The 115,343-nt window shown below is 50.3% G+C and carries 75 protein-coding genes and 1 tRNA gene (2 of these 76 cut by a window edge); 35 read left to right on the top strand and 41 right to left on the bottom strand.

Annotated features, from left to right (window positions below; all coding sequences use genetic code 11):
• The 10 genes from infB to BACHE_RS02595 form a co-directional block, all read left to right on the top strand.
• Positions 1–1,733 carry the 3' portion of a translation initiation factor IF-2 gene (gene infB, locus BACHE_RS02640; protein ID WP_013546159.1) on the top strand. 1,333 nt of this gene lie to the left of the window's left edge, so only the last 1,733 of its 3,066 coding nucleotides appear in the window; the start codon falls outside the window, past its left edge; the stop codon is at positions 1,731–1,733.
• A gap of 151 nt (positions 1,734–1,884) precedes the next feature.
• Positions 1,885–2,421: a CvpA family protein gene (locus BACHE_RS02635; protein WP_013546157.1), complete on the top strand. Its 537-nt coding sequence runs from the start codon at positions 1,885–1,887 to the stop codon at positions 2,419–2,421.
• Positions 2,390–3,910 (top strand): Fe-S cluster assembly protein SufB, encoded by a 1,521-nt coding sequence (sufB, locus tag BACHE_RS02630; protein WP_013546156.1) that lies wholly within the window; start codon positions 2,390–2,392, stop codon positions 3,908–3,910. The genes BACHE_RS02635 and sufB overlap by 32 nt, the downstream gene beginning before the upstream one ends.
• A gap of 68 nt (positions 3,911–3,978) precedes the next feature.
• On the top strand, positions 3,979–4,731 hold the full coding sequence (gene sufC, locus BACHE_RS02625; protein ID WP_013546155.1) for a Fe-S cluster assembly ATPase SufC: 753 nt from the start codon (positions 3,979–3,981) through the stop codon (positions 4,729–4,731).
• 17 nt (positions 4,732–4,748) lie between these two features.
• A complete protein-coding gene (sufD, locus tag BACHE_RS02620; protein ID WP_013546154.1) occupies positions 4,749–6,092 on the top strand; it encodes a Fe-S cluster assembly protein SufD in 1,344 nt (447 codons plus the stop codon).
• Between the two features lie 9 nt (positions 6,093–6,101).
• Entirely contained in the window at positions 6,102–7,313 is a 1,212-nt protein-coding gene (locus BACHE_RS02615) for an aminotransferase class V-fold PLP-dependent enzyme (protein WP_013546153.1), read from the top strand.
• Between the two features lie 158 nt (positions 7,314–7,471).
• Complete coding sequence (locus BACHE_RS02610; RefSeq protein ID WP_013546152.1) at positions 7,472–8,029, top strand: RNA polymerase sigma factor; 558 nt, start codon at positions 7,472–7,474, stop codon at positions 8,027–8,029.
• A gap of 133 nt (positions 8,030–8,162) precedes the next feature.
• Entirely contained in the window at positions 8,163–8,432 is a 270-nt protein-coding gene (locus BACHE_RS02605; RefSeq protein WP_013546151.1) for an anti-sigma factor, read from the top strand.
• A gap of 305 nt (positions 8,433–8,737) precedes the next feature.
• Positions 8,738–12,283: a SusC/RagA family TonB-linked outer membrane protein gene (locus tag BACHE_RS02600; protein WP_013546150.1), complete on the top strand. Its 3,546-nt coding sequence runs from the start codon at positions 8,738–8,740 to the stop codon at positions 12,281–12,283.
• Positions 12,284–12,296: 13 nt separating this feature from the next.
• Positions 12,297–14,147, top strand: coding sequence for a SusD/RagB family nutrient-binding outer membrane lipoprotein (locus BACHE_RS02595; RefSeq protein ID WP_013546149.1), 1,851 nt, complete (start codon positions 12,297–12,299; stop codon positions 14,145–14,147).
• 152 nt (positions 14,148–14,299) lie between these two features.
• Here BACHE_RS02595 and BACHE_RS02590 read toward each other — a convergent pair whose 3' ends face one another.
• Together BACHE_RS02590 and BACHE_RS02585 are read right to left on the bottom strand one after the other, a co-directional pair.
• Positions 14,300–15,406 (bottom strand): carbohydrate-binding family 9-like protein, encoded by a 1,107-nt coding sequence (locus BACHE_RS02590; protein WP_013546148.1) that lies wholly within the window; start codon positions 15,404–15,406, stop codon positions 14,300–14,302.
• A 21-nt stretch (positions 15,407–15,427) separates the two neighbouring features.
• On the bottom strand, positions 15,428–16,786 hold the full coding sequence (locus tag BACHE_RS02585) for an alpha-L-fucosidase (protein WP_013546147.1): 1,359 nt from the start codon (positions 16,784–16,786) through the stop codon (positions 15,428–15,430).
• 142 nt (positions 16,787–16,928) lie between these two features.
• Here BACHE_RS02585 and BACHE_RS02580 point away from each other — a divergent pair, with 142 nt between their 5' ends.
• Positions 16,929–17,249, top strand: coding sequence for a heavy metal-binding domain-containing protein (locus BACHE_RS02580; protein WP_013546146.1), 321 nt, complete (start codon positions 16,929–16,931; stop codon positions 17,247–17,249).
• Between the two features lie 125 nt (positions 17,250–17,374).
• Entirely contained in the window at positions 17,375–19,576 is a 2,202-nt protein-coding gene (locus BACHE_RS02575) for a sodium-translocating pyrophosphatase (protein ID WP_013546145.1), read from the top strand.
• A 122-nt stretch (positions 19,577–19,698) separates the two neighbouring features.
• Here the strand turns inward: BACHE_RS02575 and BACHE_RS02570 are convergent, their stop codons facing one another.
• The 7 genes from BACHE_RS02570 to BACHE_RS02540 all read right to left on the bottom strand — a co-directional run bounded on the left by BACHE_RS02570 (position 19,699) and on the right by BACHE_RS02540 (position 32,477).
• Complete coding sequence (locus tag BACHE_RS02570) at positions 19,699–21,639, bottom strand: MGH1-like glycoside hydrolase domain-containing protein (RefSeq protein WP_013546144.1); 1,941 nt, start codon at positions 21,637–21,639, stop codon at positions 19,699–19,701.
• 59 nt (positions 21,640–21,698) lie between these two features.
• The gene (gene lacZ, locus BACHE_RS02565; RefSeq protein ID WP_013546143.1) at positions 21,699–24,851 is read right to left on the bottom strand and encodes a beta-galactosidase, LacZ type; all 3,153 of its coding nucleotides are present in this window, start codon (positions 24,849–24,851) and stop codon (positions 21,699–21,701) included.
• An 11-nt stretch (positions 24,852–24,862) separates the two neighbouring features.
• Positions 24,863–25,468, bottom strand: a complete 606-nt coding sequence (locus tag BACHE_RS02560; RefSeq protein WP_013546142.1) for a LysO family transporter — start codon at positions 25,466–25,468, stop codon at positions 24,863–24,865.
• Positions 25,465–25,743 (bottom strand): LysO family transporter, encoded by a 279-nt coding sequence (locus tag BACHE_RS02555; protein WP_013546141.1) that lies wholly within the window; start codon positions 25,741–25,743, stop codon positions 25,465–25,467. Before BACHE_RS02555 ends, BACHE_RS02560 begins: the two co-directional genes overlap by 4 nt.
• 133 nt (positions 25,744–25,876) lie before the next feature.
• Positions 25,877–27,388, bottom strand: a complete 1,512-nt coding sequence (locus BACHE_RS02550; RefSeq protein ID WP_013546140.1) for a RagB/SusD family nutrient uptake outer membrane protein — start codon at positions 27,386–27,388, stop codon at positions 25,877–25,879.
• A 23-nt stretch (positions 27,389–27,411) separates the two neighbouring features.
• On the bottom strand, positions 27,412–30,582 hold the full coding sequence (locus BACHE_RS02545; protein WP_013546139.1) for a SusC/RagA family TonB-linked outer membrane protein: 3,171 nt from the start codon (positions 30,580–30,582) through the stop codon (positions 27,412–27,414).
• A gap of 272 nt (positions 30,583–30,854) precedes the next feature.
• On the bottom strand, positions 30,855–32,477 hold the full coding sequence (locus BACHE_RS02540; RefSeq protein ID WP_013546138.1) for a tetratricopeptide repeat protein: 1,623 nt from the start codon (positions 32,475–32,477) through the stop codon (positions 30,855–30,857).
• 135 nt (positions 32,478–32,612) lie between these two features.
• Here BACHE_RS02540 and BACHE_RS02535 point away from each other — a divergent pair, with 135 nt between their 5' ends.
• Positions 32,613–33,218 (top strand): ribonuclease HII, encoded by a 606-nt coding sequence (locus tag BACHE_RS02535; RefSeq protein ID WP_013546137.1) that lies wholly within the window; start codon positions 32,613–32,615, stop codon positions 33,216–33,218.
• Positions 33,219–33,227: 9 nt separating this feature from the next.
• Here BACHE_RS02535 and BACHE_RS02530 read toward each other — a convergent pair whose 3' ends face one another.
• Positions 33,228–34,154: a magnesium transporter CorA family protein gene (locus BACHE_RS02530; protein WP_013546136.1), complete on the bottom strand. Its 927-nt coding sequence runs from the start codon at positions 34,152–34,154 to the stop codon at positions 33,228–33,230.
• Positions 34,155–34,423: 269 nt separating this feature from the next.
• Here BACHE_RS02530 and gpmI point away from each other — a divergent pair, with 269 nt between their 5' ends.
• Positions 34,424–35,938 (top strand): 2,3-bisphosphoglycerate-independent phosphoglycerate mutase, encoded by a 1,515-nt coding sequence (gene gpmI / locus BACHE_RS02525; protein ID WP_013546135.1) that lies wholly within the window; start codon positions 34,424–34,426, stop codon positions 35,936–35,938.
• Positions 35,939–36,017: 79 nt separating this feature from the next.
• Here gpmI and BACHE_RS02520 read toward each other — a convergent pair whose 3' ends face one another.
• Complete coding sequence (locus BACHE_RS02520) at positions 36,018–36,656, bottom strand: porin family protein (RefSeq protein WP_013546134.1); 639 nt, start codon at positions 36,654–36,656, stop codon at positions 36,018–36,020.
• A 176-nt stretch (positions 36,657–36,832) separates the two neighbouring features.
• Between BACHE_RS02520 and BACHE_RS02515 the strand changes: the two genes are divergently transcribed.
• A complete protein-coding gene (locus tag BACHE_RS02515) occupies positions 36,833–37,414 on the top strand; it encodes a DUF3109 family protein (RefSeq protein WP_013546133.1) in 582 nt (193 codons plus the stop codon).
• A 137-nt stretch (positions 37,415–37,551) separates the two neighbouring features.
• On the opposite strand, the gene gyrB is transcribed toward BACHE_RS02515, so the two are convergent.
• The 3 genes from gyrB to BACHE_RS02500 form a co-directional block, all read right to left on the bottom strand.
• The gene (gyrB, locus tag BACHE_RS02510; protein ID WP_013546132.1) at positions 37,552–39,525 is read right to left on the bottom strand and encodes a DNA topoisomerase (ATP-hydrolyzing) subunit B; all 1,974 of its coding nucleotides are present in this window, start codon (positions 39,523–39,525) and stop codon (positions 37,552–37,554) included.
• A gap of 205 nt (positions 39,526–39,730) precedes the next feature.
• Positions 39,731–39,985 (bottom strand): 30S ribosomal protein S20, encoded by a 255-nt coding sequence (gene rpsT, locus BACHE_RS02505; protein ID WP_013546131.1) that lies wholly within the window; start codon positions 39,983–39,985, stop codon positions 39,731–39,733.
• A gap of 39 nt (positions 39,986–40,024) precedes the next feature.
• Positions 40,025–40,096 (bottom strand) — tRNA-Glu (locus tag BACHE_RS02500).
• A gap of 284 nt (positions 40,097–40,380) precedes the next feature.
• Here BACHE_RS02500 and recO point away from each other — a divergent pair.
• Complete coding sequence (gene recO, locus BACHE_RS02495) at positions 40,381–41,109, top strand: DNA repair protein RecO (protein WP_013546130.1); 729 nt, start codon at positions 40,381–40,383, stop codon at positions 41,107–41,109.
• Positions 41,110–41,203: 94 nt separating this feature from the next.
• On the opposite strand, the gene BACHE_RS17260 is transcribed toward recO, so the two are convergent.
• The 16 genes from BACHE_RS17260 to BACHE_RS02420 all read right to left on the bottom strand — a co-directional run bounded on the left by BACHE_RS17260 (position 41,204) and on the right by BACHE_RS02420 (position 62,773).
• Positions 41,204–41,392 (bottom strand): hypothetical protein, encoded by a 189-nt coding sequence (locus BACHE_RS17260; RefSeq protein WP_148229807.1) that lies wholly within the window; start codon positions 41,390–41,392, stop codon positions 41,204–41,206.
• A gap of 9 nt (positions 41,393–41,401) precedes the next feature.
• Positions 41,402–41,851: a GatB/YqeY domain-containing protein gene (locus BACHE_RS02490; RefSeq protein ID WP_013546129.1), complete on the bottom strand. Its 450-nt coding sequence runs from the start codon at positions 41,849–41,851 to the stop codon at positions 41,402–41,404.
• 61 nt (positions 41,852–41,912) lie between these two features.
• Positions 41,913–43,223, bottom strand: coding sequence for a cell division protein FtsZ (ftsZ, locus tag BACHE_RS02485; RefSeq protein WP_013546128.1), 1,311 nt, complete (start codon positions 43,221–43,223; stop codon positions 41,913–41,915).
• Between the two features lie 62 nt (positions 43,224–43,285).
• Positions 43,286–44,704, bottom strand: coding sequence for a cell division protein FtsA (gene ftsA / locus BACHE_RS02480; RefSeq protein ID WP_013546127.1), 1,419 nt, complete (start codon positions 44,702–44,704; stop codon positions 43,286–43,288).
• 30 nt (positions 44,705–44,734) lie between these two features.
• Positions 44,735–45,478 carry a cell division protein FtsQ/DivIB gene (locus tag BACHE_RS02475; RefSeq protein WP_013546126.1) on the bottom strand — a complete coding sequence of 248 codons (744 nt, stop codon included), beginning with the start codon at positions 45,476–45,478 and terminating at the stop codon, positions 44,735–44,737.
• A gap of 44 nt (positions 45,479–45,522) precedes the next feature.
• Positions 45,523–46,965 carry a UDP-N-acetylmuramate--L-alanine ligase gene (murC, locus tag BACHE_RS02470; protein ID WP_013546125.1) on the bottom strand — a complete coding sequence of 481 codons (1,443 nt, stop codon included), beginning with the start codon at positions 46,963–46,965 and terminating at the stop codon, positions 45,523–45,525.
• 75 nt (positions 46,966–47,040) lie between these two features.
• Positions 47,041–48,228: an undecaprenyldiphospho-muramoylpentapeptide beta-N-acetylglucosaminyltransferase gene (gene murG / locus BACHE_RS02465; protein WP_013546124.1), complete on the bottom strand. Its 1,188-nt coding sequence runs from the start codon at positions 48,226–48,228 to the stop codon at positions 47,041–47,043.
• Between the two features lie 151 nt (positions 48,229–48,379).
• Positions 48,380–49,699: an FtsW/RodA/SpoVE family cell cycle protein gene (locus tag BACHE_RS02460; RefSeq protein WP_013546123.1), complete on the bottom strand. Its 1,320-nt coding sequence runs from the start codon at positions 49,697–49,699 to the stop codon at positions 48,380–48,382.
• 761 nt (positions 49,700–50,460) lie between these two features.
• Positions 50,461–51,795, bottom strand: a complete 1,335-nt coding sequence (gene murD, locus BACHE_RS02455) for a UDP-N-acetylmuramoyl-L-alanine--D-glutamate ligase (RefSeq protein WP_013546122.1) — start codon at positions 51,793–51,795, stop codon at positions 50,461–50,463.
• A gap of 11 nt (positions 51,796–51,806) precedes the next feature.
• Complete coding sequence (gene mraY, locus BACHE_RS02450; protein WP_013546121.1) at positions 51,807–53,075, bottom strand: phospho-N-acetylmuramoyl-pentapeptide-transferase; 1,269 nt, start codon at positions 53,073–53,075, stop codon at positions 51,807–51,809.
• 57 nt (positions 53,076–53,132) lie between these two features.
• Positions 53,133–54,578: a UDP-N-acetylmuramoyl-L-alanyl-D-glutamate--2,6-diaminopimelate ligase gene (locus tag BACHE_RS02445; protein ID WP_041579589.1), complete on the bottom strand. Its 1,446-nt coding sequence runs from the start codon at positions 54,576–54,578 to the stop codon at positions 53,133–53,135.
• 37 nt (positions 54,579–54,615) lie between these two features.
• Complete coding sequence (locus BACHE_RS02440; protein ID WP_041579142.1) at positions 54,616–56,718, bottom strand: penicillin-binding protein; 2,103 nt, start codon at positions 56,716–56,718, stop codon at positions 54,616–54,618.
• Positions 56,719–56,797: 79 nt separating this feature from the next.
• Complete coding sequence (locus BACHE_RS02435) at positions 56,798–57,154, bottom strand: FtsL-like putative cell division protein (RefSeq protein WP_013546118.1); 357 nt, start codon at positions 57,152–57,154, stop codon at positions 56,798–56,800.
• Complete coding sequence (gene rsmH, locus BACHE_RS02430) at positions 57,151–58,071, bottom strand: 16S rRNA (cytosine(1402)-N(4))-methyltransferase RsmH (RefSeq protein ID WP_013546117.1); 921 nt, start codon at positions 58,069–58,071, stop codon at positions 57,151–57,153. Before rsmH ends, BACHE_RS02435 begins: the two co-directional genes overlap by 4 nt.
• A gap of 18 nt (positions 58,072–58,089) precedes the next feature.
• A complete protein-coding gene (gene mraZ / locus BACHE_RS02425) occupies positions 58,090–58,569 on the bottom strand; it encodes a division/cell wall cluster transcriptional repressor MraZ (protein ID WP_013546116.1) in 480 nt (159 codons plus the stop codon).
• A 301-nt stretch (positions 58,570–58,870) separates the two neighbouring features.
• A complete protein-coding gene (locus BACHE_RS02420; protein WP_013546115.1) occupies positions 58,871–62,773 on the bottom strand; it encodes a hybrid sensor histidine kinase/response regulator transcription factor in 3,903 nt (1,300 codons plus the stop codon).
• Positions 62,774–63,026: 253 nt separating this feature from the next.
• Here BACHE_RS02420 and BACHE_RS02415 point away from each other — a divergent pair, with 253 nt between their 5' ends.
• From BACHE_RS02415 to BACHE_RS02390, 6 genes are all read left to right on the top strand, one after another.
• Positions 63,027–66,242 (top strand): SusC/RagA family TonB-linked outer membrane protein, encoded by a 3,216-nt coding sequence (locus BACHE_RS02415; protein ID WP_013546114.1) that lies wholly within the window; start codon positions 63,027–63,029, stop codon positions 66,240–66,242.
• Between the two features lie 19 nt (positions 66,243–66,261).
• Positions 66,262–68,097 carry a RagB/SusD family nutrient uptake outer membrane protein gene (locus tag BACHE_RS02410; protein ID WP_013546113.1) on the top strand — a complete coding sequence of 612 codons (1,836 nt, stop codon included), beginning with the start codon at positions 66,262–66,264 and terminating at the stop codon, positions 68,095–68,097.
• Between the two features lie 103 nt (positions 68,098–68,200).
• Positions 68,201–69,784, top strand: coding sequence for a sulfatase family protein (locus BACHE_RS02405; protein WP_013546112.1), 1,584 nt, complete (start codon positions 68,201–68,203; stop codon positions 69,782–69,784).
• Between the two features lie 21 nt (positions 69,785–69,805).
• Positions 69,806–72,121, top strand: coding sequence for a glycoside hydrolase family 20 protein (locus BACHE_RS02400; RefSeq protein WP_013546111.1), 2,316 nt, complete (start codon positions 69,806–69,808; stop codon positions 72,119–72,121).
• Positions 72,122–72,161: 40 nt separating this feature from the next.
• Positions 72,162–75,239, top strand: coding sequence for a glycoside hydrolase family 2 TIM barrel-domain containing protein (locus tag BACHE_RS02395; RefSeq protein ID WP_013546110.1), 3,078 nt, complete (start codon positions 72,162–72,164; stop codon positions 75,237–75,239).
• A gap of 74 nt (positions 75,240–75,313) precedes the next feature.
• Positions 75,314–77,197 (top strand): alpha-L-fucosidase, encoded by a 1,884-nt coding sequence (locus tag BACHE_RS02390; protein ID WP_013546109.1) that lies wholly within the window; start codon positions 75,314–75,316, stop codon positions 77,195–77,197.
• Positions 77,198–77,354: 157 nt separating this feature from the next.
• Here BACHE_RS02390 and BACHE_RS02385 read toward each other — a convergent pair whose 3' ends face one another.
• Positions 77,355–77,858, bottom strand: coding sequence for an RNA polymerase sigma factor (locus BACHE_RS02385; protein WP_013546108.1), 504 nt, complete (start codon positions 77,856–77,858; stop codon positions 77,355–77,357).
• Positions 77,859–78,087: 229 nt separating this feature from the next.
• On the opposite strand from BACHE_RS02385, the gene glsA reads away from it, so the two are divergent.
• Positions 78,088–78,906 carry a lyso-glycine lipid O-acyltransferase GlsA gene (gene glsA, locus BACHE_RS02380; RefSeq protein WP_013546107.1) on the top strand — a complete coding sequence of 273 codons (819 nt, stop codon included), beginning with the start codon at positions 78,088–78,090 and terminating at the stop codon, positions 78,904–78,906.
• Between the two features lie 44 nt (positions 78,907–78,950).
• Positions 78,951–79,937 carry a glycine N(alpha)-acyltransferase GlsB gene (gene glsB, locus BACHE_RS02375; RefSeq protein WP_013546106.1) on the top strand — a complete coding sequence of 329 codons (987 nt, stop codon included), beginning with the start codon at positions 78,951–78,953 and terminating at the stop codon, positions 79,935–79,937.
• Positions 79,938–79,956: 19 nt separating this feature from the next.
• Here the strand turns inward: glsB and dgt are convergent, their stop codons facing one another.
• Positions 79,957–81,303, bottom strand: coding sequence for a dGTP triphosphohydrolase (dgt, locus tag BACHE_RS02370; RefSeq protein ID WP_013546105.1), 1,347 nt, complete (start codon positions 81,301–81,303; stop codon positions 79,957–79,959).
• 209 nt (positions 81,304–81,512) lie between these two features.
• On the opposite strand from dgt, the gene dut reads away from it, so the two are divergent.
• Genes dut through BACHE_RS02350 form a run of 4 tightly spaced genes read left to right on the top strand, consistent with a single transcriptional unit; the run spans position 81,513 to position 85,780 of the window.
• Positions 81,513–81,947 (top strand): dUTP diphosphatase, encoded by a 435-nt coding sequence (gene dut / locus BACHE_RS02365; protein ID WP_013546104.1) that lies wholly within the window; start codon positions 81,513–81,515, stop codon positions 81,945–81,947.
• Between the two features lie 47 nt (positions 81,948–81,994).
• Positions 81,995–83,848, top strand: coding sequence for a tetratricopeptide repeat protein (locus tag BACHE_RS02360; RefSeq protein ID WP_013546103.1), 1,854 nt, complete (start codon positions 81,995–81,997; stop codon positions 83,846–83,848).
• Complete coding sequence (lolB1, locus tag BACHE_RS02355) at positions 83,823–84,428, top strand: lipoprotein insertase outer membrane protein LolB1 (RefSeq protein WP_013546102.1); 606 nt, start codon at positions 83,823–83,825, stop codon at positions 84,426–84,428. Before BACHE_RS02360 ends, lolB1 begins: the two co-directional genes overlap by 26 nt.
• 32 nt (positions 84,429–84,460) lie before the next feature.
• Entirely contained in the window at positions 84,461–85,780 is a 1,320-nt protein-coding gene (locus tag BACHE_RS02350) for a murein hydrolase activator EnvC family protein (protein ID WP_013546101.1), read from the top strand.
• A 44-nt stretch (positions 85,781–85,824) separates the two neighbouring features.
• On the opposite strand, the gene BACHE_RS02345 is transcribed toward BACHE_RS02350, so the two are convergent.
• From BACHE_RS02345 to BACHE_RS02310, 8 genes are all read right to left on the bottom strand, one after another.
• Entirely contained in the window at positions 85,825–89,745 is a 3,921-nt protein-coding gene (locus BACHE_RS02345) for a hybrid sensor histidine kinase/response regulator transcription factor (RefSeq protein WP_013546100.1), read from the bottom strand.
• Between the two features lie 109 nt (positions 89,746–89,854).
• The gene (locus BACHE_RS02340) at positions 89,855–91,429 is read right to left on the bottom strand and encodes a sulfatase family protein (RefSeq protein ID WP_013546099.1); all 1,575 of its coding nucleotides are present in this window, start codon (positions 91,427–91,429) and stop codon (positions 89,855–89,857) included.
• A 188-nt stretch (positions 91,430–91,617) separates the two neighbouring features.
• The gene (locus BACHE_RS02335) at positions 91,618–93,423 is read right to left on the bottom strand and encodes a RagB/SusD family nutrient uptake outer membrane protein (RefSeq protein ID WP_013546098.1); all 1,806 of its coding nucleotides are present in this window, start codon (positions 93,421–93,423) and stop codon (positions 91,618–91,620) included.
• A gap of 13 nt (positions 93,424–93,436) precedes the next feature.
• Positions 93,437–96,649, bottom strand: coding sequence for a SusC/RagA family TonB-linked outer membrane protein (locus BACHE_RS02330; protein ID WP_013546097.1), 3,213 nt, complete (start codon positions 96,647–96,649; stop codon positions 93,437–93,439).
• A 186-nt stretch (positions 96,650–96,835) separates the two neighbouring features.
• The gene (locus tag BACHE_RS02325) at positions 96,836–97,909 is read right to left on the bottom strand and encodes a M20 family metallo-hydrolase (protein ID WP_013546096.1); all 1,074 of its coding nucleotides are present in this window, start codon (positions 97,907–97,909) and stop codon (positions 96,836–96,838) included.
• A 173-nt stretch (positions 97,910–98,082) separates the two neighbouring features.
• The gene (locus tag BACHE_RS02320) at positions 98,083–98,700 is read right to left on the bottom strand and encodes a hypothetical protein (protein WP_013546095.1); all 618 of its coding nucleotides are present in this window, start codon (positions 98,698–98,700) and stop codon (positions 98,083–98,085) included.
• 18 nt (positions 98,701–98,718) lie between these two features.
• Positions 98,719–99,768 (bottom strand): type 1 periplasmic-binding domain-containing protein, encoded by a 1,050-nt coding sequence (locus BACHE_RS02315; protein ID WP_013546094.1) that lies wholly within the window; start codon positions 99,766–99,768, stop codon positions 98,719–98,721.
• 187 nt (positions 99,769–99,955) lie between these two features.
• A complete protein-coding gene (locus BACHE_RS02310) occupies positions 99,956–100,627 on the bottom strand; it encodes a hypothetical protein (RefSeq protein WP_041579139.1) in 672 nt (223 codons plus the stop codon).
• Between the two features lie 113 nt (positions 100,628–100,740).
• Between BACHE_RS02310 and BACHE_RS02305 the strand changes: the two genes are divergently transcribed.
• Positions 100,741–102,546 (top strand): AMP-dependent synthetase/ligase, encoded by a 1,806-nt coding sequence (locus BACHE_RS02305; RefSeq protein ID WP_013546093.1) that lies wholly within the window; start codon positions 100,741–100,743, stop codon positions 102,544–102,546.
• 186 nt (positions 102,547–102,732) lie between these two features.
• On the opposite strand, the gene BACHE_RS02300 is transcribed toward BACHE_RS02305, so the two are convergent.
• A complete protein-coding gene (locus BACHE_RS02300; RefSeq protein ID WP_013546092.1) occupies positions 102,733–105,657 on the bottom strand; it encodes a M16 family metallopeptidase in 2,925 nt (974 codons plus the stop codon).
• Between the two features lie 589 nt (positions 105,658–106,246).
• Here BACHE_RS02300 and BACHE_RS02290 point away from each other — a divergent pair.
• The 6 genes from BACHE_RS02290 to BACHE_RS02270 form a co-directional block, all read left to right on the top strand.
• Positions 106,247–109,285: a SusC/RagA family TonB-linked outer membrane protein gene (locus tag BACHE_RS02290; RefSeq protein ID WP_041579137.1), complete on the top strand. Its 3,039-nt coding sequence runs from the start codon at positions 106,247–106,249 to the stop codon at positions 109,283–109,285.
• A 13-nt stretch (positions 109,286–109,298) separates the two neighbouring features.
• On the top strand, positions 109,299–110,894 hold the full coding sequence (locus BACHE_RS02285; RefSeq protein ID WP_013546090.1) for a RagB/SusD family nutrient uptake outer membrane protein: 1,596 nt from the start codon (positions 109,299–109,301) through the stop codon (positions 110,892–110,894).
• A 204-nt stretch (positions 110,895–111,098) separates the two neighbouring features.
• Positions 111,099–113,402 (top strand): glycoside hydrolase family 3 C-terminal domain-containing protein, encoded by a 2,304-nt coding sequence (locus BACHE_RS02280; RefSeq protein WP_245530910.1) that lies wholly within the window; start codon positions 111,099–111,101, stop codon positions 113,400–113,402.
• Between the two features lie 60 nt (positions 113,403–113,462).
• Positions 113,463–113,615: a hypothetical protein gene (locus BACHE_RS17510; protein ID WP_013546088.1), complete on the top strand. Its 153-nt coding sequence runs from the start codon at positions 113,463–113,465 to the stop codon at positions 113,613–113,615.
• Between the two features lie 12 nt (positions 113,616–113,627).
• Complete coding sequence (locus tag BACHE_RS02275) at positions 113,628–114,872, top strand: DUF5009 domain-containing protein (protein WP_013546087.1); 1,245 nt, start codon at positions 113,628–113,630, stop codon at positions 114,870–114,872.
• Between the two features lie 7 nt (positions 114,873–114,879).
• Positions 114,880–115,343 carry the 5' portion of a family 10 glycosylhydrolase gene (locus tag BACHE_RS02270; RefSeq protein WP_013546086.1) on the top strand. The gene runs 931 nt beyond the window's last position, so the window shows 464 of its 1,395 coding nt (coding positions 1–464); its start codon is at positions 114,880–114,882; its stop codon lies beyond the right edge, outside the window.

Below are 115,343 nucleotides of genomic sequence, written 5' to 3'. Positions count from 1 at the left end.
CCGAATTCGTGACTGCCAATGAGTTGGCAAACATGATGGACATTTCTGTTACACAGGTCATTGCCACTTGTATGAGCGTCGGCATTATGGTTTCCATCAACCAGCGTCTGGATGCCGAGACTATCAATCTGGTGGCTGAAGAATTTGGCTTCAAGACAGAATATGTCAGTGCGGAAGTTTCTCAGGCTATTGTGGAGGAAGAAGATGCAGAGGAAGATCTCGAACATCGCGCTCCGATTGTGACGGTGATGGGACATGTTGACCATGGTAAGACTTCATTGCTGGACTATATCCGTAAGGCAAATGTAATTGCCGGTGAGGCGGGCGGCATCACACAGCATATCGGCGCCTACCACGTCACTCTGGAAGACGGGCGAAAGATTACATTCCTCGATACTCCGGGACACGAAGCGTTTACGGCCATGCGTGCCCGTGGAGCGAAAGCCACTGATATTGCCATCATCATTGTCGCTGCGGACGATGACGTGATGCCTCAGACCAAGGAGGCCATCAACCATGCCATGGCTGCGGGTGTTCCTATAGTATTTGCAATCAATAAGATTGATAAGCCTACTGCCAATCCGGACAAGATCAAGGAAGAATTGGCTGCCATGAACTTCTTGGTGGAAGAATGGGGCGGTAAATATCAGTCACAGGATATTTCGGCAAAGAAAGGTGTCGGTGTTGCCGAGTTGATGGAGAAAGTGCTTTTGGAAGCGGAGATGCTCGATCTGAAAGCAAACCCCAACCGCAATGCCACCGGTTCCATCATTGAGTCTTCACTGGACAAGGGTCGTGGTTATGTGGCTACGGTACTGGTTTCCAACGGTACATTGAAGATGGGCGACATCGTTCTGGCCGGTACAAGCTATGGTAAGGTGAAGGCCATGTTCAACGAGCGCAACCAGCGCATGAAGGAGGCGGGACCTTCCGAGCCTGCCCTGATATTGGGCTTGAACGGTGCTCCTGCCGCCGGTGACACATTCCATGTGATCGAAACTGAACAGGAAGCCCGTGAGATAGCCAACAAACGCGAACAGTTGCAGCGTGAGCAAGGCTTGCGTACGCAGAAGATGCTGACGCTTGATGAAGTGGGACGCCGCCTGGCATTGGGTGATTTCCACGAACTGAACGTGATTGTGAAGGGTGACGTGGACGGATCAGTAGAAGCATTGAGCGATTCTTTGATTAAGCTGTCTACCGAACAGGTACAGGTAAACGTGATCCACAAAGGTGTGGGAGCGATTTCCGAATCGGATGTGTCTTTGGCTGCCGCTTCAAATGCGATTATCGTCGGTTTCCAGGTACGTCCTTCGGGTGCGGCTGCCAAGTTGGCGGAGCAAGAGGGTGTGGATATCCGCAAGTATTCCGTTATCTACGATGCCATCGAGGAGGTGAAAGCTGCTATGGAAGGTATGCTGGCGCCTACATTGAAAGAGCAGGTCACAGCAACCATCGAGGTGCGCGAGGTGTTCAATATCACGAAGGTGGGACTTGTGGCAGGTGCTATGGTGAAGACCGGAAAGGTGAAACGCAGCGACAAGGCCCGTCTGATTCGCGACGGTATCGTTGTCTTCACTGGCTCCATCAATGCTTTGAAGCGGTTCAAGGACGATGTGAAAGAGGTGGGAACCAACTTCGAGTGTGGTATCAGCCTGACGGGTTGCAACGACATCAAAGTGGGAGACATCATCGAATCTTACGAAGAAGTGGAAGTAAAACAGACTTTGTAGTAATATAGCGAAGAACTAAAAAATTTCAGCCGCAGATGACGCGGATGACACAGATTTTCTCTCTGTGCGGCGCGATAAGGAGTGTAGCGCAGCCTATTGATCTGCGTCGTCCGTGTCATCTGCGGCTGAAGCATTATTTACGGATTGAATTATGACAACTATTGACATTCTTATCATCATAGCTTTTGGAACCGGTGCGGTGATCGGTTTCATGAAAGGACTCATCAAACAACTGGCATCCGTGCTGGGGCTGGTCGTCGGCCTGCTGGCGGCAAAAGCTCTGTACGCTCCTTTGGCAGCGAAATTGTGTCCCACGGTGACCGACTCCATGACATTTGCGCAGATATTGGCGTTTGTCATCATTTGGGTGGTGGTTCCACTGGGATTTTCCATAGTGGCCTCCATGCTGACCAAGGCAATGGAAGCTATCTCGCTGGGGTGGCTGAACCGTTGGCTGGGAAGCGGATTGGGGGCACTCAAGTATCTGTTACTTGTCAGCCTGCTGATCGGAGTCATCGAATTTGTGGATGGAGACAACAAGCTGATCAGTCAAACAAAAAAGCAGGAATCTGCGTTATATTATCCAATGAACTCTTTCGGCGGGATATTCCTTCCTGCGGCAAAGCACGTTACCGAACAATTTTTATTGAAGAATCATGCAACAGAAGAATCTGAAAGACAAAAATAAAATACCCATAGCCGGCGGGTCCGGGAAGGCAGATGAGAGGAAGCCTTCCAACGAACTGGTGCGGAAGATTGCAGAAGAAAAGTACAAGTACGGTTTCAGCACCGATGTCCATACGGAGGTTATCGAGTGCGGACTGAACGAAGATATCGTCAGGCTCATTTCGGAGAAGAAGGGAGAACCGGAATGGTTGCTGGAATTCCGCCTGAAGGCCTACCGTTATTGGCTGACGCTGGAGATGCCGGTATGGGCGCATCTCCATATTCCTGAGATTGATTATCAGGCTATCTCTTACTATGCTGACCCTACGAAGAAGAAAAAGGATACTCCGCAGAGCATGGATGAGGTGGATCCCGAACTGGTGAAAACATTCAATAAGCTGGGCATACCCTTGGAGGAACAGATGGCACTGAGTGGCATGGCGGTAGATGCCGTTATGGACTCTGTGTCCGTAAAGACCACTTTTAAGGAAACGCTGATGGAGAAAGGCATCATCTTCTGCTCCTTCAGCGAAGCCGTACGCGAACATCCCGATCTGGTGCAGAAGTATCTTGGATCGGTGGTTCCCTACCGCGACAATTTTTTTGCTGCATTGAATTCGGCCGTCTTTTCCGACGGTTCTTTCGTATATATCCCTAAGGGAGTGCGTTGTCCGATGGAACTGTCCACTTATTTCCGCATCAATGCCCGCAACACTGGGCAGTTTGAGAGGACTCTGATTGTGGCCGAAGATGATTCTTATGTGTCTTATCTGGAAGGTTGTACGGCGCCGATGCGCGATGAGAACCAACTGCATGCTGCTATTGTGGAAATAGTGGTGCATGATCGTGCGGAGGTGAAATACAGCACTGTGCAAAACTGGTATCCGGGTGATGCCGAGGGACGGGGAGGTGTTTACAACTTTGTGACCAAGCGCGGTCATTGCAAGGGTGTGGATAGCAAGCTGTCGTGGACACAGGTGGAAACCGGTTCCGCCATTACCTGGAAATATCCTTCGTGTATCCTTTCGGGTGATAATTCTACTGCTGAGTTTTACAGTGTGGCTGTGACTAACAACCATCAGCAGGCAGATACGGGCACGAAGATGATACATTTGGGGAGGAATACTCGGAGCACCATCGTGAGCAAAGGCATCTCCGCCGGACAGAGCGAGAACTCGTACCGTGGACTGGTGCGTGTATCTGCCAAAGCGGACAACGCCCGCAATTACAGCCAGTGCGACTCTCTGTTGCTGGGTGACAAGTGTGGTGCGCATACTTTCCCTTACATGGATATTCATAACGAAACGGCCATTGTGGAGCATGAAGCCACGACCAGTAAAATCAGTGAAGATCAGATATTTTATTGCAACCAGCGCGGCATTTCTACCGAAGACGCCGTTGGTCTGATAGTGAACGGCTATGCCAAGGAAGTGCTCAACAAACTCCCGATGGAGTTTGCGGTAGAAGCACAGAAACTGCTTGCCATCTCACTGGAAGGGAGTGTAGGGTAAAGGTGTCTGTTCGGAGCAATGTGAAGGAACGAATCAAAATACAGTAACAGTCAAACAGTAAAATAAAAATGTTAGAAATAAAAGACCTGCATGCCAGCATTAACGGCAAGGAAATATTGAAAGGCATCGATCTTGTCATTCGCGATGGCGAGGTGCATGCACTGATGGGGCAGAACGGTGCTGGAAAAAGTACGTTGAGCAATGTTTTGGTGGGGCATCCCGCCTATGAGGTCACTAAAGGTTCGGTCATCTTCAACGGCAAGGACCTTCTCGCCATGCCACCCGAAGACCGTGCCCACGAGGGTATTTTCCTCTCTTTTCAGTCACCGGTTGAGATTCCTGGCGTATCGATGGTAAACTTTATGCGTGCCGCCGTCAACGAGCAGCGCAAGTATCGCCATTTGCCCGCACTCTCCGCCAGCGAATTCCTTAAACTGATGCGTGAGAAGCGCGCTATCGTGGAACTGGACAACAAACTTGCCAACCGCAGTGTGAACGAAGGCTTTTCCGGTGGTGAGAAGAAGCGTAACGAAATTTTCCAGATGGCCATGCTTGAACCCGCCTTCGCCATTCTGGACGAAACGGATTCCGGACTTGACGTTGATGCTCTGCGTATTGTGGCCGATGGCTTCAACAAACTTAAAACACCGCATACCAGTGCCATGGTTATCACTCACTATCAGCGTTTGCTGGATTACCTGAGACCCGACATCGTGCACGTACTGCTTGGCGGACGTATCGTCAAGACCGGTGGACCGGAATTGGCTCAGGAAATAGAAAAGCGTGGTTTTGATTGGATAAAAAAGGAGAGTGAATTATAAATTCATCATTACATAAAATGAGTATCGAACAACAATATATAGACCTTTTCTCCCAGACGGAAGCTACGATATGCCGGCATAGCGCGGAGGTGCTGAATGCACCGCGTTCCGCCGCATTTGCCGACTTTGAACGGCTCGGATTTCCCACTCGTAAGCAGGAGAAATATAAATATACGGATGTCAGCAACTTCTTTGAACCGGATTATGGCTTGAACTTGAACCGTCTGGAACTTCCCGTAAATCCTTATGAAGTATTCAAGTGCGATGTGCCCAACATGAGTACAGCCCTCTACTTTGTGGTGAACGATGCTTTCTATAACAAAACCTTGCCGAAGTCACATCTTCCTCAAGGCGTTATCTTCGGCAGCCTGAAGGAAGTGGCGGAGCAGAATCCCGAACTGGTAAGGAAATATTACGGCAAACTGGCAAATACCGCTGAAGATGGTGTGGCGGCATTCAATACAGCTTTTGCACAAGACGGCGTGTTGCTTTACGTCCCTAAGAACGTGGTGGTGGAGAAGCCCATCCAACTGGTCAATATCCTGCGCGGTGACGTTGATTTTCTTGTTAATCGCCGCGTACTGATTATCCTCGAAGAAGGTGCTCAAGTCCGTTTGCTGGCATGCGACCATGCCATGGATTCCGTCAATTTCTTGGCGACACAGGTCATCGAGGCCTTTGTAGGCGAGAATGCTGTTTTTGACTTTTATGAACTGGAAGAAACCCACACCAGCACCGTACGTATCAGCAACCTGTATGTCAAGCAGGAAGCGGGCAGTAATGTTCTGCTCAACGGAATGACCTTGCACAACGGAACCACTCGCAACACCACACGGGTCACTCTCGCCGGCCGGCATGCCGAGTTGAATCTCTGCGGCATGGCGATTGCTGACAAAAATCAGCATGTGGACAACAATACATCCATAGACCATGCGGCGTCCTACTGCACCAGCAACGAACTTTATAAATATGTTCTCGATGACCGGGCGGTTGGCGCTTTTGCCGGACTGGTACTTGTACGTCCCGGCGCACAGCATACCAGTTCGCAGCAAACCAACCGCAACTTATGTGCCACGCGTGATGCACACATGTACACCCAGCCACAGCTTGAAATCTATGCGGACGATGTGAAGTGCAGCCACGGAGCCACGGTAGGACAGCTCGATGAAACCGCTTTGTTCTATATGAGGCAGCGTGGTATCCCTGTACACGAAGCACGGTTGTTGCTGATGTTTGCCTTTGTAAACGAAGTCATTGACACCATTCGTCTGGACGCATTGAAAGATCGTCTGCATCTGTTGGTGGAGAAGCGATTCCGCGGTGAACTCAACAAATGCCAGGGATGTGCCATTTGCAAATAAAGAATTGATATGGATATACAAAAGATAAGAGCCGATTTCCCCATACTTTCCCGCAAAGTATATGGCAAGCCGTTGGTTTACTTAGACAATGGAGCCACCACCCAGAAACCTCGTACCGTGGTAGAGTCTATCACCGATGAGTATTACTCTGTTAATGCCAATGTGCATCGTGGCGTGCATTTCCTATCCCAGCAGGCCACGGAACTGCACGAGGCTTCGCGTGAGACGGTGCGCAGGTTCATCAATGCCCGCAGCACTGCCGAGATTATATTTACACGAGGCACAACCGAGAGCATCAATTTGCTTGCCTCCTGCTTTGGTGAGGAGTTCATGCACGAAGGGGATGAGGTCATACTCTCCGTCATGGAGCACCACAGCAACATCGTTCCCTGGCAATTGCTGGCAGCCAAGCGCGGCATTACCCTCAAAGTGATCCCGATGAATGATAAGGGTGAACTGCTGTTGGACGAATATAAGAAAATGTTTTCCGAACGTACGAAGATTGTGAGCATTGCCCATGTCTCCAATGTTTTAGGCACAGTCAATCCCGTAAAGGAAATGACTGCCTTTGCCCACGAACAGGGAGTGCCCGTGCTTATTGACGGTGCACAGTCCATCCCTCACATGCCGGTGGACGTGCAAGAACTGGATGCCGATTTCTTTGTGTTCTCCGGTCACAAAGTCTATGGTCCTACCGGCGTAGGAGTGCTCTATGGCAAGGAAGAATGGCTCGATAAATTGCCGCCCTATCAAGGAGGTGGTGAGATGATACAGCACGTGTCATTTGAAAAGACCATATTCAACGAACTTCCCTTCAAGTTCGAGGCAGGCACACCCGATTATATAGGTACTACCGGGCTTGCCAGAGCTTTGGACTACGTATCGCTCATAGGTATGGACCGGATTGCCGCCTACGAGCAAGAGCTTACCGGCTATGCCATGCGGCATTTGAAGGAGATTCCCGGAATGCGCATCTTTGGTGAGGCAGCAGATAAGGGAAGCGTCATCTCTTTTCTTGTCGGTGACATCCATCATTTCGATATGGGTACTTTACTCGATCGTCTCGGCATCGCCGTACGTACCGGACACCACTGTGCCCAGCCGCTTATGCAGTGTTTGGGCATCGAAGGAACGGTTCGTGCCTCCTTCGGTCTTTATAATACCAAAGAAGAAATAGATACATTGGTGAGAGGCATAGAACGGGTCAGACAGATGTTTTGAAATTCAGATGGCGTGTATATACATGATTTTTGAGGGATAATTTGAAAAAATAACGTCATCAAGCATGCATGATAAAATAAAGTTAGTATCTTTGAGTGTTCTCTATTTTTATTAGTCAATAAATTAGCATTGAGCCTTAAAGCCTGCTTTATGATGTCATGGAAAAAAATGTATCTATAACTCCTGAAAAGTTATTTCTGGAACGTTTGCAACAGGGAGATGTTGAGGCTTTCTCTTGCTTGTTCGACCAGTATCATCGCCTGCTATATATTTTGGCTTATCGTTATCTAAGATCGGGAAGGGAAGCAGAAGATGCTGTTCAATACACTTTCATGAAGATTTGGGAGCAGAGAGAATCTTTGAACTTTTCCAACGGTACAAGAAGTTTACTTTTCACGATTATGAAGAATTATGTACTCAATGAATTGCGGCATCAGCAGGTAGTTCAAGAAAGTCACGAAGACATTTTGCATGGTGTTGCAGGAGATGACGAGGGCTTCCTTGCTGCATTAGAACAAAGGGAAACGAAAGAATATCTGCGGAGGGCCATTATTGCCTTACCATTGCAAAAGCGGGAGATATGCAGGCTCAAGATAGAGGCGGAACTGTCAAACCAACAGATCGCTGAGAAAATGAATATCAGTATATCTACGGTCAAATCTCATTATATGCAGGCGATTAAGATGCTAAAAAAGGCCATGGGCAAAATATTGTAAATTTGGCTAAAAAATAATTTTCGGAGAATTCAAATATCTATCCTTTTTGTACATTTGCAAGGGTTAATAAAATAGAATGGACTCATACCATCTATTGGAAACAAGTGTTTCATTAACTAAAAAAGGAAATAGGATGGGTTTTACTCCGGAAATATTAAATGAGTATTTTGATGGCAAATTAGCGGAAGAAGAACGCAAGCAGGTTTTGGCATGGCTATTGACGGAAGAAGGGCAGGCTTTCCTGTCACGTCATATAGACGAAGATATGCTGAGATTGACTGATGCTTCGGACGAAGTATCTTCGGATTATCCCATTCCCACGGAACGCATGAAGAAACGCTTCATAAATAAAATTCTCGGCCATTTCGGAGGGCCGTTCTCTGCTTCGCAAAAAAAGAAATAGCACGTTTACAGAAATAAGGTATTATCGAATTTGCAAACATTGTACACAAGTGTTTGGCGTAATGAAGAAAACTCCTTGGCAATCGGAGATATCGCAACGAGCTATTGCATCCATAGAACAAAGTGTAACTTTTATCCTTTTCTATCACGAACGATGTGATACAAAAGTGGCGGACAACGGGATGTATCGTAAATAAATTCTCTGTCTTACTCATACTTCTCTTGGAGTGAAGTGTTAGCTTGTAATGTAATTGTACAGATATAGTATCTATGCAAGGCTAATGTTAACTTCAAAAACTATTATTTATGAGAACAGAAATCAGATTTAGAAGACTGCTTTTGATGGGTCTGCTTTTTGGAAGTACCTCTCCATTATGGGGTGAGGCTGCCTTGGGGACTGCGAATGAGGAGGCACTGCCTCCTGTTGCCAAGACACAAAAGGATCACTCATCGTCCTTCGGTGATGCGCTTCAACAGGACAAGGGAGGACGAAGCACTGTCAAGGGAACGGTTATTGACTCGAAGGGAGAAACGGTTATCGGAGCGAATGTGGTGCTAAAAGGAACCACGAATGGTGTCATTACCGGTGTGAATGGAGATTTTACTCTTTCGGGTGTGAAGAAAGGAGATATCATTGTTGTCTCTTTTATTGGCTATAAGACGACAGAGGTGGCCTACAACGGCAAGAGGATGGAGATTGTTCTGGAGGATGACAGCAAAATGTTGGGTGAAGTGGTGGTAACTGCTTTGGGACTTTCTAAACAGGCCCGGTCAGTGGGATATGCTACTTCCAAAGTTTCTACTTCGGAGATGGAACGTGCCAGCGCCCTCAGCCCGGTTAATGCGCTGCAAGGAAAAGTGGCAGGTGTACAGATTAATACAGGGGGCGCTTCGGGTATCACCTCTTCTTCTTCCATCACGATTCGTGGTGCTAAATCTATTGACAAAAATAACTCACCTATTTTCGTAATCGATGGCATGATTATTCAGGAGGCTGTGACGGGTAACCTGAATGGCACTGACTGGGGATCGCAGTTGAAGAACCTGAACCCGTCAGATTATGAGAGTGTCACTGTGCTGAAGGGTGCGGCTGCTACGGCACTTTACGGTTCGCGTGGCGCCAACGGTGCGGTCGTGATTGTCTCCAAGGGAGGCAAGTATGGCAAACAGGGACTGGGGATTGAAATAAACCAGACCGTTGAATGGACTGACGTTTACAAATCTCCGGTAACCCTTCAGAACATCTATGGTGCGGGTACTACCTATAACGGTACGCAGGGAGGCTTCATGGCCGATGGTTCTCTGCAGAAGACATCGAACAGTTTCGGTCCCAGAATGGATGGACAGATGGTAAACCAATATCTGCCTAATGGAGAATCCACTCCTTATGTGGCTCATCCCGACAACTGGAAAGAGTTTTATCAGACCGGAATGAACAGTACTACTAACGTAGCCATCAGTGGTGGGGGAGAGAAATCTTCTTTCCGTGTATCTTATGGCTATACAGACAATAAAGGCGTGTTTGTGCGGAATAATTTTCAGCGACATAATATAGCGTTCAAGGGGCTGACAGATCTCAATAAAGTATTCTCCGTAGAACTGGGAGTTAAATATGCATTTTCCAAAGCTCTTAATGGCGCAAGTCAAGGCGGATGGGATTGGGGAAACAATGTGGGTATGATTACTGCCTATAACCTGCCGCGTAACTATGACATAGGCGCGCACATTGCACAATACCGTGATCCGGAGACGCAAGCGGTTGAATCAAGCAGCGCGTTCGGCACTCTCAGCAGTTATCTGCATACACGTGATACAGCCGTCAGAGAACGCTCGGAGCAGTCACTGCTTGCCGACTTGACGTTGCGTGCCAAAATTGCCCCATGGCTGACTGCCAGCATCAAAGGCAACTATAACTATTACAATGTAGGCTATATGGAGAAAAGATTCGGCACGGGTGCAAATTTCGGTCCTTCAGGTTCGGGCTATTATGAACGCAATGGCAGCACGGAAGGCAACTATAACTTCATGGGAATGTTGCAGTCCACCGACAACAAGATTAATATCGGATCAGAAGAAATTTCACTTTCCGCGATTTTAGCTACTGAACTTTATGGCAATACCGCCAAGAATTACTGGAAGAAGGGCACTAATGGCGGTCTGGTGATTCCGGGTGTGTTTGCTTTCTCCAACTCGGTGAACAAGATTGAACCTACATTTAATTATACTCCGCGCAACCAGCAGACATTCGGTGTTTCGGGCATTCTTAATTTAGGATGGCGTGATCAAGTATTTCTTGAATTGACAGCCCGTAACGACTGGTTGTCTTCTCTTACATATCCTTCCTATGTACTCAGCGGTAAGAATAACTATTCCGTATTCTATCCGTCGGCCAATGCTTCTTGGGTGTTTACCGACACTTTTAAGGAAAAACTGCCCGAATGGTTCTCATTCGGTAAGTTGCGTGCCTCACTGGCCCGTGTAGGTATGGGTACGTCCGCTTATGCTACGTCCAATGGATTCGGAGTTTTTGCACAGTCTCCTATTTATACTCCCGACAAAAGTGGCTCGGTCCTTGCAGCTACCCCTAACTTGGGAACAGCATTCAATGAAAACCTGAAGCCTGAAATCCAGCAGTCCATTGAGCTTGGAGCTGATTTGCGTTTCTTTGACGAACGCTTGAGCATAGACTTTGCGTATTATAAGACCAATACATACAACCAGATTATGAGTGTGGGTTCGGTCAGAGAGTCGGGTGCAAGCAGCCAATTGATTAATGCCGGTAACATCCAGAATCAGGGTATTGAAATTCAACTTGACGCTACCCCGATCCGTACAAAAGATTGGCGCTGGTCTTTAGGCGGAAACTTTACGCTGAATCGTGGTAAAATCAAAGAATTGGATGACAATGTGAAAGAATGGAAGTTGATGGACGGCTACGATGCTGCTCCTGAAATCTGGGCCTATGAGGGAGGAGAGTTCGGTGTGCTGACTTCTTACCTCAACTCTTCTTACATGTCTCCTTTGGCTACATTCCAGGGAGCCGACGGCGACCCGCGTAATGGCAAGATGCTTATTCAGTATGATCAGGAATACGGATCCACCAACGGAGTATCTATGTATTCGCCTGTTACATTATATCAGCGTAATGAGGAAGGAGATAGAGACCGCCATATTTTGGGCAAGGTAGAGCCTGACTTCACATTGAGCTTGAATACTTCCCTTTCCTATAAGAATTTTGACCTTTATATACAAGGTGACGGACGTTTCGGAGGTAACTATTTCTCCAACATGTGGAAGTACTCCATACCGAGAGGAACCTTGAAGTCAACACTCGAAGGCCGTGACAAAGAGCATGGTGGTGTTGCGCGCATCAATTATAAAGGTGAGACTGCATACGACGGTCTGCTGCTGGATGCCGTATTTGCCGAAGGAACCAAAGCACCGGTACAAAACGCTGACGGTACTGCCGGCGAATTGGTGGACGTTAGCGGTATGACCTATGCGCAAGCTCTCTCTGAAAAGAATATCCGTCCCGTCATGACGGGGTCGTGGTATGCATGGAATTATGGTTGGGGTATGCCTGCCATGCCGGGATCTATTCAAGATAACACATGGTTCTGCCTGCGTGAAATCTCCTTAGGTTACCGCTTGCCCGAGAATATATGCAAGAAGTTCGGAGCAAATTATTTACGTGTTGGTTTTACCGCCCGTAATATTTGCTATATCATCAATAAATTGACGGATGGCTTGAATCCGGCTTCCATATCAAGTAACAATCCGTTGCAGCCTATGGACATTGGTGGTGTACCATTCTATCGTACGTTTGCTGTTAATTTAACTCTAAGATTCTAAAAACAGATTATTTATGAAGAAGCTGAAATATTTATTCGCAGGAGTCTGCTCCGCACTGATGCTTACAGGTTGTTTGAGCGACTTTCAGGAGTTGAATACTGATCCTGAGAAACTTGGCAATGCCGATCCCCGTAATGTATTTACCGGGGCTACGCAGAATTTTAACAATAGTTCCCGTGCACATCTGACGGGAAAGTATAGTGGCGTAATGGTTTATATGCAATATCTGGTGTCGGCAGGCGGACCATCGAGTGGCAACTACATCTCGCTGTCAAAGCCCAATGAGACTCCTGAACCTTATTCTCCATCTTATGGCGACTACTATGGTGGAGTGGGGCTGAATCTGGATTATCTTATCAAGAGTGTGATTCCGGCACAAGCCGAGGCCGAGCGTTACAGTGACGTAGGGGCTATTGCACAGATCCTGCTTAGCTACAAACAGTGGCAGATTCTTGATACATACGGAGCAGCTCCCATCACTGAAGCCTTCAAGGCACAGAGTGAGGGCATTCGCACGCCAAAGTATGATCTTTATCAGAAGGCGCTGGACGGTACACCCATGTATAAGAAAATAGATTCGGATGTGAAGGGAGCCGTGGGCAAGCTTCAGGCATCGTCTGCCATGCAGTATCCTTTGGGAGCGAATGACTTCTTTTATGGAGGCGACGTAGCCAAGTGGATTAAATTCGGTAACACACTGCGTGTGAAGATGGCTCAACGGCTTGAGAAGGCTGATACTGATTTTTATAACAGTGTCATCAATGAAGTGCTTGCTTCTGCAAGCAACGTGATGGGAAGCAATGCGGAATCGTGCATTTACTACCATCCCAATGACTATAACAACAATACGGATGATATTCAGGGTATCACCAGTAACTATTGTGCCAGCGCAGCTTTTGTCAACTATCTGAAGACTTATAACGACCCGCGTCTCCCTATCATGGTGCGTCGCAATGGATTTGGCGATGGTAACAACAATACGAGTAATGACGAATGGTTTGAAATCTTCAAGAAAGAATATCCCGACTATGAGAATCATTATTCGCAATTCACAGACCGGTATGTAGGGATATCTGCCAATCCGGACAGCGCAAACAGCACTTATCATAAGAATGCTTATTTGACAGTACCTTATCACAAGGCAGACGGTACGGAGGCGAATATGGAAATCCGTATGCACTCTCAAGTGGAAAGCCGTTACTACGTGAAGAATGGTGGACGCAACGGTAACAACAATATGCCGGCACGTGCCATTGAAGCAGTGGAGTATGAGATCAATCAGGATAAGATAGATTGCTTTACCCCCATCCTTACTTACCCGGAAACTTGCTTTATGCTGGCCGAAATAGCCATAAAGAAAGGTGCTTCCGTAGCGGGAAAGGATGCCACCGCTTGGTATCGCGAAGGCATTAAGGCTTCAATAGAGCAATATAAAGGTTGGGCTGCCAACATGTATGTCATTGCTCAGGTTTCGGAGACGGCATCCAATTACAATCCCATCACGGATGCTAAAATTGCCGCTTATCTGGCCCGGCCGGAGTTTCAGACGGCAACGCTTGAAAAAATAATCTCTCAGCAATGGATTAATCTCTACATGCAGCCCGAAGAAATGTGGGCTACATGGAAACGTACCGGTCTTCCACGTTTCAAGGATCAGCCTATACCCGAAGCCGGTGTGGGTTATCTTGAGACCATCCAGACGTCAAGTGTCGATTTGATTATTCCGCGCCGCAATTCTTTGAGCACCCCCAACAGCCTGAATCTTACCAATTACAATGAGGCTGTCAAGATGCTGATGGAAGATTCCGATTATGGTACAGGTACTAACCGTACGGAAGGCCGTATTTGGTGGGATAAGAAATAGTTTCTGTCATAAATATTTGCACTCTCTGAATAACAGAGAGTGCAAATACTTGGTTAAGGGAACATATTTATTAAAAAGAAAAGTCGTGTGAGAAAAGAGTATTTGGTAATTCTGCTGCTGTTTTGTATGACAGGATAATTTGTCTGTCAGACTTATTTGCGGTACAATTGCCCTGCCTCGTCGATGCTGATGCTCTTTCCGTCGGGCAATGTCACGGTTATTTCGTATTTATGACTGATGGCTTCCACTTTGATGTGGCTGTTTTCGGGCAGGCTCCGCACTTCCTTTTCGGTCAGGCAGAAGTCTTTGAGGTTGCTGTAATAGCGGCCGTTCCTGGCAAATTGTTCTTCTTGAGCATAAAACATTGCCCAGAGCAGGCGTTCCACAGGATATGATGCAGGGTAATGGAAGTCCTCGTTGCCATTTCCTGCTTTCTTTTCTGACAGATACACATATCCCCATCTTTCGGGCATGTGCATGGCTACTTGTCCGGTGGCTCCCCAAGTCCAGTTGTCTTCGGGCAAGAACTTTCCCTGTACATCTTTTTTGCGGTTGTATCGTCCGTTTTTGTCAATCTCATATTGCCATTCCACACGTGAGAATCCGATACGCAGGTAATTGCCTGCCTTCAGATAATTGTCGAATTCTGCGGCGATGGCTTTGCGGGGTATGGCCATTTCCACAGTCCATCCTTTGTCCTTGTCATCTGCTTTGTTCACGGTTCCATCAATGTGGGTGGCGATTTTCAGTCCCGGACAATTCCACTGGAACTGAACATGTCCCCGCCGTGGCGAACGGTAGGGCTTTTCTACCGAGAGATCGAACACGGTTCCGATGGCGTTCACCTCTATTTCATAATAATTGTGTGCGTCGCCGGTGGGATCTATGAATACTTCGAAATCGTTATCGTAATATACAATGGTATCCCGTTGCTGCAAGTTGGCCCATACGTGAGGATCTTCCAGTTGGGCGGCAATGTAAAGGTAGTTGTCATCCCAAAGCATTCGTGCTTGGGTATTGAAGCGTGGAGTGGGAAATCCTTCTCCGCTGATGTCCGTGAAGGAGGTGGTAAGCGGGGCGTTTTGCCAGGAAACTTCATCCAGACATCCGTCTATGCGTATGGAGTCTGTCGTCCGCAGGCATACGTAGCCTTCGGGATTGGTAAGGAACCGCTGGTAACGTTCGGTCAGACTCTGTGCCGTTGTGTTCAGGGCTATTGCCATGAGAAAGATCAATGTCAGAAAAAGGCTTCTTTTCATGATGTGGTTTATTTTACGGGGTTAATTAACGGAGATTACTTGTCCCTCGCCACGGTAAAGTTTGATGGGGCCGTCGAGGAGTACGGCAACAACCGTTATCTGTTCGTCCTGATTCTGTTCCGGTAAGTCAATATAGACGATGCCCGGCACTGAGCTCCAGTAGAGTTTGTTGTAAACCTTATAGTTCAGCATGGCTCCGTCTCCCACGACCCATACGCGGTTCACTTTGTTGCAGATGCCTTTCAGTTCGAGGGGGCCGTTCGGGCGGTTGGGGATATAGAGGTACAGAATGTCACCGGTGGTATTCAGTGTGGTATATCCTCCGTGGAAGTGTTCGGCGGGTATTCCGGCACGGGTTTCGTAGATGGCTTCTTTGTGTTTGGAAGTCCAACGGCCGAATTCCTTTAATATTTCCACTTGCGGGGCGGGAATGGTTCCGTCAGCTTTCGGACCGATGTCCAGTAGCATGTTGCCTCCCATGCTCAGACAGTCAACGAATGAGCGTAGCAGCATTTGCGGTGTCTTGTAGTTAGTGTCTGTGTGTTGGTAGCCCCAAGAATCGTTCATAGTGTAGCACAATTCCCAGTATTTGTCTTTGGGACGCACTACGGGCACTCCCTGTTCGGGTGTGGCATAGTCTCCATATCCCTGTATGCGTGAGTTGATGATGACTTCTGGATTGGTGGAGCGCAGCAGTTCCACGATTTCTTTTGATTTCCAGTCTTCGGCCGACTGTTCCCAGTCACCGTCAAACCAGTATAAGTCAGGTTTGTATGCCGTGTTCAGTTCCTTCATCTGGCTCAGATTGAACTTACAGAACGATTGCCATCGGGCGGGATCTTGCCTGATGTCGTATCGCTTGGTGGTCTTGGTCTTGTTGGGGTAGTCTTCACGGCTCCAGTCCAGCAGCGAGTAGTACAGACCCAAGCGTAGTCCTTGGCGGTGCACTTCATCCACAAAAGGTGTCAGCAGATCCCTTTTGGCAGGCGAGGATTTCACGGCACTCAGGTTACCGGCCTTTGTGTTCCACAAGGCAAATCCGTCGTGGTGCTTGGTGGTGATGACCGTATATTTCGCTCCACTTTCCTTGATGAGTTCCACCCATTCTTTGGGGTTGTACTTGCCGGCATTGAAGCCTTTCTGCTGCTTCATGTATTCGTCGTAAGGCAGGTAGTCGTTGTAGAACGACCAGCTTTCCGACACTCCTTTCACGGCGTAGATGCCCCAATGGATAAAGATGCCCAGCTTGGCTTTCCCAAACCATTCCATCCGTTGGTTGTAGGCTTCGGGTGTTTCTCCGGTCAGAGGCGACTGCGCGGCCATCTTTCCTCCCAGGCATAGTAACAGGATGGCGGCCATCCACTTTCTTGTTCTGTTCATTGTCATAGTCTTTAAATAAAGGATAGCAATATGCTTAATAATTCTCATGGTACAAATTTCTGAAAAAAATGTAGTTTCTGCAACTTTTCAGAGGTGCGATGCGTCTAACAATAACAAATAACTTTTAATAAAGAAGAATATCATGTTAGTAACAACAACTCCAACCATTGAAGGTGCACGTATCACCCGTTATTATGGCATTGCTTCTGGTGAAACGATCATCGGGGCCAATGTATTCCGCGATATTTTTGCCAGTATCCGCGATGTGGTAGGCGGACGAAGCGGCTCTTACGACGAAGTGCTCCGCGAAGCCAAGGATACCGCCCTGCGCGAGATGCAGGAAAACGCCCGCCGCATGGGAGCCAATGCCGTGATCGGTGTTGACCTTGACTATGAGACAGTGGGAGGCAGCGGCAGCATGCTGATGGTAACGGCTTGCGGAACGGCCGTGACGATAGAATAACGAATGCGTCATCTGTTTTTCAGTACCCGTACTTCTCTTTTCACAAAAATGCCGATTCATTTGCATCTTTCGTTTCAAATCAATATTTTTAGGCTTTCATTCAACCTTTTAATACGAATAATGCTATGGACCGATTACTTTTCTGGCTGGTTCCGGCCGCTTCCATGCTGGCACTTTGCTTTGCCTGGTATTTTCACCGTGAGATGATGAAAGAGAGTGAGGGTACGCCTCAGATGATTAAAATTGCAGCCGCCGTGCGTAAGGGGGCGATGTCGTATCTCCGCCAGCAATACAAGATTGTGGGCTGGGTATTTCTTGGATTGGTTATCCTTTTCTCTATTATGGCCTATGGCTTCGGAGTGCAGAATGTCTGGGTTCCCGTAGCCTTTCTGACCGGTGGCTTCTTCTCCGGACTTTCCGGTTTCTTGGGCATGAAGACGGCTACATATGCTTCGGCGCGTACGGCCAATGCAGCCCGCAGTTCACTGAATGCAGGCCTGCGCATTGCCTTCCGCAGTGGTGCGGTGATGGGACTGGTAGTAGTGGGGCTGGGATTGCTCGACATCTCTTTCTGGTATCTGCTGCTCAATGCCGTGATTCCTGTAGATGTGATGACGCCTACCCATAAGCTTTGTATCATTACCACCACGATGCTGACCTTTGGCATGGGAGCTTCCACGCAGGCATTGTTTGCCCGTGTGGGCGGTGGCATCTATACAAAGGCCGCCGATGTAGGCGCCGACCTCGTAGGTAAAGTAGAGGCCGGCATTCCCGAAGATGATCCGCGCAATCCCGCCACCATTGCCGATAACGTGGGAGACAATGTGGGTGACGTAGCGGGTATGGGTGCTGACCTGTACGAGAGCTATTGCGGTTCCATTCTTGCCACCGCTGCCCTTGGCGCTGCGGCGTTTATCCATTCGGGAGACACATTGATGCAGTTCAAGGCAGTTATTGCTCCGATGCTGATTGCCGCAGTGGGAATTATCCTTTCCATTATCGGTATTTTCTCCGTGCGTACCGCTGAAGACGCTAAGATGAGAGACTTGCTGAAAGCGTTGGCATTCGGAACCAATCTCAGTTCCGTGCTGATAGTGGCAGCCACATTCTTTATCCTCTGGCTGCTGAGGCTGGACAACTGGATGTGGATATCTTGTTCCGTAGTTGTGGGACTGGTGGTAGGTATCATCATCGGGCGTTCCACCGAATATTACACCTCCCAGTCCTATCGCCCTACGCAGAGGTTGAGCGAAAGTGGGAAGACCGGTCCGGCCACCGTCATTATTTCAGGTATCGGGCTGGGAATGCTTTCTACGGCAGTTCCCGTCATTGCGGTGGTGATAGGCATCATCGCTTCCTATCTGTTTGCTTCGGGATTCGATTTTTCCAATGTAGGTATGGGACTCTACGGTATCGGTATCGCTGCCGTGGGAATGCTCTCTACCTTGGGCATCACTCTGGCTACAGATGCTTACGGGCCTATCGCCGACAATGCAGGCGGCAATGCCGAGATGTCCGGTCTTGGCGAGGCTGTCCGTAAGCGTACCGATGCGCTCGATTCTCTTGGCAATACCACTGCGGCCACGGGCAAGGGCTTTGCCATCGGTTCCGCCGCTCTGACGGGATTGGCCCTGCTTGCCTCTTATATAGAAGAGATCCGTATCGGCCTCACCCGTATTGGTACGACCGAAATCTTCTCCGGTGGTGAATCCGTCTCTGTGCAAGATGCCACGTTCTTCGACTTCATGCATCACTACGATGTGACGCTGATGAATCCCAAGGTTCTTTCGGGCATGTTTCTCGGCAGCATGATGGCTTTTCTGTTTTGTGGCCTGACAATGAACGCCGTAGGACGTGCCGCCGCCCATATGGTGGACGAGGTACGCCGCCAGTTCCGTGAGATTAAAGGTATTCTTACGGGTGAAGCGGAGCCCGATTACGAACGCTGCGTGGCTATTTCCACCAAAGGGGCGCAGCGCGAGATGGTGGTTCCTTCGCTGATAGCGATTGCCGCACCTATTGCCACCGGCCTCATCTTTGGCGTTCCCGGTGTATTGGGGCTGCTTATCGGCGGATTGAGCAGCGGTTTCGTGCTTGCCATCTTCATGGCGAATGCGGGCGGCGCATGGGACAATGCCAAGAAGTATGTGGAAGAAGGAAACTTAGGCGGAAAGGGTAGTGAGGTGCATAAAGCTACGGTTGTGGGTGATACCGTAGGTGATCCGTTTAAAGATACCTCCGGCCCCAGTCTGAATATCCTTATCAAGCTGATGAGTATGGTAGCCATTGTGATGGCGGGACTTACCGTTGCGTGGAGCTTGTTCTAAAAGAATGACACTTTGCCGATGCATTGGCAAAGTGTTGCCACTATACAGGCAAGACTTTGCCACTATATAGGCAAAGCCTTGCCAATGTGGTGGCAAGAAGACGGAACTTGATGCCGTAGTTATTATCTGTCGGCTTCTTTCCCGTAGTCATCATACATCATCAGCAGGTGTGACGAGCTCCAACTGAAATGAGGTGCTTTCAGACGTTCTCCGGTATGAGTTCCGTAGTTTTCGTGGATGGGTGCTCCCTCTTTCAGTCCATTCAGTCGGTCGAATACCTGCAAGGTATATTTGTCGGCCAGCTTGTTGTAGCCATAATTGCGCAATCCGCGGATGGCGAAATAGGTCTGGTCGAGCCAGATAGGGCCGCGCCAATAACCATGCGGATTGTACTTGGGATTGTCTGCTGCGATAGTGGGGAAAGGAATATAGGTAGAGAATTTGGCAGTGTCCTGCAGCGTGGGTAACATTTTATCTACCTGCTCCTGAGTAGCAACTCCAGTCCACAGCGGGGTATATGCTTCGCATCCGGGCTCTTCAATAAATGAATTATCTTTCAGACGGCGGTCACAAAAGAAGTTGATGCTCTTGTCAAAGAAATGGTCGGCAACCTTGTCGCTGTGGTCGGGACCGTCGAAAGATATGTTCAGCAGTCCGGAGAATTTCTTCAGCAGTTTACATTCCAGCGCCAGATAAGCGTTCAGATCCACACTTTCCTGATCCATGCTCCAGGCATTTTCGGCGCTTTCATTCTTCAGCATGACGGCATCATCGAAACGGATGGCATTGTCCATGCCGCTTTCCCAGGCGGCGGCTTCCAGAGTGCCGTCGGTGGAGCCGTATTCGCATATGCCGTTGTGATTATGGTCGCGTTTATTGTACCACCACTTGTAGTATGAAAGCAGTTGGGGATATATTTCGGCTACAAAGGCCGTGTCACCCGTTTGGGTGAAGATTTCATCCACAGCCCAGCATACCAGGGGCGGTTTGCTGTCTCGTGCGTTATTTTCCGACGGATCGGTATAGATACAGTCTATAATCATGCCGTCCGGCTGTTGATAGTCAAACATGGCTCGGATGTTGTTCTTAGCCAGTTCTGGAGCGAATTTAGCAGTGCCGGCACTGAAACGCCAACTGTCCCATGCCCAGAATCCCACAAAATAATCTACCGCATGGCTTGGAATGATACCTTCGTGTAGCAGTCCTCCTCGGTGCGTGCGCCAATTGGAAATGAGTGTGGTTACGGCTTTTACGGCGATACGGTCATATTCAGGTTTCATGTCGGTGCGCAGAATCTTGGTAAGGTAACCTTCCCAGCGTTTAGCATTGGCTTGCAGGGCTTTTCCTGGATGGTTGAGCAGATTGGAGATATTCTGCAAGCGGGCGGTCATCTCTTTTTCCGAGGTGAAGAAAGAGATGGCTACGTTGACAGGGTATTTGGGAGAGTGGATAAGTGCCGTATAGTTGTTTTCTGATCCGGTGAGTTCTACATCCGGGGTGAAGGTCACCGCAACGCTCTCACCGCAGGGATGGCGGGCTATGACGGAGTTTTGTTCTATGGTGACGGTTATGCCTTTGCCCCATTGACTGCCTGTGAGGAGCAGCCCTTTCGTTTTGTTTGATTCGATGCGCAGCAAAGCGGTAGAGGCGTCCACAAAGTTGAGTCGCTGCGTTATATTGCCGTCGGTTGAGTGGGCAGACATGTACAGCTCACCGGGGTAGTAGCAGGTAGAGTCGGGAGTGAATGTTGCCTGATCATTTCCGGCAAAGCTTACAAGTGTGGCGGATTGTGCCATCCACTGGCGTCGGGACATATCCAGGCTGAAAGGGCCGCAGAAACCGTTTATCCATTTTCCTTTTTCGGGAAGTGTGAAGCCCATCCATGAACCGGCGTCCGTAAACCATCCGTAGCATTGGTGCAGAGTGTCGGGGGTATAGGCAATGTCCAAGATGTTATTGAAGGTGTATCTTTTCTCCGCGGTGCTCGTGATGTCGAGGGTGCAGGCTGTGATACCTGTTGCCAGCAGAGCGAGATAAATGAAATGTAAAAACTTATGTTGCATAATCTTTATGAATTTATACTGTATGACTGATTGAACTTTACCGGGGTGTTTCATTTCCATTAAAACCGGATTCTATGTGCCTGTTCTGCCGCATTGTCGCCAGCTCCGAGTGGCTGCAGCGTATAGCTGTATTCCCATTCGTGCGGGGTGATGGTATATTCGGGATGAACTTGTGCTCCCCAGGTGTTGTCACCGCCTACACCCATTTGCTGATAGTCGATGTTGAGCCATACCATATCTTTCTTCAGAATGCTGCCTCCGTGGCGGCGTTCCACTTGTGAGGGGCGATACTCGAGGTCTTCCATCGGGAAATTCCAGGCACTGACGCTCAACGGCTTTTCTCCGGTAATCAGCAAGCCTTCTCCGTCTGCATTACGTAGAGCCACCCAGCGTACATCGCAGTGGTTGGCTGTCTCTTGGGCACGTACATACGGATGGAACTGTTCCCAGACTGTGGCATTATATAGCCCTATCAGTGCACCGGTCTTGCGGTCGGCATAGTTCTCTTGCGGGCCACGTCCCAACCAGGACATCATTTCGTATTCGGCGGGAAGTATCATGCGCATTCCGAAGCGGGGCATCTCATTCAACGGTTTCTTGCCGGGAATGAAGTGCATGCTGACCCGGATGGCTCCATCCGGACGGATTTTGTAGATGGTTTGCAGGGTTGCGTCTTGTGCTTCCATGCGGTAGGTAGCGGTGACGGTAGCCATTTGTTCTTCCTTGGTGACGCTAAAGTCTTGTAACTTGAGACTGTCTCCGGCTGTTTTCCAGATGGCGCAGCGTTCCAGATGTCCATTGGGAATGTCGTTGTCGGTCAGCGGGCGCCAGAAGTTGGGCTGTGGTCCCGATTCCATCATGTCCTTGTCGTTGTAGCACAGCGTCAGAATCTGCCCGTCAAGTGTGTTGAATACTACATGGAAGTTGTCTCCTTCTATATGGAAAGAGTCTCCGCCACGTTCTACCTTCAATGTTCCGTTGATGGAGCAGGCTTCTTTGGCAAGCGGAACAGAAGGTAACAGCCATTGTTCGATGGCGACTTCATGTCCTTTTGGTACAGACGGCGTTTCCTTTTTGGTGAAAGCACGTAGGGTGAGGAAATATTCTTTGCCGTCGGTCGGCAATGCTTTCAACGGTAGTTCAATGTTGGCGGAGCTTCCCGGAGCAATGACCGGGAAGTCCATTTCACCGCTTTTCACCGCTTTGCCGTCACATTCTACCGTCCATCGCAGGATATATCCTTCCAGACCGATGAAGTCGTGCCGGTTGATAACCTTAATTTGATTGGGAGTGAAAGCAAGCGGTTCAAAGTGGATATATTGCAACACTTTCTTCACTTCGTAGATGTGCGGATGCGGAGTGCGGTCTGCTGCTACCAGCCCGTTGGCGCAGAAATTGGAGTCGTTGACGATACCTACGAATCCCATGTCACCGCCGAAAGCCCAGATGTCCCGGCCATTTTTATCCTTGATGGCAAATGTCTGGTCCACCCAATCCCAGATAAAGCCTCCCTGAAGCTGGTCATACTTGTAGATCAAGTCCCAGTAATCCTGAAAGTTTCCTACACTGTTGCCCATAGCATGAGCATATTCGCACATGATCAAAGGACGTGCGTCGCGTTGGTTGATGTGGCGGCGGAGCGTCCAGATGCGTGCATACATCGGGCAATAGATGTCACTCTTGGCATCATAGCCACCGCCTTCGTATTGTACGGGGCGGGTTGCATCCGTTTTTCTGGTGTAGTCATACAGTGTCTCGAAGTGCTTGCCATAGCCGGATTCGTTTCCTAAAGACCAGGTAACGATGGCGGAACAGTTGCGGTCACGGGCAATCATGCGGCTCATGCGTTGCATGAAGGGGAGTTCCCAATCCGGATAATTGGCAAGTGTACCATCCTTGTGATCCATCATGCCGTGGCTCTCGATGTTGGCTTCGTCTATCATATACAGACCGAATTCTGTGCACAGCTCGTACCATTCGGGACAATTGGGGTAGTGGCAGTTGCGTACTCCGTTCAGGTTGAATTGTTTCATTAATCGGATGTCGCGTATCATGGAAGCCACGTCGATGGTACGCCCCTTGTGGGGATCATGTTCGTGCCGGTTCACTCCTTTGAATAGTACCGGTTTTCCGTTAATCATCTGCATTCCGTTACTCATTTCTACCGAACGGAAACCCAAAAGGTGTGTGAAAGATTCCAGAGGCTTTCCCTGTGCGTTGAAGGTACTGACTACCAATGTATATGTATTGGGAGTCTCGGCATTCCATGTGCGTGCGTCGGGAAAGATTTGCTGTGTGGTGAACAAGGTGTCGTTGGGCGAAGTTATTGTCTTCTTTTGAGTGTAGATGGGCTTGCCTTCGTCCAGAACTTTCACTACTACCGTTTCTCCGGCTTTGGGCTGATGGAGGAATACATCAAGTTTCAGTTCACCATCTTTGTAATCGTTTGTCAGCCCGGCAGTCAGGTGGAAGTCCTTGACACGGCTTTGGGGGCGGGCATACAGATAGACGTTGCGTTCGATGCCGCTGTATTTCCAGTAGTCCTGCCCTTCGAGGTAGGAACCGTCACTGTAACGGAAAACCTTTACGGCCAGTTTGTTGCTTCCTTTCTTCAGCAGACCGGTGATGTTGAAATGAGACGGCAGGCGGCTGTCTTCCGCATATCCGGCAAGCTTTCCATTTATCCATACATAATAGGCGGATTCCACTCCTTCGAAATCAAGGAAGATATCCATACCTTCCCAGCCCGCTGGAACGGTGAACTCACGGATGTAGGCTCCCACAGGATTATAGTCGGTCGGTACATGTGGCGGATCGGCGGGGAAAGGGTATCGGGTGTCCGTGTAGATGGGTGCGTCGAATCCTTGCAGTTCCCAGCTTCCGGGCACTTCTATCTTATTCCATTTACGGGTGTTATATCCCGGTTTTTGGAAGTCTTTGGGGCATAGTTCGTTATTCTTGGAAAGTAGGAACTTCCATATTCCATTCAGCGAGATGCGGCGTTCTGTTGCAGGGTTTACGCAGAATCGCATATCGGCGGGCAGGGAACGCTGTTTCATGGCATTGGCCTCATTCGTGAATGGGATAAAGTGTGCATGCATCGGCTCTCTGTTTATTTCGTTCACTTGTGGGTTTTGCCAAGGTTCCTTGTCGGCCAAAGCGCTTGTACAGAATAATGAAGTCAGAAAGATTGTATAAAGTTTGGTTTTCATGATAATCGTTTTTACAATGAACAAAATAAAGTCACAAGGAACGGAACACTGAAATCGACCACAAAGCCGTGGAAAATGGAAACTACCACAAACTGCTGTCCGGCTGTCTGGGTAATGATGGGCAGTGTTGTGTCCATCGTTGTGGCTCCTCCTGCCGAAATAGGCGCAAGATTGCCGAACCAGCGTACCAACAGTGGAGCGCCCAGTAATGTCAGTATCTCACGGCTTATGTTGGCAAGCAAAGCAATCGTACCTAATTCGGCTCCCTTGTATTCTGTGATGAAGATGCTTGAGAGTGAGTAATAACCGAATCCCGAACCGATCGCCAGGCAATCTGTTAAGGATCGGTGTGTCAGGATCAGACTGACGGCGGCGGAACCTGCCAATGTTCCCATAATGGTCATGGCGGGCAGGAATATCAGCCTTGGATTGAGAGAACGGAAATTCTTCAATGTCCGGGGATCATTACCGACACTCAGCCCGACGCTGAACATTAGTGCACACAGGGCATAGAAACTGATTTTGTTGTCCGTTACGGCATTGATGGGTATCAGCTTGTAAGCTCCGCAAAGTGCGCCTGATATAAAAAAACATATTATGACAAGACTTCCTTTCATGCCTGTCCTCCTTCTTTTTTGTACAAGGCTTTCCAGAGTCCCCAAGCTGCAATGACACTTCCCAGCGTTCCGCCTATGGTCAGGATCACGGCTTCCAGCCCGATGGTGTGAAGTCCTTTGATGATTTGTTCGTTTCCTCCCACTTCTATTCCGAGTATGAAAAGAAGTAGCCAGATAAGCACAGTGATGGCTTTGTGAATTCCGTTTAAGTTTCGTCTCCGTAAGAAGTAGCCCAGCAGCATTCCCGTGAGCATCAGTCCGATGATTGTAAACATATTTATGTTGTTTTTGGTGGCAAAGATAGCGTAAACCTATCTTCTTCGTGCAAAAGCTCAAGCATTTTAAAGTTAGACAAGACGGCATTGCTTGCGGGCAAGTGCCGCCTTGCCTTTTCTGTAAAGAGAGAATTTATTTGTCTATTTGATCGTTGGCGTTGATTTCGGTCAATGGAACCGGGTAGAAAGAGTTCTTTGTTTCGTCAAATCCGGCACGTCCGGCATTTGCCAGAGCCGTAGCCAGTTTGCCCCAACGGCGTAAATCGTACCATCGCCAGTTTTCCAGTGGGAACTCAATCATCCGTTCGTGCTCGATTTGTGCGCGTACTTCGTCTTGTGATGTTCCTGTCATGGCGGGCATGTCGCCATGTGCGCTTCTGATTTCATTGATCAGAGGGATGGCCTGTTCGGGATGTCCTTGTTCATTCAGAATTTCGGCTTTCATCAATAACACGTTGGCATATCTCATCAGGGGGATGTTAATGGCGCAATAGTTATTGTTCAGCCCTTCATAGTCTGTCGGCATGAATTTGCGGAAAGCCGGTCTGTCTGATTTGAACCAATCGTCGTAGTTGCGTCCGTAAACTCTGCCGTTTCCATCGTTGAAGTAGTCGCATTGGAAGAAAACACTCTCGTACAGGCGTGAGTCATAGCGTCCGGTCGTTGCTGTTTTACCTTCTTTTTTGAATTCCTCCATCAAGGTGTTGCTTGGCAGGATTTCATCCCATCCCTTAAGTTCCGATACACCTATCCAGCGATGGAGTTGTGTGCGGTAGTTTGCACCATTTGCACTGCTCATGGAAGTCTGTAATTCAAAAACAGACTCCTTGTTGTTTTTATTACTGCCGTCAAACATACTTGAGAATTTCTTTACCAGTCCGTAGCCGGTGACGCTGTTCAGTGCGGCAAGTGCGGCATTCAGGTATTCCGGTTTCTTTTCAGGTTCTTCATAGGCACGCGTTAAGTAAGCGAAACCTAAATAAGCATTTGCTGCCCCGGCGGTGGCACGACCTATGTTGTCGTTGTCGTAAGAGGGAGGAAGTGCAGTGGCTTTCTTCAGGTCTTCTATAATGAAGTCCCAGGTATCAGGGCGTGAAGAAAGCCCTTTGTTCAGTTCTGCCTGGCTGGTGATGTATTTATCCCTGATGATGATTTCTTTCCAGTTCAAAAGAAGTTTTAGATGATAATAGGCGCGCAGGAAATAAGCTTCATTTATAATCTGCGTGCGGATGGAGGGGGAAATACTTCCTTCAGGCATTGCCGCCACTTTCTCTATTACCTGATTGGCAAAGCTGGCTCCTTTGTAGTTGTTCCACCAGTAATTGCTGAACTGTGAGTTACCGTTTGTATATGTGAAACTGTACAGCTCCAGCCAGTTGGGATAGTTGCGGGCATCATTCCCCATGTTGATGATGTCTTCGCGGTAGGCTTCCACCGGCCATTTTACTTCGGCAAACTCCCATGTGTCGATGTAATACTCCAATTGCGAATAAGCGGCCGAGATGCCGGCTTGTGCGTCACTCTCATTGCGCCAGAAACTTCCGGAAGTCAGTTGGTCGGGAGACTCCAGAGTAAGATAATCGTCGCAAGAACTCATGCAGAGCGATGCGAAGCAAAGGCTGGCTATATATATTACTTTTTTCATTTTTGTATGGTATTAAAAATAGGTTAGAATGTAAGTTGGGCGCCCAAGGTGAATGAACGGGTAAATGGATAAATCAGTTTGTCTATGCCGGTGTTCAGTACACTTGCACGTGAGAATTCAGGGTCTATTCCATCGTAACCGGTAATTGTGAAAAGGTTTTCGCCACTTACGTAGAAGCGTAGTTTTTCGATGAATACCTTTTTCATCAGTGCTTTAGGCAGTGTATAGCCTAATTGTGCCTGACGGAGTCTAATGAAATCGCCTTTCTCTATGAAACGGTCGGATTCTTTCAGGTTGCCGTTCGGATCATTAAATATGGCACGGGGAACATCTGTACCCGTGTTCTGAGGTGTCCAAGCGTTCAGCGAGGAGGTCAGGAAGTTGGAGCCGGAGTTCATTCCTTCATAGAAATATTTGTTACCGTTATAAATCTTATGTCCCCATGCACTGCCCAAAACCACGGAAAGGTCAAAGCCTTTGTAACCGGCCGAGAAGTTGAGGTTGACTTCCAGCGTGGGGATACCCGAACCGCAATATACTTTATCGTCATCATCTATGCTTCCATCTCCGTTCACGTCTGCGAAGCGAATGTCACCGCCATCCGCAAAAGGCTGGTATTCTTTCCCGTCTGCATTGACATATTGACGGGCTTCGGCATCACTCTGGAACAATCCATTGGTTTTATAGAGATAAAAAGCACCGATAGGCCTGCCTACACGGGTTTGGGTGGGAAAATGCTCTGTTCCGTATTTCAGCCCTTCGCCGTAGAGAACCTGCCCTTTATCTGCCAGTTCCACTACCTTGTTGTCCGTTGTGCTGAAGTTCATGCCTATGTTATAATCGAAGCCGCCTTTTGCATCGGCCCAATTTACTTCAAACTCTACACCGGAATTACGGATTTTACCCACATTCAGGATTGGATTGTTCATACCCGCAGAGGGTGGGAGTGCTTTGGTTATCAACAGTTCCTCTGTCTGGTTATAATAGTAGTTCATGGCTCCCGTCAGCCTGTTGTCAAAGAATCCGAAGTCGAGTCCGATATTCTTTGTGTCTGTGGTTTCCCATTTTAGCGACCGGTTTTCAAGCCCGCGTGCAATGCTTCCTGCCCATGCATTATCGCCGTTGCCCCTTACATACCCCTGGTACTTGGTATTATAGGTGGAAATCAAGGCAAGGAAATCATAATATCCCAATGCATTCTCATTGCCCAGACGTCCCCAACTGGCACGTAGTTTCAGGTTATTCAACACAATATCTTTGGGAAAGAACTCTTCTTCACTGATTCTCCAACCTATGGCTACCGATGGAAAGAAACCCCAGCGATTGTCGGCGCCGAATTTGGAAGAACCGTCGGAGCGTACGGTTGCCTGGAGCAGATAGCGGTTGTTGTAGTTATAGTTTACGCGGCCGAAGAAAGACACTCGTCTGTAATCCCATTTGCTTCCGTCACCATCAAAAGTTCCACCGGCCCCCGCACCGATCGTAGAGAAACTCGGATCAAGAAAACCGCCCGGTTGTTCGCCGATTACCAACTGTCCGTCTTCCACTTTATAAGTAGTTGTCTTGCCCTCTACTCCGACGGAATTCCACGTGTATCTGCGTGCCATGGTCGATGTACCCGCTACTGCATTGACAGAATGTTTACCGAAATCTTTATTGAAACTCAGTACATTCTCCCATACGTGTTCTTCCCAATAAGATGTGGTTTCACTGTGATATGGATAGTCGCGTTTGGCTTTTACATCGGCAATATAAGCCGGGGTATGGTAGGTTTGGCGTTGATGTTCGCCACGGTAGGCATAGCTTGTCTTGAAACTCAACCATTTGGTGAAATTGGCGGTCAGGGCAATGTTGGCTGTGGTATGATAACGTTTGTCTGTGGATTTTTCATAATATTGGTCAGCCATGACATTGCGGTTATTCGGCAAGTTATCGAAATTAGTCAGCCCGAAGCCATATTCTTCGTTTTCATTATAAATGGGAACCAATGGAGAAATCATATACATTTCTTTTAGTTGGTATTCAGGTTGTTTGCTGTCCGTGAACTTAAATGCCATGTTGGCGTCAATGTCAAAGATATATTTGTTCATGTGCAATTTCAGGCGGGCATTGTCCTGACGATAGTCATTGCCCAGGAAAATGCCTTTATCGTCGGCATGATTGTATGAAACGGAGTACTGGGCATTTTCACTGCCGCCCCTGACGCTGAACATATAGTTTTGGGAAAAGCCTGTACGCATCATAGCGTCTTGCCAGTCTGTGTCGATACCGGTATTTTTAGTCATGTAAGGTTCCAGTTCCAACAGTTGCTTTTTCCATGCGCCGTTTCCTTTCGGGTCATATTGTGATTTATGGTTTGTCACATGAGAGTTCCAGTTCTCATACATCTGTGTATGTACTTTTTTGTATTGATCCGCATCCAGAAGATCAAGCTTCTTCGCCACGTTCGTCATACTTGCATACGCGCTGAAATCTATTTTTGTTTCGCCTTTCTTACCGTTTTTGGTAGTCACGATGATGACGCCATTAGCAGCAACCGAACCATAGATAGCAGCGGCGGCGCCATCTTTCAGGACTTCCATTGCTTGAATATCCTGTGGATTAACAGCATTGATATCACCGGGAAAACCATCAATGATATAGAGAGGCTCATTGTCACCGAATGTTTTTACACCACGAATTTTTACTTGTACGCCTGCACCGGCGTTGCCGCCCGATTTCATAATGTTTACGCCGGCTATTTTACCCTGCAGGGCTTCTGCCGGATTGGTAGTTGTACGTTTAGAAAGTTCTTCGACATTGACAGATGAAATAGCACCGGTCATGTCGCTCTTTTTCATGGTTCCATAGCCTATAACAACGACTTCATCCAGCATTTCTGTATCTTCTTTCAGGATGATCTTCAGATTCTTACGTCCGTTCAAAGGAATTGCTTGAGTGGAATATCCCACATAGGAGATGATTATTGTGGCATTGGGAGAAACGTTGAGGGCGAAATTGCCGCTTGTGTCTGTAATGACTCCATTTGTTGTTCCCTTTTCCAAAACACTTGCGCCAATAACGGTTTCGCCAGTCGTATCGGTTACAGTTCCTGTCAGTTGTATGGTTTGTGCCCATGCACCTGCGGGAAGCATAAAAGCAAAGAGCAAGAGTAGCTGACTTACTCTTTCTTTCAAATAATTACTTTTATTCATCTGAATAAGTTTTTAAGGTTAATATTTTTGGTTTTTCAAAATGCTAAGTTAGGAGGTTATTTCTGCAACAGCTAAAAATAGCGGTCTATAAATGAACTACAAACAAGGGATCACGGTGTCTTTCTGATCTACAAATTATTTTGTAAATCACTATTTATCAGCAAATAGAAAAGGATGTTGTATCTACAAACCGCTACTTTTGTCAGACAGTGAGGAGGGATTATTGTATGTATAATCTTATGTCATTTCGTACGGACATGACACTGTGATGATCAGATGTTTTGCAGATAGTCTGTCAGGTCTTCTTCTGAAGATAAGTTCAGGGATTTGCGCAGGCGATAGCGGTTCATGTTAATGGTCTTGGGAGTTGTGCCCGTCAGCATGGAAATTTCTTTTGTGGAAAGGTTAACTCTTAGCAGCGTGGCGAGATACTTTTCACCTTGTGTCAGCTTGGGGTGTATGGATACGAGCCTTTGCAGGAATTCGTTGTTTTTGTCTTCAATATTCAGTAGCAGGGTACTGTTGCTCTTGTCTCCGTTCTGGCACTGGCTGATGAAGGCGTTGATTTTCCTGAGATGGGGAACCAGATTCTGTGTATCCATCTTGTAACCCTCTTTCACCATGTCGCGTATCTTGTCCAAAAGTTCGTTGCGGCTTCTCAGGAATACAGCGAAGCTGGTGGCTTCCTGACGGCTGTCTTTCAAGGCGTTTTGTACATTTTGCAGTTCGAGTTCCTGCTGATGAAGTTGCAGTTCGGACACTTCCCGTTCCGAGAGTTCCAGACGGTATCTTGTTTCCATAAGTTGCAGATCCTTGCGGCGTTTATACCATTTGTAAAGGAAGATGCCGAAAGCCACTCCCAGCACAAGTACGCTGCCCAGCAGCCATAAGTTACGTTTCAGCAGTTCTATTTTATAAATCTGCTCCCGGCTTTCGGTGGCGTGTTTCTGGTCCTGGATTTCTTTGTAGGATATTTCCTGTTCGATGTTGCGCAGTTTATTGTTGCCTTGCAGTTCTTTGCTGAGGGCATACATCTTGTCCAGATATCGGTAGGCCTGGGCATAGTCTCCTATGGCTGCATATATCATAGACGCATACTCGTAATTGTCGCAGGTCAGTTCGCGGGCGCCTATGTTGCGGGCATATTCGTAGGCGGTGTGCAGCGCTTCCAATGCTTTGTCGTATTGTCGGGAGTAGTAATACTGCTTTGCCATGTTGTTATAATTTTCTCCTAATGACCATTGGGCATCCAGATTCTTATTTATGGCGATTGCTTCTTTGATAAAGGACAGTTTTTCTTCTGCGTCTCCTTGGTAGAGGCAGAGGTTGTTCAGGTTTGTCGCTATTTCTCTGAGGTTCCTTTGGGCGCGGTTGATGGCCAATGCCCGGCGGAAGAATTGTTCGGCTACTGGAAACTCGTTCATGAAGTGATGCATCACTCCCCGTTCGTTGTAGCATCCGGCTACGGAAGCCGAATCCCCTATGGATTTAAAGACAGAGGTAGCTTTATCGTTCAGTTCAATTGCTTTGTTGTAATCTCCCAGTTTGCTGTATATACGCCCCATCAGAGAATGCAATTGGGCTGTTTGTTGCTTGTTGGCGGGGCTGATGAGTTTCCGGGTGTCATACAGGTTTTTGATGCTCAGGTCGAAGTTACCGAGTAACTGTTCTGCCTGGCAATATAGAAGCATGGCTTCGGCATGCGCTTCATCCGGCGTGTCGTCAGTGAATAACGCAGCGGCTTGTGCGGCGTAGTAGGATGCTTGTTTGGGATTGTTATACAAGTATTTTTGGCTCTGTCCTATCAACTCTTGGATTTGCCTCCTGTCTTGTGCCTCCAAAGAAAGGGTTGCAGGCAGAAGGCATAAAAGCAGCAGGTGTAAGGCTTTCTTCATAGTCTCGTTGTTTTTGCAAATTTAATTATTTCCCTCGATATGGTGAAGTTTGCTTCCGAAAAGATTTATCTTTGCAAGGCCTGTCGGTACGACTGCGGGCAATAATCAACTACTAATCTATAATAATAGAAACAAGTGCTATTACCTTATTTAGATAAAGACCTTATTGAAGCCGGCTGCGATGAGGCCGGACGTGGATGTCTGGCGGGTGCAGTCTATGCTGCCGCAGTCATTCTGCCCAAGGATTTCAAGAATGAGCTTCTGAATGATTCCAAGCAACTGACGGAAAAGCAGCGCTATCTCTTGCGTGAAGTGATTGAAAAGGAAGCTTTGGCTTGGGCCGTAGGCGTTGTTTCTCCCGAAGAAATAGACAGAATCAATATTCTCAATGCTTCTTTTCTTGCCATGCACCGTGCCATCGACGGGCTGTCTGTCCATCCCCAACATCTGCTGATAGACGGCAACCGTTTCAAGAAATACCGGGATCTTCCCCATACCACGATAGTGAAAGGTGACGGAAAGTATCTGTCCATCGCTGCCGCTTCCATCCTTGCCAAGACTTATCGCGATGACTATATGAACGGTTTGCATGAGGAATACCCTTATTATGACTGGAATCATAACAAAGGGTATCCTACCAAGAAACACCGTGCAGCCATCGCCGTGCGGGGCACAACTCCGTATCACCGCATGACATTCAATCTGCTGGGAGACGGGCAGATGGCGCTGGACTTTAAATAATGTTTTTCTTTAGAACCATCTGATCTTTCTGAACCAAATGAACGTTCCCGCTGAAAGTAATGCCGAAAGCAGGATGATGAATATGAAAGCATGTGGGAAGCTTTCCAGATGGATGTCCACGTTCATCCCATAAAAGCTGGCTATCAATGTGGGAATCATCAGGGTGATGGAGAGGCTTGTCATGCGTTTCATGATGGCATTCACGTTGTTGGAGATGATGGAAGCAAAAGCATCCATTGTCCCCGTAAGGATGTCACTGTAAATGTTTACTGTATTATATGCCTGTTTTAATTCGATCACCACGTCTTCCAATAATTCCAGATCAAGGTAGCCTGTTCCCTGGAAGATATTTTTCAGCCGTCCTATCATGACTTCATTACCGCGGATGGAGGTATTGAAATAAACCAATGTTTTTTGGAGCTTCATCAGTTGCAGAAGGTCTTCGTTGCGGATGCTCTTTTCCAGCTCCTTTTCGGCGGTGGCTACGTCATTGTTTATTTGCTTCAGATATTTCAGAAACCAGACAGCGGATGAGTAGATAATGCGCAGGATCAGATCCAATTTGTTGTTTACAACAATGCCTTTCCGCTGGGTATGCAGGATGAAGTCCGGTATCAACTCCGTGTGGTGGTAACAGACGGAGACGATAATATCGTTGTTGGTGATGATACCGATGGGCACAGTGATGAAAGGTACACCGCGCTGGTTGCTTTGCATGGGGATGCGCAGGATGGTGAGAAGCCAATTGCCTTCTTTTTCCGTACGCGGGCGTTCATCCGTATCGGCTATGTCTTCAAGAAATGATTCGGGAACTTTCAGAACTTCGGTAAGGAATTGAAAATCATTGTCATCAGGACACTCTACATTGACCCAGCAGTTGGGCTGCCATTCCTTTTTTTCTACGAAGCCGTTTTCGCTGTAAAGATACTTTCTCATTGTTTGCCTCCTTTCTTTAGTTGCGGACAGAGGCATTGCGACCAACGTCTCCGTTCGCTTTAATGGTTAATACTGTTGCACGTTCGTGGGTTTGAATCGTCCATATTTGTTGTTTTTAGAGTTTTAAAGCGCGACAAAAGTACATAAATCATTTGAAACAGTACACTTTAACCGCCGTTTTTTGTACCTTTGCACCGCAAAAAAGGTTCTGTAAACAGAGAACGTTTTTCTCATACGAAAAGTTTGTACAATTATAATCAATTAATATTATGAGTAAGAAAGCCCTTTTAATGATTCTTGATGGCTGGGGTCTTGGCGATCAAGGTAAAGATGATGTGATATTCAATACACCCACTCCCTATTGGGACAGTCTGCTGGCTGCCTATCCGCACTCCGAACTTCAGGCAAGCGGTGAAAACGTGGGTTTGCCCGACGGACAGATGGGCAACTCGGAGGTAGGACACCTCAATATCGGAGCCGGACGTATTGTTTATCAGGATTTGGTGAAGATTAACCGTGCTTGTGCCGATGGCAGCATCTTGAAGAATAAAGAAATCGTTTCTGCTTTCTCATACGCAAAGGAGAACGGCAAGAACATCCACTTTATGGGATTGACCAGTAACGGTGGTGTGCACAGTTCTTTTGACCATTTGTTCAAACTCTGCGATATTTCCAAGGAATATGGCATCGAGAATACTTTCATCCATTGCTTCATGGATGGCCGTGACACTGACCCCAAGAGTGGAAAAGGCTTCATCGAACAATTGACCGCACACTGTGAAAAGTCGGCCGGTAAGATTGCTTCCATCGTAGGACGCTTCTATGCCATGGACCGTGACAAACGCTGGGAACGTGTGAAGGTGGCGTACGACTTGTTGGTGAATGGTGAAGGAAAAGCTGCCTCCGACATGGTTCAGGCCATGCAGGAGTCATACGACGAAGGTGTTACGGACGAATTCATCAAACCGATTGTAAATGTCGGGGTTGATGGAACTATTAAGGAAGGTGATGTCGTTATCTTCTTTAACTACCGCAATGACCGCGCCAAAGAACTTACGGTTGTCCTGACTCAGCAAGATATGCCGGAACAGGGAATGCACACAATTCCCAATTTGCAGTATTACTGCATGACTCCTTACGATGCTTCTTTCAAGGGTCTTCATATTCTTTTTGACAAGGAGAACGTGCAAAACACATTAGGTGAATTTCTGGCAGCCAGCGGCAAGACTCAGCTTCATATTGCCGAGACAGAGAAATATGCTCACGTTACCTTCTTTTTCAACGGTGGTCGTGAAACTCCGTATGATGGCGAAGAACGTATTCTTGTTCCCTCTCCGAAAGTTGCTACATACGACCTGAAGCCGGAAATGAGTGCTTACGAAGTGAAGGACAAGTTGGTTGAGGCTATCAAGACGCAGAAGTTCGACTTCATTGTTGTAAACTATGCCAACGGTGACATGGTGGGCCATACAGGTATCTACGAAGCTATTGAGAAAGCTGTGAAGGCTATTGACGAATGTGTGAAGGATACAGTGGAAGCAGCCAAAGCCAATGATTATGAGGTGATCATTATTGCTGACCACGGTAATGCCGACCATGCGCTGAATGCAGACGGCACTCCGAACACCGCCCACTCTCTGAATCCGGTTCCGTTTGTTTACGTAACAGCGAACAAGGATGCCAAGGTGGAGAATGGCGTTCTGGCCGATGTGGCTCCTTCTATACTGCACATATTAGGTATGGGTCAACCTGCTGATATGACCGGCAAAGACCTGATAAAGTAAAGGTAAGAGCTGTAGAATAGAAAATGCCGCAATTCTCATTGAGAATTGCGGCATTTTTTTGTGTCAGTGATATCCGTTGTCAGAACTTGTATCCTACAAAGATGCCGATATTGGCATTCTTGGGAGAATTGCCTTCCATAAGTTTGCAGAATCCGAGTTGAGTATTGATACCGGCCAGAAAAGAGCCGAACTCAAGACCGGCCTCGATATTGATACCTGCATCAAAACGCTTCAGGTTCAAATCTCCTTTTTTATCGTTGCCGAAGGTGTTGACTTTGGTATTGTCGGAATATCCTGCGGCAGAAGCTGAGATTTTGGTCTTTCCACCTATGCCGTAAGCCAGATAAGGACCGGCAGCTACTATAAGGTTAGTGTTATCCACAAGGTTGAAGCGCAGTTGTACGTCAATAGGCAGTTCCAGATACATCTGGTTGATTTTGACGTCACCTTTTGCAGTGATTCCTTCAATCTTGGCACTTCCGGAATACTTGGCTCCTTTGGTGCTGAAGTACAAAGATGGTTGCAGTGATACCATGTCATTGATTGCGTATTCCATACCAAGACCGATACGGCCGCCCGGTTTGAATTTTGAATTGTCAGAGTTGTCACCGATGTAGGTACTCATGTTCAATCCGCCTTTTACGTTCCATGATACTTGTGCGAAGCCTGCCATGGAGGCTACCAGTGCAAATAGCACTAACATTACTTTCTTTTTCATTTTTCTTTGTTTTTAATTTAGTTGTCTAACCAAGTGTTGTTTAAGTAGTGGCGGCAAAGTTAAGTAATATATTGATAGGTTGTTCTCTGTTCTCTCTTTTTTGCTTATCGGGCATGCCCCGGACGAACGGAAATGTATTATCTTTGTGCCCTCAAACATATAGTCAGGAGAGAAAAATGATACAGATTGGTGATGTAGTAGTAAGCTTCGATGTGCTGCGCGAGAAGTTCCTTTGTAATTTGGATGCCTGTAAGGGAGAGTGTTGCATAGAAGGAGATGCCGGAGCACCGGTAGAGTTGGAGGAAGTGGAGAAACTGGAGGAAGTGCTGCCTGTAATCTGGGAGGAATTGGCTCCCGAAGCGCGTGCCGTGATAGATAAACAGGGTGTGGTATATACTGACTGCGAAGGTGATTTGGTAACCTCCATCGTCAACAATAAAGATTGCGTCTTTACCTGCTATGACGGGAAGGGGTGTTGCTACTGTGCCATCGAAAAGGCATACCGTGAGGGGAAAACGGATTTCTACAAGCCTGTCTCCTGCCATCTTTATCCGGTCAGGGTGGGGGATTATGGTCTTTATAAAGCTGTGAACTATCATCGCTGGGATGTGTGTAAGGCGGCAGTGTTGCTTGGCAGGAAAGAGAATGTGCCTGTGTATAAGTTCCTGAAAGAACCGCTTATCCGTAAGTTCGGCGAGGATTGGTATGCGGAACTGGAATTGGTGGCGGAAGAAATGGGGAAGCAGGGGATGTTGTAGTTCCTTCTTTATGGCAGATATGATTCAGGCACGGATTACGGCCGCACTTCTTTTTGATCCGCGCTTCTCCGTGTAATCCGTGCCTGAAAGAAAACGAAAGGTATGTTTATAACATATACACTTCCTTGTTGTTGAACTTACGCATCTATATTGGCGTACGTTGCATTTGATTCTATGAAATCGCGGCGAGGGCCTACGTCTTCACCCATCAGCATGGAGAATACATAGTCTGCTTCAGCGGCATTTTCCAAATGTACTTGTTTCAGCATGCGGTTTTCCGGGTTCATGGTTGTTTCCCATAACTGATCCGGATTCATTTCACCCAAACCTTTGTAGCGTTGGGTATGGATGGCATTTTCGGAACCTCCGCCGTAAGCATCTATGAACTTCTGGCGTTGCTGGTCTGTCCAGCAATACTCTTTCACTTTGCCCTTGCTGCATAGATAAAGCGGCGGGGTGGCGATGTACAGATAGCCGTTCTGTATTACTTGCGGGAAGTAGCGGAAGAACAGAGTCATGATCAGCGTGTCGATGTGTGAGCCATCGACATCGGCATCGGTCATGATAATCACCTTCTTGTAACGCAGCTTGTCGATGTTGGCTTCCTTGCTGTCTTCGCTGTCCACACCGAAGCGGATGCCCAATGCCTGGATGATATTGTTTACCTCATCACTTTCAAAGGCTTTATGCCACATGGCTTTTTCCACATTAAGGATTTTGCCGCGCAACGGCAGTATGGCTTGGAATGCACGATTACGGCCTTGTTTGGCCGAACCGCCTGCAGAGTCACCCTCCACGAGAAACAATTCGCATTCTTCCGGGTCTTTGCTGGAGCAGTCGGCCAATTTGCCGGGCATGCCGCCGCCGGACATCGGTGATTTGCGCTGCACGGATTCACGCGCTTTGCGTGCGGCGACGCGGGCCGTGGCAGCAAGCAATACTTTATCTACTATCACTTTCGCCTCTTTCGGGTGTTCTTCCAGATAGTTGGACAAAGCTTCGCCTACGGCTTGGTTGACAGCACCGCTTACTTCGTTGTTGCCAAGCTTCGTCTTGGTCTGTCCTTCAAACTGAGGTTCTGAAACTTTTACGGAGATAACGGCTATCAGGCCTTCGCGGAAGTCCTCTCCTGAAATCTCAACCTTGGCTTTCTCCAATGCTTTGCTGCAATTGTCGTCGGCATATTTCTTGAGCACTCTGGTCAGTGCGGCGCGGAAACCGCCTTCGTGCGTGCCGCCTTCACGGGTATTGATGTTGTTGACGTAAGAGTGCAGGTTTTCGCGATAGCCGGTGTTGTACATGATGGCGCATTCGATGGGAACGCCGGATTTTTCGGTGTTCAGATAGATTACGTCATCAAAGAGTGGAGTGTTGTTGCTGTTCAGATAGCGTACAAACTCTTTTACACCTTCTTCGGAGTGGAAATATTCTGTAAGCGGTTTGCCTTCTTCATCCTTCACACGAAGGTCGGTCAGGGTGATGCGGATGCCTTTGTTCAGGTATGCAAGCTCACGCAGACGTGCCTGAAGTGTGGTATGCTTGTACTCGGATACGGTGAAGATGCTGTCGTCGGGCCAGAAGGTCTGCTTGGTTCCGGAGAGGCCCGGTTCACAGAGGCCCATCTCTTTGACGGCATACAGCGGTTTGCCGCATTCGTATTCCTGTTGATAGATTTTGCCGTTGCGGAATACTTGGGTGGTCATGTGCTTGGACAGTGCGTTTACACAGGACACACCGACGCCGTGCAGACCACCGGATACTTTGTAAGATCCCTTATCGAATTTACCGCCGGCATGAAGCACGGTCATGACAACTTCCAATGCGGATTTCTGCTCTTTCTCATGCCAGTCCACGGGAATACCGCGGCCGTTGTCCTGTACGGTGATAGAGTTGTCTTCGTTGATGGTGACCTCGATGTGGTCGCAATAGCCGGCCATTGCCTCGTCGATGGAGTTATCTACTACTTCATACACCAGATGGTGCAGACCGTTCTCGCTAATGTCTCCGATATACATGGCGGGACGCTTACGTACAGCCTCCAGACCTTCCAGTACCTGGATGTTGCTGGCTGAATAGTTGTTCTCGCCGTTTATCTTTTCTTCTTCAGTCATAATCTATTTTCCTTATTGTAATAACAAAGCAAAAGTAGTGAAAATCCTTGAGATTTCACCTTAAACAAGTGGATAAATTTGGGTCGTTTACAGCTTTTTAGCACCGGGAAGTGATAAAGAGAAATCTGTATTCAAGGTAGGGGTGAAACGGAAAAGGCCGAACTAAAAAGTTCAGCCTCTCATATCTTTTGCGCAATAAATCTTTTTAAGCGAGCTTGTTGATGTAAACAGCTAACTTGGACTTCAGGTTGTTGGCTTTGTTCTTATGGATTACATTAGTCTTAGCCAACTTGTCCAACATTTTTGTGATGCTGGGATACATAGCTGCTGCAGCAGCTTTATCTGTTGTGTCGCGAAGCTTACGAACAGCATTTCTCATGGTTTTGCCATAATATCTGTTGTGAAGTCTTCTTGTCTCTTCTTGTCTGATTCTCTTCAGTGATGATTTGTGATTTGCCATCTCGACTAATCTTTTTTAATTCGTTTATCTTTTTATTTGTAGCCCGTGGGGGAATCGAACCCCCCTTTCAAGAATGAAAATCTTGCGTCCTAACCGATAGACGAACGGGCCATCCTTTGTCAAGCGTTTCCGCTTCTGCAAGAGAGTTTATTTCTCGTTTGCGGATGCAAAGGTAGAAACTATTTTTGAACTACCAAAATAATGCAGAAAAAAAATCATCAATCTCTTTGTGTTTGTTCTTTGAAATGAAGTTTTTTCTTTGATAATCAGCGGTGTACGGTGTCGTCCTTTTCTTCGGCTTTTTCTTCCTTTTTTATTCATCTTGTTTCGTACGGCATCTTTCGGGCTTTTTTTGTAGCTTTGTTATCAGATTGAAACCATAAAGTGATAGGGCTATGTTACAAAAGACGCAGGGGATTGTGTTGCATACATTGAAATATAAGGATACTTCCATCATTGCCGAGGTATATACGGAGGTGGCGGGGAGAGCCTCGTTCATGGTTCCCGTGCCACGTTCGCGCAAGGCGGTGGTAAAGGCCGTGCTCTTTCAGCCGTTGGCTTTGGTGGAGCTGGAGGCCGATTTCCGTCCCAATGCTTCTATATATAAGATAAAGGAGGCAAAATCTTCTTGGCCGTTTTCCACGCTTCCCTACGATCCCTGTAAGGCGGCGATTGCCCTGTTTCTGTCCGAGTTTCTGTATCGTGCCGTGCGCGAGGAGGCCGAGAACCGTCCGCTGTTTGCTTATCTGCGGCATTCCATCATCTGGCTGGACGAGTGCAGGGAGGGCTTTGCCAATTTCCATCTTGTTTTCCTGATGCGGCTTTCCCGCTTCCTCGGCCTCTATCCCAATTTGGAGGATTATCACCGGGGAGATTATTTTGATATGCGGAATGCTTGCTTCACATCTCTGCGCCCACAGTTCCATTCCGATTACATCGTTCCCGAAGATGCTTCACGCCTGACGCGGTTGATGCGCATGAACTATGACACGATGCACCTTTTCGCCATGAGCCGGACGGAGCGTTCACGTTGCCTGGCGATTATGAACGAGTATTACCGTCTGCACTTACCCGATTTCCCTGTCTTAAAGTCTCTTGATGTCTTGAAGGAATTGTTTGATTAGTTTCCATATAGCTGATACGCCGGTTGCCATATATTGAAACCGTGGTTTCATATATAGCGGAACTTTTGTTCTTAATATAGCGGGGCTTTTGCCGCTATGTAGCGGGATGTCCGCTTCTTGTGGGTGCGCGGCCGCTTCGTGCTGTTGAGAGGACTTGCCGGGGGGCTATAAAAGATGCCTGCCGCCATCCGCCTGCAACGAGTTCTCCGGCGGAGTACTCTCTTTGCAAGGGGATGGCGGCAGGCGTTTGCGGGTATGCGTTTGCCTTCGCTTCGGCACGCATGGCGTAATCTTATCCCAACAGCTCTTTTACTTTGGCCGAGATGGTGCGTCCTTCGGCAAGCCCCGCCAGTTTCTTGCTGGCCACGCCCATTACTTTGCCCATGTCTTTGCCGCCGGTGGCGCCTGTTTCGGCAATGATTTCTTTCAGGGCGGCTTCCAGTTCTTCGGCAGACATCTGCTTGGGCAGGTAGGCTTCCATTACCCTGACCTGTGCCAGCTCCTCGTCGGCCAGGTCCTGACGTCCCTGTTCCACATAGATGGCGGCGGCGTCTTTGCCTTGCTTGGTCAGTTTCTGGATGATCTTCAGGGCATCTGCATCGGCCAGGGTATCGTTGGCTCCCGGAGCTGTTTTGGCTTCAAGGAATACTTTCTTTATGTTTCTCAATGTTTCGAGGGCTACTTTGTCTTTGGCCTTCATTGCGGTTTTAATGTCTTCGCTGACTTTCTCGAATAAATCCATCTTGCTATTTTATTTGTTTATATAAATCGGTAGTAAGGGTGGCGCGCCGCCGGATTGTAAATCAAAAGGTGATTATTCCCCCGTCGGTTCCATCTTCCTGCGCTTCTTCGGTGGCAAGTATGCCTTCCTGTTCGGCTTTGTTCTTGATATTGTTCAGGGTGCTTTTGTCACGCAGGTAGGTCGGAGTGTTTTCTACCATGCCGATGATGTCCGCATTGTCCATGTCTTCGGGATTGAAGACATAAATATGGCGGCGTTTGATGCGCTGGTAGCGCACGTTGGCATCCTTGCCGTAATATACTTCACGGCGGTTGCGCTTCTGTTCTTCTTCTTCCTCCAGTTCGGCGAGGCGCTGCTGCTCTTCGGCGCTCTGCATGGCGATGCGGTCGTCCATCTCCTTGATGTGGATGTCCTGTATGCCGAATCCGGTGGCAAGCAGGGTGATCTTTACCCTCTGCTCCAGAGCGTCATCTTCGGCCATGCCGAATTTGGTTTCAAAGTCTCGGTTGAAACGGTTCATGAACTCCTTCACTTCGTCCATCTCGCTCATCATCAGTTCGTGGTCTTTGCTGTACGAGATGTTGAGCAGTACCTTTTTGGAGTTGAATATGTCGTTGTTGTTGAGTAACGGCGAGTGTTGTGCATTCTTGATAGCTTCGCTGACACGGCTTTCGCCGTCGCCATACCCTGTGCTCATGATGGCTACGCCTCCGTCTTTCATTACGGTCTTCACGTCGTTGAAGTCAAGGTTGATGATACCTCGCATGGTGATGATTTCGGCTATGCTCTTGGCGGCGATCAGAAGGGTGTCGTTGGCCTTGGCAAAGGCGCTTGTGACAGAGAGGTCGGGATAGATTTCACCCAGTTTCTCGTTGTTGATGACCAGCAGCGCGTCCACGTGTTTGCTGATTTCTTCCACGCCGTCCAGTGCCTGGTCTATCTTCTTGTCGCCTTCCCAGCGGAAAGGGATGGTGACTATGCCCACGGTCAGTATGTCCATGTCTTTGGCAATCCGGGCAATGGTAGGAGCCGCACCGGTTCCTGTTCCGCCTCCCATGCCGGCGGTGATGAATACCATCTTAGTACCGTCGTTCAGCATGTTCTGCACATCGTTTATACTTTCTTCTGTCGCCTCTTTCGCCTTCTTGGGGCGGTTGCCGGCTCCCAACCCTTCGTGGCCTAATTGCAGCTTGACCGGAACCGGAGATTCTTCCAACGCCTTGCGGTCGGTATTGCAGACCACGAAAGCGACGTCGTGTATGCCTTCCCGGTACATGTGGTTCACGGCATTGCCGCCGCCACCGCCTACGCCGATGACTTTGATTATTTTCGGTGAGTCAGTCGGGAAATCGAATTGTACTATATCGTCCATAGCTTTTTATTAATTGATAATTGACAACTGATAATTGACAATTGGGGTTTACTCATTTATGGTTATTTCATGTCGTCATCCGAGAATATTTCCTTGGAGAACTTGTCGAAGGTTCTTTCAAACCAGCTCGGCCCTTCTTTCTTCTTCCGTTTCCTTTCTTCTTTTTCGCGCAGTTCTCTTTCTTTGCGTTCACGCTCCTTACGCTCTTTTTCCTCCTTTTCGCGCTGTGCTTTGGCGGCGCGGGCGGCGGCTTCCTGTTCTATCAGAGTGGCATCGTTCTCGAACATGTTTTTGGGCTCGGCTGCTGTGGCGGGCTGCGCGGTTTTGGCTTCCTGCAGGCAGCAGTTTTCATTGCCGGCGGATAGCAGTCCGAGAAGAGTGTTCTGCATTCCGTCCTTTTTCAGCACGTCAGAATGTCCTTGTATGGTATTGTGCACGAATTTCGCGGTTTTCACTTTTTCAGTCTTGCTCAGTTTGCGGAAGGCTTCTTCGATGTTTTTCAGATTGGAACCTCCGCCGGTGAATACTACTCCCGAAAACAGTTTGTCCTCGTAGCCGGATAGTTGTAATTGGTTCCAGACATTGGCGAGTATTTCTTCGGCACGAGCGCCGATGATGTTGTTCAGCATGGACAGCTCTATGGTGCGTCCGTCCTCCAATGTGCATACGGCAGGAGTTTCTTCTTCCTCTTCTTCATAGAGTATATTTCCGTATTGCAGTTTCAGCTTTTCGGCATCCTCCTCTTCCATCTGCAGCGAGGCAATGTCACGGGTGATGGTACTTCCGCCTAACGGGAGTACGCTGAGATAACGCAGAATGTTGTTCTTATAGACAGCAATGGTGGTAGTGTCGGCTCCAAAGTCCACCAAGGCGCATCCCGAACGCATTTCATTTTCCGTCAATACTGCATGCGCAAGGATTATCGGGGCAATGAGCAGGTCGGCTATCTCGACCTTGGCCTGTTCAAAACTATGCTCCAGATTCTTTTTGAGGGAGGCGCGGGCTACGATGTTCAGGAACTGTCCGGTGATATGCCTGCCCGCCACGCCTACCGGATCGACTTGCAGGTTATTGTCTATTTTATATTCCTGAGGAGCCACATCCAGCACACTCATATCTGCCAGAGGGACTTCGAGGTTCTCGTCGCAGATGGAGTCTATCAGTTCCTGCGAGATAATGCCTTCTTCTTCCAATGTACGGCTGACCGCATTCCTGACTGTGCGCAATGACTGTCCGCCTATGCCTACATATACTTTGGCGATGGAGTTGTTTAACTGGCCTTCCAGCTTGTTGATGATGGAAGTCAGTGCCTGTGCTGTCTTGTCAATGTTGTAGATGGTCCCCTTGTGGATAAACGAGGAGGCGTCTTCACGTGCATAAGCCAACACCTGCATGCTTCCGTCACTGTTCTTCTTTCCTGCAATGCCGGAAATCTTGGAAGAACTCAGCTCAATAGCGGCGATGAAATCTGTTGTTGCCATATCTTTCTGTTTTGATTTCAATGTTTATAATTAATTTCCTTCCCTTTTGGTACAGATGATTTGGTTGCCGAATTCAACGCTGATGCGGGAGTATTTGTTCCAGCCTACTTGGTTCAGCGCTCTTTCATAAAACATCTTCACCCGTTGGAGTTTCTGTTCGAAGCCGTCCAGCTTGCCAAGGTAGATAAGGTGCTCGCCCACCCGGGGCACTAACTCTATGTTTCTGCCCGGAAGGACGTTTATCTGTTCAATCTGTGCATTCCAAAATGGATTCTTCTGCAAAAATACACCAAACTTATATAAATCCCTCATGGCAAACGACTTTTCTACATTTCCGGTCACTATGGCAAGGTGTGCAATGCACTTTGCATCGGGCGGCATCACAGTGCCTTTGTTATCCAGATAATAGTTGTCACCGTTGGCGCTCATCACCCGCAGGATGGGGATGCGCTGGGTCACCTCAATACAAAGTTTGCCGCTGGGCGTTTTGTAGCATTCCACCCGGTCGATGAGGGGATGTTTGGCAAGTTCGCGCTCCAATGTCTTGGTGCGGATGCGGCCGAGGCTTTTCCCGATGGGGGTGATACCCTTTTTATCCAGAAGGGTAGCTACTTCCTTTTTCGTGATGAAGCCGGCATAGACCGTGTCCTTTATGGCCAGCTCGATGTCATGGCACTTCCGGTCGGCGGATTTCCGGTTGAAGGTTGTGACGGCCATCACCAGATAAGCTATGATAAGCAGCAGGACGATAGAAAGCAGAATCCTTTTAATCATATACATTTATAATATAGTGTTTCTTTAACCTCTACTTTAGAAGTCTAAACTTCGGCTTCAGACTGCCCTGCCTTGGCTTCAGACTTCCCTGCCCCGGCTTTTGTGTCATTAAGCCTCTGCTTCAGGAGTTCTGTTATTTGGGGCGTGTAGTTGTCCATGTCGCCGGCTCCCAACACTATCAGCACCTCGATGTGCTTCTCGGCAAGCAGCTTCAGGATATCTTCTTTCCGGCAGATGCACTTTTCGATGCCCGGACGCAGGTTGTCGTAGATCAGTTTGCTGCTGACGCCGGGGATGGGCTGCTCGCGTGCCGGATAAATTTCCGTCAGAATCACTTCGTCCAGCAGGGAGAGGCTGTCGGCAAAGTCCTTGTAGAAGTCACGGGTGCGGGTATAGAGGTGGGGCTGGAAGATGGCGGTGATCTTCTTGTCCTGATACAGTTCGCGGATGGACTTCACACTCTGGGCTATTTCGGCCGGGTGGTGGGCATAGTCGCTGAGGAATACTGTTTCGTCGGTCTTCAGCTTGAAGTCGAAACGGCGGTCCACTCCACGGAAGCTCGCCATGCCACGTTTGATTTCTTCGTCCGTGGCTCCGCTTAGGTGGGCCAGAGCCATGGCTGCTATGCCGTTCTCTATATTGATGCCGACGGGTACGCCGAGCCGGACGTCATTGATGCGGGTGTCCGGGGCCACGAAGTCTATGAAGATTTCACCTCCTCCGATGCGGATATTTTCGGCGTGAAAGTCTCCTTCATTCCGCGAATATGTGTAGGTAGTCACGCCCGGCTGTACATCGGGCTGCAATTCCAGTCCCTTGTGAATGATCAGGGCGCCTCCGGGCCGGATAAGTGTGGTGTAGTGCCGGAAGCTTTCCAGATAAGCTTCTTTGGTTCCATAGATGTCCAGATGGTCGGCGTCTGTGGCGGTGATGACACTCATCCAGGGAGACAGCCAGTGGAAGGAACGGTCAAACTCGTCTGCCTCGATTACGGTGTAGGGGCTGCTTTGAGAAAGCAGCAGATTGGTTCCGTAGTTCTTTGAGATGCCTCCGAGGAAGGCGGTACAGCCCACATGCGACTGATGCAGCAGATGCGCTGCCATCGTGCTGGTGGTTGTTTTGCCGTGTGTGCCGGCCACGCAGAGTCCTTTGCTGCTGCGGGTGATGATGCCCAATACTTGTGAGCGTTTATGTACCTCAAAGCCGTTGTCGCGGAAGTAAGCCAGTTCGGTGTGCTGTTGAGGGACGGCGGGGGTATAGACTACCAAGGTGCTGTTCCGGTCTTTGCAGACTTCGGGGATAAGGCTGCTGTTTTCTTCGTAGTGTATCTGCGCGCCTTCTGCTGTCAGGCGTTCGGTCAGTTCGCTTGGTGTGCGGTCATAGCCTGCCACTGCTTTTCCTTTGGAGAGGAAGTAGCGGATCAAGGCACTCATTCCGATGCCTCCGGCGCCGACAAAATAAACGGATTTGATTGTCTCTATATTCATTGCTTGGTATAAATAACGGTTGTAATTATGATAATATTGATATTTGGGATATCTCTGATCATTGAGATGCCTTTATTATTTGTCTTCAATCATCTTCAGCACTTCTTTGGCAATCATCGTGGCCGAGTCGGGCAGTGCCAGCTTGGCGATGTTTTCGCTCAGGCTTTTCAGCTTTGCGTCATCGGCAATGGTTGCCAATGCCAGAGGTATCAACTCGTTTCCGGCATCCTCGTCTTTCATGTGGATGGCTGCGCCCTTATCGGCCAGTGCCAGTGCGTTCTTGGTCTGATGGTCTTCGGCAACGTTGGGCGAAGGAATCAGTATGACCGGCTTGTGCAGCAGGCAGAATTCGGAGATGGAACCGGCCCCTGCCCGTGAAATCACCAGGTCGGCGGCGGCGTATGCGCTTGTCATGTCTTTGATGAAATCCGTTACGTACAGGTTGGGGATGGCGTTGATATGCGGATGTCTCACCGCTTCTCCCGTAGCGGCGGTGATGGCTTCCTTTACCCGGTTGATGTAGATTTTCCCTGTTTGCCAGATGAATTGCACGTCCGGGTGGTTGCGCACGGTCTCCAGCCCCGTGGTCATGGTTTCGTTGATGGTGCGTGCGCCGAGGCTGCCGCCCAGTATAAGGATTGTCTTCTTGTCCGGGTTCAGTCCGAAGCAGGCTGCGGCTTCCCGGCGTGGGATGGAATGCCCTGTCAGGTTTTGGCGTACCGGGTTGCCGGTCATGATGATCTTTTCGGCAGGGAAGAACTTCTCCATGCCTTCGTATGCCACACAAATCTTGCGGGCTTCCTTTGCAAGCAGTTTGTTGGTGACGCCTGCGTATGAGTTCTGTTCTTGTATCAGGGTGGGGATGCCCATCATGCCGGCCGTTTTCAGGGTAGGGCCGCTGGCATAGCCCCCTACACCTACTGCTGCTTGCGGGCGGAATTTCTTGATGATGCTGCGTGCCTTCCATTGGCTGCGTAGCAGTTTTATGAGCACGGAGAAGTTCTTCCATAGATGCTTGCGGTCAAATCCGGCTATGGGCAGGCCTACGATTTTATATCCTGCGTCGGGCACGCGCTGCATTTCCATTCTTCCTTCGGCTCCTACAAAGAGGATGTCTGCTTCGGGGCGGAGTTCCTTTATGGCATTGGCTATGGAGATTGCGGGGAATATATGCCCGCCCGTTCCGCCGCCGCTGATGATGAGTCTCACTCCTTTCCCCGTGGGGCGGGGCGTAGCTTCACTGCTGCTTATAGAGTTGTCCATGTAAAGTTCCTTTCGTTTTATTATTTTGTTTATATCCAATATCAATCATTCTCCCTTTTTCTTGCTGTGGGGCGAGAGAGGAAGGCGTTATTCACACTCCGCGTCATTCAAGTTCTGCGTCGCTGCCTTACTCAAACTCCGTGTCACTGCCTCACTCAAACTCCGCGTCACTGTTCAGCACTTTTGCAGTAGGGTCTGCTGCCGTCTGTGCGTCATTGCTCTGGGGCTGTGCGGGGCTTTCCGTATTACCGGCCTTTGTCAGTGCCGGCATCGCGAGGGCTTCCTGCGTCTTCTGCTCATCCAGCCTGGCGGTGTAGCGGCTTACGCTCAGTATCATGCCTATATAGGCACAGTTGATGAACGTGGATGTTCCTCCTTTGCTGATAAGCGGCAGAGGTTGCCCTGTGACGGGGGCCAGGCCGACGGCCACCATCATGTTGAACAACGCTTGTGTGACAAGCAGCAGGGCTATCCCTATAATGAGGAAAGCCGGGAAAGTGCGGTCGCATTTCTTGGCGATGCGTCCCACACGCACCAGCAGGCATACGTAGAGGAATACGACGATGACTCCGCCCACCAGTCCCAGTTCTTCGACGATGATGGCGTATATGAAGTCGGAGAAAGCCTGGCTCAGAAAGTCACGCTGCACGGAGTTGCCCGGCCCTTTGCCCACCACGTTGCTGGTGGCTACGGCGATGCGGGCGTGTGCCACCTGTCCGTCCCCGTCTATGTCGAACTTGGCTGCGGGCACTTTCTCCTTGTTCGTGAAGTCGGCAATACGCGACTTTACGGTGGTGAAGCGGTGTCCCATCGGAATCTTTTCGAGGGTATCGTTGGGGGTCGCGAGCAGGAAGGTGACAAACACGACGGCAAAGGCCAGAATGCTTCCTCCCAGTATCAGCAGCTTTCTGGCGGGGATTCGTCCGATGAACATCATCAGATAGACTGTGCCGAAAAGAAGCATCCCCGTTGAGTAATTCTCCGGCAAGATGAGTCCGCATACCACGCAGGTGATGATCATGATGCGTTTGAAGGCTTTCGGGCTGGCTCCGTCCTCGTCCTGCCCTTTGGAAAGGATGAAAGCGGTGACGATGACTACTGCCATCTTTGCTATCTCCGAAGGTTGGAACTGTATGCCCATAAAGGTCATCCAGCGGGCGGCTCCGTTCACACGGTCGCCGGTGGCGAATCCCATCAGCATGACGAAGGCCAACAGGCCGATGGAAAGGGGCAGCAGAAATACGGGGAACACCTGAAACCACTTGTAGGGTATGTTGTGCACCAGTATCACAATGACGGCTCCTACCATGAGGAGGATGCTGTGCTGCGTAATAGGTCCCCAATGGTCACCGCTTTTATAGGTCAGCGTGCTGGCGGCACTGAACACCTCGGTGATGGAGATGAGGCAAAGGAAGAGGAAGATTATCCAGATCACTTTATCTCCTTTGAATATGCTCTTTAATAAATCCAATGCTTCACAAGTTAATAATTAATAATCAAAGTTCCAATTTCAGCTTCCGCTTCGTTCCGGTCTCGGCTTCTGTTCCGTTTTAATTTCAGCTTCCGCTTCGTTCCGGTTTCAGCTTCTATTTCATTTTATTTTCAGTTTCCGCTTCGTCTTATTTTCAGTTTCCGCTTCGTCTCGGTCTCAGCTTCTGTTCCGTTTTATTTTCAGTTTCCGCTTCGTCTCGGTCTCGGCTTCTATCTCGTTTTATTTTCAGTTTCGGCTTCGTTCCGGTCTCAGCTTCTATCTCATTTTATTTTCAGTTTCGGCTTCGTTCCGGTCTCGGCTTCTGCTCCGTTTTAATTTCAGCTTCGGCTTCGTCTCGGTCTCAGCTTCTATCTCGTTTTAATTTCGACTTCCGCTTCGTTCCGGTCTCGGCTTCTGTTTCGTTTTAATTTCGACTTCTACTTTGTTCCGGTCTCGGCTTCTGCTCCGTTTTATTTTCAGTTTCCGCTTCGTCTCGGTCTCAGCTTCCGCTTCGTTCCGGTCTCGGCTTCTATCTCATTTTATTTTCAGTTTCCGCTTCGTTCCGGTCTCGGCTTCCGCTTCGTCCCGATGAGGGCTATTGTGAGACTACTGCTGTCACCTATTGTGAGACTACTGGTCTCTCTTGTGGTGAGACTACTGCTGTCACCTATCATGAGACTACTGGTCTCTCTTGTGGTGAGACTACTACTGTCACCTGTCATGAGACTACTGGTCTCATTTCCGCCCCCTCTTCGGTGTCTCTACAAGGCTCTGGCGCAGGCCTTGAACTGGTCGCCCCGGTCCTCGTAGCTCTTGAAGAGGTCGAATGAGGCGCAGCACGGGCTGAGCAATATGGTTTCGCCTTTCTTTGCCAGACGGAATGCCGCATCCACGGCGTCTTTCATGCCCGTCTGCACGTCGGCCACGGGCAGCCCCAGGCGGTCGAAGAAGCCGTGCAGCTTTTCGTTGTGCAGCCCTAAGTATACTAAGGCGGAGCACTTCTCGCGCACGAGGTCTTCTATCTCGGTGTAATCGTTTCCCTTGTCCTTGCCGCCAAGGATGAGCACTGTCTTGGTGGTCATGCTTTGCAGGGCATACCAGCAGGAGTTCACGTTGGTGGCCTTGGAGTCGTTGATGAAGTGGATGCCGCGCACGTCGCACACCTTTTCCAGCCGGTGCTCCACGCCTTTGAAGTCGGACAGCGCCTTGCGGATATATTCTTTCTCGATGCCCGCAAGGTTGGCGGAGATGCCGGCGGCCAGCGAGTTGTACAGGTTGTGCGTGCCGCGCAATGCCAACTCTTCTTGTTCCATATTGAAGGCGATGGGGGCGTTGATCTCTATTTCACCGTCTTCCACGTATGCTATCGCTCCGTCTTCTTTTACCGAAGCGAAGGGGTAGAGATGAGCCTTCAGGCCATGTTTGGCGAGCTCGCGTTTGATGATGGGGTCGTCGTTCCAGTAGATAAAGGCATCGTCCGGAGTTTGGTTGCGGGTGATGCGGAACTTGGCGTCGATGTAATTCTGCATGCAGTGGTCATATCGGTCCAGATGGTCGGGAGTGATATTCATCAGCACGGCGATGTTGGCACGGAACCGGTACATGTTGTCCAGTTGGAAAGAGCTCAGTTCGATGATGTAATAATCGTGCTTTTCGGTGGCTACCTGCAGGGCGAGGCTGTTGCCGATGTTGCCTGCCAGCCCTACGTTCAGCCCCGCGCTCTTGAAGATGTGGTAGATGAGTGAGGTTGTGGTGGTTTTTCCGTTGGAGCCGGTGATGCAGACCATCTTGGCGTCGGTGTAGCGTCCGGCAAACTCTATCTCGGAGATGACGGGCGTACCTTTCTCCTTCAGCTTCAGTATAAGCGGCGCGTCGTTGGGTATGCCCGGGCTTTTCACCACTTCATCGGCGTTCAGTATCAGTTCTTCGGTGTGATGTCCCTCCTCCCATGCGATGCCGTGTTTGTTCAGCAGTTCTTTGTATTTGTCTTTAATGGCGGACATGTCGGAAACGAACGTGTCGAAACCTTTCACTTTGGCGAGTACGGCTGCTCCTGCGCCGCTTTCGCCGGCTCCTAATACTACAATTCTACTCATATCGTTTTTTATTATCTTATCTTCAATGTTATAATCGTTATCGCCGCCAGTACGATGGTTACAATCCAGAAGCGGACGGTGATCTTTGACTCGTGGAACAGTTGTGTAGGCTTTGTGAACACTACATTGCAGCCGGGCTCTATCAGGTTCATGCCGGTGCGGAAGTGGTCGTGTATCGGTGTCCGCTTGAAGAGGCGCTGTTTCACCCCTTTCCGCTTTCCGGCCTTATAATATACCCGTTGCAGGATGACCGACAGGTTCTCCACCAGGAAGATGCCGCAAAGGATGGGTATCAGCAGCTCTTTGTGGATGATGATGGCATATACGGCGATGAGCCCTCCGATGGTCAGGCTGCCCGTATCGCCCATGAATACCTGCGCCGGATAGGCGTTGTACCACAAAAAGCCGATGAGCGCGCCGATGAAGGCGCAGATGAAGATTACCAGTTCCTGTGAGCCGGGAATGTACATGATGTTCAGATAGCCGGCGTATTCTATGTGGCTGGACACGTAGGCCAGTATGCCCAAGGTCAGTCCGATGATGGCGGAGTTTCCCGCGGCCATGCCGTCCATGCCGTCGTTCAGGTTGGCCCCGTTGGACACGGCCGTCACCACGAAGATGGTGACGATGACGAACAATATCCATCCCGCCGTCTGCGCATGCTCGCCCATGAATCCCACAAGCTCTAAATAGTCGAAGTTGTTGCTCTTGAAGAAAGGTATGGTGGTCTGCGTCGCTTTGATTTCCTTGGCGGCGTGTATCACCTCTATTTGTCCGTCCGGCTTTTGTATTTCTATGTTTTCGCGGATGACTACCTGCGGGCTGAGGTAGAGAGTGAGCCCCACGATGAGCCCCAGGCCCACCTGCCCGATGATTTTGAACTTGCCGTGCAGCCCTTCTTTGTCTTTCTTGAATATCTTGATGTAATCGTCTGCAAAGCCCAGCGAGCCCAGCCATACTGTTGTGATAAGCATCAGCACCATATAGACATTGTCCAGTCTGCCTAACAGCAGGCAGGGGATGAGGATGGCGAATATGATGATGACACCTCCCATGCTGGGAACGCCTACCTTGTTCACCCCGAACGGGTCGATGCTGGCATCGCGCTGTGTCTCGGTAATCTGTTTCCGCTTCAGCAGGTTGATGAACTTGTCACCCCAGATACTCGATATCAGCAAGGACAGTATGATAGCCATCAATGCCCGGAATGATGTATAGCCGAACATTCCCGCACCGGGAACGTCGTATTTGTCTAACCATTGGAATAAGTAATATAACATAACTTCTTAATTTGCGTGACAGGGGGATAATAATCATATTACCGCTTTATCACATTATCACATCATGGCCTTTAACTCTTCTTTATCATCGAAGTGATGCTTCACTCCCTTTATCTCTTGATAGTCTTCGTGTCCCTTTCCGGCCACGAGGATGACGTCTCCCGGCTGTGCCAGCATGCAGGCGGCTTTGATGGCTTCGCGGCGGTCGGTGATGCTGACGGTCTTCTGCAGGTCGTCCTTTCCGAGTCCGGCAAGCATGTCATTGATGATGTCTTGCGGCTCCTCGAAGCGGGGATTGTCGGAAGTGATGATGACACGGTCGCTCAGGCGGGCGGATTCTTTGGCCATGATGGGACGTTTGCCCTTGTCGCGGTTGCCGCCGGCTCCTACTACGGTGATCACTTTCCCTTTGCCTTCAAGCACTCCGTGAATGGCATTCAGTACATTGACCAGCGCGTCCGGGGTATGGGCATAGTCCACGATGGCGGTGAAGCCCTTCGGCGAACGGATGGCGTCGAAGCGTCCGGCCACGGGGTGCAGGGTGCTGAGGGCCACGAGCACGTCTTCCTCCTTCTTTCCTAACAGTACGGCGGCGCCGAATACGGCGAGCAGGTTGCTGGCGTTGAACTTGCCGATGAAGCGCACGGCCAGCTCATGGTTGTTGAAGTCCAGCAGCATACCCTCAAAGTGAGATTCTAACACTTTGCCTTTGAAGTCACTGAGGCTGCGCAGAGAGTAAGTATATACCCGCGAGCGTGTGTTCTGCGTCATTACCAGGCCGTTCTTGTCGTCCAGATTGGTCAGGCTGAACGCACTCTTGGGCATGTCATCGAAGAACTTCTTCTTGGCCTTGAGGTAGTTTTCTACAGTCTTGTGATAGTCCAGATGGTCGCGTGTCAGGTTGGTGAAGATGCCGCCGGCAAACTTCAGCCCGCTGATGCGTTTCTGCGCGATGGAGTGGGAGCTGACTTCCATAAATGCGTATTTGCATCCGGAGTCGGCCATCTCGCCTAACAGACGGTTAAGGGTAATCGGGTCGGGCGTGGTATGTTCGGTAGGTACGGGCTGGTCGTCGATGTAGTTGCATACGGTGGAGATCAGTCCCACTTTATAGCCGAAGTAGCGGAATGTATTATATAATAAGGTGGCGATTGTTGTTTTCCCGTTGGTTCCGGTCACGCCTACCAGTTCCATCTTGGATGTGGGATCGCCGTAGAAGGCGGTGGCCACTTTGCCCACTGCATCTTCGCTGTCCTTTACCTGAACGTAGGTTATGCCGCTTTTCTGTTCTTTGGGTAAGTCTTCGCAAAGCACCGCGATGGCTCCTTTCTCTATGGCAGCAGGGATATAGGCATGGCCGTCGGTCTGTGTGCCGCGCATAGCCATGAACAGATGTCCGGCTCCAATCAAGCGGGAGTCTATGTTCACTCCTGTTATTTCCAAATCCGTACTTCCGGTTATATGTACCGGCTGTATCGTTTTCAACAAATCACTTAATTTCATAAGCATGTCTTCTTATATTTTATATCATCTCTATCTGTTAATTGCCCATTCTCAACAGGATGGTCTGTCCTTTCACTATTTTGCTTCCTCCTGCTATCGACTGGCTTTTTACCCGTCCTATGCCGTTCAGTCTTACGCGCAGTCCTTTGCTTTCCAGCAGATATACGGCGTCCTTTGCTCCCATGCCGATAACGCTGGGGACAGCATCCGGAGATTTTCCCTGGCTTTGCAATATCACGGCAGACGGGGCAGCCTGTACATGTCCCCACAGGTTTTGTCCTTTCTCTCTGCTGAGTTGGTGCTGTGTGGGGATGTTCAGTGCATTCAGTGCATACAGTGCCTCGTTCAAGTCTCCGGACTTTACGTCGGGAATGACGTTCGTTGTGCTGTCTATGGCGCTGCGCAGATCGAAGCGCAAGTTCTTGGCATAAACTCTTTCCGCTATTTTTCCGAACACGCTGCCTGCCATCAGACCTCCCGAAGCAGGAAGTCCCGGCTTCTGTATGGAAACGATGCAGCTATATTTAGGCGCTTCGGAAGGGAAGTATCCGCAGAAGCTGACCAGATAGTTCACACGGCCTGACTTGTAGCCTGCAGCTCCTTGTGAAATCTGTGCAGTGCCTGTCTTTCCTGATACGGAGAACTGCTTGCTTCCCGCCGGCTTTGCCAATCCTTCGGATACTACCTTTCGCAGAATTTCACGAATCTGCGTCAATGTGCGGTCGGAGCAGATTTTGGAATTGATGATTTCTGTGGGGTATTCTTTAATGATTTCACCGTCTTTTACTGCCGCTTTGACAAATTTCGGGCGTATCATGGTTCCATTGTTGGCTATGGCGTTATAGAAAGTCAAAATGTTCATTGGCGGCACTTGGGTTTCATAGCCGATACTCATCCACGGCAAAGTGGTTTTGGCGAAGTAGCGCTCTTTGGGGCCTTTTATGTTAGGCTTTCCTTCACCCGGAATTTGCAGGTGCAGCGGCTGATCAATGCTCATGCGCTTTAATCCGTCCACATATTTTTGCGGGTTGTCTTTGTAGTGTTTGTCTATAAGATAGGAGACGCCGACATTGGAAGATACTTCCAGTATGCGGGTTACGTTGATTTTCCCGTAACCGCCGCGATGCCAGTTATGGTCTCTCATCTTACTGCCGTACATGTTCATAATGCCGTTGCCCGTATCCACTTCTGTGTCGGGAGTGATTTTCCCATCTTCAAGCGCCACCATGATGGAGGCGGTCTTGAAGGTAGATCCGGGCTCCAGCATGTCGCTGATGGCATTGCTGTTCATTTCGTAATAATTTCCGTCATCCGCTTTCATCATGTTGACGATGGCTTTCACTTCTCCTGTGGCAACTTCCATCAGGATGGCAACGCCTACGCTGGCATTTATTTCCTTCAGTTTGTCCACCAATGCTTTTTCACAGATGTCCTGCATGCCTACGTCAATCGTGGATACCACGTCGCAGCCGTCTATCGGGGGCAGATCGACGATATTCAGGTATTTGTTCATCACCTTTTGGCGGTGGGTGATGCCGTCCCGTCCTTTCAACAGGGTGTCGAATGCAAGTTCAATGCCATTGCGGGCTCCCAGTGCGGTGTCGGCATAAAGGCGTCCCAGGGTTTGGGCTGCCAATGAGCCGAAAGGTTTTTTGCGCTGATTGTATGCCTGCTCATGGAATCCCCCTCTGTATTTATTCAGGTTGAACACGGGCAGTCGTTTTGCCTCCTTGTATTGTATGTATGAGATACGTTTCGGGTAAATAAGGAAGTTGCGGCTGCCTTTTTTCCGTCCGTTCAAAAGATGTCTTTTGAATTCCGCGGCGCTTTTGTCCGGGAATATATGATGCAGCCCTTCACAGATTTCACCCAAATGGTTCATGAGCATTGTGTCTTTCTTCTCGCCACCTGCCTTGAAGTCCATGTAGATGCGGTATTCGGGCAGTGAACTTGCCATCAGTTTGCCATCCGATGAAAGGATGTTGCCGCGATTGGGCTTTACGGTCACGTTCTCTTTTACGAAACGGTCTGCCACGTCCTGCCAGTATTGTCGTTCGGCAAACATAATCATTGCGCCCTTTACGACGATGGCTATCCCCACCAGTCCCATCAACAGGACGACGAAGAAATAACGGGTCATTATGTTTTTTTTGTTTACAGCCAATTTGGTTTATTTTTTTAACGATTCTACTTTACTGCTGATTACTGTCTGTCTGTTGTCAGTTTCCCGACTTCCGTATCAGATACGGTGGGTTGGTGGAAGTCTGCAAGTCGCTTTCTTTTGTTGCGATGTACTCCTCTATGCGCGACTGGCGGCTTCGTTCCATCAGTTCGGAGCTGCGGGTCAGGGCATCATATTTGATGTCCGTAAGCTCTTTTTTGAGCTTGTCCACCTCTATCATCTGCTGTTGGCATGCATATCGGTTATGGATGTAAAACAGGATGAGAACCATGATAAGAACCATCAGCTTGGTCTGGCGTCGGAAGAAATCAGTGGCCAGGATGTCACCGCCGATGATGTTCTTCAGTGAGGTGCGTCTCTTTATCTTTTCTTTTTGTCCTTCTTCCATGGTCATTTCCTTTCCACTTTTTCTGCTATTCTCAGCTTGGCGCTGCGTGAGCGCGGGTTGCGTTCTATTTCGGCTTCGTCGGGAACAATCACCTTGTTGTTCACCAATCTGAAGGGGGTCTGCACGTTCCCGAAGAAGTCTTTCTCTGCCTTGCCTTCCACATTTCCGGTTTTCATGATGTTTTTTACCATGCGGTCTTCCAGCGAGTGGTAAGTGATTACCACCAGACGGCCTCCGGGCTTCAGGGCCTCGGTAGCTGCATATAGCATCTCTTTCAGGGCTTCCATCTCGTGGTTCACCTCGATGCGGAGTGCTTGGAAAACTTTGGCGAGTTCTTTCTTCTCACGTTCGCGGCCGAACAGGGGCTTGATGATGTCCAGAAATTCGCCGATGGTCGTAATTTTTTGTGCGGCGCGTGCCTTTGCGATGACGGAAGCTAACTTGCGGCTGTTCTTCAGTTCGCCGTACAGATAGAAGATGTCTGCCAAGTGTTCTTCGCTGCAATTGTTCACCACATCGGCGGCGGTTGTGCCGGCACGTTTGTTCATGCGCATGTCCAGTTCGCCGTCGAAGCGGAAGGAGAATCCCCGCTGGCTGTCGTCGAAGTGATGTGACGATACGCCGAGGTCGGCGAGTATGGCATCCACTTGTCCGATGCCGTGATAGCGCAGGAAGTTGTGCAGATAGCGGAAGTTGCTGCGCACAAAGGTGAAATGCGGGTCGTTTACGATGTTGCGTTCGGCGTCCTCGTCCTGGTCGAATCCCAACAGGCGGCCGCCGTCTTTCAGGCGTGTGAGTATCTCGCGCGAGTGCCCGCCGCCGCCGAAGGTGACGTCCACGTACGTTCCGTCCGGCCGGATGTTCATCCCGTCCACGCTCGGCATCAATAATACCGGAATATGATATGTCTGTTCTTCTTTCATCTTTTCTTTCGCTTCTGATTATTCGTTGCCCGGTTCTTCGCTTTCGGGCGGGTTTCCTCCCAATATGTCCTGCAATGCCTCGCTGAATTCTTGGGGCGTCATAAAGGGTTGTTCGGCACGCTCCTTGGCCCAGATTTCGATGGTGTTGTCCATCCCGATGAAACGCACTTCGTTTTGGATGCCCGTCATCAGCAGGTAGCGTTTGGGCAGCAAGATGCGTCCGTTTCCGTCGGGAATCACGATTTCCGCATCGCTTACGAACTGCCGGAAAATGGCCTGCTGTTTGGCGTTCCACTTATTCAGCCTGCTTCGGAGCTGGTTTTGTGTCTCGAACCAGATACTTTCAGGATAGAGCACAAGGCAATCTTGAAACACGTCTTTGCGCAATATCAGCCTTGCTTCCGAAGCGGCTTGCAGTTGCTTCCGAAAGCAGGAGGGGATGAAAACTCTTCCTTTTGCATCCGTCCGGGCTTCTATATTACCTAAGAACTGTATCATCGTCACATTATTATAATAAACGACTGTAAAAGTACACATTTCCCCACAATTCCCCACAAGCTTTTAACAAAAAACTTGCAGAGAAGTTTTCAACATCCTGTTTATAGCTTATTCCTTTGAAAATGAACGGTGTGCTGTGAGGCTTTGGTAGTGGGGGATTGCGGTGCTTGTGGCTGTATATACTTCGCGGCTGCATCTATATATGCAATCTGTTGCATCTATATATGCAACGCGTTGCATATATAGATGCAGCATTGGCGGTATAGAGCGAAAGTTCTGGGAGCGAAAACCGTTCTTTTTTTTATGAGTTTTCTTCCCTGTACTGCGTAGGGGGGCATCCCATGCTTTGCTTGAATGCCGTGCTGAAATAGCGTGGGGTGGAGAAGCCGGTACGGTCTGCAATCTCATTGATGCTCAATGTGCTTCCGGTCAGCAGTTCGGCGGCACGGCCTATACGCATCTTGTTGATGTAGTCGTTCGCTCCCATGCCGGTCAGCGCCTTCAGCTTGTTGTAAAGGGATGATCGGCTGACTCCTAATTCGGAGCATAGGAAAGGGACGCTCAACCGTTCTTCGGCGAGATTGTCGGTTATCAGTTTGTTCAGCAGATTGAGGAATTTCTCGTCTGCTGCGCTGAATGTGCTTTCTTGGGGTGGTGGCGGTGTGTGTGCACCTGCATAGCGCACTTTCATCCGTTCCCGGTTCTTCAGTTGGCTGTGTATGGTGATGTACAGCATGTTGACATCGAACGGTTTGGTCAGATAGGCGTCTGCGCCGTTCTTGTAGCCGAAGATCTGGCTTTCTTCATCGTTGCGGGCTGTGAGCAGTATGACGGGGATATGGCTTATCTTCAGGTCTTCTTTGATCTGCTTGCACAGCTCATAGCCGTTCATGCGCGGCATCTGGATGTCGCTGACAACAGCGTCCGGGGGTGATTCACGGCAAATCTTCAGGGCCTCTTCACCGTCGTATGCCACTTTTGTTTCTTTGAAACAGCCTTTGAGGGCGGCGGACAGATATTCGGTCAGGTCCTTGTTGTCATCCACGATGAGCAGTGTGCGCCCCTGGGTATCCTCTTTGCGGGGCATTCCGCCGGGAGTGCTCTCTGTCTCTTGTGTGGGAGCCAGCAGCTCGTTGAGATAGGGGCGGGGCTGCAACGTCACTTTGCCGGGTTGCAAGTCTCTTGGCAGTTCAAACCAGAAAGTGGCTCCGGGCATGTCGCCGTGGTCGTATGCGCCTATACTTCCGCCGTGCTGTTCGGCCAGGATTTTGGAGTATGAAAGGCCTATGCCCGTTCCGGGGCGGCTGTTGTTGCCCTGGTAAAACCGGGTGAACAGGTTGTCGATGTCCGTTCCCTTCAGGCCGGGGCCTTCGTCGGAGACGGAGAAGCGCAGGCGGGTCTTGTCGTCGGACAGGCTTGTGGCTATGTATATCCGCCGGTTCTCGGAACTGTATTTCAGGGCGTTGATCAGTAGGTTGATCAGTATGGTGGTGCATTTCTCTTTGTCGAATTGCAGGCTTTCCGCTTCATTGTCAGGTTGATATACTATGGAGATGTGCTTCATGTCGGCCTCCGGCCGGAAGTCTGCGAGAAGCTGCTCTATCCAGGGATTCAGTTCCACGGTTTCCACATTCAGTGTGCTGTGCCCGGCTTCCATCTTGCGTACGTCCAGCACCATGTCCAGGAGTTTCTTCATGCGCCCCGACTGCCGGCTGATGTTTTGTATCGTCCGGTATTTATCGTCATCGGGCGACAGCGAGTCCAGCAACTGCCTCAGCGGAGCATGTATCAGCGTCAGCGGTGTGCGCAGTTCGTGGTTGATGTTGATGAGGAAGCGCACCTTTTCCTCATATACCTGTTGCTCGTGCTCCTTCATCGCCCATTTCAGCTTGTTCTCTTTGCGGCGCAGCAGCAGTAAGAAGATGAGGGCGGTGCACGAGGCGGCCGACAGGATGCAGCATGCCACGAACCATCCCGATTTGTACCAGGGCGGAAGCACTGTCAGTTCCATGATTTGATAATCGTCTGTCCATCCGCCTGTGCGTGTGCTGCAGGCCGCCATTACCTGATAGGTTCCGGCCGGAAGGCTGCTCAGTGTCAGTTCCGGCAGGTAGGAGTAAGTCACTTGTCCCTCCATGCCCCGCAGTGTGTATCGGTAGATGGGCTTACGGAAGATGTCTTTGTCGTGGGCGATGATTTTTATGGAAATGGGCCGGCTCTGTTCCCCCACTTGCAGGCTGCGTTTACCGATGATCAGGCTGTTCATCCGTTCTCCGCCTATCAGGATGTCCGCCAGTTCAAGTACGGGTGGTGAGGTCTCGTCTTGGGGAAGGTGTTTGTTGATGCAGAGCAATCCGTTTACAGTCCCCATATAGACATCGCCTTGTAGAGACAGGAGGCGCGGCTTTTCCAGATATTCATTGGGGATTACTCCGTCCGGCTCTCCATAGAGGATGAATTCTCCTTCATAAACCAGATGGGCGAAAAGCTTGTCGTTTGTCCCTATCCATACGCGTCCCCGTTTGTCGCAGACTATCGAGGTGATTTCGCTTATCAGGCTGTTGGGGATGCAGGCGTGCTTCTTTTTTGCGGGCGAGAAGTAGCTGAGCCCGTGGTTGCTTCCTATCCAGAAAGTTCCGTTTTCATCGGCGGAGACGGAATTGAGCGTGGTGTCTCCCTGGCAACTGTATAATGTCTGAAGCCTGTTGTTGCGGGCATCTATGCGATAGATGTGCTTGAAGTCGTGCATATAGGTCACCATGCCGTCGCTGTATATGGGCAGGATGGTTCCGATGATATTTTTGACATCTCCGCCTATGGGGGTGAATTCTTTCCGCGCCGGATTGTAGCTGTAAGGCAGTTCAGACAGCAACAGCACGGTTTCGGCAGTGTTCCGGAACAGGTTTACGGCTTTTCCCTGCTGGCACAGCAGGGAGTTGATGCTGTCGTTGACGATGACCAGCGGGCGGTATCTCTCGGTCTGCTTGTCAAAAAAGAAGAGCCCTTTACTGAACAGCGACACCAGCAGTTGCCTTTCGTCCATTCCGGTGATGGAAGCCACTTTATCTCCCCAGGAGGGCAATACGTGGTGGAATTTCTTGGTACGCGGATTGAACCTGTTTATTCCGCCCCCGTCTGTTCCTATCCAGATGTCTTCTTCGTCTCCTTGGTAGAGGCTTAGGATTGTTTTCTCGCTCAGCCCGTATTCTATTCCCGGCAGGGCGTCCGCATAAATCTTTATTCCTACTTCCTTGATGTTGATCAGGCCGCCCCGCACGCTGCCTGCCCACATGTTGTTGCTTGAATCGGCGTACAGGCAAAGTATGGAATTGGCGGGCAATGAATAGGGATTTCCGGGAACGTGCGACAAGGCAGACATGGCATCGGTTTCCGGATTCAGGATGTAAATGCCTTCGCCGTCCGTGCCTATCCATATCTGTCCGTCGCATTCGGCCAGGGAGAGCACGACATTGGTTCTTAAAGGAGAGTTCTGCGTCTGGTATGAGTGCAGCAGTCTGCCCTTGCGGTCATAGCACTTCACGCCCTGATGATAGGGCGCTACCCATATATTACCTTTGGCGTCGATGAGTGTGGCCATCAGGCCTTTGCTCTCAAAGGGGACGGGACGGGTCTTTCCGGTGGCTATATCCGTAAATAGCGCATGACCCCACCGGTTGGTGCACAGCAAGGTTCGGTCGTCCCATTTCTGCAAGCCGGTGATATTGTATTTACTGTCGGACATCAGCGAGCACAGATACTTGGTACGGCGGTCGGCATAACTGTGTTTGTATAGCTTTCCGTTACCGCCGAACAGCACACCGTCTGCCCACAGGCAAATGGAAGACGCGAGTACCGGATTGTTGTCGTTGTCGCGTGCCTGCGTAAATTCGTCGTTCTGATAGTTGTAGTAGAATAGGCCTTTGGACGTGATGGCCCAGATGGTGTGCTCCTTGTCTTCGACGATGTGGGTGACATTGTCGTGCAGGTATTTCTTCAGTTCATATCCGTCAAAACGGCCTATGCCCGATCTTGTTCCTATCCAGACGTAACCTTTGTCATGGCTTACGGTCAGGCATCGGACGGAATAAGACAGTCCGTTTCGTATGTCTATTCGTTGGAATGCATATTGTTTGCTTCCTGCCGCCTTGCTTTGTGGAAACAGCGACAGCAATGATACCAGTACGGCTAACAGAATTCTTTTCATGGGCTTACGCAAAAGATCGGAACAAAAGTAGGCTTTTGTCGTGAACGAAACAAAACAAAATGTATAATCTTGCCGGAGGAGACTCCAATTTTGGCTATTTTAAGTTCCGGTTTTGACTATTTGCCCGCTGCAGAAGGACTTATAGCCAAAATTGGAGTTTAAAATAGTGATTTTTAGACAGCGCATGTCTGACAGCGCTTCTATATTTGCCTCAAATTAAAGTTAACAAAAGTCTTTATTTAAATTTAATTCTATGAGACAGAAATTGTTGAATGTATGTTTGGTATGCCTGTTCTTCCTGATGTCGAGTGCCTCTGTGACGGCACAGAATATAAAGGTGACAGGTAAAGTGATTGACAGCACCAACGAAGGTGTACCCGGTGTCAATGTACAGGTAAAGGGAACAGCCATGGGTGTGATTACCGATATTGACGGTAATTATAAAGTAGATGTTCCCGGTTCCAAATCCGTGTTGGTTTTTTCCTTTATCGGCTATATATCGCAGGAAATCACCGTAGGAAACAAGAAGGTAATCAATGTAACTTTACAAGAAGATACCCGGTTGTTGGACGAGGTTGTCGTGGTGGGCTACGGCAATGTTCGTAAAGGCGACCTTACGGGGGCTTTGAGCAGTGTGAGGCCTGATGCCAATGACGCTGCCAAGTCATCTTCCGTCGATAATTTGTTGAGTGGCAAGGTTGCCGGTCTGGTGGTCAGTTCCGCTTCCTCTACTCCGGGCGCCGCTTCGTCGGTCACGATTCGTGGCGCAAGTTCACTTCGTGGCGACAACCAACCACTTTATGTAATTGATAACATCCCTCAAGCCTCTACCGGAGAGTTCGCTTCTTCGGGCATTTCGGGTGACTTCCAGATTAATCAGGATCCGCTTGCTTCTCTCAACCCTGCGGATATTGAAGACATCACCGTACTGAAGGACGCTTCTTCCACCGCCATCTACGGTTCACGCGGAGCCAATGGTGTAATCCTTATTACTACCAAGAAAGGAAAAGAAGGTAAGGCAAAGGTGAACGTCTCTGCCAACTTCACCATTGCCAATGCTGCCAACCTGCTGAAGATGATAAATCTGAACGAGTATGCCGGATATATCAACTCCAGAATAACTTCGCAGGACGTTCCCTTCCATCAGGTAGGCGACGAAATGAGATACGTGTTCAATGACGCGTTGAGCAAATACGATCCCAATGATCCCGAAACGTATCGTGTGGTGTCCGAACGCAACTGGCAGAAGGAAATCTATACTTCCGCTTTCTCGCAGAATTATTCTGTGTCCCTGAATGGCGGTACGGGAAAGACTACCTACTATATTTCCGCAGCTTTTAAGGATATCAACGGTACGGTGAAAAAGACCGGATTGAAGCAAGGTGACTTGCGCGCCAACCTGAATACGGCATTATCTAAAACCGTGGATCTGAAGCTGATGCTGGCAGGTTCGCTGCGGCAGAACGATATGATGGCCGGAGGCAATACTTTGGGTGGTGCAACGGGCGCCGTTTCACGTACCGCATTGGATTATGCTCCTTTTGAACTGCCGGCGGATGATCCCAGCCTTTCTAATGAAACCAGGACTACAGTCTTCAGTTGGCTGAACGACTATGTGGACTTGACCGACGACAAGACTTTTCTTGGAAGCTTGGATCTGTCCTGGAAGATAAGCAAGTTCCTTACTTACAATCTGCGTGCAGGCGGTAACGTAAACATCAACAACCGCAAGCGTTGGTATGGTCTGGAATTGTACCAAGGTATGAATAACAACGGATATCTGGCAACCACAGACTTGAACAAGAATAATTTTTCTGTGGAGAATATCCTGAACTACAATACAAAACTCGGCGCCATAGGCGCATTGGACGCTACCGCCGGTGTTACTTACGAAGACTACAATTTCTTGAGCAAGAATGTGATTGGCACAAAATTCACAACTTACGAATTCCGTGAAAATGGCATGCACATGGCAGGAACCAAAGATTATCAGCAACCTGTACAGAAAGACTATCAGTTGCTTTCTTACTTAGGTCGTGTCAATGTCAGCCTGTTGGATAAGTATCTGGTCACAGCTTCGCTGCGTGCCGACGGTTCCAGCAAATTCGTCAAATCCAACCGTTGGGGCTATTTTCCCTCCGCATCTTTGGCATGGCGTATGGAGCAGGAAGAATTCATGAAAGATGTTTCGTTTGTGGATCAGTTGAAGATGAGACTGAGCTATGGTGTCACCGGTAACCAAAGCATTGATCCGTATTCCACATTCTCCATGTACGGGCAGAATGCTTCGGGAAATGTCGTTTATGCCGAATCCAACGGCAATATCCTTTCCACAATGATTGTGACCAACTTGTCCAACAACGGCTTAAAGTGGGAAAAGACAGCTTCATGGAATGTCGGCATCGACTTCGGCATTCTGAAATCACGCCTGACCGGTACATTGGATGTATATCAGAAGAAGACCACCGATTTGCTCATTTCAAGGACATTGCCGGGATCGGCCGGATTCTCTTCCACTTATTACAATCAGGGCTCTTTGACTAACAAAGGCTTTGAACTCTCTTTGAACGCACGTATCATTGACGTGAAAGACTGGAAATGGAATCTGTCGGGAACCTTCGGCATGAACAAGGGTGAAATCGGCGACTTGGGATTGCTGCCCACCTCATTCGGCTCCTTGGGCGAGCGTGTAGGTTATCTGGGTAATTCCTTGGGCGACCATTTTGGCGTAGGAAACATCTTCCTGGCCGGTGAAGCTCCGGGGCTCTTCTACGGATATGTGACGGATGGCATTGTACACACTGCCGATGTGAGCGCCGACGGTGTGCAATACACAAAGAAAGACGGTTCGGTAGCTCATTATAAGACTGTAAACGGCACTGCTCCCAAGGCCGGCGATGTGAAGTTTGTGGATCGAAACGAAGATGGAGTGATCGATACGAACGACCTCGATATCATCGGTAATCCCAATCCCGACTTCACCTATGGTTTCCAGACCAATCTTTCCTGGAAGAATCTTACGCTGTCTGCCGCTTTCATCGGCGTGCAGGGACGTGACATCCTGAATACCGGTAACCGTTACATCAATACCCCGGGACAGCGTTCCAACAACATCACTCAGAAAGCTTACCAAGGCATGTGGACTGTCGAAAACGAATCTAACCTTTATCCCGGTTCCACCTATCAGGTACAGAATATGGTAATGGATCGTTATGTGGAAAACGGCAGTTACCTGCGCTGTGAGGATATCACGCTGAATTATACGCTTCCCAAACAACTGATCCGCAAAGTGGGTATGCAGAATGCTTCCGTCTTCGCTTCCGTGAAGAATGCTTTCGTCATCACCGATTACTCAGGATATAATCCGGAAGTGAACTCATTTGCCTTTGACGGGCTGCGTCCCGGCATAGACATGAACTCATATCCCACTCCCCGTTCCTTCATCTTTGGTTTGAACATTACTTTCTAACTTTAATACCGATTACAATATGAAAAATTTGAAATACTATATTTGCTCCTTGGTGCTGGTTGGCGGGCTGACATCATGCGATACATTGCTGAATGAAAAGCCGTTGTATTCACAGAACTCATCCGTTGTATTCTCTTCTGCAAGCAATGCGGAACTGGCGTTGCTGGGATGTTATGGATACATGGCCGCACCGAACGGATACGGACAGATGTGGCAGGAGGTGATGCTTTCTGCTTCAGGATTCGGTTTTGCCAATCACAATGGCAGCGATCAGGACGTGAATGTGAATCTGAACACTCCGGTCAGCAACTCGCTTGTGTCTTACGCGTGGCAGGGCATGTATAAAGTGATTGCCGAAGTCAATGCTTTCCTTGAGAGCCTGGATAAAAGCGGGCTCAGTGCCGATGTGAAGAAACAATATGGCGGTGAGGCCAAGTTTCTGCGCGCCGTGGCTTATTACAATCTGGCGACTGTGTTTGGCGATGTTCCCTTGAAGACTATCGCATCTTCATCAGAAGGTATTGCCATTGCCCGTTCGCCGAAAGAAGATGTTTTCAGGCAGGTGGTGGCCGATTTGACAGACGCTTCCGCCATTTCTGATACGAAAGTTGACGGACGTGCCAATGCTTGGGCAGCCAAAGCCTATCTCGGCAAGGTTTATCACAAGATGGCCCGTCTCGGAATAGACACCTCCGCCAATCTGGAGAAGGCAAAGGCCGTGTTCGATGATGTATATGCGAATAGCGGTTATGCGTTGGAGCCCAAGTTTGGCAGTCTCTTTGCGGACAATGTACGTGGCTCCAAGGAGTCTGTTTTTCAGTTGAACTATACTACGGAGTCCACTGTGATCTACAATCGTGCCTGCAATCGTTTCGCGCCTTCTCTTTCCACCACCGGCATTTCATGGAGCACTTATCGGGCTTCCAAGGCTATCTACGACTTGATGGAGGGCACATATCCCGATGATCCCCGTATCGCTGAGACTTTCCAGACCAGATGGCGTACACGCGGCGGAAACAATCAGGCGAATCCGAAAACCATGGTAGGCGACGAACTTTGTGCAAACGACTCTACTTATCTGTATCCGTATGTCACCTATACCGTGAAAGGTGATTCCATCACGAAGAACGGCAAGGTGGTGGCAGCGAGACAGCACCTCATCAAATTGCCTTATGGAGAGTTGAGCAATCCCAGGAATCCGAGTGTCAGTGAGCTTGCTAACTATGAGAAAACTCATGGAGAAAGCCCGGACAATCAGATAATTTCACGCATTGTGACAGAGAAATTCGCCAAAGAAGGCAATCAGAACAGTTGGCCCGCTTTCCAGAAGTTATACGACCAGAATCAGGTGGGCACACGCAGCCACAAGAATCTGATTGTCTATCGCTATGCCGAAATGCTGCTGTTGATGGCAGACGTTTACAACGAATTGGGCAATACTGCGAAAGCCGTATCATTGGCCAATGAAGTGCTGGCACGTGCCCGCAACTCCGGCAAGGGAACTGCTTCCGAGCCCAAGGACTGGCCGGCATCGTTGGGCAAGGACGAGGTTACGGAGAAACTTTATTTCGAACGCATCTTCGAGTTCATCGGTGAGCCGAACATGTACGAGATGGTTCGTATCTGTGGAACGGAATATTTGAAGAAAGCGTTGGAATATCACAACAACCATGAGATCACGAAGGCTTCACAGGCACGCTATGCATCGACCAACAATGCTTGGCTGGACCAGTTGTTCAACGGCGGAAACCTGACGGATGACTTTTTGAAGAAGAATCTCCTGCTGCCTATTCCGCAGAGTGAGATTGACGCTAATTCCGGAATAACCAATAGTGACAATAATTATGGCTATTGATGGGCTTGGTTATAGATACTTTTTATAGATTTGAAGAAATTTTGGATGCAGGGCTGTTTTAAACCCTGCATCTATTATTCATTTTTTATTAATTGCTTTAATTATGAATGCTTTACAATCAGGCCTACTCTATTCCCTGACAGGCGTCGCCACCGTGGCGTCCCTGCCGTCTTGCACTTCCCAGAAAAAGGGAGAGGCACAGAAACAGTACAACATCGTGTATATCATGACGGACGACCATACTGCTCAGATGATGAGCTGCTATGACCGCCGTTATATGGAAACTCCCAATTTGGACAGGATAGCTGCCGACGGGGTGCGCTTCACCAACAGTTTTGTGGCCAACTCCCTGAGCGGCCCCAGCCGTGCCTGCATGATTACGGGTAAACACAGTTGCGCCAATAAGTTCTACGATAACTCCACTTGTGTGTTCGACGCTTCGCAGCAGACCTTCCCCAAGCTGCTTCAACAGGCGGGATATGAAACGGCCGTTATAGGCAAATGGCATCTGGAGAGCCTGCCCACAGGATTCAACTATTGGGAGATAGTGCCCGGACAAGGCAGCTACTATAATCCGGACTTCATCACCCAAGACAATGACACGATACGTAAGCACGGTTATATCACCACCCTTATCACCGATGACGCCATAGACTGGATGGAGAGCAAGCGGGACAAAGAGAAGCCTTTCTGCCTGCTGATACACCACAAGGCTATCCACCGCGACTGGATGGCCGACACCTGCAACCTGTCACTCTACGAGGACAAGACATTTCCCCTGCCCGACAATTTCTTTGACGACTACGAAGGCCGTCCGGCTGCCGCTGCACAAGAGATGGGCATTGTGAAGGACATGGATCTGATTTATGACCTCAAGATGTTGCGCCCCGACAAAAAGAGCCGTCTGAAAACCATGTACGAGAATATACTCGGACGCATGGACGAGGCGCAGCGTGCCGCATGGGATAAGTTCTACGCTCCCATCATAGAGGACTTCTACAAGCAGAACCTTCAGGGCAAGGAGCTTGCCAACTGGAAGTTTCAGCGCTACATGCGCGACTACATGAAGACGGTGAAGTCACTGGACGACAACGTGGGCCGTGTACTCGACTATCTGAAGAAGGCCGGGCTTGACGACAACACATTGGTGGTATATACCTCCGACCAGGGATTCTACATGGGCGAACACGGATGGTTCGACAAGCGCTTCATGTATGAGGAATCCATGCGCACCCCTCTCATCATGCGTTTGCCCAAGGGCTTTGAACGGAAAGGAGACATCACCGAGATGGTGCAGAATATAGACTATGCGCCCACGTTCCTCGAACTGGCCGGTGTGAAGGTTCCCGACGATATACAGGGAGTGTCTCTGCTGCCGTTGCTCAAAGGCGGGAAACCTGCCGGATGGCGGAAGGCCCTGTACTACCACTTCTACGAATATCCTGCCGAGCACATGGTGAAGCGCCATTACGGCATACGCACCGAACGTTACAAACTGATTCATTTCTACAACGACATCGATGTATGGGAACTCTATGACCTCCGGAACGACCCTGCCGAGATGCACAACATTTACGGACAGCCGGGAACGGAGAAGACCGTGGAAGAACTGAAAGGGCAGTTGGCTGCGCTTCAGGAGCAATATAATGATCCGGTACGCTTCTCTCCTGAGAGGGATCGGGAATAACCAATCAGAAAACAAGACCTTATGAAATATCTCTACTCGCTGGCCTGCTGCTTGCTGCTGATGCTGGGCAATGTCCGGGCCGATAACTTGACACAACCTTTTTCCATCGTTCCCTGCCCGGCAAGCATAGTGCCGGGTACGGGATATTTCCGCTTTACCGCCAACACCGTTTTCACTGCCGCAGATGAAAGGCAGGCCGTGGAGCTCAGGCAGTTTGCATCCCTTTTTACCCGTGCGGCAGGCTTCACTCCCCGTGTGAAGGTGGGCGGCAAGGGCGGTGAGGTGCGGCTGCTTACCGATGCTGCTTTGCCCCCCGAAGCTTATCGCCTGTCCGTTACGGCAAAAGGGATACGTGTGCATGCTTCGGGTGCACAGGGCTTCTTCTACGCCTTGCAGAGCATCCGGCAACTGCTGCCGCCCGCGATAGAGGGCGGCGTGGCACAGCCCGACACCGAATGGCTGATACCCGCCATGACCATCACGGACAGTCCGCGCTTCGGCTATCGGGGGCTGATGATGGATGTGGCACGTTTCTTCACCCCCAAGGAGAATCTGCTGCGCATCATTGACTGCATGGCGATGATGAAGCTGAACAAGCTGCACCTGCATTTGGTGGACGACAACGGATGGAGGATTGAAATCAAGCGCTACCCGTTGCTTACAAAGATTGGCTCACGCCGTGTGGATCACCGTGACAAGCCCTTTCCCGAACGCCGCAACCCCCGTCAGGGACAGCCCACCGTGGAAGAGGGCTTCTATACGCAGGATGACATCCGTGAGATCGTGACGTATGCCACGGCACGCCACATAGAAGTGATTCCCGAAATAGAGATGCCCGCCCACAGCAATGCTGCGCTGGCGGCTTATCCCTTGCTGGCCTGCCCGGTGGTGGACAAGTTCATCGGTGTGCTTCCCGGCTTGGGCGGAAACCATGCCGATATCATCTTTTGTGCGGGCAATGACAGTGTTTTCAGCTTCTTGCAGGGAGTGATAGACGAGGTGGCTGAACTTTTCCCTTCCCGTTACATCCATCTGGGCGGCGATGAAGCCTGGAAGACTCACTGGAAGGAATGCCCCTTGTGCCAAGCCCGCATGAAGGCCGAAGGCCTGAAAGACGAAGAAGCCTTGCAAGGCTACTTCATGGCACGCATGGCCCGCTATGTGCAGAGCAAGGGGCGTGAGGTGATGGGCTGGGACGAGCTGACCAATACCGACATCCCCGAAGATGCCATCATCTTCGGCTGGCAGGGCTACGGACAGGCGGCGGTGAAGGCAGCGCGGCAGGGACATCGCTTTGTGATGACGCCCGCACGCGTACTTTACTTCATCCGCTATCAGGGGCCGCAATGGTTTGAGCCACTGACTTACTTCGGCAATAACACGCTGAAAGACGTGTATGACTACGAGCCGGTGCAGAAGGAGTGGACGTCCGACATCAGCCGGCTGCTGATGGGTGTGCAGGCTTCGCTCTGGACGGAATTCTGCAACAATCCCTATGATGTGGACTATCTGCTTTTCCCCCGTCTTTCAGCACTGGCGGAGGTGGCATGGACAAGGCCCGAACGCAAAGACTGGCCCTCGTACCTCAAGGCGATGGATCGTCTCAACGCACACGTCGAGGCAAAGGGAATAACCTGCGCGCGCTCCATGTACAATATACAGCAGACGGTGACACCCGCGGACGGACGCTTGCAGGTATCGCTGGATTGCATCCGTCCCGATGTGGAGATACGCTATACCACCGACGGAAGCATGCCCGCGGCGCAATCGGCCCTTTACACAAAAGAATTGTTCTTTGACGCCGCCTGCACGTTGCGGGCCGCCACCTTTGCCGGCGGCAGGCAGATGGGATGTACGCTGGAGTTGCCTGTCGGCCGCAACAAGGCCACGGGCAAACCGATACGCGGAGCAGGAGCCAACGGGCTTTACACTTTGGTGAACGGTGTGCGCGGAAGCCTGAAATATACCGATTCCGAATGGTGCTCGTGGGCGAAGAACGATACCGTTTCTTTCACCATCGACCTTGAGAAGCCCGAAGCGGTGAGCCGTCTGACGTTGGGCACGATTACCAACTACGGCATGGCGGCACACAAACCTGCGAAGATAGAGGCATGGCTCTCGGCCGACGACAAGGACTACCGAAAGGCTGCGGAACGGACTTTTGACGGAGCAGACATCTTTCGCGAGGGCACTTTCAAGGAGGACGTGACTTTGGACATAGACCACACGGCACGCTATGTCCGTATCGTGGCGTGCGGTGCGGGCCATTGCCCCGCCACCCATGTACGTCCGGGACAAGAGGCGCGCATCTACTTTGACGAAGTGATGGTGGAGTGACGCTCGATTAATATTGAATAAGCTCTTAAATACAATTATCATGAGAAGAACCTTTTTACATTTGATGATGACATGCTTCATCCCTGCCGCCGTCATGGCACAGACTGTGCAGACCGTGCAACCCGAATGGCAGAGCCAGTATGCCGTGGGACAGAACAAACTGGCGCCGCATACCTACGTATGGCCCTATGGAGAAGCCTCTGCCGTGCGCGACGGCAACTATGAACAATCGCCCTGCTACATGAGCCTGAACGGTACGTGGAAGTTCCATTGGGTGAAGAATCCGGATCTCCGGCCGAAAGATTTCTATAAACCGTCGTTCTACACCGGAGGATGGGCAGACATCCAAGTGCCCGGAAACTGGGAACGGCAGGGTTACGGTACGCCCATCTACGTGAACGAAACCTACGAATTTGACGACCCCCTGTTCAACTTCAAGAAGAATCCGCCCCTCGTGCCCTACAAGGAAAACGAGGTAGGCTCCTACCGCCGTACTTTCACCCTGCCTGCCGCCTGGAACGGCCGCCGCGTGGTGATCTGCTGCGAAGGGGTGACTTCGTTCTACTACATCTGGGTGAACGGCCATCGGTTGGGCTATAACCAGGGATCAAAGACACCCGCCGAATGGGATATCACAGACTACGTGAATCCCGGCGTTGAGAATACCGTGGCTCTCGAAGTATATCGCTGGAGTGCCGGCTCTTACCTGGAATGTCAGGACATGTGGCGGCTGAGTGGCATCGAGCGCGACGTATATCTTTACAGCACTCCCCGCCGGTTCATCTCCGACTATAAAGTGACCGCCTCGCTCGACAAGAAAGAATACCGCGAAGGCATCTTCGGCCTCGAAGCTACCGTGGAGGGCAGTGCCGACGGTGTTTCCTCTCTGGCCTACCGTCTGCTGGACGCCGACGGAAAGACCGTACTGGAGAGGGAACAGCGCATCAAGAGCCGTGGCCTGAGCAACTTCCTTGCCTTCGACACCGAATCCTTGCCGGATGTGAAACGCTGGAGTGCCGAGCATCCCAACCTCTATACATTGGTTCTTTCGCTGAAAGACAATGCCGGGAGGGTGACACACCTGACGGGTTGCAACGTGGGATTCCGCACTTCCGAAATCAGGGACGGCAGGTTCTGCATCAACGGTGTGCCCGTATTGGTGAAGGGAGCCAACCGCCACGAGCACTCACAACTGGGGCGTACCGTCAGCCGTGAACTGATGGAGCAGGACATCCGCCTGATGAAACAGAACAACCTGAATACAGTGCGCAATTCGCACTATCCCACACATCCCTACTGGTATCAGTTGTGCGACCGCTACGGACTGTACATGATAGACGAGGCGAACGTGGAATCTCACGGAATGGGCTACGGACCCGCGTCATTGGCCAAGGACAGCACCTGGCTGCCTGCCCACATGGACCGCACGCTGCGGATGTACGAACGATCCAAAAACCATCCTGCCATCGTCATCTGGTCATTGGGCAACGAGGCCGGAAACGGCATCAACTTTGAACGGACATACGACCGGATGAAGTCTGTTGACCCCACGCGCCCCGTGCAGTATGAACGCGCCGAGCAGAACTACAATACGGACATCTACTGCCGCATGTACCGCAGCGTGGAAGAACTGAAGGCATACGCCCGGCAGACGGAGCCGAAAGTTTACCGTCCCTTCATCATGACCGAATACCTGCACGCCATGGGCAACAGCGGCGGAGGACTGAAGGAATACATGGATGTGTTTGAGAATGAACCCATGGTGCAGGGAGGCTGTATCTGGGACTGGGTGGATCAGTCGTTCCGTGAGGTTGACGCCGACGGACGCTGGTACTGGACCTACGGCGGTGATTACGGGCCGAAGAACGTGCCAAGCTTCGGCAACTTCTGCTGCAACGGGCTGGTGAGCGCCGCGCGTGAGCCGCATCCGCACCTGCTTGAAGTGAAGAAGGACTTCCAGTACATCAAGACCTCTTTGGAGGACAGCGGAAACCTGACTTTAAGCATAAAGAACTGGTATGACTTTACCGACCTCGATGCCTATACATTGCACTGGCAGGTGGTGGGCGACAATGGGAAGACACTGGCCGGAGGAACACGCAGGGTAAGTGCCGCCCCGCACACCACGGTCAGAGTGTCGCTTGGCGCAGTGCGTCTGCCTGCCGATGTCCGTGAGGCTTACCTTAACCTGAGCTGGACTCCGGTCGATGCGTCCCCTTTCATCGCGACGGATCACGAAGTGGCGTATGACCAGTTTGTCCTTGCAGGCAACCGTGGCCATAAGGTTCCGCAACCTGTGCTTTCGGGTGAAGTGAAGATAGACGTTGACCCTGCAACGGGCAGTCTTCGCTCTTATACATACAAGGGCAATGAGTATCTTCTGTCGCCCGTGGCATTGAGCCTCTATCGCCCTGTGACGGATAATGACAACCGTGAAAGGCAAGGCGGTGCAAGGGCATGGAAGAAGGCGGGACTCGACAAGCTGAAGCAGCGTGCGCTTTCCGTAAGGAGCACTGCCCGTGGCAGCCGTGCCGAAGTGGAGCTGCTGAACGAGAAGAATGACAGGATAGGCTCGGCCTCGTTTGTCTATACGCTGAAGAAGGACGGCACGCTGGAGGTGCAGACGCGTTTCGCGCCCGACACCGCCGTTGTGACTTCATTGGCGCGTGTGGGAATCGCTTTCGAGATGCCCGACACTTATGGCAAGGTAAGCTATCTGGGGCGTGGTGACCATGAGACATACATTGACCGCAACTGTTCCGGACGCATCGGCATCCACCATACGGATGTGGAACGGATGTTCCATTACTATGTCCGCCCTCAGGCCACGGGCAACCGTACGGATGTGCGCTGGATGCAGCTTGCCGACGAGGAAGGCTACGGACTGGACTTCCGTAGCAGCACACCGTTCCAGTTCAGTGTCATTCCCTTCACCGACAAATGTCTGGATGCAGCCACGCATATCAATCAGTTGAAGCGTGAAGGCAGGCTGACGGTTCACTTGGATGCGGAGCAGACGGGCGTGGGTACGGCTACCTGCGGGCCGGGCGTATTGCCACAGTACCGCATACCGGTCAGGGAGTTTACATTCCGCTTCTCTATCCGTCCGTTGAAATAATAATTGCCTTTTGAAATAATGATTGTATCTTTGCCACTGAAATAAAAGATTACTCATTTACTAAAAAAAACACCATGAAACATTTTCTTCTGACCTTCAGCCTCCTGCTTGCAGTCCACACGGGACTGCAGGCGCAGGAGCGCTCTTTTGAAAAGCATGTGACTTTTCCCGCAGGCGCCACCGCCGTCCGGAAGCTTGACATGGCTTCCCGGCTGGTTCCCACCCCGCAACAGTTGGAATGGCAGCAGATGGAACTGACGGCCTTCCTGCATTTCGGCGTGAATACCTTTACCGGGCGCGAGTGGGGAGACGGAACCGAAGATCCCTCTGTCTTCAATCCTACGGCGCTGGACTGCGAACAGTGGGTGCGTGCCCTCAGGGATGCCGGATTCAAGATGGCGCTTATCACTGCCAAGCATCACGATGGCTTCTGCCTCTGGCCTACTAAGACCACCCGGCATTCTGTAGCCTCGTCACCCTGGAAAGACGGAAAGGGAGATGTGGTGCGCATGCTGCGCGACGCCTGCAAGAAGTATGGCATGAAGTTCGGTGTCTATCTCTCTCCGTGGGATCGCAACGCGTCTTGCTACGGTGACTCTCCCGCTTACAACAGCTTTTTCATAGAGCAGCTCACGGAGCTGCTTACCAATTACGGCGAAGTGCATGAAGTGTGGTTTGACGGCGCCAACGGTGAAGGTCCCAACGGCAAGAAGCAAGTTTACGACTGGGATGCCATCCTGAAGACAATTCACCGCCTGCAACCCAAAGCCGTTACGGCTATCATGGGCGATGACGTGCGCTGGGTAGGAAACGAGAGGGGTATCGGGCGTGAAACCGAATGGAGCGCCACGGTGCTTACCCCCGGCAGCTATGCCCGTTCAGACAGGCAGAACAAAGAACTGGGCATCAGCGGAACAGGCAGGGACTTGGGAAGCCGCGACCTCGTGGCACGTGCCGGCGAGATGTTCTGGTATCCTTCCGAGGTGGATGTATCCATTCGTCCGGGATGGTTCTATCATGCCGACCAGGACAGCCAGGTAAAGTCGTTGCCCCATCTGGCGGACATCTATTTCAAGTCCGTGGGATACAACTCCGTGCTTCTGCTGAATATCCCCCCCGACACGCGCGGCCTTATCCACGAGAATGACGTGAAGCGGATAAAGGAACTTTCTGATTACTTGAAATCTACCTTCGCCCGCAATTATGTTCGGAAAGGGAATGCCGCATGGCAGGGTGCTTCGGGTGCGGCCCGCCTGTACGATGTACGGAAGGCAGCCCTTGTGAATACTTTCATGATACAGGAAGACATCTCGAAGGGACAGCGGGTGGAAAGTTTCCTTGTAGAAGCCTTCAACGACGGTGCATGGCATCATTTGGCCGAAGGGACAACGGTAGGCTATAAACGTCTTGTCCGTTTCTCCGATTCACGTCCGGAACGCATCCGCGTCACCGTCCGTTCGGCCCGTGGAGTGGCAAACATCTCTGCGGTGGGCCTTTTCTACGCCGAGCCTCTTGAGGACAGTGGCACGCAAGTGCGCACGAGTGACATTGCTACGGACGGATGGCGTGTGGTGGGTGAAAGCGCAGAAGCCCGCATGGCCATCGACGGAAACCGGAAGACGGTGTGGAGCGCTTCTGCCCTTGAGCCGCTGGTGGTGGATATGGGGCAGGAGCAGCAGGTCGGCGGATTCTGCTACACTCCTGCGGAAGCTGAAGACCTGACGGGAACTATTTATAAGTATGCTTTCTATGTCAGCCTTGACGGTAAGTCTTGGAGCAGGTGCGACGCAAACGGGGAGTTCAGTAATATCATGCACAATCCCGTTCCTTATTTCGTGCGTTTCGGCAAGACATATCCTGCCCGTTATTTCAAGCTGGAACCGCTTGCCGAGATCAGCGGCAAGTCTTGCGTCTCTGTTGCCGAAGTGGGTATTCTTGTAGAAAAGGACAGCTTCTGACGTGGCACGGATGCACACGCTGAACGCCGGTATTTAGCGGCTGTGCTGCATCTATATGCGCAGCGTGCTGCATCTATATATGCAACGCGTTGCATATATAGATGCAGGTAACCGGTTGCTAAAGGCAGAAAATCCGGAGTGCGCGGCTTCTCCGCCGTCACACGAAATCCTTTAAATCCTGTTGCAGCTTCTGGCGGGTGAAGAAGATGCGGCTCTTGACCGTTCCCAAGGGCAGTCCCAACTTTTCTGCAATTTCACGGTACTTGAAACCCGACACGTGCATGGAGAACGGCACTTTGTACTCGCGCGGCAAGGCATTGACGATGCGGCGCATCTCTTTCAGGTCGTAAGCGCTTTCGGTATTTTCGTAAGCGGCGTCGCGCGGCAGGTTCAGGTGGTAGAGGTTGTCCGTCTGGTCTATGAAGATCTGGTCGCGCACCACCTTGCGGTAGTTGTTGATGAAGATGTTGCGCATGATGGTGTATATCCATCCTTTGAAGTTGGTTTCGGGTATATATTTGTCTTCGTTGTCCAGGGCTTTCAGGGATGTTTCTTGCAGCAGGTCGTTTGCTTCTTCGTGGTCTGAGGTCAGTTTGTATGCAAAGCGCAACAGGTCGTCTTGCACTCCGACAAGATCCTTTGTAAATGTCATACTGTTCATAAATGTGCGATGTTTTAACGTTACTTGTTTGTTTAGTTTCATGTATCTGCAAGTTTACGCAAGTTCTTTCTTCCCGGCAGGCCGATTTTTACCATTATTTAGGGTGAAAATTGCCAAATGATAGATATTAGGTGCTGTTTGATAGATTTCGGGTGCAGTTTTCTTGCCTTTTCTTGCAATTAATTAAAAAGATGCGCTAATTTTGCGCATTCATTTTATCGAAAGAAGAATGGCGGACGACTCTTTATTTTTGATTGATATAGACAAGATACTTCGGGAAAAAGCCCCGAAGCAGTTTAAGTACATCCCTAAGTTTGTCGTTTCTTATCTGAAGCGGATTGTGCATCAGGAAGAGCTGAATGTCTTTTTGAAGGAGTCGAAAGACAAGACCGGAGTGGAGTTCCTGAAGGCGTGCCTTGATTTTCTGGATGCCGCAATCGTGGTGAAGGGGGAAGAGAACCTGCCTTCCCGGGGGCTGTGCACTTTCGTGTCCAACCATCCGTTGGGCGGTCAGGACGGTGTGGCTCTGGGATACGTGCTGGGCAGCTTCTACAAGGGCAAGGTGAAGTATATGGTCAATGACCTGCTGATGAACCTGCGCGGGCTGGCTCCGCTGTGCATCCCCATCAACAAGACGGGCAGGCAGGCCAAGGACTTTCCTAAGATGGTGGAGGCCGGCTTTGCCTCGGACGACCAGTTGATCATGTTTCCTGCCGGATTATGCTCCCGCAGGCAGAACGGCGTTATCCGCGACCTGGATTGGAAGAAGACATTCGTTGTGAAGAGCGTGGAGTCCCGCCGCGACGTGGTTCCCGTCCACTTTGAAGGGCGGAATTCCGATTTTTTCTACAATCTTGCCAATCTTTGCAAACTGCTGGGCATCAAGTTCAACATCGCCATGCTTTATCTGGCGGACGAGATGCTGAAGAACCGTCATAAAACATTTACCATCACTATCGGGAAGCCCATCCCGTGGCAGACCTTCGATAAGTCGAAGACGCCTGCCCAATGGGCGCAGTATGTGAAAGATATCGTATATAAATTATAAATTCAGAAATTAAAAAGTAAATAAAGATACTCAATTCAAGAAGTATGGAAGATATTATTGCACCGATAAGCAAGGAACTGCTGAAAGCGGAGTTGACCGAGGAGAAGCGTTTGCGGATGACCAACAGAAGTCACAACCAGATATACATCATCACCGCCCAGGACTCTCCCAATACGATGAAGGAAATCGGACGTCTGCGCGAGATAGCGTTTCGTGCGGCGGGAGGAGGAACGGGCAAGCCGCTGGACATTGACGAGTATGACATTATGGACAATCCCTACAAGCAACTGATAGTATGGAATCCGGAGGCCGAAGACATACTGGGCGGTTACCGCTACATATTGGGCACGGATGTCCGTCTGGACGGTCAGGGTGCTCCGGTACTTGCCACCGCGCACATGTTCAATTTCTCGGACAAGTTCTTGAAAGAGTATCTTCCCACCACCATCGAACTGGGCCGGTCGTTTGTGACGCTGGAATATCAGTCCACGCGTAGCGACAGCAAGGGCCTTTTCGCGCTCGATAACCTGTGGGACGGGCTGGGAGCGCTGACAGTGGTGATGCCCAACGTGAAATACTTCTTTGGAAAGGTGACCATGTACCCCAGTTACCATCGCCAGGGACGTGACATGATACTCTATTTCCTGAAGAAGCACTTCGCCGACAAGGACAATCTTATCACTCCGATGAAGCCCCTGCTTCTGGAGTCTGATGAGAAGGAACTTGCGGCCTTGTTCTGCAAGAGCACCTTTAAGGAAGACTATAAGATATTGAATTCCGAAATCCGCAGGCTGGGCTATAACATCCCCCCGCTGGTCAACGCTTACATGAGCCTCAGCCCCACGATGCGCATGTTCGGCACAGCCATCAACTATGGCTTCGGCGATGTGGAGGAAACCGGTATCCTGATTGCGGTGGATGAGATATTGGCCGAGAAGCGGATTCGCCACATCCAGTCGTTCATCGAGAGCGAGCCGGAGGCGTGCAAACTCACCTCAGGAGCCAATGAGGTAATCTTCAAAAGCAAGTGACCCGTCTGCAACGGCAAAATCACACGGCCGGCAAGCTGTTGCCGTTTATCTTCCGGTACAAGTCGAGCGCAAAGACATCCGTCATTCCGGATATATAGTCCAATACCGCCTGTATTCTTTCGTAGAGTGCAGGCGCTTTTACATTGTATTGGCCCGAAACCCGGTTGATGAGCAATTGTGAATAAGCCTTCTGGGGCGAGCGCACGGCATCTATCATCAGTTCGAGCAGCGTGCTGATGATACGGAAACCGGCAAGTTCGATGTCGAGGACATCGCGCGAACGGTAAATCTTCTCGAAAGACACTTCGGAACAGTGCCCGTAGGCAGCGGCCGGCAAGGCGGAGATGTGCCCGATGAGGCTCCCTTCGAGTTCTCCGGCCAGGATTTTTTCTTCATTGGCTACGAAGGCTTTCACGCATTCCCTGATCAGCAGGCCTATCACGCTGGAGCGCAGGTAGGCTATCTGTTCGTTGGTGTCGCTCACTATTTCCATTGTCTTCAGCCGGCGTGTCCTGCTCTCGTCGGTGAAGTAGGAGAGGAGAAGCTCCTTGGTTTCCTGTGTCGTGAGGATTTTCAGTTTGTGCGCGTCTTCTATGTCCATCATCTGGTAGCATATGTCGTCGGCGGCCTCTACCAGATAGACCAGAGGATGGCGGGCGTACTTCAGGGGAGAGTCGTTCAGCTTCTTCATGCCCAGTTCTTCCGCAATCCGGCTGAAGCTTTCTTCTTCGGTGGTGAAGAAGCCGAACTTGGACTTCCGTCCTGCCAGACTCGACGAGAAGGGATACTTCACGATGCTGGCGAGGGTGGAATAGGTAAGGACAAAGCCTCCTTTCCGCCGGCCTTCAAACCGGTGGGTCAGCAGGCGGAAAGCGTTGGCATTCCCTTCAAAGTGGATAAGGTCTTCCCATTGGGCAGGGGTAAGCTGTTCGCCGCCCGGTTGTCTGTCTTTGAGCGACATCCCTTTGCCTTCGGAGAAGAAGGTGGAGATGGCGCGCTCTCCCGAATGCCCGAAAGGGGGATTCCCAAGGTCGTGGGCCAGGCAGGCGGCAGAAACGATGGAGCCTATTTCCGGGACAAAGGAATCCCGGAGTTCCGGACTGCGGGCAAGAAGCGCTCTGGATACATCGTTTCCTAACGAACGCCCCACACACGATACTTCCAGACTGTGCGTCAGGCGATTGTGCACAAATATGCTGCCCGGAAGCGGAAAAACCTGCGTTTTGTTTTGCAATCGCCGGAAAGGGGCGGAGAATACAAGCCGGTCATAATCCCGTTGGAATTCGGAACGGTTCTCGATGCGTTCTTCATGAAACTCTTCGAGTCCGAAGCGTTTGGCGGATATAAGCGTATTCCAGTTCATCATTTTTATATTCACGTTTTTTAGGATGTACGGTTGGAGCTACCTGTCTTTTGCCGTCCGTAAGTGCAGCAGAAAGGCATCAACTTCCTGTCTTTCTCATTATTTAACTGCAAATGTATGACTATTTGATTCAAAATCTGTATTTTCGCCCGTTAAATAGTAAGACAAAGTAATATCAACTGTAAATCGCACATCGTAAAGTCGTGAATAATATGAACGTACAAATCATCAATAAGTCAAAACACCAGCTCCCTTCGTATGCCACCGAGCAGTCTGCGGGTATGGACATCCGCGCCAACCTCACGGAGCCGGTTTCCCTGGCGCCCTTGGCACGCTGTCTGGTTCCTACGGGGCTTTATATCGCATTGCCGGAAGGCTTTGAGGCGCAGATACGTCCGCGTAGCGGCCTGGCCCTCAAGAAAGGGATCACCGTGCTGAATTCTCCGGGAACGATCGATGCCGACTATCGCGGTGAAATCTGCATTATACTGGTCAATCTTTCTTCGGAGACTTTCGTGATTGAGGACGGGGAGCGAATTGCCCAGATGGTGATAGCACGCCATGAGCAGGTTTCGTGGACCGCCGCGGAAGTGCTGGACGAAACTGGGCGAGGCTCCGGCGGATTCGGGCATACAGGTAAGGAATGAATTGCTATCGTCTCGTTTCAACGGATTAAGAATTTATAGATAAATTGATGGAAATCAGGAAAAAAATATTCATCGTACTATTGGTCGGTTCCTTTTGCCTGTCTTCTTGTGGGGCATTGATTGGTGGAGCAATAGGCGGTGTGGTTGGTGGTGTAACCCCTATTGTTACAGCCAATGCCACGGTCAAGAAGGAAAAGAAGAAAGAAGTCAGCAAGAAACCGGAGCCTCTCTTGCCGCAACTCACCGAAGAGCAGCAGCGCAAATACGACTACTTCTATCTGGAAGCCATCCGGCTGAAAGTACAGAAGAACTATGGTGCGGCTTTCGACATGTTGCAGCATTGCCTTTCCATCAATCCCAATGCTTCATCGGCTTTGTATGAGGTGGCGCAGTATTATATGTTCCTCAAGAAACTGCCGCAAGGGCAGGCGGCCTTGGAGAAGGCTGTGAAAAACGATCCCGATAACTATTGGTACAGTCAGGGATTGGCCGGTTTCTACATGCAGCAGGATGAGGTGGAAAAGGCTGCCACGCTGCTGGAAGGAATGGCAACTCGCTTCTCTGCCAAGCTGGACCCTTTGTACAGCCTGCTCGACATCTATAACCGTCAGGAGAAGTACGACAAGGTGATTGCCACCCTCAACAGGCTTGAGGCCAGAACCGGCAAGAGCGAGCAGTTGAGCATGGAGAAATTCCGTATCTATCTGCAAAAGAAAGACAGCAAGAGCGCTTTCCGCGAAATAGAAGCTCTTGTGGAGGAGTATCCCATGGACATGCGCTACCGGGTTGTGTTGGGAGACGTCTATATGCAGAACGGAAAGAAAAAAGAGGCCTATGACATCTATCGGCAGGTGTTGGAGGAAGAGCCTGAAAATGCGCAGGCCATGTACTCTCTGGCCTCTTACTATGAGGAAACCGGACAAAAGGAACTGTATGAACGCCAGTTGGATACGTTGATGCTGAACAAGAAAGTGCCCTCGGATACCAAACTGAACGTGATGCGCCAGTTCATCATGCAGAATGAGCAGGAAGGCAAGGACAGTACGCGTGTCATCACCTTGTTCGGCCGCATCATGGAGCAAGATCCCGATGACGCCCAGTTGCCGATGCTCTATGTGCAGTACCTCTTGGCTAAGAATATGAATAAGGAGGCCCTGCCCGTCTTGAGGCAAGTGCTGGACATCGACCCGGCGAATACGGCTGCCCGCATGATGCTGATTGGCGACGCCGCGCAGAAGGAAGACGCTCCGGAGATTATCCGCCTTTGCGAAGCCGGCATCGAAACCAGTCCCGATAAACTGGAATTCTATTATTATCTGGCTATGGGCTATGCCCAGACAGAACGTACGGATGACGTCATAGCCGTTTGCCGAAAAGCCTTGGGACATGTGAATGCGGACAGCAAGAAGGAAGTCGTTTCCGACTTTTATGCCTTTATAGGCGATTCCTACCACACCAAGAAGCAGAACAAGGAGGCGTATGCCGCCTATGATTCCGCCTTGGTATATAATCCTTCGAATATCGGCGCACTGAACAATTATGCCTACTACCTCTCCGTGGAACGCCGCGACCTGGACAGAGCCGAAGAGATGAGCTATAAGACGGTGAAGGCCGAGCCGGGCAACTCCACCTATCTCGACACCTATGCATGGATTCTGTTTGAGAAGGAGAATTATGCCGAAGCGCGTCTGTACATTGACGATGCGATGAAAAGTGACGGGGCAAAGAGTGATGTGATCGTGGAGCACTGCGGTGACATTTATTACATGACCGGTGATGTGGACGGTGCTCTGAAGTATTGGAAGCAGGCTTTGGAAATGGGCAGCAAGTCGAATACACTGAAACAGAAAATAGCGAAAAAGAAATATATAGCCGATGAAACCAAGAACAACGATAAATAGGAAGGCGGCGGGGATAGTCCGCCTTTGCTCCTTCCTGCTCTTTACGGCCCTGTGCTTTGCGGGATGTAAGACGGCCCGGCAGGGAAGTGCATCCTCCGTGGCATCTTCCTACCTTTCTTCAAAGGTGCAGCTCACCGTTCCGCACAAGGACGCCGTTCTCACCGTGAACGGAACCATGAAGCTGAAAAGCGGTGAACGCATGCAGCTTTCTTTCCTGATGCCGATTATTCGCACCGAAGTGGCGCGGATGGAGGTTACGCCCGATGATGTCCTGTTGGTGGACCGCATGGGCAAGCGCTACGTACAGGTCACGCGCAAGGAACTGAAAGATATATTGCCCAAGAAGGCTGACTTCGCACATCTGGAGAAGCTGCTCTATGCCGCTTCGCGCCCTAACGGCAAGAAGGTGCTGACCGGAAAGGAACTGGGCATCCCTTCCATGGAAAAGGGGCAGATAGAACTTTATGATTTCTCGGACAGGGAGGTCTCGATATCACCTACCCGGCTTTCCGCTAAATACAGGAAGGTGGAACCGGAAGAACTGCTGGAGATGCTGATGAGCCTGACGAGCAGCCGGTAGCCTTGATTCTCAATCTTTATAATTCTCGATTTATGAAACGTCTCCTCTGTATTCTGATAAGTTGTTGCTGTCTGTTGATGCCGCTTCTTGCCCAATCCAACAAGCTGATCAAGGAACTGGAAGGCAAGCGCGGGGCTTTGCAAAAACAGATTGCAGAGTCGGAAACACTTCTGAAAACGACAAAGAAAGATGTCGGCAGCCAGTTGAACGGCCTTGCCGCGCTGACCGGCCAGATTGAGGAGCGTAAGCGATATATCCTGACGATAAACAACGATGTGGAGTCCATAGATCGTGAGCTGGTATCCGTGGAACGCCAGTTGACGCGTCTGCAGAAAGATCTGAAAGAAAAGAAGCAGAAGTACGAATCGTCGGTTCAATATCTTTATAAGAACCGTTCCATCGAAGAAAAACTGATGTTTATTTTCTCGGCACGCAGTCTGGCGCAGACTTACCGGCGTTTGCGCTATGTGCGTGAATATGCCACCTACCAGCGCCTGCAGGGTGAAGAAGTCCTGAAAAAGCAGGAGCAGGTGAACCGCAAGAAAGCGGAGCTCAGGCAGGTGAAAGCGGCCAAGGAGGGGTTGCTGAAAGAACGTGAGGCGGAAAAGGCGAAACTGGAGGCGCAGGAGAAGGAGAAAAAGGTGCTCGTGGCCAATCTGCAGAAGAAGCAGAAGGGCTTGCAGAATGAGCTTGGCAAGAAGCGCCGCGAGGCCAACCAGCTCAATGCCCGAATAGACCGCCTGATAGCGGAGGAGATAGAAAAGGCGCGTAAGCGTGCCGAAGAAGAAGCCCGCCGCGAAGCTGCCCGTGAGGCGGCTGCCCGCAGGAAGGCGGGTGAGAAGGCGGACAGGGCGGCAACAGCCGGAACTTCGTCGGCAAAGCCGCGTCCCGCCCCATTGGAGTCTTACACCATGAATAAGGCCGACCGTGAGCTTTCCGGCAGTTTTGTGAATAACCGGGGCAGGCTTCCGATGCCCATCACAGGCGCCTACATCATCACCAGCCACTACGGTCAGTATTCCGTGGAAGGCTTGCGCAACGTCAAGCTCGACAACAAGGGCATAGACATCCAGGGCAGACCCGGGGCGCAGGCCCGTGCCATATTCGACGGCAAAGTGGCCGCGGTCTTCCAGTTGAACGGTTTGTTCAATATCCTTGTCCGCCACGGAAATTACATTTCGGTCTATTGCAACCTGTCGTCAGCTTCTGTCAAGCAGGGAGACAACGTCACCACCAAGCAGATACTCGGACAAGTCTTTTCCAACGGATCGGACAACGGGCGCACCGTGCTGCACTTCCAGCTACGGAGGGAGAAGGAGAAACTGAACCCTGAACCGTGGCTGAACAGATAAGGAAGTGCATTACTGAACCGTGGCTGAACAGATAAGGAAGAATATTACAGATCTTTGAAGCTTTTTTCCTTTCTGTATTCCGAGGGAATCATGCCCATGATGCGCTTGAAGGTGGTGCTGAAATTTCGGGGATGGTTGAATCCTACCTTCTCCGCTATCTCTGCTATGGTCATTTCCGTATTGGCCAATAGCGAGCAGGCCGAGTCAATCCGTTTCTTTGTGATATATTCGTTCACTCCCATGGGCAGTGTCTCTTTTAGTTTGTTGTAGAGTTTGGCTCGGCTCATTCCCATCAATGAGGCTACTTTGTCCACTCCCAAGTTGGGAACGTTCATGTTGTCGTTTACCACTTTGTTCAGCTTTATCAGGAATTCTGCTTTTGCATTGCTGTCTTTTCCGTTACCGGGCTTTTCCGAAGTGGTTATGTCGGTTCCCGAATAATGCTTTTTTATGATATTATGGTTATACAGGAGGTTTTGGATTTGAGCTTTCAGTAATTCCAGGTCAAAAGGTTTGGCTATATAGGCATCTGCTCCTATTTTGAAATGTTTCTTCAACTCATCTTCCCCGGCTTCTGAGGTTAAGAGGATGATTGGAATATAATTTAGAGATTCGTTCTGTTTTATTTTGCTGCATAGTTCCAATCCGTTCATCCGTGGCATCGTCACGTCGCTTATGATAAGTTGAGGCAGCCTGGATACGATGACGGGAAACGCGTCCATGCCGTCGTGTGCCGTATATACTGTTCTGAATATGCTTTTCAGGTTGTCCGACAGGTAGTCGCATAAGTCAGGGTTGTCTTCCACAATCAGGAGGGAGTCATATACCGAATCATCTATGGGTATGCTGTTGTTCCGGCTTTCGTTTTTCGTGAGTGTTTCGTTCAGGTAAGGTTTCACCGGACATTCCACCGCGAAGGTTTCTTTGTCATAAGGCAGTGTGAAGTAGAATGTCGCTCCCTTGTCGTCATTGTTGTATGCGCCGATGTCACCTTCGTGCATCTTGACAATCTGTTTTGCATACGACAGGCCTATCCCGCTTCCGCCCTTGGAGCTGTCACTTTGATAGAAGCGGTCAAACAGGTGCTGCATATCTTCTTCATTCAGCCCTATTCCTTCGTCTGTGATGCTTATCCGTACATATTTGTTGTTGCTTTCGATAGTGGTGGATAGCGTTATGCCGGAGTATGGGTCGCTGAACTTATAGGCGTTTATCAGCAGGTTGTTGATGACAATCTCGCATTGCGCCGGGTCAAAGGCCACTTCTCCTATCCGTTCGTCCAGATTCAGCGATAGTGTGATATTGCGTTCTTCGAGTTCTATGGAGAAGTCTTCTATCAATGAGTTTATCCATGAATTCAGCGGGACAGGCGACAGGTTGAGTATATTGTGTCCCACTTCCATTTTGCGCATGTTGAGAATCATGTTGATGAGATTGCGCATTTGCAGTGATTGCTTGAAGATTCTTTGAACCTTCCCTTTCAGGGATATGGGCAGTTGGCTGCTCTTCAATAATTGTTTGAGGGGTGAGTAGATCAGGGTGATTGGAGTGCGCAGTTCGTTGTTTATGTTGATGAGCATTTGTACTTTCTCCTTATAGACAGCCCTTTCGCGGTCTTTGAGCTTTTGTTTTACCCGTTCGTCGCGATAGTGCAGCGCATAGGCTGTAAGGCCCAAAGAGACGGCCGTGACAAGGAGGATGAACCAGTAGCTGAGCCACCAGGGAGAAAGAACCTTTATGCTGACAATTTGGTATATTTTGCTCCATTTGCCGTCGGGTTGCAGGTATTGGGCTTTGACGTTGTAACTGCCGGAGGGAAGGGTCTGCAATGCCAATACCGACTTGGAAGACTGGGTATAGCTGTCATTGAGGCCGTCAATGTAATAGCGGTAAATCCTTTTCCTGAATATGTCCGCTTCTTTTACAAGGGTCTGAACTGTGATTGAGGCAAAGCCATGGGGCACTTCTATTTGCCATTTGCCGTTATGCCTGTCGGGGTTTGCCTTCATGCCGTTCAGTGCGATCTCCAGCAAAGAGATTTCGGCTTCTTGGGTCTCTTTGTGTTGCACGTGGAAGGCGTTCGCCATGATTCTTACCAGACCGGCGGAACCGCCCAGATAGACCTCGTTGTTCTTGGTCACTAAGACAGGTTTGGGCAGAAAGTCATTTGGAATGACGCCGTCCGTTTCGCTGTAAACCGTAAAAGCGTTCTCTTTTTTGGAATAGGCATATACACTGCCGAATGTTCCCATCCAAAGGATGCCGTTACGATCCATGATCAAGGATGTGACGATTTCGGTCTTATCGGGAAGCTTTACATTCCTTGTTTGTCTTGTGCCGAGGTCTAATACTTCCAGGCCATTGTAAGAAGACATCCATAGGAATCCTGCGGAATCCAGGCATGCCGCCAATATCGGGCTTTCATTTTCGTACAGAATGCCTGCCTGTTCTGATTTTATATCGTAGGTTGTGATGAGACGGTTGTTTCTGAAGCAGCTTTTCCCGTCATACTGCCCTATATGGATCCATGAATTGTTGTCGGGTATATTGTTGGCGGCATTCTTTATCTCTTCCAGGCGGTTTGCCGGTATGTTCAGTTGATATATGTATCTGTTGTAGATGCGTATGATGCCGGATGCTTCCCGGTACAGGTTGTTGGGAATCCCTGAGTAAATCAGCCGTTCGGCGGCCAGGGTGTCCAAGGAAATCTTGTTCTTGTATCGGCCTGTCCGCATGTCGAATACATAGAATCCTTTTTGATAGATTGATACCAGGAGCTCTTGTTCTGAATAGGGGCATAGCGATATGATTTTTTCGTTCAGTGTTTCCGGATAATGGCGGAATTTTCCGTCAGCCGGATTGAAGCTGTTCAGTCCTCCTCCGTCTGTCCCGATCCAGATGAGGCCGTCTTTGTCTTCCAGCAGGCATAACGGGCATTTCTCGGAGAGGCCGAAAGGATTGCCTTGGGGAGTGCGGGTATAGGAGGTTATGAAGTTTTCTTTTACCCCTAACAGGCCGTCCCTCACCAGCCCTATCCACATGTTGTTGACTCCGTTGCACAGGCATGAGACGGAGTTGGATGGAAAGTTCTGGCTGTATTTGTTGGAGAATACCCGGATTGAGCCCTTCTGTAAGTCCAGTATGTTCAGCCCGCCGCCGTCGGTTGCCAGCCATAGCGCGCCGTTTCTCTCCTTGATGTCCAGTATCACGTCGTTGCTTAAATCTGAATTCCGCGTAGAGTAGCTCGACAATGTCCGTCCGTCTTTGCCGAAGCAGAAGATGCCTTTCCCGTATTGGGAAATCCAGTAGCGGCTTTGTGAGTCTTTGAAGAAAGTATATACTTTCTCTCCATTTCCAAAGGGCGGTTCCTTTATCTTTCCCGACTGCTTGTGCACCAGCTTCAGCAGGCTTTTCCCTGTCAGTGCCATATAGTAGTGGCTGTCGTAAGAGCTTAACCGTAGCAGAATCTCGCCGGATTCTAATGTCAGGGTCTTTACGATGCTGCCCTTCCGGTTGAGATATAGCAGTTTCCCTTTGGCGGCCAGCACCATCGAGTCTCCTTGCATGGTGAAGGAATATGCCTTTACGGTGGTTCCTTGATGGGAGAGGGGCTCGAATTTGTCGTTCTTGGGATTGTATAGGCAGCATCCTTGCGGCGAGAGCACGCAGATGTTCTGCTTCCCGTCGCCGTTTACTTCATGGATGGATTGCTGCATCGAGTTGTCGAGTGATGGAATGGGGTATCGCTTCAGCCTTTCGCCGTCAAAGCGATATAGGCCGTAGTCGGTTCCCACCCACAGGAAGCCGTTGGAGTCGTCGTATATGGATGTGACCGAAGACGGCAGTCCCTCTTTTATGGAGATCTGCTTGAAGTACAGTCCGGGATTCGGATTTGAGCTTGCCGATGCCCCAAGCCCGTGCGCGGGCAGCAGCAGGAGCAGCAGCAGTATTGGTAGTATCTTCATGGTATCCGGTATTTGTTTGCAGGCAAAAATAGTTCTTTTTGGGCATAAATGGCGGAAAAGCCATGATTGTTGTCATGGCTTTTCCTGAAGAGAGCGTTTTTTTTGAGATTTAGTCTCGGATAGGGGCGTTGTATTGGTCTTCCAGATCAATCAGTTCTTTTTTCAGCTTCTTGATGAGGGGCTCCATGCCCTTTTCTTCGTAAAGGTTGTGCATTTCCGCGGGGTCTTTCTTCAGGTCATACAGTTCCCAGCAGTCTATGTCGTTGTAGAAATGAATCAGTTTGTAGCGTTCGGTGCGGATGCCGTAATGCTTCTTCACCGCATGTTCGGCGGGATATTCATAGAAATGATAGTAGAGCGCCTTCCGCCAGTTCTTTACTTTCTTTCCCTTGAGCAGTGGGAGGAACGATACTCCGTGCATGTCTTGCGGAGTCTTTACGCCGGCCAGGTCGAGGATTGTGGGGCCGTAGTCGATGTTCTGCACCATCTGTTCCACATCTCCGCGCTTTCCGCCGGGCAGGTGTACAAGCAGTGGGGTGCGGAAGGATTCCTCGTACATGAAGCGTTTGTCGAACCATCCGTGCTCACCCATATAGAATCCCTGGTCGGAGGTATATACAATCATTGTATTCTCCATCAGTCCGTTCTTCTCCAGGTAGTCCAGCACCCGGCCTATGTTGCGGTCCACGGAGTGGATGACACGGAGATAGTCGTGCATGTACTGCTGGTATTTCCATTCGGCCAGTTCCTTTCCCGTCAGGCGGGCTTCTTTGAATCTCTTGATTACCGGGTCATAATGTTTGTCCCAGGCGGCTTTCTGGGCCGGCGTCAGGTTGTTGTACATTCTCCGGCCGGCAGCTTCGAGGCCGGTGTTGGTGTGTATCTCGTTCTCTTTGTCGGCCATCTTGAGGTCATATACCAAGTCCATGTCCTTGATGATGCTCATTTCTTGTGTAGAGGCGGCTATTCGTCCTTCGTACTTGTCGTAGAAGTTTGCGGGAATGGGGTATTTCACGTCATTATAGAGGTCGAGGTCGCAGGTGTCGGGCATCCAGGTGCGGTGGGGCGCTTTGTGGTGGATGAGGAGGCAGAAAGGTTTGTCTTTCTCCCGTTTGTTGTCCATCCAGTCTATGGCCAGATCCGTGATGATGTTGGTGGCATAGCCTTCCCGTTGCTGGCGCTTGCCGTTGTTGATGAAGGTGGGGTTGTAATAGTCGCCTTGGCCGATGAGTATGTCCCAGTAGTTGAAGCCTGTGGGCGTGCCTCCCAAATGCCATTTTCCTATCATTGCCGTCTGGTAGCCCTGTGCCTGGAGCAGCTTGGGAAAAGTCTGCTGGCTGCCGTCAAAGGTGCTTGTGGAGTTGTCGGTGAATCCGTTGGCGTGGCTGTGCTTGCCGGTGAGCATGCAGGCACGGCTGGGGCCGCTCAGGGAGTTGGCCACGAAGCTGTTTGTGAAGCGCACGCCGTCGGCGGCTATCCGGTCGATGTTGGGCGTCTGTATGAAACGGTTGTCATAGGCGCTGATTGTCTGGTACGAGTGGTCGTCGCACATGATATACACCACATTCATGGGCTTCCGGTCCTTTTCTTCTTTCCGGTCTTCCTTGCCGGTGAAGGAGGACAGGGAGGCGATGGCCGTAGTGCCCATCAGGGAGTAGAACGCTGTTGTCTTCAGTCGGTTCATGTCTTTTGCAAGTTTATTCATCGTTTTCTTTATAATTATTCGCTGTTTCTTGGTCTGTACATTCGTTTTGCTGCATCTATATATCGGGGCGGCTGCATCTATATATCCAGCCGGCTGCATATATAGATGCGGCCGGCGGGATATATAGGCTTGTTTTCACTGCATTTCTATGCAGTGCTTTGCCGTGGTCACCATCCCGGATTCTGAGTCCACTGCTGGCCTGTCAGTGAAATCATGCGTTGCTGGATGGGCAGCAGATAGTCACGATCCGTATCAAATTGCCAGCCGTTGGGGTAGTTCTTGGTATTGAAGGGGATGATATATCTCAGGGCGCTGCCTGCGGTTCCTGTAAGGAAGAGGTTGTTGCCCGACGCTTGGTCGTAAATCAGGTTGGAGCCATAGGCTGTCTCCAGATTGCTGCCGGTGAACAGGGCGCCGGTGGGTGTCTTGCCTACAATCAGCTCGTCGGCGGCAGCCCATCTCAGGATGTCGGCCAGTCTTCTGCCTTCGCAGGCTTTCTCTATGCGGCGCTCGCGGCGGACGGCTTGGATGTATTTGTCCAGGTTCTTGAAGGGGTAGTCGGCGGCGGTGTTGTATTCGCGGTCAAAGTCCACGTCCGGCATGCCTGCGCGTTGGCGCAGCGGAGACAGGGCTTCGATGATGGTGGCGGCGTTGGCTGCTCCGTCCATCTCGGCCAGCGCTTCGGCATAGTTCAGCAGGATGTCGGCATATCTGAACTGGATGGCGGGAGCCTGGCTTTTGCCTTCACCGTCCACTGTGGGGCTGTAGGTGGTATTGAACTCCATGTACTTCAGCATGGAATATCCGGTGGTGTTCTGCTGGTAGCTGTTGCCGTTCAGGGGCGGCAGTGTAAAGGTGGTTCCGTCGGGTTTCATCATCTGTCCCGGAGTGCATACGGTCTGTGCCAGTCGCGGGTCGCGTAGGGTCGCGCTCAGTTCCGTGCCGTATGTTTTCTTGGCTTCTGTCTTCTCGCTGCCTGTAAAGGGGCGTCCGTCTATTGTCAGATAGTCATCGACCAGGGAAGCCGAGATGCCGGTGAGTCCGCCTCCGGCATTGATGTAGCGGGTCACGGAATGGCCGATGTTGTCGGCGGCGTTGTACTTCTTCCACCACAGCACTTCGGGATTCGAGGAAAGGTCGAGCGTGATGAACAGGTCTCTGTAACTTGTCTGCCGGTTGCCCGTGGGGATGCTCCATACCTTGCGGTCCATGACTTCCTTGGCGGCTGCGGCCGCTTGTTTCAGGTAGTCGTTTATCTTGGCGTCGGTGACGGCTGTGTCGTAGAACTTGTCTTCCTTGGCCTTGTGGTACTTCTCCCAAGTGGCTTCAAAGAGGGCTACTTCGCTTTTCAGGGCGCGTGCCACGTCTTTGTGCACTCTCATCGAGGCGCTGTTGGCTTGGGCGTTGAGCAGCAAGGCGGCTCTGTCCAGGTCGGCCAGGATGCTGTCGGCTATCAGGGTGCGGCTGTCGCGCGGGCGCTCCATCTGTTCTTGCGAGGGGTCCAGCACTTGGTTTACCCAAGTCAGCGGGCCGTAGTTGACGAACATCTGGTAATAGTACCATGCGCGGAAGTAGTAGGCTTCGCCCTTGCATTGGTTCAGGGCGCTGCCTGCGTCCTTGCAGTTGTTCCAGTTGTTTATCAGGAAGTTCAGGTTGCGGATGTAGGTGTAGTTGGTCAGTTTCACGGCGTCGCTCAGCGATGATTCGCCCGCCAGACGTGTGTCAACGGAGTTCAGGATCATGTTGTCGCTGTTGTTGTCGCCAAAGGCGATGCCTTGTGCCGACCCCACGCCGCCGGGCTGTGTGCGCACTCCCGTCTCGTAGAACTGGTTCAGGTACTTGGTTATTTCGGAAGTTGTGCCGAAAAAAGTGGTAGAGGTGGACAGCTCGCCTTCGGGCACTTTGTCTAAGTCGTAGCAGCCGGTCAGTCCGAGGGTGATAAGCAGTGCGGCTATTATATTTTTCTTTTTCATACGTGCGTTATAATTATAAGTTAACAATCAAACCGAAAGAAATTACTTTGTTCATGGGATAGTTCTTGCCGCCTTCGCTGGTGTAGTCATTGCTGGTGAAGATGGCTTCGGGGTCGAACATGTCGGCCAGCTTGGTGAAGGTCAGCAGATTCTCGCCTGATACGAATACCTGTGTCTTGTTCAGTCCCACTTTCTTGGTCCATGCTTCGGGCAGGTCGTAGCTGATGGTCAGGTTCTTCAGGCGGCAGTAAGCGGCATTCTGCATGTAGCGGTCGCAGGCCTGTGAGGTCTTGTTGCGGTATTGCGCAATGGCTCCCGCACCTGCTGTGTAGGGCTTGGGATAATATGCGCCGGGGTTGGATTCGCTCCAGTAGTCAAGGTGCTGCTTGAATACGGTGACCTGTGCGTAAGGGCCGCATCCCCAGAAATATACGGATCCGCCGGGATTCCAGTCGCGTTTGCCCACTCCCTGAAGCATCATGCTCAGGGTCAGTCCCTTCCACGATACCGAACCGTTCAGCGTGTATTGGTAGCGGGGAGTGGTGTTGCCTATGACGGTGAGGTCGCCCATGTCGTTCAGCGTGTTCTTGCCGTTGTTTATCGCTTTGTCGCCGTTCAGATCCAGATAGCGGACATCTCCCGGAGTCCATTTCTGTCCCGACAGGTAAGAGAGGTTGTAGGTAGAGTTGTATGCGTCCGCCTCTTCCTGTGTCTGGATCAGTCCGTCGGCACGATAGCCCCATATTTCGCCTACCTTGCGGCCTGTGTACCAGTTGCCGGCGGGATCTGTTCCGGTGGGGTTCTCGTATGCGGTCACTTCCGATGTGGCGTCTGCCAATGACGCTCCTATGGTATAAGAGATGTCTTTGGTTATCTTTCCTTTGTATTGCAGGGTCAGTTCCCATCCTCTGTTGCGCATGCGGGCATTGTTGGTATTGGGCACGGTGGCGCCGAAGATGTCGGCCAGGTCGGCCGACGGGCCTAACATGTCTTTCGTGTCGCGCTGAAACACGTCAAACGTACCGGTCAGGCTGTTGCCGAAGAAACCGAAGTCTATTCCGATGTTCTTGCTTTCCACCTTTTCCCAAGTGGTGTTGGGATCTACCACACCGGGAGCGTTGATGTACATGTCGCGGCCGTCGGCAAAGTAGTAGTTGCCCATGTTGGTTACGCCCATCGTGGAGGCGAATGTATAAAGTCCGGCTCCGCTTTGGTTTCCCAACAGACCCCAGGATGCGCGCAGCTTCAGGTTGGACAGCACTTTGGAGGTTTTCTCCATAAACTCTTCTCTTGAGATGTTCCATCCCACGGATACGGAGGGGAAGAAGCCCCAGCGGTTGCCCGATGCAAAGCGCGAGGAGCCGTCATAGCGTCCGTTGGCTTCTATCAGGTATAGGCCGTTGTAGTCATAGTTCACTCTTCCGAAGAAGCCGCGCGTGGCCCATCCGTTGCGGGTATCGGTGATGTTCTTGTTGCCGGTGGCCAGGTCTAAGGCCGGATTGGTGGTCGAGATGAGGTCGGTAACCTTGTTGTACAGGTAGCTGTAATGATAGTCTTCTTCCTGATAGCCTCCCATCAGCGTGAAGTTGTGCTTCTGCGCGATGCTGAAGATGTAGTTGGTGTACAGGTTGATGGACTGATACCTCCGTTGATACATGGAGCGTGTGAAGCTTCCGTTGTCGGCGATGCCAAGCTCGCTGCGCGTGCCTTTATAAGTTGTCACGCCGTCGGCGCCTACAATCTGCGGAGCCACGTTCAGGGCCTCGTATTCCTGGTTGGTGTGGCGGTAAGTGTAATCAAAGAAGATTCTCCAGTTTTTGACGGGCTGCGCTTCCAGTCCGCCGGTCAGCGTCATGTTGTCTCTCTGCGTATCGGTGTAGGTTCCGCTTTGCAGATAGGGAATCATGGTAAGCTCGGTGAAGTTTCCGTTGGGGTCAACAGGGCTTACCGTGGGGCGGAAACGTGCCAGTGAGTGATAGAATCCGTCGGACAAGCCTCCGTTTCCGAAGGGGGTCTTGCTGTCGGAGTGCACAAACTTGGTGTTCACCTTCATCTTCAGCCAGTCGGTGAGTTGCGATGCGATGCTGCCGTTGAAGTTATAGCGTTTGTAGCTGATGTCGGCATAGCGCATGATGCCGTCTTCGGTATAGGCTCCTCCCGATACGTAGTATTGGGCTTTCTTTCCGCCTCCGCTGAGGCTCAGGTTGTGGTTTTGCTTGAAGGCGGCATCCTTGTAGTGCAGCTTGAAGTAATCTACGTTGCCCACTCCTTTTGCCGTGTTCTCGAAAGCGCCTATCAGGTTGTTCTGTCCGTTCAGTTCACTCCAGCAGTCTATGCCGGTAGGGTCTGATACGTATTGCTTCAGCAGTTCCAGTTTCTCTTTACTATATTGCTGCGTTACGTTGGCATTGGCGCATCCGGCGTTGAAGTATTGGGCAAAGTCATAAGCGTTTGCCATTTCGGGCAATACGGTAGGTGAGCTCCAGCCCACTGTGCCTTGGTAGCTGACACGCATCTTCCCGTCTTCGCCTTTCTTTGTGGTCACTAAGATAACGCCGTATGCGGCACGTGCGCCGTAGATGGCACAGGCTGCGGCATCCTTCAATACGGAGATGCTCTCGATGTCGTTGGGATTTACGTCGGCCAGGCTCATTTCCACACCGTCCACCAATACATAGGGATTGGCTGTGTTGGCCAGGTTGCCTTGCCCGCGCAGGGTCAGTGAGGCTTCGGCTCCCGGACGCCCCGAACTGCTGTTGTTCACCGTAAGGCCCGGAACCAGACCTTGCAGGCTTTGTGTGGCATTGGCTACCGGTCTGTGGCTCAACTCATCACCCTTGACAGAAGAAACCGAACCGGTGAGGTTCACTTTGCGCTGCACGGCATAGCCCACTACTACCACTTCGTCGAGGGCTTCGGAGTCTTCCGGCAGAGTTATCTTAATGTTGTTGCTGCTTCCCACAGGTACAATTTGTGTCTTGTAGCCTATGAAAGATACTTTCAGGGCAGAGCCTTGCTGCACATTTTGCAGGGTAAACTCACCATCCACGTTGGTGATGGTTCCGTTGGTGGTGTTTTCCACTATCACGTTCGCACCGATAATCGGTTCTCCGCCTTTGTCTGTAACCGTACCTTTAAGGGTGACAGATTGCGCGAATGTCATCGTGCTGAAAAGAAACATCGCGAGGGTCAATAGACCGGCGATTTGTTTGTACCTCTGTTTCATCGTTTGAGAATTTAAAGTTAATTTTATCTATAATTAAGCGCAATAAGCTTAATTCGGCGACAAAATTATGGCTGTAAGCCTCACCTTTAGGTCTGCAAACGTCTATATAAAGTCTTTAATCGTATAAATAGAGCCGTTTCAAGATGGTATGGAGCGTATGGCACACTCCCCTCCCATCTTTGCCCTTTATATCTCTTGGCTTCCGTCCAGCAATTCCAGATACGTGCTTATGGCTTCTTCTATTTCCTTGATGAAGATAAACTCATCGGCGGTATGTGAACGGCTGCTTTTGCCCGGCCCCATCTTCAGTGAGGGGAACGGCATCAATGCCTGGTCCGAAAGGGTGGGCGAGCCGAAAGGAGTCCGCCCCAGGGAGACGGCCTTTTGTACCAGCGGATGGCGGGGCGACACGTGCGAGGAGCCCAGGCGGAACGAACGGGCTTTGGCCTCGCTGCCGATGTGCTTCCTGATTTCGGCAAACAGAGCTTCGTTGCTGTAACATTCGTTGCTGCGGATGTCCACCACAAAGGTGCAACGGTCGGGGATGACGTTGTGCTGCGTGCCGGCGCTTACCATTGTCACGCTCATCTTTACCGGCCCTAACAGGGGCGATTCTTCGGGAAAGCGGTAATCGCGGAACCAGGCGATGTCCTTCAATGCTTTGTATATGGCATTGTCACCTTCATTGCGGGCGGCATGCCCCGATTTGCCGTATGCCGTGACGTCCAGCACCATCAGTCCCTTCTCGGCAATGGCGGGCTGCATCTCGGTGGGCTCGCCCACGATGGCAAATGTGATGGGAGGGAGTTCGGGCAGAACGCATTCCACTCCGCCAGCACCCGAAACTTCCTCTTCGCAGGAAGCGAGGTATATCAGGTTGTAGGCCTGGGTGGTGCGGCATAGTTGCAGGAACACTTGCAGCAGGCTCACCACGCTGGCGCCGGCGTCGTTGCTGCCCAGTCCGTACAGTTTTCCGTTGGTTTCGAGCACCGGCGTGAACGGGTCTTTCCGCCATCCGGCGGCGGGCTTCACGGTGTCGATGTGCGAATTCAGCAGCAGTGTGGGCTTCTGCAGGTCAAACATGGGGCTGAGAGACCAGACGTTGTTCCCTTTCCGCCCGGTTGCCATTCCCTGCGTCTCGATATAATTTTGCAGGTAGTCGGCCGCCTTTTCTTCGTCGCGGCTCAGGGATGGGATACTTATCAGCGACTTCAGCAGTCCGGTCGCTTCGGAAACTAAGGTGGGTAAATCGTAGTTCATGTTCTAATAAAATATAATCGGAATGCAAACTTACGAATAAAAAGAGAAAGAAGTGTTGCATTATCTTCTATTTAAGCAAAAAAGAGTGTGCAAGGAGGCGGCATGGTAATTTCCTGTTTTCCGCTTTGTTCTTGCACACTTTCCAATCCTGACACATTCACTCCATAGAATCTTTATTTGATGGTAGCTTCCAGTTTGCAGTCATTGCAGTCACTACTACACGTCACTTTTATACTTCTTCCGTCTGTTATACTGTCATCCGAACTATCGATAACCGATGCGACCTTTACCTGGCACGGTTTGCAGTTGCTGGCCGACTTACAGACGAATGATATTTCTTTGGCATTGCCATTGCTTCGGGTGGTAGCATTTTCAATGTTGAGCGTTGTTTGGTCTTCTGATATGTTCCACTGCGTGTCTTCCGTAGAACAGATGTCGTAGATTACGGCATTTACCGAAGCGTCGGCAAGCACATTGTCGCTGTTGGTCTTTGCGTAGTTGGAACTTCTTCCGTTGCTCAACTGATAGGCAATGAGGGCCAGATAACCATCGTTGATTTGTGTGTACTCGATATCCGTGATTTTGAAGTCCAAATCTTCGCCATATTGTTTGGCTATAATCAGGGCTGTCTCTTTGTTGAGCGCTGCCATGTCTTTGGCTATCAATTCTCCATTGGGCGCAATCAGTGAGACGTTTGTCTCTTGAGAAACGGGACTTTCGTCTTTATTGCCGCATCCGGCCATGAAGGCGGTTGCTAACGTTAGAAATGTGATAAATACATACTTCTTCATAATACTTGTTTTTTTAAATTATTTAATTGATATGTTGAACTCCGCTACCATTGGCAGCGTATCGGGATTGGTGTTGAAATATATTTCTCTGTATAGCTCACCCTTGTCTTCCGCTTTCATTAAGAAATGATATTCTGTTGACCGATGTGGCAGTATTTGGCTGTCGTAACCGGGAATGCTTTTTATGCAGTCACAACTTGGCTCAATGCTTGTTATGGGTATAGTGCTTGAGCTGCGGTTGGTTATTTTTACGGATATCCGGATTGTATCTCCTTTGTGGTAATACTGTTTGTTTAAGTTTGTTGTTATTTGGAGTGCGGTTTTTCTTTGTGGATTCAAAAAATTGTAGGCTTCCTGTATTAGTGGTTTGAAGATAGGCGCATACTGTCTGTCGGAATATCTTGTAAGGAACTCTTTTGCCAAGGTCAAAGTAGAGTCCTTGGGTGCGAATGATATTGTGTATTTGAATTTCAGATAGAGACCATAGGGATATACTGTGTCTTTCATAAGGTGGTTTAGGCTATTGTATTTCTCTTTGTCTGTAAGGAGTGTGTTTTGCCGTATATCTATGATTTGTTGAATCAAGGAACAGATCTTAGTTCCTTTTGCGGTGATGACACTATTCTCTTTGAATCCGAAATTGGTGTATGATAATCCATTAGCAGTTGTTGGTGCAACGGTGAAGTTGATGGACTCATCCGCGTACTTGGATATGCCGAAGACAATATTCACCAGATTTCCCGTATCGTTGAATGATAAAGTAAATGGTACTTTTTCTGTTCCTAACAGGTGTTTATACCAATGGTTTTGGGGGATGCCTACATTTATAAAATTCCACAATGTCTTTTTTGTCTCGTTTGGATGAATGATTTTATCTTTGTATTTCTGCAAATCATAATTGCTGTCCACCAAAATGATATTGAAGCCTGCTTTGTAGGCTGATGCTTTTTCTTTTATGGCGTTATACTCTTCATTATAATAGATTTCGGTTTTGCGTGGCGTTTGTGAACAAGCACCATGTAAGACTAACCCGGCGAAAACCATTATCAGGTAACTTTTCCCTTTCATCTTTTTATTATTGTTGTTTATTGACGAGACAAAGTTATGGCTTCCGTTCAAGAAAGAATGTGTAGCAGATGTGTAGTTTTTCAGTAAATGTGATATGCACTATGTGCTGATATATAGTGATATATAGAATATGCAATGAGGAGAAGTGTGTAATTTGGGCTGAGAAAAGTTTAATAAGATTGGAAGTTTAATAGTTTTGGATGTATTCTTTCAGCTTTTGTTTGCCGTTTGCCAGATTCATACGTTGTACTATCAATTCGCTGCGTTTATACATCATGTTGGAAGTTCTTCCCATGACATGGGCTATGTCCGAGTATTTGAATCCGGATTTCACAAGGCAGCAGAAACGGATATCTTCCGTTTTCAAGGAGGTAAATTCTTGTTGGAGACGGGCAGTGAAATTGTCCGTGACTTTGTTTATTGCGATGAACAACTCATTCCACTTTTCTTCGGAGAGCAGTTCTTGGGTACAGACGTCCTTTTTGTTTTGTTCTATCAATAGTACTATCTCTTTATGGATGGGGGTATTGGCCATATATTGCATGAACAGCCGTTGTTGGTTCTGGGCCAGTTTGTCCATTTCTGTTATAAGGGTGTCCTCTGCGCACTCGTTTCCGGTGGGAGAGGATATGGTTGTGCCTTTTCTGAAGCTTTTTCTGACAAGGAAAATCAGGGCGCAGATGATGATTATGAATAGGATTCCGATGGCAAGATAAAGTGAGGTGGATGGGGTGGAGACTTTTGTGGAAGAGGGATAGACGATGAGCGAGTCGGTGTAGAACGTGTATCCGTCTTCTTGCTTCACGGCGAAAGCTGTGCTGCATACTAAGGATTTAAGGATGGATATTGTCATAATCATTCTCTACTCTTTTCTTGCTTAATGTGCGCAAACTTACGGATAAATTTTGAAAAAGCAAGATAGTTTCAACTGAAACCACTACCTTTGCACCGTATTAACTAATTCATAAAGTTATGACATATCATCATTTATCCGTTCTGGTGCATCGCCAGGCGGAGAAGTATGGAGACAGGGTGGCCTTGAAATACAGGGACTATGAGAAATCACAATGGATATCCATTACATGGAACGAATTCTCGCAGACGGTGCGCCGGGCTGCCAACGCTCTGGTGGCATTGGGAGTGGAGGTGCAGGAGAATATCGGAATCTTCTCGCAGAACAAGCCCGAATGTTTCTATACGGACTTCGGTGCTTTTGCCAACCGGGCGGTGACGATACCTCTGTATGCCACCAGTTCGCCGGCTCAGGCACAGTACATCATCAACGATGCGCAGATACGCTACCTGTTCGTGGGCGAGCAGTTTCAGTATGACGCCGCTTTCAGCGTGTTCGGCCTTTGCCATTCGTTGCAGCAACTGATTATCTTTGACCGTGCCGTGGTGAAGGATCCGCGCGACATGACTTCCATCTATTTTGACGAATTCCTGGCGGCCGGTGAAGGCTTGCCCCACAATGACGTGGTGGAAGAACGCACCGCCGGCGCTTCGGACGAGGATTTGGCCAACATCCTCTACACTTCGGGAACCACGGGCGAGCCGAAAGGTGTCACGCTACACCACTTCAATTACCGTGAGGCGCTCCGCATCCACGACATACGCCTGCCTTTCATGACCGACCGTGACGTCTCCATGAACTTCCTGCCGCTGACGCATGTGTTCGAGAAGGCATGGTGCTACCTTTGCATACACCGGGGCGTGCAGATATGCATCAATCTCCGTCCGCAGGACATCCAGACCACCATCAAAGAGATACGGCCCACGCTGATGTGCAGTGTGCCCCGCTTCTGGGAGAAGGTCTATGCCGGCGTGCAGGAGAGGATTTCGCAAGAGACCGGCCTGAAGAGGGCGATGATGCAGGATGCCCTGAAGGTGGGCAAAGCCCACAATCTGGACTATGTGCGTGCGGGAAAGACGCCGCCCGTGATGCTTCACCTGAAGTATAAGTTCTACGAAAAGACGGTCTATGCATTGCTGAAGAAGACCATCGGCATAGAAAACGGAAACTTCTTCCCCACTGCGGGCGCGGCGGTTTCTGATGAGATATGCGAGTTTGTGCATTCGGTGGGCATCAATATGATAGTGGGCTACGGGCTTACCGAATCCACCGCCACCGTTTCCTGTTTCGAGAACGAGGGATTTGAGGTAGGGTCCGTCGGCTCCCTCATGCCGGACGTGGAAGTGAAGATAGGCGCTGACAACGAGATACTGCTGCGGGGCAAGACCATCACTGCCGGCTATTACAAGAAGGCGGAGGCCACTGCCGCCGCCATCGACGCCGACGGATGGTTCCACACGGGCGATGCCGGCTATATGAAGGGCAAGCATCTGTACCTCACCGAGCGCATCAAGGATCTCTTCAAGACGAGCAACGGCAAGTACATCTGTCCGCAGGCGTTGGAAACGAAGCTGGTCATCGACCGTTACATCGACCAGATAGCCATCATTGCCGACCAGAGGAAGTTCGTATCCGCCCTCATCGTGCCTGTCTATGGGCTGGTGAAGGAGTATGCCAAGGAGAAAGGGCTTGAATACAAGACGATGGCCTCCTTGCTGGAGCATCCCAAGGTTCAGGCTTTGTTCCGCGCCCGCATCGAGACTTTGCAGCAGCAGTTTGCCCATTACGAGCAAGTGAAGCGTTTCACCCTACTGCCCGAACCGTTCAGCATGGAGCGCGGCGAACTGACGAATACCTTGAAGCTGAAGCGTCCGGTTGTGGCCAAAAACTACAAGGAGCTCATCGACCGTATGTACGAGGAGTGAACGGTACATAGTGCTTGAACAGAATCATTACAAGAGATGCGCTTGAGACGGGGCACTGTAAAAGGAACACTGTGAGAAGGACATCCCGAAGCGTTACGGATTGTAACCGATAAATATAAGAAGAACCGTATCATTACTCAAAAACAGAGTTGATACGGTTCTTTTTTATTTATCGCCTTTCCGGGGTCAATATCCGAAGATGTCTTCCTGTGTCAGTTCCGTCACCGGGGCCACTTTGTTCAGCGCTTCCATATCCAGTTCTTTCTTGTCGCCGAGGATGGCGTAGTTGTAGGTACGTCCTTTCACCCATTTCTGCTGGAAGTCGGCAACGTCCTTCAGCGTCATGCCCTGTATGTCGTTATATACCTTGATGCGTCCGTCCGTGTTCTGGTTCAGGTATTGCGCGCTGATGAACGACCAGATGACACTCATCTTTGTGATGCGGCCGGTGCGCAGGCGTGCTATCATGCCGTCTTTAGCCAGTTTCAGCGCGGCTTCGGACTGCGGCATGTTTTCGATGATGTCGTTGAAGGTCTTGATGGCATCCAGCATCTTGTCGTTTTGCGTGGCAATCTGCGTGGTGATGTAGTAGCTGTCACTAAGGTATGTCGGGCCGATGACTCCTGCCCATGCGGAGTATGCCAGACCGCGGCTCTCGCGCATCTCCTGAAACACGATGGAGTTCATGCCCCCGCCGAAGTATTCGTTGTAGAGCTGGCGGGCGGGATCAATGTCCGGGTTGAACTTCTCTCCCCGGTTGGAAATCTGCGTCATGTAGATTTGCTTGGCCTCGTATGGGGCAAGGTAGATCTTGGTTTCCGGCGTGAGGAGTGCCTTGAAGTCATTTCCGGCGGGGATGTCTGCCAATTTCTTGGGTGTCTTGTGCTCCTTGTTTACCACGGCGAGCAGATCCTTTTCGCTGCTGGGGCCGTAATACAGCACGCGGTGCTTGTAGGAGGTCAGCCGGTGTATGCGGTCCACCAACGTCTGGGGGTCCATGCCGTTCAGTTCGGCTTCCGTCAGCAGGTTGGTCGATGGGTTTTTGGGGCCGTAGGTCACGTAAGCCATCAGTCGGCGGAAGTTCTGCATCTGGTTCAGCTTGGCATCCTTGCGGGCTTTCAAGATGTCTTGCGTCATGTTGGCGTAGGCCTTCTTGTTTACTTGCGCGTCGGCCAGCAGCTTTTCAAACAGGGCTACGGCGGCAGGCATGTTCTCGTTGAGTCCGGACAGGCTGACGTAGGTGCGCCGGTCGCTGGGATAGACGCTGAAGCTGCACGCCAGGCGGTAGAACTCGCTTTTCAGTTGTTCGGGTGTCAGGTCCGATGTGCCTAAGTATTCCAGGTATTGGGCGGCGGTTCCTAAGGCCTTGTCGTTGTTGTTGCCCATATCGAAAAGATAGGTCAGCGTGAAGATGTCGTTGTCGGTATTCTGCTTGTAGAGCACGGGGATGCCCGTGGCGCTTTTCAGTTGTGCCAGGTCTTTGGTGTAGTCCAGGAACTGAGGCTCGATGGGCGCTACTTGGCTGCCCTGTATTTCCTTCAGGAAGTCGCTGGTGTGGTCGCGGTTCATCACTATGGGAGTGATCTGCGGTTTGGCTATCTTCTTTTCGTTGGGATCTTTGCCCTGTTTCTTGTAGATGACGGCCAGGTTGGTGTCCTTCAGGTACTTCCGGGCAAAGGCCACGATGTCTTCCTTGGTAAGCCGTGACACGCGGTCGAGCATGTTCACTTCGTCGGCCCAGTCGCTTCCGTTCACAAAGGACTGCACAAACCAGTCGGCGCGTCCGTTGTTGCTGTCAAGCTGGTAAAGCTGTTGCAGCTTGAAGTTGTTGATGTTGGCTTTCAGTATCTTCTCGTCGAAGTCTCCGTCGCGCAGCTTCTTCACTTCACCTAACAGCAGGTCTTTCACTTCGTCCAGCGTCTGCCCTTGTTTGGGGCGGCCTTGCATCATGAAGGCGCTGTAATCGGCCATCGTCATGGGGTAGCAATAGGCGCTCAGTGTTTTCTGCTGCTGCGTCAGGTCGAGGTCGATGAGGCCGGCCTGTCCGTTGTAGAGGATCTGTGAAGCCACTTGCAGAATCTCCGCCTCACGGCTGGCTGCTCCGGGGAAGCGCCATGCGAGGGTCACGCTTTCGGCGTCCGGGCCGAGAATGGTGCGTACTATCGGTGCGGAGATTTCCGTTTCTTCTTTCGGCAGGTTCAGCCGTGGCAGGTCGGCGTTGGGCTTCAGCGAGCCGAAGTATTTGTCGATGGTGGCAATCATGCGGTCGGGATCAAAGTCTCCGCTGAGGCAGATGGCGATGTTGTTGGGCACATACCACACTTTGTGGTAGTTCTTGATGTTGGTGATGGAGGGATTCTTCAGGTTCTCTTGTGTGCCGAGCACGGTCTGCGTGCCGTAGGGATGATGTGGGAAGAGTGACGACAGTACGGCCTCATATACCTTGCGCGGGTCTTTGGTGAGCGACATGTTCTTCTCCTCATATACCGTTTCCAGTTCGGTATGGAAACCGCGTATCACGCAGTTCGCAAAGCGGTCTGCCTGTATCTTCGCCCAGTTTTCCGTCTGGTTGGCGGGGATGTCCTCGGTGTAGCAGGTCACGTCGAAAGAAGTGTAGGCGTTTGTACCGTTGGCTCCGATGGCGGCCATCAGCTTGTCGTATTCGTTGGGGATGGCAATCTTGGAGGCCTCGTATGAGAGGCTGTCTATGGTGTGGTATATATTCTTGCGGGCAGTGCTGTCCGTGGTTTTGCGATAGATCTCAAACTGCTGTTCTATCCGGTCGAGCAGGGGCTTTTCGGCGGCATAGTCCTGCGTGCCGAATTTCTGTGTCCCTTTGAACATCAGGTGCTCGAAGTAGTGTGCCAGGCCGGTGGTTTCGGCAGGGTCATTCTTTCCGCCCACGCGCACGGCGATGTACGTCTGTATGCGCGGCTTCTCCTTGTTCACGGTCATATACACTTTCAGCCCGTTGTCCAGCGTGTAGATGCGTGCTTTCAGCGGGTCGTTGGGAACGGTGGCGTAGCGATAGTCCTTGGGACCGGCGCCACTCATGCTTGCGGCCGCCACGAGGAACAGCGACAGGCATGTGAGTCGGAATAGTTTATTCATAAGAATACCAATTAATAATATGTTGGCTACAAATTTATGCGTTTTTCTCTAAAACCGTTGCCACAATCACTGATTATTTCATTGGCTTGCTGCATCTATATATCCCGCTTGCTGCATCTATATATCCACCGTCCTGCATCTATAGATGCAGCAAGCTGGATATATAGATGCAGGTCACCCCCTTCCGGATGGTAATGCAGGGGCTTTATCTCTCTGCTGCATTTATGTTGAAAAGCATGTTGGGAGGTTTGAAGATTGCCTGGAGAGGTCGAAAAAGTGGCTGCCTGTCCTGTTTTGTTGTTTTTTGAACCCGATATGATGGATTTTAAACCTTCTCGTTTATCAATACCCTTAATATTACACATTCTTTATAGTGAAGACTCCTTTCAACAATCCGGTATGGAATGAAGGGAGGTTTTCTTATCAGCCTTTATTGTTAATGTAATATTGTGAGCGCCTATGTAGAAAGAACAAAGAAGAATATCCCGGATTGGCGGTAGAGAGTGCACGCCGATCAAAAGAAACGGACTTTCGGGAATCTGTTTCTAAACAGAATTTTTATAATCTAATATTATTTCCAGGAAAACTTATGAAAAAGAGATTTATGTTAACTCTGGCTTGCCTGATGGCGGCCATTGGCTGGATTGCAGCACAAAACTCCGCTATCAGCGGTATTGTCATATCCGCCGAAGACAATGAACCCGTTATCGGAGCTTCTGTATCGGTAAAAGGTACTACCGCCGGTACGGTGACTGACGTGGATGGCAAGTTTACGATTACAGACGCGCCCAAGGGTGCGACGACGCTTCATGTGTCATTCGTAGGAATGTTGTCGCAGGAAGTGGCCATCACTCCGGGAACTATCCGCGTGATTTTGAAGAACGATGCCAAATTGCTGGACGAGGTTGTAGTGACGGCATTGGGTATCACGAAAAAAGAAAAGTCGCTGACCTACTCCACACAGGTTGTCAACGGTGATGAATTGATTCGTGCCAAAGACCCCAATATGATGAATGCGCTGGCCGGTAAGACGGCGGGTGTGCAGATTAATAAGAGCTCATCCGGACTGGGCGGGTCTGCCAAGGTCGTTATCCGCGGTAACCGTTCGGTGGGCGGCAGCAGCCAGCCGTTGTATGTGATTGACGGTGTGCCTTATGGCTCATCGGTCACGGAAACCGTTTGTACCACCACGGGAGGTTCTTCCAATGACCCTAACCTGGATCGTGGCGACGGCATCTCCAACCTGAATCCGGACGACATCGAGAGCATGAACATCCTGAAAGGCCCTGCCGCAGCCGCCCTTTACGGTAGCTCTGCCGCCAACGGTGTCATCATCATCACCACCAAGAAAGGCAAGGAAGGACGTGCAAGCATCACGTTCAACACCAGCACCACTTTGGATAATGCCACTTATGGCATTCCCGATTTTCAGAATGACTATACGGGTGATCGCCTCAGTTGGGGCAGCAAGCTCACAGGTGGCAGCCCCGACTATGTAAAGGAATTCTTCCGTACCGGTGTGACTACCATCAATTCCCTTTCCCTGAGCATGGGTACTGACGTGATGCAGACCTACTTCTCATACGCCAATACTTACGGCAAGGGTGTGGTGGACAACAACAGCCTGGTAAAGCACAACCTGAATTTCCGTGAAACAGCCAACTTCTTCAACAAGAAACTCACGGTGGATGCCAATATCAATGCCGTCTATCAGAAGGCCAACAACCGTACTTCCACCGGTGGTTACTACATGAATCCGTTGGTAGGTCTCTATCACTTCCCCCGTGGCGGTGTGGAGGGTGGAAAGGACTTTAACTACTACAAAGATAACTACGAAGTGCTGGACGCGAGCCGCAATATGATGACGCAGAACTGGTATGGAGGAGCTTTGAGCGAGATGGAACAGAATCCCTATTGGTTGATAAACAAGGCTCCCAACGGTGACGAACGCTATCGTGCCACTCTTAACCTGAGTGTGAAGTACAAATTCAATGACCTTTTTTCTATCCAGGCCCGTGGTAATGCCGACTTTGTGGCCGACCGCCGTTTCCTGAAAGAGTATGCAGGCACTTCTGCCGTCATTGCCGGTGTGAATGGCCGTTATCAGGCCAATGAATCTACCGGCCTGACTACCTATGGAGATATCCTCTTTACTTATCAGCAGCAATTCGAAAACTTCTCCGTGAATGCCTCTGTCGGCAGCAGTATCAATGACTATTATGGCAAGGGTACAGGCTTTGACTCTGGTGGCACAGGCGTTTTGTATTTGCCGAACATCTTTACCATGCAGAATATCCGGCTGAATGATGGCTTGCTGAACGATTGGCAAAGCCATACACAATCCCAGTCGGTGTTTTTCACCGGCCAGGTTGGTTTCAAAGACCAGGTCTTTCTGGATGTAACGGCGCGTAATGACTGGACTTCCTCTTTGGCCTTCACCAAATATAAGAACAAAGGTTTCTTCTATCCTTCCATCGGTTTGACGTGGATTATGAGCGAAACATTGAAACTGCCCGAATGGATCGACTTGGGCAAGATTCGCGGTGCATGGTCTGAGGTTGGTAGCGGTCTGGGCTCTTATACCTCTAATCCTCTGCACTCTGTGGCTTCCAACGGTACGGTAAGCTTCAATACGGCAGCGCCGTTTGCCGACTTGAAGCCGGAGCGTACACGTTCCATCGAATTCGGTACGGAATGGCGTTTCTTCGACAGCCGTCTGGAGTTTGACTTCACTTATTATAAGACGAACACCAAGGATCAGTTGTTCAACCTGCCCGCACCTTCCGGCTCCGAATGGAACACCTATTATGTAAATGCCGGTGACATCCAGAACACGGGTATTGAAATCATGTTGGGCGCTACTCCGGTGATGACGAAAGACTTCCGTTGGAAGACCAACATGAATTACTCTCATAACCGCAACAAAGCCAAGAAACTGGTAGATGGCTTAGGCTATTTCCTCTTTGGAGGCAATGATATCCAGAACCGTTTGGAAGAAGGCGGCTCCTTCGGTGATTTCTATGGTAACTCATTCTCGCGTGATGACGAGGGCAACATTGAATTCGATGCGAAAGGACTGCCGATAGTCAACAAGAGTGAGATTAAGAAGTTAGGCAATCCGAGCCCCGACTTCAATCTTGGATGGGGAAATACATTGACCTATAAGGACTTCTCTCTCTATTTCCTGATTGACGGACGCTTTGGCGGAGATGTATTCTCCATGACACAGGCCGATCTTGATTACCAGGGTGTGAGCAAGGTGACCGGTGATGCCCGTAACCAAGGTTATGTAGAGTTTGCAGGCCATCAGATAAAAGATGTGGAAGCCTTTTATAACCGTGTAGGCAACCGTAACGGCTGTGCCGAATATTATGTATATGACGCCACCAACATCCGTCTGCGTGAAGTGTCACTCTCTTATACTCTGCCCAAGTCCCTGCTTGCCAGGCAAAACGTCATTAAGGATGCTCAAATCTCTCTGACCGGACGCAATCTGTTCTTCTTCAAGAACAATGCTCCCTATGATACCGATGGCTTGATGTCCACCAGCAACAATCTGCAAGGCATCGATTCTTTCGGTATGCCGACCAACCGTTCTTTCGGCATTAACGTGAAACTTAATTTTTAAATGAATCAGCAGTATGAAGAACATATTGAAATATACAGGCGCCGCTTTGGCGGCAGTCTCTCTCCTGACAGCCTGCACAGGCGCTTTTGAGGATATGAATACAAATCCCAAGGGAGTGACCGATGACGAACTGAAACAGGACAATAACTTTGTCGGCATGCACTTTCTGCCCATGATGCAGTCTATCTACTTCAACAAAGGCAATGGAAACTGGGAATATCAGTTGATCCAGAACCTGAACGCCGACATTTTTTCCGGCTATATGGCAAGCGGAAGCAACTTTGCCGTGTCAAACAACAATATGCACTATGCTCTCAATCATGGATGGAATGATTATTGCTGGAACTACGCTTACAATGAAGTGATGTCCCAGAACCTGAAAGCACATAATAAGTGTGTCGCCGATATGGATACCTACGCTCACTTTGATGCCATCAACACCATTATTCGCGTATTGACGATGTCCCGTCTGTGCGACCAGTACGGGCCTATCATCTATTCTGCTTATGGTCAGTCGATGACGGGAGGCACGTATGACTCCGGACAGGATGCTTATAAGCAATTCTTTACAGAGCTGGCGGCAGCCGATGCCGCGTTGGGCGAGGCCTTGAAGAAATCAACGGCATCTTTCGCCAACTTCGATATGGCTTACGGAGGCGATTTGGCAAAGTGGGCGAAGCTGGCGAACTCCCTGCGCCTTCGTCTGGCCATCCGCATAGCCAAGTACGATGCGGCAGAAGCCAAGAAACAGGCAGAGGCAGTTGTGGCAGATGCCAATGGTCTGATTAAGGACAATGCTGATAACTTCACTATCAGCAGCACTACTTATAAGCATCCGCTTTATGCGATGACGAACTCTTACCATGACATTCTGCTGAATGCCAATGTTTCTTCCATTCTGAGTGGTTACAAAGACGCGCGTCTGGAAAAGATGGCATTGCCAAACGAGGCGGGGAATTTGGTAGGAATACGTAACGGGGTGGATCACCTTAACGACTATACCGGTCAATACAAGTCTCTCAATATAGCTTCCATGCTGAACGTCGGGGAATATACCCCTGTCATGCTTTTCTCTGCCGCCGAGACTTATTTCCTGCTGGCCGAAGCCGCCCTGCGCGGCTGGAATGTGGGAGGTACTGCCGAAAACTTTTATACGAAGGGCGTACAAACTTCATTTGAACAGTGGGGCGCCGACATGGGCAGCTATCTGAGCAGCTCCAATAAGCCCGCTGACTTTGTAGATGCCTTGGTTCCTGAATACAACCATGCCGCCGTAGAAACCGCTACCCCCAACTGGAGCGATGCCAAGACCGATGAAGAACGTTTGGAAAAAATAATCGTCCAGAAGTGGATTGCTGTCTTCCCCGAGGGTATGAACGCTTGGGCGGAATACCGTCGTACCGGCTATCCCAAGCAGTTCCCTATCATGCGTAATGACAGCCAGGGCGACCAAGCCATTCCTACGGAACTGGGTGTGCGTCGTTTGACTTATACGGAGAGCGAGCGCGATAACAATCCTACCGGTTATGCCGGAGCTTTGCAGAAATTGGGCGGTTCCGATACGGGGGCTACTCGTATTTTCTGGGATGTAGATGCCCCTAATCTGTAATATATCGACTTAACACACCTTCAGGTGCATCAGAATGTACGGCATTGCTTGCAGCACTCCGCTTCTGATGCACCTCTTTTTTTAGTATGATTGCGATATAGCCCTTTTCGTCAGATAGTACACCCCTTCTGACGAATATTGAACCCGTTTCAGACTGTTCCTCCCTAATATTGCAATCTGATTATAATTAACCCTAAAAACACCATGAGAATGAAATCTTTGGCGGCAGGTATAGGCATCTTCCTTTGCTGTGCGCCGCTTCCCGCCCAGGAACTGAAACTTCGGGCAGACAACATCGACGAGATTGTAAAAGCTATGACTCCTGAGGAGAAGGCTCTCCTTGTAGTGGGACGCAATGACTACACCTTTGGCGGATACGACAATCCCAAGGAGTTTGTGCGCTTCCTCTCCCCCAGCGTGTCGGGCTACACGCAAGGTATCCCGCGCCTCGGCATTCCGCCCACGGCACTGGCCGACGGACCCGCGGGTGCGGTCGTAGTGACACGCCCCGACAACAAGAAAAGCTACTATGCCACCGGTTTTCCCGTGGGCACTTCGCTGGCCTGCTCCTGGAACACGCAGCTTGTGGAAAGCGTAGGCCGGGCGATGGGAAACGAGATACTGGAGTATGGCGTGGACGTGATACTTGCCCCCGGTATGAACATACACCGTTCTCCCCTTTGCGGACGTAACTATGAGTATTATTCCGAAGACCCTGTGGTGACGGGTAAGATAGCAGCCGCCTTTGTGCGAGGCATACAGGGCTGCGGCGTGGGAACCAGCATCAAGCACTTCGCCGTGAATTCACAGGAAACCAACCGCACCGAGGTGGACGAAATCGTATCGCAGCGTGCCTTGCGTGAAATCTATCTGAAGGGGTTTGAGATTGCCGTGAAAGAAGCGCGCCCCTGGACGGTGATGGCATCGTACAATCGCCTGAACGGCCCCTACACACAGGAAAGCCCCGAACTGCTGACCACCGTCCTGCGTGACGAGTGGGGATTTGACGGTATCGTGATGACCGATTGGATACAGAAGCGGAACACGGCCGCGCAGATAAAGGCAGGCATAGACAATCTGCAACCGGGCTATCAGGTGCAGTTGCAAGACATCAGCCTGATGTTGAAGGACGGCCGCCTCACCATGCCCGACCTTGATGCATCTGTGCGCCGTATGCTGCAATATATCGTGAAGACTCCCCACTTCCGTAATTATAAGTACAGTGACGACCCCGACCTCAAGGCGCATGCCGCCATCACCCGCAGCTCTGCCACCGAGGGCATGGTGTTGTTGAAGAACGCAGGCGGCGTGCTTCCTCTGAATAATATCAAGAAAGTGGCCCTCTTCGGGCTCTCCTCTTTCGACTTCATGGCAGGCGGAACCGGATCGGGCAATGTGGTGAAGCCCTACGTGGTGGATCTTCAGCAAGGCCTGGCAAACGCCGGGCTGGAAGTGACGGGCAATCTCAAGGAGATGTACACTGCCTATAAGACTTTCTGCCGTGCGCAGTTCAAGTGCGACCGCAATCCCGCCGAACGTTGGTACGTGGAGCCTTCCATTCCCGAACTGTCTCTCTCGCGCACCTGCATCGAGAACCAGGCGCGTGAGTCCGATATCGCCATCCTCACCCTCGGCCGCCAGGCGGGCGAGGGACGCGACCGCCCCGTGAAAGGAGGCTTCAATCTTACTGCGGTGGAGCAGAATCTGCTCGTCGAACTCTGTGAGGTCTATCATGCCGCAGGCAAGAAGGTGATTGTAGTGCTTAATGTAGGCGGCGCCATTGAAACCGCCTCATGGAAAGGATTGCCCGATGCCATCCTTCTTGCCTGGCAACCGGGACAGGAGGGAGGCAACTCTGTGGCCGACGTACTGCTGGGCAAGGAAAATCCCTCCGGCAAACTGAGTATGACCTTCCCCATCTCTGTGATGGATATGCCTTCTTCGCAAAATTTCCCATTGGGCGATGAACGCCGTCGGGGGGAGGATGGCAGTCGCAATAACGTGGACTACACGCTCCACAAGGAGGGCATCAACATCGGTTACCGCTATTTCAGCAGCGTGGGACGTGAAGTATCCTATCCTTTCGGATTCGGGCTGAGCTACACCGCCTTTGCCTATTCCAAGCCTGTGGTGAAGCCTGTTGCAGACGGATTTTGCGCCGGCATCACGGTGACCAATACAGGCAAGTGTGCCGGTAAGGAGAGCGTGCAACTCTACGTCTCTGCCCCCGCCGGAGGAATGGAGAAGCCTGCCCTCGAACTGAAGGCCTTTGCCAAGACCCGCCTTTTGCAGCCTGGCGAGAGCGAGACACTGACCTTCGAGGTATCGAAGTACAGTCTGGCCTCCTTTGATGAGTCCCGTCAGAGCTGGGTGAGTGCTGCCGGAAGATACATCGTCCGTTTCGGCGCTTCTGTGGACGACATCCGCGGCACGGGTTATTATAATCTTGCGAAAGAAGCCGCCTGGCGGGTGCATGATGTGCTGAAACCGACGAAGGCGCTGGACTGACATCTTGAATAATGCCGGTTATTGTTGCAATACTGACTTAAACACATATATATAAGTATCATGAAAAAACTTATTACCTCATTCTGCTTCCTGTCCGGTTTGTTCTGCATCCCGGCAGTACCCCTCTGCGCACAGGTGAACGAGCAACTGAAAGCAGACATCATCCGCACGGGCTATGTCTCTTGTTGGCTGATGTTGGTTTCGGAATTTTAGGAGGACGCGGTTATGAACAATCCTACGAATGTGAATACCTCTGCAACCTACTCGCGTCGCAACCTTGCCATAGACATGCTGCGGGCGTTGACTATGTTCACCATGATATTTGTGAACGATTTCTGGAAGGTGCACGACATACCTCGCTGGCTCGAACATGCCGGATATGGTGAGGACTTCATGGGGCTGGCAGATGTCGTCTTCCCCTGCTTTCTTTTTGCCGTGGGTATGTCCATACCCTACGCCATCGAACGGCGATATGCCAAAGGCTTTTCGGCAGAATCTACGTTGGGACATATCTTCTTGCGCACCTTTGCCCTGCTGGTGATGGGCGCTTTCATCACCAACTCGGAGTACAGGCTCTCGCCGGAGGTTCCCTATCCGATAGGCGTTTACTGGTTCTTGATGGCAATCGGCTTTATCGGTGTGTGGAACAGATACCACGAAGCCGTCTCCCGTAGGCGGAAAAGCCTGTTCTGTGCCTGCAAGACAGCCGGGGTGCTGGTGCTTCTCTACTTATCGCTTACTTTCCGCAACCCGGATGGAGGTGTGTTCAGTGCGAGCTGGGGCATTCTTGGCGCAATAGGCTGGACATATTTAGTGTGCGCGCTGGTTTATATCTTCTGCCGTGACCGCTTGCGCTGTCTGCTGTCCGTGTGTGGGGCTTTCATCCTGATATGTCTGCTGGACACACCTCTCCGTGAGGCGTTTGGCGGTGAATCCATCCTTGCCTTTCCCGACCGTAATTTCTACCGGGGTATGCTGAATATACTGCACATAGGCAACGGAGCGCTGCCTGCATTCACGATGGGTGGCATTATCCTCTCCGTTGTCAGTGCCCGCTATGCCGACAAGAGCGAGAGATGGAAACTGTGGAGCACGGCTGGGACAACAGCGGTGCTTCTGCTGGCCGGTGTTGCAGCGCATCAGTTTTGGATTGTCTCCAAGATAGGGGCCACGCCTCCGTGGGTATTCTGGGTACTGGCACTTTCTGTGCTGCTTTATGGCCTGCTGAATTGCCTGGCTGCCCGTAACCTTACGGGATGGTTCGTGCTGATACGTCCTGCGGGCACGGCTACGCTCACTACCTACCTGATACCTTATGTATTTTATGGCTTTGCCGACGTGACCGGCGTTATCTTGCCGGACTGGTTCACACATGGTGTGATGGCATTGGTGAACTGCACCTGCTTCGCTTTTGCTGTGATCGGCGTTACGTGGGCAATGGAGAAACTACATGTTAAACTTAAAATATAGAAATAGAATGAAGAAGTACCTTTTACCGGCGTTCCTGCTCCTGTTTGTGGCAGTGGGCGTCTTTGCCGGCCGCAAGAACACAAAGGCAGCGGCTATAACCGGTGAATATCCCATGTTCTGGACATGGCTGGACTATCGTTCCGGCATGAATTTCGACTCCATCTGCCAAGTGATGAACGACGTGGGCATGGACGGTATCATGCTGAATGCACCCACGCCCGACGATTACCGTATAGCCATCCCCATAGCCCACAAACACGGCATCGAAGTCTATGCCTGGCTGTGGACGATGAATCTGGAGCACGACCGTGACAAGATTCTGAAGGAACATCCCGATTGGTTCAGCATGAACCGCAACGGCAAGAGCCTGGCGGACACTACGGCATACGTAAACTATTACAAATTCCTTTGTCCCGCCCTGCCCGAAGTACGGCAGTTCATCAAGGAGAAGATAAAGGCGTATTGTGAGGT

The sequence above is a fragment of the Bacteroides helcogenes P 36-108 genome, assembly GCF_000186225.1.
Classification (GTDB): domain Bacteria; phylum Bacteroidota; class Bacteroidia; order Bacteroidales; family Bacteroidaceae; genus Bacteroides; species Bacteroides helcogenes.
The sequence above is the reverse complement of the archived record's forward strand: the minus strand, read 5'-3'. Positions and strand labels throughout refer to the sequence as shown.

Bases quoted from the DNA above. Each gene is read 5' to 3' on its own strand.
- BACHE_RS02635 (WP_013546157.1), top strand. From the start codon at position 1,885: ATGACAACTATTGACATTCTTATCATCATAGCTTTTGGAACCGGTGCG.
- sufB (WP_013546156.1), top strand. From the start codon at position 2,390: ATGCAACAGAAGAATCTGAAAGACAAAAATAAAATACCCATAGCCGGC.
- sufC (WP_013546155.1), top strand. From the start codon at position 3,979: ATGTTAGAAATAAAAGACCTGCATGCCAGCATTAACGGCAAGGAAATA.
- sufD (WP_013546154.1), top strand. From the start codon at position 4,749: ATGAGTATCGAACAACAATATATAGACCTTTTCTCCCAGACGGAAGCT.
- BACHE_RS02615 (WP_013546153.1), top strand. From the start codon at position 6,102: ATGGATATACAAAAGATAAGAGCCGATTTCCCCATACTTTCCCGCAAA.
- BACHE_RS02610 (WP_013546152.1), top strand. From the start codon at position 7,472: ATGGAAAAAAATGTATCTATAACTCCTGAAAAGTTATTTCTGGAACGT.
- BACHE_RS02605 (WP_013546151.1), top strand. From the start codon at position 8,163: ATGGGTTTTACTCCGGAAATATTAAATGAGTATTTTGATGGCAAATTA.
- BACHE_RS02600 (WP_013546150.1), top strand. From the start codon at position 8,738: ATGAGAACAGAAATCAGATTTAGAAGACTGCTTTTGATGGGTCTGCTT.
- BACHE_RS02595 (WP_013546149.1), top strand. From the start codon at position 12,297: ATGAAGAAGCTGAAATATTTATTCGCAGGAGTCTGCTCCGCACTGATG.
- BACHE_RS02590 (WP_013546148.1), bottom strand. From the start codon at position 15,406: ATGAAAAGAAGCCTTTTTCTGACATTGATCTTTCTCATGGCAATAGCC.
- BACHE_RS02585 (WP_013546147.1), bottom strand. From the start codon at position 16,786: ATGAACAGAACAAGAAAGTGGATGGCCGCCATCCTGTTACTATGCCTG.
- BACHE_RS02580 (WP_013546146.1), top strand. From the start codon at position 16,929: ATGTTAGTAACAACAACTCCAACCATTGAAGGTGCACGTATCACCCGT.
- BACHE_RS02575 (WP_013546145.1), top strand. From the start codon at position 17,375: ATGGACCGATTACTTTTCTGGCTGGTTCCGGCCGCTTCCATGCTGGCA.
- BACHE_RS02570 (WP_013546144.1), bottom strand. From the start codon at position 21,639: ATGCAACATAAGTTTTTACATTTCATTTATCTCGCTCTGCTGGCAACA.
- lacZ (WP_013546143.1), bottom strand. From the start codon at position 24,851: ATGAAAACCAAACTTTATACAATCTTTCTGACTTCATTATTCTGTACA.
- BACHE_RS02560 (WP_013546142.1), bottom strand. From the start codon at position 25,468: ATGAAAGGAAGTCTTGTCATAATATGTTTTTTTATATCAGGCGCACTT.
- BACHE_RS02555 (WP_013546141.1), bottom strand. From the start codon at position 25,743: ATGTTTACAATCATCGGACTGATGCTCACGGGAATGCTGCTGGGCTAC.
- BACHE_RS02550 (WP_013546140.1), bottom strand. From the start codon at position 27,388: ATGAAAAAAGTAATATATATAGCCAGCCTTTGCTTCGCATCGCTCTGC.
- BACHE_RS02545 (WP_013546139.1), bottom strand. From the start codon at position 30,582: ATGAATAAAAGTAATTATTTGAAAGAAAGAGTAAGTCAGCTACTCTTG.
- BACHE_RS02540 (WP_013546138.1), bottom strand. From the start codon at position 32,477: ATGAAGAAAGCCTTACACCTGCTGCTTTTATGCCTTCTGCCTGCAACC.
- BACHE_RS02530 (WP_013546136.1), bottom strand. From the start codon at position 34,154: ATGAGAAAGTATCTTTACAGCGAAAACGGCTTCGTAGAAAAAAAGGAA.
- gpmI (WP_013546135.1), top strand. From the start codon at position 34,424: ATGAGTAAGAAAGCCCTTTTAATGATTCTTGATGGCTGGGGTCTTGGC.
- BACHE_RS02520 (WP_013546134.1), bottom strand. From the start codon at position 36,656: ATGAAAAAGAAAGTAATGTTAGTGCTATTTGCACTGGTAGCCTCCATG.
- BACHE_RS02515 (WP_013546133.1), top strand. From the start codon at position 36,833: ATGATACAGATTGGTGATGTAGTAGTAAGCTTCGATGTGCTGCGCGAG.
- gyrB (WP_013546132.1), bottom strand. From the start codon at position 39,525: ATGACTGAAGAAGAAAAGATAAACGGCGAGAACAACTATTCAGCCAGC.
- rpsT (WP_013546131.1), bottom strand. From the start codon at position 39,985: ATGGCAAATCACAAATCATCACTGAAGAGAATCAGACAAGAAGAGACA.
- recO (WP_013546130.1), top strand. From the start codon at position 40,381: ATGTTACAAAAGACGCAGGGGATTGTGTTGCATACATTGAAATATAAG.
- BACHE_RS17260 (WP_148229807.1), bottom strand. From the start codon at position 41,392: ATGCGTGCCGAAGCGAAGGCAAACGCATACCCGCAAACGCCTGCCGCC.
- BACHE_RS02490 (WP_013546129.1), bottom strand. From the start codon at position 41,851: ATGGATTTATTCGAGAAAGTCAGCGAAGACATTAAAACCGCAATGAAG.
- ftsZ (WP_013546128.1), bottom strand. From the start codon at position 43,223: ATGGACGATATAGTACAATTCGATTTCCCGACTGACTCACCGAAAATA.
- ftsA (WP_013546127.1), bottom strand. From the start codon at position 44,704: ATGGCAACAACAGATTTCATCGCCGCTATTGAGCTGAGTTCTTCCAAG.
- BACHE_RS02475 (WP_013546126.1), bottom strand. From the start codon at position 45,478: ATGATTAAAAGGATTCTGCTTTCTATCGTCCTGCTGCTTATCATAGCT.
- murC (WP_013546125.1), bottom strand. From the start codon at position 46,965: ATGAATATAGAGACAATCAAATCCGTTTATTTTGTCGGCGCCGGAGGC.
- murG (WP_013546124.1), bottom strand. From the start codon at position 48,228: ATGGACAACTCTATAAGCAGCAGTGAAGCTACGCCCCGCCCCACGGGG.
- murD (WP_013546122.1), bottom strand. From the start codon at position 51,795: ATGAGTAGAATTGTAGTATTAGGAGCCGGCGAAAGCGGCGCAGGAGCA.
- mraY (WP_013546121.1), bottom strand. From the start codon at position 53,075: ATGTTATATTACTTATTCCAATGGTTAGACAAATACGACGTTCCCGGT.
- BACHE_RS02445 (WP_041579589.1), bottom strand. From the start codon at position 54,578: ATGAAATTAAGTGATTTGTTGAAAACGATACAGCCGGTACATATAACC.
- BACHE_RS02440 (WP_041579142.1), bottom strand. From the start codon at position 56,718: ATGACCCGTTATTTCTTCGTCGTCCTGTTGATGGGACTGGTGGGGATA.
- BACHE_RS02435 (WP_013546118.1), bottom strand. From the start codon at position 57,154: ATGACCATGGAAGAAGGACAAAAAGAAAAGATAAAGAGACGCACCTCA.
- rsmH (WP_013546117.1), bottom strand. From the start codon at position 58,071: ATGAAAGAAGAACAGACATATCATATTCCGGTATTATTGATGCCGAGC.
- mraZ (WP_013546116.1), bottom strand. From the start codon at position 58,569: ATGATACAGTTCTTAGGTAATATAGAAGCCCGGACGGATGCAAAAGGA.
- BACHE_RS02420 (WP_013546115.1), bottom strand. From the start codon at position 62,773: ATGAAAAGAATTCTGTTAGCCGTACTGGTATCATTGCTGTCGCTGTTT.
- BACHE_RS02415 (WP_013546114.1), top strand. From the start codon at position 63,027: ATGAGACAGAAATTGTTGAATGTATGTTTGGTATGCCTGTTCTTCCTG.
- BACHE_RS02410 (WP_013546113.1), top strand. From the start codon at position 66,262: ATGAAAAATTTGAAATACTATATTTGCTCCTTGGTGCTGGTTGGCGGG.
- BACHE_RS02405 (WP_013546112.1), top strand. From the start codon at position 68,201: ATGAATGCTTTACAATCAGGCCTACTCTATTCCCTGACAGGCGTCGCC.
- BACHE_RS02400 (WP_013546111.1), top strand. From the start codon at position 69,806: ATGAAATATCTCTACTCGCTGGCCTGCTGCTTGCTGCTGATGCTGGGC.
- BACHE_RS02395 (WP_013546110.1), top strand. From the start codon at position 72,162: ATGAGAAGAACCTTTTTACATTTGATGATGACATGCTTCATCCCTGCC.
- BACHE_RS02390 (WP_013546109.1), top strand. From the start codon at position 75,314: ATGAAACATTTTCTTCTGACCTTCAGCCTCCTGCTTGCAGTCCACACG.
- BACHE_RS02385 (WP_013546108.1), bottom strand. From the start codon at position 77,858: ATGAACAGTATGACATTTACAAAGGATCTTGTCGGAGTGCAAGACGAC.
- glsA (WP_013546107.1), top strand. From the start codon at position 78,088: ATGGCGGACGACTCTTTATTTTTGATTGATATAGACAAGATACTTCGG.
- glsB (WP_013546106.1), top strand. From the start codon at position 78,951: ATGGAAGATATTATTGCACCGATAAGCAAGGAACTGCTGAAAGCGGAG.
- dgt (WP_013546105.1), bottom strand. From the start codon at position 81,303: ATGATGAACTGGAATACGCTTATATCCGCCAAACGCTTCGGACTCGAA.
- dut (WP_013546104.1), top strand. From the start codon at position 81,513: ATGAACGTACAAATCATCAATAAGTCAAAACACCAGCTCCCTTCGTAT.
- BACHE_RS02360 (WP_013546103.1), top strand. From the start codon at position 81,995: ATGGAAATCAGGAAAAAAATATTCATCGTACTATTGGTCGGTTCCTTT.
- lolB1 (WP_013546102.1), top strand. From the start codon at position 83,823: ATGAAACCAAGAACAACGATAAATAGGAAGGCGGCGGGGATAGTCCGC.
- BACHE_RS02350 (WP_013546101.1), top strand. From the start codon at position 84,461: ATGAAACGTCTCCTCTGTATTCTGATAAGTTGTTGCTGTCTGTTGATG.
- BACHE_RS02345 (WP_013546100.1), bottom strand. From the start codon at position 89,745: ATGAAGATACTACCAATACTGCTGCTGCTCCTGCTGCTGCCCGCGCAC.
- BACHE_RS02340 (WP_013546099.1), bottom strand. From the start codon at position 91,429: ATGAACCGACTGAAGACAACAGCGTTCTACTCCCTGATGGGCACTACG.
- BACHE_RS02335 (WP_013546098.1), bottom strand. From the start codon at position 93,423: ATGAAAAAGAAAAATATAATAGCCGCACTGCTTATCACCCTCGGACTG.
- BACHE_RS02330 (WP_013546097.1), bottom strand. From the start codon at position 96,649: ATGAAACAGAGGTACAAACAAATCGCCGGTCTATTGACCCTCGCGATG.
- BACHE_RS02325 (WP_013546096.1), bottom strand. From the start codon at position 97,909: ATGAACTACGATTTACCCACCTTAGTTTCCGAAGCGACCGGACTGCTG.
- BACHE_RS02320 (WP_013546095.1), bottom strand. From the start codon at position 98,700: ATGAAGAAGTATGTATTTATCACATTTCTAACGTTAGCAACCGCCTTC.
- BACHE_RS02315 (WP_013546094.1), bottom strand. From the start codon at position 99,768: ATGAAAGGGAAAAGTTACCTGATAATGGTTTTCGCCGGGTTAGTCTTA.
- BACHE_RS02310 (WP_041579139.1), bottom strand. From the start codon at position 100,627: ATGATTATGACAATATCCATCCTTAAATCCTTAGTATGCAGCACAGCT.
- BACHE_RS02305 (WP_013546093.1), top strand. From the start codon at position 100,741: ATGACATATCATCATTTATCCGTTCTGGTGCATCGCCAGGCGGAGAAG.
- BACHE_RS02300 (WP_013546092.1), bottom strand. From the start codon at position 105,657: ATGAATAAACTATTCCGACTCACATGCCTGTCGCTGTTCCTCGTGGCG.
- BACHE_RS02290 (WP_041579137.1), top strand. From the start codon at position 106,247: ATGAAAAAGAGATTTATGTTAACTCTGGCTTGCCTGATGGCGGCCATT.
- BACHE_RS02285 (WP_013546090.1), top strand. From the start codon at position 109,299: ATGAAGAACATATTGAAATATACAGGCGCCGCTTTGGCGGCAGTCTCT.
- BACHE_RS02280 (WP_245530910.1), top strand. From the start codon at position 111,099: ATGAGAATGAAATCTTTGGCGGCAGGTATAGGCATCTTCCTTTGCTGT.
- BACHE_RS17510 (WP_013546088.1), top strand. From the start codon at position 113,463: ATGAAAAAACTTATTACCTCATTCTGCTTCCTGTCCGGTTTGTTCTGC.
- BACHE_RS02275 (WP_013546087.1), top strand. From the start codon at position 113,628: ATGAACAATCCTACGAATGTGAATACCTCTGCAACCTACTCGCGTCGC.